At 49.9% G+C, this 115343-nt stretch carries 110 protein-coding genes, 2 tRNA genes and 1 pseudogene (2 of these 113 cut by a window edge); 53 read left to right on the forward strand and 60 right to left on the reverse strand.

Annotation, left to right across the window (positions count from 1 at the left end):
• The 16 genes from ACTRXD_RS08845 to ACTRXD_RS08920 all read right to left on the reverse strand — a co-directional run.
• Positions 1-696, reverse strand: partial view of a TfuA-like protein gene (locus ACTRXD_RS08845; protein ID WP_442431454.1) — the 5' portion only. The gene continues 669 nt to the left of window position 1, outside the view; 696 of the gene's 1365 nt are visible here — the first part of the coding sequence; its start codon is at positions 694-696; its stop codon lies off the left edge, out of view.
• A 5-nt stretch (positions 697-701) separates the two neighbouring features.
• Positions 702-1943, reverse strand: a complete 1242-nt coding sequence (locus ACTRXD_RS08850; protein ID WP_442431455.1) for a YcaO-like family protein — start codon at positions 1941-1943, stop codon at positions 702-704.
• A 598-nt stretch (positions 1944-2541) separates the two neighbouring features.
• A complete protein-coding gene (locus tag ACTRXD_RS08855) occupies positions 2542-3366 on the reverse strand; it encodes a SagB/ThcOx family dehydrogenase (protein ID WP_442431456.1) in 825 nt (274 codons plus the stop codon).
• Between the two features lie 16 nt (positions 3367-3382).
• Entirely contained in the window at positions 3383-4714 is a 1332-nt protein-coding gene (locus ACTRXD_RS08860) for a YcaO-like family protein (RefSeq protein WP_442431457.1), read from the reverse strand.
• A complete protein-coding gene (locus ACTRXD_RS08865; protein ID WP_442431458.1) occupies positions 4711-5778 on the reverse strand; it encodes a TOMM precursor leader peptide-binding protein in 1068 nt (355 codons plus the stop codon). The genes ACTRXD_RS08860 and ACTRXD_RS08865 overlap by 4 nt, the downstream gene beginning before the upstream one ends.
• Positions 5779-5913 (reverse strand): hypothetical protein, encoded by a 135-nt coding sequence (locus ACTRXD_RS08870; protein WP_442431459.1) that lies wholly within the window; start codon positions 5911-5913, stop codon positions 5779-5781. It lies immediately after the preceding gene.
• 390 nt (positions 5914-6303) lie between these two features.
• Positions 6304-8358 carry a TonB-dependent receptor plug domain-containing protein gene (locus ACTRXD_RS08875; RefSeq protein WP_442431460.1) on the reverse strand — a complete coding sequence of 685 codons (2055 nt, stop codon included), beginning with the start codon at positions 8356-8358 and terminating at the stop codon, positions 6304-6306.
• A 168-nt stretch (positions 8359-8526) separates the two neighbouring features.
• Positions 8527-9456: a methyltransferase domain-containing protein gene (locus tag ACTRXD_RS08880; protein ID WP_442431461.1), complete on the reverse strand. Its 930-nt coding sequence runs from the start codon at positions 9454-9456 to the stop codon at positions 8527-8529.
• A gap of 1759 nt (positions 9457-11215) precedes the next feature.
• Positions 11216-11950: an SDR family NAD(P)-dependent oxidoreductase gene (locus ACTRXD_RS08885; protein ID WP_442431462.1), complete on the reverse strand. Its 735-nt coding sequence runs from the start codon at positions 11948-11950 to the stop codon at positions 11216-11218.
• Positions 11951-12013: 63 nt separating this feature from the next.
• The gene (locus ACTRXD_RS08890) at positions 12014-12787 is read right to left on the reverse strand and encodes a TIGR04282 family arsenosugar biosynthesis glycosyltransferase (RefSeq protein WP_442431463.1); all 774 of its coding nucleotides are present in this window, start codon (positions 12785-12787) and stop codon (positions 12014-12016) included.
• A complete protein-coding gene (locus ACTRXD_RS08895) occupies positions 12771-13469 on the reverse strand; it encodes a TIGR04283 family arsenosugar biosynthesis glycosyltransferase (protein WP_442431464.1) in 699 nt (232 codons plus the stop codon). Before ACTRXD_RS08895 ends, ACTRXD_RS08890 begins: the two co-directional genes overlap by 17 nt.
• A gap of 55 nt (positions 13470-13524) precedes the next feature.
• The gene (locus ACTRXD_RS08900; protein WP_442431465.1) at positions 13525-13956 is read right to left on the reverse strand and encodes a hypothetical protein; all 432 of its coding nucleotides are present in this window, start codon (positions 13954-13956) and stop codon (positions 13525-13527) included.
• Positions 13957-13958: 2 nt separating this feature from the next.
• On the reverse strand, positions 13959-15119 hold the full coding sequence (locus ACTRXD_RS08905) for a 2'-deoxycytidine 5'-triphosphate deaminase (RefSeq protein WP_442431466.1): 1161 nt from the start codon (positions 15117-15119) through the stop codon (positions 13959-13961).
• Positions 15119-16243, reverse strand: a complete 1125-nt coding sequence (locus ACTRXD_RS08910; protein WP_312743053.1) for a KamA family radical SAM protein — start codon at positions 16241-16243, stop codon at positions 15119-15121. Before ACTRXD_RS08910 ends, ACTRXD_RS08905 begins: the two co-directional genes overlap by 1 nt.
• Positions 16244-16246: 3 nt before the next feature.
• Positions 16247-16558: a glutathione S-transferase N-terminal domain-containing protein gene (locus ACTRXD_RS08915; protein WP_442431467.1), complete on the reverse strand. Its 312-nt coding sequence runs from the start codon at positions 16556-16558 to the stop codon at positions 16247-16249.
• 68 nt (positions 16559-16626) lie between these two features.
• Entirely contained in the window at positions 16627-18123 is a 1497-nt protein-coding gene (locus tag ACTRXD_RS08920) for a hypothetical protein (protein WP_442431468.1), read from the reverse strand.
• A 204-nt stretch (positions 18124-18327) separates the two neighbouring features.
• On the opposite strand from ACTRXD_RS08920, the gene ACTRXD_RS08925 reads away from it, so the two are divergent.
• From ACTRXD_RS08925 to ACTRXD_RS08950, 6 genes are all read left to right on the forward strand, one after another.
• Positions 18328-18951, forward strand: coding sequence for a YkgJ family cysteine cluster protein (locus ACTRXD_RS08925; RefSeq protein WP_442431469.1), 624 nt, complete (start codon positions 18328-18330; stop codon positions 18949-18951).
• A 55-nt stretch (positions 18952-19006) separates the two neighbouring features.
• The gene (locus ACTRXD_RS08930) at positions 19007-19963 is read left to right on the forward strand and encodes a phosphatidylglycerol lysyltransferase domain-containing protein (RefSeq protein WP_442431470.1); all 957 of its coding nucleotides are present in this window, start codon (positions 19007-19009) and stop codon (positions 19961-19963) included.
• Positions 19964-20352: 389 nt separating this feature from the next.
• Positions 20353-21165 (forward strand): CbbQ/NirQ/NorQ/GpvN family protein, encoded by an 813-nt coding sequence (locus tag ACTRXD_RS08935; protein ID WP_442431471.1) that lies wholly within the window; start codon positions 20353-20355, stop codon positions 21163-21165.
• A gap of 421 nt (positions 21166-21586) precedes the next feature.
• Positions 21587-21913 carry a pentapeptide repeat-containing protein gene (locus ACTRXD_RS08940; RefSeq protein WP_442431472.1) on the forward strand — a complete coding sequence of 109 codons (327 nt, stop codon included), beginning with the start codon at positions 21587-21589 and terminating at the stop codon, positions 21911-21913.
• Positions 21914-22085: 172 nt separating this feature from the next.
• Entirely contained in the window at positions 22086-22964 is an 879-nt protein-coding gene (locus ACTRXD_RS08945; protein ID WP_442431473.1) for an HAD family hydrolase, read from the forward strand.
• Between the two features lie 142 nt (positions 22965-23106).
• Positions 23107-23742, forward strand: a complete 636-nt coding sequence (locus tag ACTRXD_RS08950; RefSeq protein ID WP_442431474.1) for a hypothetical protein — start codon at positions 23107-23109, stop codon at positions 23740-23742.
• Positions 23743-24135: 393 nt separating this feature from the next.
• Here the strand turns inward: ACTRXD_RS08950 and ACTRXD_RS08955 are convergent, their stop codons facing one another.
• The 7 genes from ACTRXD_RS08955 to ACTRXD_RS08985 all read right to left on the reverse strand — a co-directional run bounded on the left by ACTRXD_RS08955 (position 24136) and on the right by ACTRXD_RS08985 (position 30329).
• Positions 24136-25767 (reverse strand): B12-binding domain-containing radical SAM protein, encoded by a 1632-nt coding sequence (locus ACTRXD_RS08955; RefSeq protein ID WP_442431475.1) that lies wholly within the window; start codon positions 25765-25767, stop codon positions 24136-24138.
• 4 nt (positions 25768-25771) lie between these two features.
• Positions 25772-26521, reverse strand: coding sequence for a bifunctional demethylmenaquinone methyltransferase/2-methoxy-6-polyprenyl-1,4-benzoquinol methylase UbiE (gene ubiE, locus ACTRXD_RS08960; RefSeq protein ID WP_442431476.1), 750 nt, complete (start codon positions 26519-26521; stop codon positions 25772-25774).
• Positions 26522-26645: 124 nt separating this feature from the next.
• On the reverse strand, positions 26646-27065 hold the full coding sequence (locus tag ACTRXD_RS08965; protein ID WP_312743029.1) for a hypothetical protein: 420 nt from the start codon (positions 27063-27065) through the stop codon (positions 26646-26648).
• Positions 27055-27360, reverse strand: coding sequence for a hypothetical protein (locus ACTRXD_RS08970; RefSeq protein ID WP_442431477.1), 306 nt, complete (start codon positions 27358-27360; stop codon positions 27055-27057). The genes ACTRXD_RS08965 and ACTRXD_RS08970 overlap by 11 nt, the downstream gene beginning before the upstream one ends.
• Positions 27361-27364: 4 nt before the next feature.
• Complete coding sequence (gene ricT / locus ACTRXD_RS08975; protein WP_442431478.1) at positions 27365-28087, reverse strand: regulatory iron-sulfur-containing complex subunit RicT; 723 nt, start codon at positions 28085-28087, stop codon at positions 27365-27367.
• Positions 28088-28226: 139 nt separating this feature from the next.
• Entirely contained in the window at positions 28227-29870 is a 1644-nt protein-coding gene (locus tag ACTRXD_RS08980; RefSeq protein WP_442431479.1) for an MBL fold metallo-hydrolase, read from the reverse strand.
• 48 nt (positions 29871-29918) lie between these two features.
• Positions 29919-30329 carry a VOC family protein gene (locus ACTRXD_RS08985; RefSeq protein WP_442431480.1) on the reverse strand — a complete coding sequence of 137 codons (411 nt, stop codon included), beginning with the start codon at positions 30327-30329 and terminating at the stop codon, positions 29919-29921.
• Positions 30330-30726: 397 nt separating this feature from the next.
• Between ACTRXD_RS08985 and ACTRXD_RS08990 the strand changes: the two genes are divergently transcribed.
• Positions 30727-31578 (forward strand): formylglycine-generating enzyme family protein, encoded by an 852-nt coding sequence (locus ACTRXD_RS08990; RefSeq protein WP_442431481.1) that lies wholly within the window; start codon positions 30727-30729, stop codon positions 31576-31578.
• A gap of 28 nt (positions 31579-31606) precedes the next feature.
• On the forward strand, positions 31607-32491 hold the full coding sequence (locus tag ACTRXD_RS08995; RefSeq protein WP_442431482.1) for a uroporphyrinogen-III synthase: 885 nt from the start codon (positions 31607-31609) through the stop codon (positions 32489-32491).
• Between the two features lie 507 nt (positions 32492-32998).
• Here the strand turns inward: ACTRXD_RS08995 and ACTRXD_RS09000 are convergent.
• The 4 genes from ACTRXD_RS09000 to ACTRXD_RS09015 form a co-directional block, all read right to left on the reverse strand.
• Positions 32999-33133 carry an alpha/beta hydrolase gene (locus ACTRXD_RS09000; RefSeq protein WP_442431483.1) on the reverse strand — a complete coding sequence of 45 codons (135 nt, stop codon included), beginning with the start codon at positions 33131-33133 and terminating at the stop codon, positions 32999-33001.
• Positions 33088-33528 carry an RBBP9/YdeN family alpha/beta hydrolase gene (locus tag ACTRXD_RS09005; protein WP_442431484.1) on the reverse strand — a complete coding sequence of 147 codons (441 nt, stop codon included), beginning with the start codon at positions 33526-33528 and terminating at the stop codon, positions 33088-33090. The genes ACTRXD_RS09000 and ACTRXD_RS09005 overlap by 46 nt, the downstream gene beginning before the upstream one ends.
• 211 nt (positions 33529-33739) lie before the next feature.
• Positions 33740-34786 (reverse strand): hypothetical protein, encoded by a 1047-nt coding sequence (locus ACTRXD_RS09010; RefSeq protein ID WP_442431485.1) that lies wholly within the window; start codon positions 34784-34786, stop codon positions 33740-33742.
• Positions 34787-34918: 132 nt separating this feature from the next.
• A complete protein-coding gene (locus ACTRXD_RS09015; protein WP_442431486.1) occupies positions 34919-35323 on the reverse strand; it encodes a hypothetical protein in 405 nt (134 codons plus the stop codon).
• A 291-nt stretch (positions 35324-35614) separates the two neighbouring features.
• Between ACTRXD_RS09015 and ACTRXD_RS09020 the strand changes: the two genes are divergently transcribed.
• Positions 35615-36787 carry a DUF2914 domain-containing protein gene (locus tag ACTRXD_RS09020; protein WP_442431487.1) on the forward strand — a complete coding sequence of 391 codons (1173 nt, stop codon included), beginning with the start codon at positions 35615-35617 and terminating at the stop codon, positions 36785-36787.
• 780 nt (positions 36788-37567) lie between these two features.
• On the forward strand, positions 37568-38491 hold the full coding sequence (locus ACTRXD_RS09025; protein WP_442431488.1) for a peptidoglycan-binding domain-containing protein: 924 nt from the start codon (positions 37568-37570) through the stop codon (positions 38489-38491).
• Positions 38492-38640: 149 nt separating this feature from the next.
• On the opposite strand, the gene ACTRXD_RS09030 is transcribed toward ACTRXD_RS09025, so the two are convergent.
• A complete protein-coding gene (locus tag ACTRXD_RS09030) occupies positions 38641-38907 on the reverse strand; it encodes a hypothetical protein (protein WP_442431489.1) in 267 nt (88 codons plus the stop codon).
• A gap of 364 nt (positions 38908-39271) precedes the next feature.
• On the opposite strand from ACTRXD_RS09030, the gene ACTRXD_RS09035 reads away from it, so the two are divergent.
• Together ACTRXD_RS09035 and larB are read left to right on the forward strand one after the other, a co-directional pair.
• Positions 39272-40339 (forward strand): NAD(P)H-dependent glycerol-3-phosphate dehydrogenase, encoded by a 1068-nt coding sequence (locus ACTRXD_RS09035; RefSeq protein ID WP_442431490.1) that lies wholly within the window; start codon positions 39272-39274, stop codon positions 40337-40339.
• Positions 40336-41106: a nickel pincer cofactor biosynthesis protein LarB gene (larB, locus tag ACTRXD_RS09040; protein ID WP_442431491.1), complete on the forward strand. Its 771-nt coding sequence runs from the start codon at positions 40336-40338 to the stop codon at positions 41104-41106. Before ACTRXD_RS09035 ends, larB begins: the two co-directional genes overlap by 4 nt.
• Here the strand turns inward: larB and ACTRXD_RS09045 are convergent.
• Complete coding sequence (locus ACTRXD_RS09045; protein ID WP_442431492.1) at positions 41072-41923, reverse strand: hypothetical protein; 852 nt, start codon at positions 41921-41923, stop codon at positions 41072-41074. The two genes, larB and ACTRXD_RS09045, sit on opposite strands and share 35 nt — an antisense overlap.
• A 1248-nt stretch (positions 41924-43171) precedes the next feature.
• Here ACTRXD_RS09045 and larC point away from each other — a divergent pair.
• From larC to pheT, 6 genes are read left to right on the forward strand one after another with little or no spacing between them, the layout of a single operon-like run.
• Positions 43172-44401 (forward strand): nickel pincer cofactor biosynthesis protein LarC, encoded by a 1230-nt coding sequence (larC, locus tag ACTRXD_RS09050; RefSeq protein WP_442431493.1) that lies wholly within the window; start codon positions 43172-43174, stop codon positions 44399-44401.
• Between the two features lie 7 nt (positions 44402-44408).
• A complete protein-coding gene (pdxA, locus tag ACTRXD_RS09055; RefSeq protein WP_442431494.1) occupies positions 44409-45434 on the forward strand; it encodes a 4-hydroxythreonine-4-phosphate dehydrogenase PdxA in 1026 nt (341 codons plus the stop codon).
• A 16-nt stretch (positions 45435-45450) separates the two neighbouring features.
• Positions 45451-46899, forward strand: coding sequence for a 16S rRNA (cytosine(967)-C(5))-methyltransferase RsmB (rsmB, locus tag ACTRXD_RS09060; RefSeq protein WP_442431495.1), 1449 nt, complete (start codon positions 45451-45453; stop codon positions 46897-46899).
• Positions 46900-46901: 2 nt separating this feature from the next.
• Positions 46902-47576 carry a ribulose-phosphate 3-epimerase gene (gene rpe / locus ACTRXD_RS09065; RefSeq protein ID WP_442431496.1) on the forward strand — a complete coding sequence of 225 codons (675 nt, stop codon included), beginning with the start codon at positions 46902-46904 and terminating at the stop codon, positions 47574-47576.
• Positions 47577-47584: 8 nt separating this feature from the next.
• Positions 47585-49144 (forward strand): phenylalanine--tRNA ligase subunit alpha, encoded by a 1560-nt coding sequence (gene pheS, locus ACTRXD_RS09070; RefSeq protein WP_442431497.1) that lies wholly within the window; start codon positions 47585-47587, stop codon positions 49142-49144.
• Positions 49145-49153: 9 nt separating this feature from the next.
• Positions 49154-50848: a phenylalanine--tRNA ligase subunit beta gene (gene pheT, locus ACTRXD_RS09075; RefSeq protein ID WP_442431498.1), complete on the forward strand. Its 1695-nt coding sequence runs from the start codon at positions 49154-49156 to the stop codon at positions 50846-50848.
• Here pheT and rplT read toward each other — a convergent pair.
• The 7 genes from rplT to ACTRXD_RS09110 all read right to left on the reverse strand — a co-directional run bounded on the left by rplT (position 50845) and on the right by ACTRXD_RS09110 (position 56489).
• Positions 50845-51213: a 50S ribosomal protein L20 gene (gene rplT / locus ACTRXD_RS09080; RefSeq protein ID WP_442431499.1), complete on the reverse strand. Its 369-nt coding sequence runs from the start codon at positions 51211-51213 to the stop codon at positions 50845-50847. The two genes, pheT and rplT, sit on opposite strands and share 4 nt — an antisense overlap.
• Before the next feature lie 27 nt (positions 51214-51240).
• Positions 51241-51435, reverse strand: a complete 195-nt coding sequence (gene rpmI, locus ACTRXD_RS09085) for a 50S ribosomal protein L35 (RefSeq protein ID WP_376753602.1) — start codon at positions 51433-51435, stop codon at positions 51241-51243.
• Positions 51436-51502: 67 nt separating this feature from the next.
• Entirely contained in the window at positions 51503-52021 is a 519-nt protein-coding gene (gene infC / locus ACTRXD_RS09090; RefSeq protein WP_376753393.1) for a translation initiation factor IF-3, read from the reverse strand.
• Entirely contained in the window at positions 52018-53961 is a 1944-nt protein-coding gene (thrS, locus tag ACTRXD_RS09095) for a threonine--tRNA ligase (protein ID WP_442431500.1), read from the reverse strand. Before thrS ends, infC begins: the two co-directional genes overlap by 4 nt.
• Before the next feature lie 117 nt (positions 53962-54078).
• A tRNA-Val gene (locus tag ACTRXD_RS09100) sits at positions 54079-54153 on the reverse strand.
• Between the two features lie 79 nt (positions 54154-54232).
• Positions 54233-54850, reverse strand: a complete 618-nt coding sequence (locus ACTRXD_RS09105; RefSeq protein WP_442431501.1) for a helix-turn-helix domain-containing protein — start codon at positions 54848-54850, stop codon at positions 54233-54235.
• Between the two features lie 94 nt (positions 54851-54944).
• Positions 54945-56489: an SLC13 family permease gene (locus ACTRXD_RS09110; protein ID WP_442431502.1), complete on the reverse strand. Its 1545-nt coding sequence runs from the start codon at positions 56487-56489 to the stop codon at positions 54945-54947.
• A 140-nt stretch (positions 56490-56629) separates the two neighbouring features.
• On the opposite strand from ACTRXD_RS09110, the gene rfaE2 reads away from it, so the two are divergent.
• From rfaE2 to ACTRXD_RS09125, 3 genes are read left to right on the forward strand one after another with little or no spacing between them, the layout of a single operon-like run.
• Positions 56630-57127 (forward strand): D-glycero-beta-D-manno-heptose 1-phosphate adenylyltransferase, encoded by a 498-nt coding sequence (gene rfaE2 / locus ACTRXD_RS09115; RefSeq protein WP_442431503.1) that lies wholly within the window; start codon positions 56630-56632, stop codon positions 57125-57127.
• A 40-nt stretch (positions 57128-57167) separates the two neighbouring features.
• Positions 57168-60647, forward strand: coding sequence for a transcription-repair coupling factor (mfd, locus tag ACTRXD_RS09120; protein ID WP_442431504.1), 3480 nt, complete (start codon positions 57168-57170; stop codon positions 60645-60647).
• Position 60648: 1 nt separating this feature from the next.
• Positions 60649-61569: a peptidylprolyl isomerase gene (locus ACTRXD_RS09125; RefSeq protein WP_442431505.1), complete on the forward strand. Its 921-nt coding sequence runs from the start codon at positions 60649-60651 to the stop codon at positions 61567-61569.
• Between the two features lie 67 nt (positions 61570-61636).
• Here the strand turns inward: ACTRXD_RS09125 and ACTRXD_RS09130 are convergent, their stop codons facing one another.
• The 6 genes from ACTRXD_RS09130 to ACTRXD_RS09155 all read right to left on the reverse strand — a co-directional run bounded on the left by ACTRXD_RS09130 (position 61637) and on the right by ACTRXD_RS09155 (position 68503).
• Entirely contained in the window at positions 61637-62890 is a 1254-nt protein-coding gene (locus tag ACTRXD_RS09130; protein ID WP_442431506.1) for an argininosuccinate synthase, read from the reverse strand.
• Positions 62891-63005: 115 nt separating this feature from the next.
• Positions 63006-64184: a dicarboxylate/amino acid:cation symporter gene (locus ACTRXD_RS09135; protein WP_442431507.1), complete on the reverse strand. Its 1179-nt coding sequence runs from the start codon at positions 64182-64184 to the stop codon at positions 63006-63008.
• 75 nt (positions 64185-64259) lie between these two features.
• Entirely contained in the window at positions 64260-64547 is a 288-nt protein-coding gene (locus ACTRXD_RS09140; RefSeq protein WP_442431508.1) for a hypothetical protein, read from the reverse strand.
• A 34-nt stretch (positions 64548-64581) separates the two neighbouring features.
• Positions 64582-66576, reverse strand: a complete 1995-nt coding sequence (locus ACTRXD_RS09145) for a hypothetical protein (RefSeq protein WP_442431509.1) — start codon at positions 66574-66576, stop codon at positions 64582-64584.
• Positions 66569-67816 (reverse strand): ATP-grasp domain-containing protein, encoded by a 1248-nt coding sequence (locus ACTRXD_RS09150; RefSeq protein ID WP_442431510.1) that lies wholly within the window; start codon positions 67814-67816, stop codon positions 66569-66571. Before ACTRXD_RS09150 ends, ACTRXD_RS09145 begins: the two co-directional genes overlap by 8 nt.
• Before the next feature lie 120 nt (positions 67817-67936).
• Positions 67937-68503 (reverse strand): GNAT family N-acetyltransferase, encoded by a 567-nt coding sequence (locus tag ACTRXD_RS09155; RefSeq protein ID WP_442431511.1) that lies wholly within the window; start codon positions 68501-68503, stop codon positions 67937-67939.
• Between the two features lie 539 nt (positions 68504-69042).
• Between ACTRXD_RS09155 and ACTRXD_RS09160 the strand changes: the two genes are divergently transcribed.
• Positions 69043-70509, forward strand: coding sequence for a sigma-54 interaction domain-containing protein (locus tag ACTRXD_RS09160; protein ID WP_442431512.1), 1467 nt, complete (start codon positions 69043-69045; stop codon positions 70507-70509).
• A gap of 211 nt (positions 70510-70720) precedes the next feature.
• On the opposite strand, the gene ACTRXD_RS09165 is transcribed toward ACTRXD_RS09160, so the two are convergent.
• The 3 genes from ACTRXD_RS09165 to ACTRXD_RS09175 form a co-directional block, all read right to left on the reverse strand.
• The gene (locus tag ACTRXD_RS09165) at positions 70721-71923 is read right to left on the reverse strand and encodes a pyridoxal phosphate-dependent aminotransferase (protein WP_442431513.1); all 1203 of its coding nucleotides are present in this window, start codon (positions 71921-71923) and stop codon (positions 70721-70723) included.
• 418 nt (positions 71924-72341) lie between these two features.
• Positions 72342-72953 (reverse strand): ribosome biogenesis GTP-binding protein YihA/YsxC, encoded by a 612-nt coding sequence (gene yihA / locus ACTRXD_RS09170; protein WP_442431514.1) that lies wholly within the window; start codon positions 72951-72953, stop codon positions 72342-72344.
• A gap of 89 nt (positions 72954-73042) precedes the next feature.
• On the reverse strand, positions 73043-73858 hold the full coding sequence (locus ACTRXD_RS09175) for a hypothetical protein (RefSeq protein WP_442431515.1): 816 nt from the start codon (positions 73856-73858) through the stop codon (positions 73043-73045).
• A 463-nt stretch (positions 73859-74321) separates the two neighbouring features.
• Between ACTRXD_RS09175 and ACTRXD_RS09180 the strand changes: the two genes are divergently transcribed.
• The 7 genes from ACTRXD_RS09180 (at position 74322) to ACTRXD_RS09210 (ending at position 77773) form a co-directional block, all read left to right on the forward strand.
• Positions 74322-74888, forward strand: a complete 567-nt coding sequence (locus tag ACTRXD_RS09180) for a hypothetical protein (RefSeq protein ID WP_442431516.1) — start codon at positions 74322-74324, stop codon at positions 74886-74888.
• 277 nt (positions 74889-75165) lie between these two features.
• A complete protein-coding gene (locus tag ACTRXD_RS09185) occupies positions 75166-75471 on the forward strand; it encodes a HigA family addiction module antitoxin (RefSeq protein WP_442431517.1) in 306 nt (101 codons plus the stop codon).
• Between the two features lie 132 nt (positions 75472-75603).
• Positions 75604-75813 carry a helix-turn-helix domain-containing transcriptional regulator gene (locus ACTRXD_RS09190; RefSeq protein ID WP_442431518.1) on the forward strand — a complete coding sequence of 70 codons (210 nt, stop codon included), beginning with the start codon at positions 75604-75606 and terminating at the stop codon, positions 75811-75813.
• A complete protein-coding gene (locus tag ACTRXD_RS09195; protein WP_442431519.1) occupies positions 75794-76129 on the forward strand; it encodes a HigA family addiction module antitoxin in 336 nt (111 codons plus the stop codon). The genes ACTRXD_RS09190 and ACTRXD_RS09195 overlap by 20 nt, the downstream gene beginning before the upstream one ends.
• Positions 76130-76146: 17 nt before the next feature.
• Entirely contained in the window at positions 76147-76860 is a 714-nt protein-coding gene (locus tag ACTRXD_RS09200; RefSeq protein WP_442431520.1) for a hypothetical protein, read from the forward strand.
• A gap of 83 nt (positions 76861-76943) precedes the next feature.
• The gene (locus tag ACTRXD_RS09205; RefSeq protein ID WP_442431521.1) at positions 76944-77144 is read left to right on the forward strand and encodes a hypothetical protein; all 201 of its coding nucleotides are present in this window, start codon (positions 76944-76946) and stop codon (positions 77142-77144) included.
• A gap of 233 nt (positions 77145-77377) precedes the next feature.
• Positions 77378-77773 (forward strand): DUF4145 domain-containing protein, encoded by a 396-nt coding sequence (locus ACTRXD_RS09210; RefSeq protein WP_442431522.1) that lies wholly within the window; start codon positions 77378-77380, stop codon positions 77771-77773.
• A 22-nt stretch (positions 77774-77795) separates the two neighbouring features.
• On the opposite strand, the pseudogene ACTRXD_RS09215 reads toward ACTRXD_RS09210, so the two are convergent.
• The 7 genes and pseudogenes from ACTRXD_RS09215 to smpB form a co-directional block, all read right to left on the reverse strand.
• Positions 77796-77984, reverse strand: a pseudogene (locus ACTRXD_RS09215) (SsrA-binding protein); the annotation flags it as partial.
• Positions 77985-77996: 12 nt separating this feature from the next.
• A complete protein-coding gene (locus ACTRXD_RS09220; RefSeq protein WP_442431523.1) occupies positions 77997-78239 on the reverse strand; it encodes a hypothetical protein in 243 nt (80 codons plus the stop codon).
• Positions 78240-78367: 128 nt separating this feature from the next.
• Positions 78368-79225, reverse strand: a complete 858-nt coding sequence (locus ACTRXD_RS09225; RefSeq protein ID WP_442431524.1) for an IS110 family transposase — start codon at positions 79223-79225, stop codon at positions 78368-78370.
• Between the two features lie 373 nt (positions 79226-79598).
• Positions 79599-79892, reverse strand: coding sequence for an SsrA-binding protein (locus ACTRXD_RS09230; RefSeq protein ID WP_442431730.1), 294 nt, complete (start codon positions 79890-79892; stop codon positions 79599-79601).
• Between the two features lie 191 nt (positions 79893-80083).
• The gene (locus ACTRXD_RS09235) at positions 80084-80392 is read right to left on the reverse strand and encodes a type II toxin-antitoxin system RelE/ParE family toxin (protein ID WP_442431525.1); all 309 of its coding nucleotides are present in this window, start codon (positions 80390-80392) and stop codon (positions 80084-80086) included.
• On the reverse strand, positions 80392-80655 hold the full coding sequence (locus ACTRXD_RS09240) for an antitoxin (RefSeq protein ID WP_442431526.1): 264 nt from the start codon (positions 80653-80655) through the stop codon (positions 80392-80394). Before ACTRXD_RS09240 ends, ACTRXD_RS09235 begins: the two co-directional genes overlap by 1 nt.
• Before the next feature lie 199 nt (positions 80656-80854).
• A complete protein-coding gene (gene smpB, locus ACTRXD_RS09245; RefSeq protein WP_442431527.1) occupies positions 80855-81334 on the reverse strand; it encodes an SsrA-binding protein SmpB in 480 nt (159 codons plus the stop codon).
• A gap of 324 nt (positions 81335-81658) precedes the next feature.
• Here smpB and ACTRXD_RS09250 point away from each other — a divergent pair, with 324 nt between their 5' ends.
• Positions 81659-82195 (forward strand): DUF721 domain-containing protein, encoded by a 537-nt coding sequence (locus ACTRXD_RS09250; protein WP_442431528.1) that lies wholly within the window; start codon positions 81659-81661, stop codon positions 82193-82195.
• Here the strand turns inward: ACTRXD_RS09250 and ACTRXD_RS09255 are convergent.
• The 7 genes from ACTRXD_RS09255 to hisS all read right to left on the reverse strand — a co-directional run bounded on the left by ACTRXD_RS09255 (position 82119) and on the right by hisS (position 92914).
• Complete coding sequence (locus tag ACTRXD_RS09255; protein ID WP_442431529.1) at positions 82119-82730, reverse strand: hypothetical protein; 612 nt, start codon at positions 82728-82730, stop codon at positions 82119-82121. The two genes, ACTRXD_RS09250 and ACTRXD_RS09255, sit on opposite strands and share 77 nt — an antisense overlap.
• A 176-nt stretch (positions 82731-82906) precedes the next feature.
• The gene (gene gyrA / locus ACTRXD_RS09260; RefSeq protein ID WP_442431530.1) at positions 82907-85408 is read right to left on the reverse strand and encodes a DNA gyrase subunit A; all 2502 of its coding nucleotides are present in this window, start codon (positions 85406-85408) and stop codon (positions 82907-82909) included.
• 101 nt (positions 85409-85509) lie between these two features.
• Positions 85510-88014 (reverse strand): DNA topoisomerase (ATP-hydrolyzing) subunit B, encoded by a 2505-nt coding sequence (gyrB, locus tag ACTRXD_RS09265; protein WP_442431531.1) that lies wholly within the window; start codon positions 88012-88014, stop codon positions 85510-85512.
• Positions 88015-88070: 56 nt separating this feature from the next.
• Complete coding sequence (gene dnaN, locus ACTRXD_RS09270; protein ID WP_442431532.1) at positions 88071-89195, reverse strand: DNA polymerase III subunit beta; 1125 nt, start codon at positions 89193-89195, stop codon at positions 88071-88073.
• 22 nt (positions 89196-89217) lie between these two features.
• Positions 89218-90594 carry a chromosomal replication initiator protein DnaA gene (gene dnaA / locus ACTRXD_RS09275; protein WP_442431533.1) on the reverse strand — a complete coding sequence of 459 codons (1377 nt, stop codon included), beginning with the start codon at positions 90592-90594 and terminating at the stop codon, positions 89218-89220.
• 553 nt (positions 90595-91147) lie between these two features.
• A complete protein-coding gene (locus ACTRXD_RS09280; protein WP_442431534.1) occupies positions 91148-91492 on the reverse strand; it encodes a DsrE family protein in 345 nt (114 codons plus the stop codon).
• A gap of 171 nt (positions 91493-91663) precedes the next feature.
• Positions 91664-92914, reverse strand: a complete 1251-nt coding sequence (hisS, locus tag ACTRXD_RS09285; RefSeq protein ID WP_442431535.1) for a histidine--tRNA ligase — start codon at positions 92912-92914, stop codon at positions 91664-91666.
• Between the two features lie 196 nt (positions 92915-93110).
• Here hisS and rpmH point away from each other — a divergent pair, with 196 nt between their 5' ends.
• From rpmH to ACTRXD_RS09380, 19 genes are all read left to right on the forward strand, one after another.
• Entirely contained in the window at positions 93111-93251 is a 141-nt protein-coding gene (rpmH, locus tag ACTRXD_RS09290; RefSeq protein WP_376753392.1) for a 50S ribosomal protein L34, read from the forward strand.
• A gap of 9 nt (positions 93252-93260) precedes the next feature.
• Positions 93261-93590: a ribonuclease P protein component gene (gene rnpA, locus ACTRXD_RS09295; RefSeq protein WP_442431731.1), complete on the forward strand. Its 330-nt coding sequence runs from the start codon at positions 93261-93263 to the stop codon at positions 93588-93590.
• A 12-nt stretch (positions 93591-93602) separates the two neighbouring features.
• Positions 93603-93812 carry a membrane protein insertion efficiency factor YidD gene (yidD, locus tag ACTRXD_RS09300; RefSeq protein ID WP_442431732.1) on the forward strand — a complete coding sequence of 70 codons (210 nt, stop codon included), beginning with the start codon at positions 93603-93605 and terminating at the stop codon, positions 93810-93812.
• A 69-nt stretch (positions 93813-93881) separates the two neighbouring features.
• Positions 93882-95618, forward strand: coding sequence for a membrane protein insertase YidC (yidC, locus tag ACTRXD_RS09305; protein WP_442431536.1), 1737 nt, complete (start codon positions 93882-93884; stop codon positions 95616-95618).
• Between the two features lie 20 nt (positions 95619-95638).
• On the forward strand, positions 95639-97093 hold the full coding sequence (gene mnmE, locus ACTRXD_RS09310) for a tRNA uridine-5-carboxymethylaminomethyl(34) synthesis GTPase MnmE (RefSeq protein WP_442431537.1): 1455 nt from the start codon (positions 95639-95641) through the stop codon (positions 97091-97093).
• Positions 97094-97138: 45 nt separating this feature from the next.
• A complete protein-coding gene (mnmG, locus tag ACTRXD_RS09315; protein ID WP_442431538.1) occupies positions 97139-99001 on the forward strand; it encodes a tRNA uridine-5-carboxymethylaminomethyl(34) synthesis enzyme MnmG in 1863 nt (620 codons plus the stop codon).
• A 110-nt stretch (positions 99002-99111) separates the two neighbouring features.
• On the forward strand, positions 99112-99780 hold the full coding sequence (rsmG, locus tag ACTRXD_RS09320; protein WP_442431539.1) for a 16S rRNA (guanine(527)-N(7))-methyltransferase RsmG: 669 nt from the start codon (positions 99112-99114) through the stop codon (positions 99778-99780).
• A gap of 48 nt (positions 99781-99828) precedes the next feature.
• Positions 99829-100596 carry a ParA family protein gene (locus ACTRXD_RS09325; RefSeq protein WP_442431733.1) on the forward strand — a complete coding sequence of 256 codons (768 nt, stop codon included), beginning with the start codon at positions 99829-99831 and terminating at the stop codon, positions 100594-100596.
• Complete coding sequence (locus ACTRXD_RS09330) at positions 100574-101431, forward strand: ParB/RepB/Spo0J family partition protein (protein WP_442431540.1); 858 nt, start codon at positions 100574-100576, stop codon at positions 101429-101431. Before ACTRXD_RS09325 ends, ACTRXD_RS09330 begins: the two co-directional genes overlap by 23 nt.
• A 156-nt stretch (positions 101432-101587) precedes the next feature.
• Positions 101588-102088, forward strand: a complete 501-nt coding sequence (locus ACTRXD_RS09335) for a bactofilin family protein (RefSeq protein ID WP_442431541.1) — start codon at positions 101588-101590, stop codon at positions 102086-102088.
• 102 nt (positions 102089-102190) lie between these two features.
• Positions 102191-102667 carry a bactofilin family protein gene (locus ACTRXD_RS09340; protein WP_312742886.1) on the forward strand — a complete coding sequence of 159 codons (477 nt, stop codon included), beginning with the start codon at positions 102191-102193 and terminating at the stop codon, positions 102665-102667.
• On the forward strand, positions 102667-103818 hold the full coding sequence (gene mnmA / locus ACTRXD_RS09345; protein WP_442431542.1) for a tRNA 2-thiouridine(34) synthase MnmA: 1152 nt from the start codon (positions 102667-102669) through the stop codon (positions 103816-103818). The genes ACTRXD_RS09340 and mnmA overlap by 1 nt, the downstream gene beginning before the upstream one ends.
• A gap of 133 nt (positions 103819-103951) precedes the next feature.
• Positions 103952-104491, forward strand: a complete 540-nt coding sequence (gene atpH / locus ACTRXD_RS09350; RefSeq protein WP_442431543.1) for an ATP synthase F1 subunit delta — start codon at positions 103952-103954, stop codon at positions 104489-104491.
• Between the two features lie 3 nt (positions 104492-104494).
• Positions 104495-106015 (forward strand): F0F1 ATP synthase subunit alpha, encoded by a 1521-nt coding sequence (gene atpA, locus ACTRXD_RS09355; RefSeq protein ID WP_442431544.1) that lies wholly within the window; start codon positions 104495-104497, stop codon positions 106013-106015.
• A gap of 12 nt (positions 106016-106027) precedes the next feature.
• Positions 106028-106903 carry an ATP synthase F1 subunit gamma gene (gene atpG / locus ACTRXD_RS09360; protein ID WP_442431545.1) on the forward strand — a complete coding sequence of 292 codons (876 nt, stop codon included), beginning with the start codon at positions 106028-106030 and terminating at the stop codon, positions 106901-106903.
• A 71-nt stretch (positions 106904-106974) separates the two neighbouring features.
• Entirely contained in the window at positions 106975-108432 is a 1458-nt protein-coding gene (atpD, locus tag ACTRXD_RS09365) for a F0F1 ATP synthase subunit beta (protein WP_442431546.1), read from the forward strand.
• A 14-nt stretch (positions 108433-108446) separates the two neighbouring features.
• Entirely contained in the window at positions 108447-108887 is a 441-nt protein-coding gene (locus ACTRXD_RS09370) for a F0F1 ATP synthase subunit epsilon (protein WP_442431547.1), read from the forward strand.
• Positions 108844-109881, forward strand: a complete 1038-nt coding sequence (locus ACTRXD_RS09375; RefSeq protein ID WP_442431548.1) for an RluA family pseudouridine synthase — start codon at positions 108844-108846, stop codon at positions 109879-109881. Before ACTRXD_RS09370 ends, ACTRXD_RS09375 begins: the two co-directional genes overlap by 44 nt.
• Positions 109882-109924: 43 nt before the next feature.
• Entirely contained in the window at positions 109925-110365 is a 441-nt protein-coding gene (locus ACTRXD_RS09380) for a hypothetical protein (RefSeq protein WP_442431549.1), read from the forward strand.
• 338 nt (positions 110366-110703) lie between these two features.
• Here ACTRXD_RS09380 and ACTRXD_RS09385 read toward each other — a convergent pair whose 3' ends face one another.
• Positions 110704-111015, reverse strand: coding sequence for a hypothetical protein (locus tag ACTRXD_RS09385; protein ID WP_442431550.1), 312 nt, complete (start codon positions 111013-111015; stop codon positions 110704-110706).
• A gap of 233 nt (positions 111016-111248) precedes the next feature.
• Here ACTRXD_RS09385 and ACTRXD_RS09390 point away from each other — a divergent pair.
• The 4 genes from ACTRXD_RS09390 to ACTRXD_RS09405 all read left to right on the forward strand — a co-directional run.
• Positions 111249-111325, forward strand: a tRNA-Arg gene (locus tag ACTRXD_RS09390).
• 345 nt (positions 111326-111670) lie between these two features.
• Positions 111671-113383 (forward strand): ArnT family glycosyltransferase, encoded by a 1713-nt coding sequence (locus ACTRXD_RS09395; protein ID WP_442431551.1) that lies wholly within the window; start codon positions 111671-111673, stop codon positions 113381-113383.
• 171 nt (positions 113384-113554) lie between these two features.
• Positions 113555-114346, forward strand: a complete 792-nt coding sequence (locus ACTRXD_RS09400) for a dienelactone hydrolase family protein (protein ID WP_442431552.1) — start codon at positions 113555-113557, stop codon at positions 114344-114346.
• A gap of 165 nt (positions 114347-114511) precedes the next feature.
• Positions 114512-115343: the 5' end (the start) of a carbamoyltransferase family protein gene (locus ACTRXD_RS09405; RefSeq protein ID WP_442431553.1), read on the forward strand. The gene runs 1037 nt beyond the window's last position; 832 of the gene's 1869 nt are visible here — the first part of the coding sequence; its start codon is at positions 114512-114514; its stop codon lies beyond the right edge, outside the window.

Consider the following 115343-nt stretch of genomic DNA (forward strand, 5'->3'; position numbering starts at 1 on the left):
CTGCTGGGAAACAAACGGGCTCATTGCAGCCCGCGGACGCTGTAATAGCTCGGGGTTCTTTTGAATCATTGACATAGCCGTCCTCAGAGCCCGATTGGCGTCAATCCTTTTCAGGTCATGGGTTCGCAAAAATGTGACAAGGCTGCCATCTTCGTCGGGAATTCCGGCTCCTTGCAGGATCGACATCCAAACCCGCTCTGCATAGAATAACTCGCGAGCAACGGTGAGCACGCGGTCGGCCTGAGTCTTGGCCAGCCTCCGTTCGCGCACGGCATGTGACAGTGCATAGCGCACATTAATTAGTGGGACGGATGCAGTTAGAAGGGGGATTTCCGGGTTGAAGACCACCGCGACTTCGTCGTCTGACATCAAGGATCCCCGGCGAAATAATCGATAGATTGATCCAACTCCCTGCATACCGGCCGGCCAGCACTCGGCAGCCCGGAGCGCGCCCATGCTGGAAGCCCCCAGCACTACTCCACCATCTTGAAGAACATCAAGGATCTCCCGTGGGGAAACGGCCAACTCGTTGAAGAAGACACCATCGATAATGAGGAAAAAAGAAAATCCCAGCATCCGGGCGTGATACAGATCGCCCCGCTGTATTGGTGGAAGGATCTGAGCATCCGGCAACCACATTTGAACCTCTTCTGGAGGCAGGCTGGGACCAGCATATACAATTGGAAGGGCAATCATGATGCTTACAGAAGATAGCGAAAACAGCGCCAACCAATTCGACGCCGATTGAATGCAAATGAGGTGAGGCCAGGTATTCGCACTCTGACGACTGGAATACCGAACTCGGCGCGGGTCAGATTAAAAACAAGCGCCCGCGCAAACCCAGTGAGCCTGAGGCGTTCGAGCAAAAATTCAAGATCCTCGAGCAGGTCGCTCGCCTCGAATGTCGGAACGGTCGCAAATGACGCCCAGTGATGCGTTTGGAAATCATTCAGATGGGCCGTCGGAGTCGAACGTCTCCAGGGACTGGATATCAAATTAAACGAGTCACGCGCACCTTGGACGACTCCGACACGGGCCTGGATTGCCTCTGTGATGGATCGTAGGACTGCTACCTCTGGAGACGGACCTCCTCCAAACCCAATGAATCTCCGGGCCTTGAAGCGACCTCCGGACGGATATGCATGATCAATTAGCACGCTCCTAAAAACAGCTACTCCGATATCGGTCGTAATATCTTCAATCTGTAAGCGCTGGCCTGTGGCATTAATTCGCTCAATCCACCTGCGGCTTTCTTCCGGGAGGGACTGCGGGGCAATCCAGCGCCCTTCATGGAAATTGTTTTCAGAGCCTCCAAACATGGACCCGAACAAACGAACCCCAATCGCGTCACGTTCGATGACCTCGCACAGGCCATGTACCACCGCCTCGAGCAGAGTGTTTCCGGACGCCAGCCCATTTGTGTCTACCTGCGGGAGAACTCCTTCTCGCGGAGGACTGACTGCAAGATCAAGTGGTACCCAAACGCTTTCGTTACACAGTAAATCCCACCCTTCGACCCAGGAGATGGGAAGATCGACACGGAAACACGAATCAAAGGGAAGGTCGAAACTTCTGGGATCTACGACGCGACGTCCAGCTGCCTTTAACTCTTCAAAACTGGTGGACGTGGTCGGCCGTGATGTCTCCTCAGCAGACACACGCTCGACCGCCTCCATTAACGCACTTACCCGAGCACTCTCTGCATCAATCCCTTTGCCCATATGGGTGGTCAGATCGCGGGCAAGGGGAGTAATGGCGCTGAAAACCGGTAAACGTAGCGGGTCAAGGGGTGTCAGGTCCGCAATTCGTGTGATGGGGACACGATCCTTACACAGCAGAACTCGCGTCTCCGTCTCGTGCAGAGGTACGGTCCGGTGGGAAAGGCGACTGATCTTGCGACTGGGCGAGAATGCCCATTCCTGCGGATCTGTCTCGTAACCCATTGAGCTCACCTGGCAGACCTTAGCAGATTGTACCTTCTGGTTTTGAGTTCCATGGGTTCGACGGGGTGTCCAACGCCCGGAGGCATGCTTTGATCATGTTCAGGGATAAGTAAAAGGCCTCATTCCAGAACCAAAATGCTGGGCTGCGCGTATAGTCATTAGCAAACAGCTGCTGGGCAATCGCTGAACCAAAAGTTCATCCGCCAATGATGATGAAGTCAAAATCACGAGCTTCCCCGTGGTTACCTCCCTCCGGGGTACTGCTCGTTGCTTCATCCAGGCCATTAAAGATAAAGCGGCCAAGCACATCACGCGTAAAGTCGGTATTTTGGGGTAGGGAGATGTTTCCATTTGATGGCTCCTTATGATTGGACTCACGTCTCGATTCAGGCGTGACAAACTAGAAGTGAGCCCGATCAGTCACAAGTGAGTTGGCTACTCTACTAGAAACCAGGCGGATAATTGGCTCTGCCTAGGAAACCTGACCAAATTGAGCTTGAAGAATGCAGGCCGGTCCACATCTACTTCCTGGCCCCAACATTCAATCCTGTGCCTTTACGGTTCGATTGGCAGTCATACAACGTGTTCGCAATTGGCATTACGAAGAATCGGTATTCTCGTGATCACTATCACTCTTCTTCCCGATGGCCATCATGTAAATGGTGGAATGGGTGATTCCATCAATGCCCAAAAAGTCGTCGATCTCTCGGTCATAGAATCCACCAATATTCACAGACCCTAAGCCGAGCGTTTTTGAACAAAGATTGAGGTTTTGTGCAATATGGCCACTCTCAATGAATATAAAGCGATACCCCCGGTCACCGTACTTGAAGACAGAACGCTCAAACACAGCAGTTATGAAAACCACCAGGGAAGCTCCCAATGCTAACTCAGGTTGAACCAGCGATTTAGAAATTTGTTGGGTAGCATCACCCGTCTCAAGTCGGCGCAGGCAATGTTGGGCGGCATTGTAATGGTATAGCCCAGGCGGATGCCCTTCGATTTGCGCACTGTGGAAAAACAACTCTAAAGGATACAGTGCACCCCCCGATGGCACCACACGGAACGGTCTGGGAAAACCAGTGCCCTTATTGTCACGGGTGACACCATAAGCCGAGTAAAGGAGTGTAGAAATTTGCGTGAGGTTCAATAAGCAGGGAACAAGATCCCGATCAGACGTACGAGTCCTTATGGCCTGTTCGAGGGAGAAGTCCTGTGACAAACAGGCATCAGGCAAGTCAACGACAGGATATCCTTCATATGGTAGGGACTCTTGCAGCGCCTCGATTTTTTTTATAACTTCTTCTCGTGGCATTACCAAATAAAACCGGCCCATTTTGGAGTTCTCATGGAATAGTTCCCATAACTGATCCTCGTTTCCAGGAGGGATGAGGGTATTTTCCCACAGGTTTTTTTCAAACACAGGAATACTTCCTTAATTAGGGATACGGATGTGGGGCGGGGTTGTCCCCTGTGGATTTGGAAATACCCTTGTATCCAAGTCTTTGGGGGACTTCCCAAAGACGGTCCCCACCGAGGGCACGTACCCCATGTCCCATGAATAGAGGATGAAAGCCGGGAATCAGGGCTCGAACGACATACAGCCCCAATTCGGTGACATCAGGGGTTGTCAAGTCCACCACAAGAACACGGTGACCCAGCTTATTCATCTTTTCAAGGATAATGCTTAAATCAATCTCCGGATCTCCTGACGCCAAATTTTCAATTTCATCAAATCCAATTCGTTGTTGAGATTCAAACATGAAGTCGGCCAGGTGAGTATTGTTATGGTCACAATACAACTGAACATGAATATCCTGGTTCACAATGTTTTCAAAATTTAGTTCCGGAATACAGGGAGGGAGGTTGGTCTTGAGACTTTGAGCCAGACGTCTCGTATGCGCCAATTCCTCCAGACTTTTCCTGACCGCTTCCTCGGGATCCAAAGCCGCTGAAGCCGCGAACACCAAAGCCGGCGCGTCAGGGACCTGACTTTGCAACACAGAAAGTATGGTAGGAATGCCCACGTCCATAGTGAGATCGAGGAGCGTGACGGTACTGTTGATTCGTTCCAACCGCTGAACGAGGTCCCGATTACCGGCGCTTAATGTTTCAACTTTGATGTGGTGCCGGCCTAGGCGCGCTTGCCAGGTAATGGTAAAGGCATCGCGCTCGATAACCTCGCAAATTGCCGAAAGAATGGCTTTCGTTCGACCGCCATGGCAGGCCAGTCCGGTAGAAATCGGCTGAGTTATGGGGTGCTCTTTCTTCTCCCTATCGAAGAAATAGGGAGTGAACACCATGGCGGCTGGGACGTAGCAGGGCTTGTCTTTGACGAGATCAGAGGCTTGGACCCATCGAATAGGAGTGTGGCTATCAAAGGGAGAAAAACGAAAACCCGGTTGAGAATACTGTTTCTCACTGAAAAGCGCCCAATCGCTGGGGTGAATACATGGGAATGACGCCTCGGCAAAAGACGTAAGGGGTAGCTCCTCTTTGTTATACATCGCAGAACAATATCGTTCCACGGCTTCTCCGAGAGCCTTAGCCAAGGCAATGGCCCTGTTTGTTGATGCCCCGCCCGCACTTGAAAAATTTCTTTGTTGGCACAAAGCAAGCGTGTTACAGGCTTTGGCCGCATAATGAAAAAACGCGGGTGCCCCCGGTTGGCGTGGAGCTTGAGAAACATCTCGGATAATCCCCACCGATCGGTCTACGAGATTTTCAACCAGGTAAGAAAGCTGTTCCAAGTCCGGGGTTGAAGGAATCAAGTGATCTTTCCTCCGCGAGGGACGAAGTTTGATTTGTACGTGGTCGCAAAGGATCGAGTGGTCAGGGGGCTACAGACCGCACATCTTGGAACTTTCAACACTTTTCTTTTCATTATCTTGGATGTCAACAGATTGACCTCGATTTGATTACCAATACTCCGCAAAGGGAGGACATCGCTATACAGCTTCGTCAGTTCGAAAGCCGCAATGTCCCCTAGGATTGAAGCCATGGAGGGATGAAAACCGACCACTTTTTGACCGTTTGACGTAATAATTTCTGATGCACGCTGAACTTCTGGATCATTCATGTGAGCATTCTGGCGTTGGCGCAGACATTCATAACAAGCCGTTTCACCCGGAACAACCAACGGCCCAACATACCCTATCAAATCCTGGAGGATCACCGGAAGAAAGTGGCAGCGATTTTTGACACAGAACGCATTCCAATCCCGTATGCCCTGGTGAGTTCCCAAGTCAGAGGCAGCAATGATGCAATTTACAGACGCGGGCTCGATGTGGTCTTCCCATTCCCTCAACTCCATGGGTTCGCTGAGGTTGGGAGACCACCTGGCCTCCAACAAATTCCCTTCATCATCGAACAGGTCAGGATTGCGCATGCAGGGGTCATCCACCACCTGAAAATTTTCTACCCCTACGTCGGTGAGGGAGGAAATGAGGCGTCGGGAAATACTGTTCACCCCAATGATGACGAGGTTCCGACTGTTCAATCGTGTGGTGACCTGATCAGTAGAAACCCCGAAATGCCAATAAAAAATATCTAACGAGCTTTCGGGAATATTGGGGGAGGGTTCAGTCACCTCGCTAGGCACCAGGAGGCGCCTAGCGAGCAACATGTCAATGAGATGCTCTACAGCCTGACGGTCATCAGGGCTGAACTGATTGAAGATCTCTTCACGGGTGAGGCCCTTCTCATCAGCAAGGTTCAGGATATGCGCCACTATCTCTATGGCGCCATCGGGCACCTTGACCTCCGTACACCCTCGCTTAAGGAGGATGCCATCCTTCAGCCTAATGATTTGGATCGATGATGCCTTCAACTTCATTTATCCACACGTGCAACAGGCTTCGCAGGCATACTCGGCTTCAGCAGCAGCCCCGTGGGAGCCTAAATAGTTCATTCCTGTATGAAGCTCAAGCGCCTTAATGACACTTGCCATTTGGTCATGAGTTATTTTCATTGCTCCCTCTCTAGCGGGGGGCGTCCTTTCGCGAAACCCCGATAACCTCATCAAATCGCCTATTGTAATACCTTTGACAGCTTCCCAAGTCGTCGGATTGTGGAGGCCCGCAGTATCACAGACGGCCTCTGAAACTATCCCAGGCCGGCCGCCTCCTTTATCCGTAAAAGCAAATGCCTCTCTCTTGTCTCTTGTCTCTACATCTGGCATCTTACACCTCCCTTATTGATTGAAGTTTGTGGCCCTTTAAGGCCTCCTGACGATAATTAATTAGTAACCAAAATTTTTCTAAAACTTGTGTGTCACAGAATGTCCAGGTTGGGGAATTTACCTTACCTAACCTCCTTCAATATTTTTTGTAGGTGTTTGCAACTCTTACTATCTTTGCACTTACGGCAATCTAATAGTCAGCCAGCACAGCACCCGGCTTTTGATGGTTTCCCCGAGTGGATTTTCTTTATGTTTGTCATTCAGGGCATTGAATGCTGAAACCGCTAATTCCGCCCTATTGTTCCAAAACCGATAGCCCCCGCGAAGGTTGAGTAGGATATAGCTGCCTACCCTTTCGTTCGGTGCAGGAAATCCGCCTGGGAAGGTTGAGAACGTCGTGAATAACGGGCCAATGGGATAATCCGCTGACCCGACAAAATGAAACGCTGCCTCTCCGTTGAGGCCATTGTCCAAATCTGCCCGCAGGCCACCATTGACCTTCCATTGGGGGCCTCCTCGTCTGACTCTTCCTACAAGGCTTTGGCTGATGTCCTGGTAGGAGACATTGGCGAAGCCTGTCAGCCAGGGCATCATCAGAAACTCGGCTCCCCCCTCTACCCCTTGAATGGTGGCTTCCCCGGATGCATTGGCAAAGGTGAGGCTTGGTCCGACTCCGGTATTTTCCTGTCCGATCAAATCCTTCAGGTTATTGAGAAAGACGGCAGCTTGTGTTCTGAGTCGATGTTTGAAAAACCACCCCTGATAGGCCAACTCATACGAGGTGATTTTTTCCGGTTTGAGATTTTCCGATCCAGTCAAGGAACCTATTGTGGTGGAGGGGGGAACGAAGGGGGGAAACCCCGGGAAAGTGACGGCCGCTCGTGAGTCCGTATGCGTTTCAAAAATCGTGGGAGCGCGGTAGGCTATCGCAGCGGTCAGACGAAAGGAATGGTTTTCAGATGGCTTGAAAATCAGAGAGCCCCGCGGGCTATAGGTCGGATTGATATAGGTGTCCATATCAAAACGAAGCCCCGCCACCGCAGTAAGCATCGAAATGGGCTTCCATTCCTCTTGCACGTACAGCCCCAACCGATTTTCATGGTTAGAACCGGAGAGAAAGTTGCTGGTCGTGCTGTTATATCGATAGTTGAGGCCGTAGGTCAGCTCGCTGGTTGCCCCCATTCTCAGGCGGTGCTGACCCTCAACGTTATAGCTATTCCAATTCAAGTTTTGCTTTGAACTACCGTTTTCTGGACTGAAGAAACTGATAAAGGGTGAAATGTTCGGCGAAAAGGCGTTTACGTCGCCTGGCTGCTGGAGGTTAGTCCAATATCCCCTGAGAAAATAGTTGGCTCCCTCATAGGCCGCATTGACATACCCTTGCTCAGGTTCCTGAGAGATCACGACCGTATCAACAATTGGACCCTCATACTGACTCGAAGTCAAAAACCCCCCGGATAGTTTCACGGCGGTATCATCTGGAAGCGCATAGGTCGTGGCAATGTTGAATTTGTTTGACCCGAAGGCTTTCTTGTCGCGGTCATCCCATTCATTGGTCTGATCATAGCCATAGGAGATGCGATAGGAGAGATCTTCAAACCGTCCTCCATATATGGCTGAAAGCATGACGGTGGAAAATTCTCCCCCACCAGCTTGAACCGTGAGCCCCTTCATTTCTTCCGCGCTCTTCGTAATAATATTGATGACGCCATCATACGCATTGAATCCATAGATCGCCGAAGCGGGGCCTTTGAGTACTTCGATTTGCTTGATTTCCGGCAAGGTAATTGGAATTGCTTTCCACAGCATTTCCCCCTGGGGATCCAGGTAGATCGAACGCCCATCCACCAACACCAAGAGTTTGTTGGCTCTGGATTGATTGTCCCCCCTCATGCTGACGTTGAAATCGGCACCGGTCATTTGGATGACTTCCAGACCGGGTATACGCCGGAGGACGGTGGGCAGATCCGTTGCTCCGGATTGGCGGATGTCTGCATCGGTAATGACATAGACATTGGAGGGAGCCTCTGAAATTGGCTGCTCATGCGCAGCGGCAATACTGACGTTTTCTTCTTTGAGGAATTCTAAATCTTCTTTGATGAGGGCCAGATCAATGGCTGCCGGAGTCGTTTGGTTCTGTTCTTCTGAACCTGCATAGAGGTTCGTATTGGCAAAGAGGCAGAGGGTGCCGCCTATGAGCCCGGAGAATAAGAAGTGAATAAAACGCTTTTCCATTGGACTCATTCGTTCTTGTTAGCTTTCACCTGGTTCTACGTCACCCAGCTGCTTCTTTAATATGGCCCGCAGGGTGCGCCCCTTGCTTTCATAGAAGATAGGAGGCCTCCTTTATATGGTTCCCGTATCCTGATTTTCCCATTTTTATCAATCTGGTTACCCCCGTCCTCATGGCCTAGTCCCCATAATATAAAATCCGGTTGCCGCCCCAAAAAATTTCCCAGCCGTATTATCCTTTGCCAGTTCTTGCATTAAGGTTTCTGCCTTTCGGCCAGAAAGTTTGCCCGCCTTCACGGCAAGGGCCACAGTCGGCCCGATTCTCCAGGCTAGGTTGGCCAGGGCCAAGTCGGAAAATACATAGGTTCCTGCCCCCACGGCGATGCCCTCGAATCCGGCTTCTTTAAAGATCACCGGAAGGGCATGTCCCATTCCCGGATGCCGAATACCGTTTTGAAGGAGTCTGCGGAGCATGGTGCTGCGCCTGGCACTGCCGGTGGTGATGACCAGAGTGTCCCAGTCGGCTTCCAGCGAAAGGATTGTTCCGCGGGATTTGAGGACGCGAAACATCTCACGTGCTGCCTTTCGAGGGTTGGGAAGATGCATGAGCACACGGCTGGCCCAGCATCCGTCAAAAGTGCGATCGGGAAACTCAAGTTGCTGCGCGTCCCCCAGCCCAGATTCCACATTGATGGGCAGTTCTTTGGCCCGTTTCCTGGCTTCGTTGAGCTGGTGGCGACTGGCATCGATCCAGATGCCTTGGCCTTTCTCCCCGACCGTCTCTCCTAACGCGAAGGCGTCATGGCCGATTCCGCATCCCACGTCTAAGAGCCGAGCCCCTTTTTTGGGACTGAACATCTGTATGAGTGCTTGCTGGTTGGCCCAATATTGTGGATTGCCGGTTGTCTGATCAAGAAACCAAATCAAGCTTTGGGGATCGTCTGCTCCATCGACAGAGGAAAACTCGCTGAGTAATTTTCTTTGCTCTCCTGTTCTTTGTCGTAAAGACGTGGTTGCGCCAAACTTTCTTAACTTTCCGTGGCCATTGAGTAGGCTTTCCTGAACCGATTTCTTGCCAATCGTTCCCATTACAGTAAACATTCGCTTCACCGGAGAGGATTTCTAAGGACTAACTACCTGCATTCTCTGTCTCTCTTTTTTAAACCCTTCTTAATCATGAATATTTTGATAAGGCTAGACTACATTGTTTTCGCTTAAAGATTTCGAAGGAACGGAAAGGGTCACGACTCCCTCTTGTCTTTGGAAGTTCTGGCGACCGACAGGTTACGGTTCGTTTTTGACTGAAGCTGTCGTGAAAAATGGATGGTGGAGGGACTCTCGAAATGGGCTGTTCGTGGACTATGTCGATGCTCATCGATTCTGCCTGAATGAATGTCATTTTCTCCTTCACCTCCTTGAGATCGGCATACATCATTGAAGAGCGATCGATAGGAACCGACGCCATTTCCGCTCAGGTCAAATCATAGTTGAGGGTGTCCTTTGCCAAGATCATGAAAAAATCCGCAGTTACCTAGAACCACAAGGAGGGTCCACTCCGGCTGCACATTCGGTAACCTCCAAGGGAAACATCCGACAGAAGATATCGGGCTTGATGAACATGACCTTCTCACCAAGGATTCCTGCCTAATTTTCGAGTAGTTGCAAAAGTAAGTCCTCGACTTGTTTAAAAATTGCTTCAGTCTCCTTAAGGATCACGGTGAGATTGAAAGCATTGAAAAAATATTTAAATTTGAAATTTTCTTCACTCATTTTGATTTTCCGGTTTTTAAAGGAAAAAATAAGTTCGTATCCAATTAGATACCATGCGTATCTTTTTGGATAACAAAAGGTTGTGGGAATCGTTGTTGTAGATGCTCAGACCAGACGAATGGAAATGCGCTACACGGTGCGCGGAGGGAAAGAACCCTTAAATCTGACGGGAAACTGGAAGGACAAAATCAATGGTGAAAGACAGGTCAATACGAAGGTTGAATTCGGAAGTGATCCCGAAAATGAACGGAAGAATGTTCCCTGCTCGGGCGGAGATTGAAAAATGATTAATCAATCAGAAACAGCGGCAGAGGTTTGTGGATAAATCATTAACATTCATTAGTCAAAAAGGAAAGGTGCCGTCTGCCCTGTCATCATCAACCTACCCTGTAAGAATACTCATCCCGTCGTTCCGAACCGGATTGGGAAAACCCCCTGGCGGATTCTTCTCTGCCATACTCCTCGGTACGCAGTCCGCTTCACCATTCCCCCGCGCCGCTTCTGTTGTACCGGCTGAGAATCTTCTTTTGTGCTGCCTCCCTTCTCTGTAGGATGTTCCTACTGTTCGTGTGAGGCCTCCAAAGTCTACTCCGACTGAGTGTGCTGGGTGACGTGGTTAACAACTCTCTTCGATAGATCTCTCCCGTTTGCAAATGATTGAAAGTGGTAATCGGCGCCATTGTATGCCCACCCTTTCCATATTTCAAGGGCTTTTCTTTTTTAAAAAAAGGCAATTTCCTTCGGAAAACTGGTTAAATAGGTCTATGGAAACCAACAAAAGTTGGGCAGGACGGGGCAGGTGGTAAAAGAGGATTAAGGGGGAATCTGCCAGTCCCCGGATTTCTTGGCATTTCCGATATCCTTCATTCGAACTCTATCCTGACCATTTCCAGTTGGGTTTCAGCCCTTCGATTACAACTTGCAGGCCTGGGAACAACACGCCGCGAAAAAAGAGGGGAAGCAGTTAGGACAAAGGGCACGTCCAATGATAAGGAGGTCGGACTAAGTCTTTTCCTCTGCTTCTTCTTTACAAAAACGGAGGAGACTTTAAGAATCAATCATTTTCGGAATCAATCCTTTCTTCTATTTTTCATACTCCCCAGCCGCCGCTCACGTGGAGGTTGGCTCCCGTCACATAGCGAGCCTCGTCAGATAGGAAATAACGAACGGCTTGAACGATATCTTCGATTTCCCCGATATAACCGGCCGGAATTTTTTTTGCTATCCCGTCCAGTTCTCCAGGCGGCGCGCTCCCGGAATCGATAAATCCCGGTGAAATCGCATTCACGGTAATGCCATCCGGGGCCAACATTTTCGCCAGGGTCCTGGTAAGAATGAGCACGCCGGCTTTAGCTATATAATGGGCGGTCACATGCGGTTGGGCTTCCATTTTGTCCGCGTTGGCCATGCTGAACGAAATAATGCGGCCAGATTTTCTGGCTTTCATCCCCGGCGCCACGGCCTTCGCGAGGTAAAAAATCGGATGGAGATTATTTGTGAACATGTCCGACCATCCCTCAACAGTTTCCTCAAACAGTGAGATGCGATGGTAAGGCCCGGCCCCGTTAATCAGCGTATCAATCTTGCCCCAGGCACCTTCCACCTGCTGAACAAGCTGTGTTGCCGCGACAGGGTCGGAGACATCACATTGAATGGCCAACGCCTTTCCACCCCGTTCCTCGATGCCACGTTTGACTGCCTCAGCTTCCTGCTGACTGGTACGATAGCAAAGAGCCACCCACCAACCCTTGTCCGCCAAGTCCAGCGCGATACCCCGTCCAATTCCTCTGGCCCCGCCGGTGATCAACGCCACACGGTCAATCATTTCTCATCTCTCCTGTGATAGTCGTGCAGACACTCCCGTCATTCAAAAAGAATGATTATTCCCTTATTCCCGGTTGGTCAATCGCTTAGCCAACTCCTGCAACACATTTTTGGTGCGAGAAGAAAACATCTGATTCTGCCGATCTTTCGAATCCCGGATACACATGCGAAGATCCTCCACCGTATCAAGATCACGAAGTTGCGGTAGGATTTTTAACGATAGGCCCAGCATTTTTGCCTTCTGCTCTGTAAGGGCATATACCTGCTCCGTGGACCACGGTATGTTCTCAAACAGTTCCGGCACGGGAGTGCGCAGCCCGATTAAATAATACCCGCCATCCATGGTGGGACCTAACACGACATCATGATCGTGAAGACTGTCGAGTGCCGTTGTGAGAAGCGGACCATTTATGCCGGGAATGTCCGTTCCAATCACCACCACCGAACGATATGGGGAACCGAGCGCTTGTTTGAATGCTGATGCCATGCGAGTCCCCAGATCGTCCCCTATTTGATCCCAGACCGGAATCTTAAATCGAGCCTCCATGGCCCGAAAGAAGGGATGATGGGGAGAGGGCGTTCCGGCCAGGATGCGATCATAGCCCCTGAGCGATTGGCATCGCTCCAGGATATCTAAGACGAGACTGCCGTGGAGACTGGCTGCCTCATCAGGCGTGAGAGGCGGACATAGGCGTGTTTTGACTTGACCGGCAACCGGTGCCTTCGCAAAGACAATAATTGCCGACGTCGCAGGCGGGAGAGATCGACGTCTCCCACCCTGACTCTGGTGTGATGGACGTGATCGACGTACAGCTGGGTCGTTACCGGACGGTGTCATAATACTGCTGAAGACGACGCGGATCCCATCCTAGCCAATACCATGTGCGGAGCGTCCACATGCGCACGATTGTGCGGAGAGGGCCCTGCTGTTCCCACCGACGAAACGAGGTAATGACCTTCGCTCGCAGAGACGCGATCGTGCCAACTCGCTTCATCCGGCGGCTAAATTCAATATCTTCCATAAGAGGAATATTCGCAAAGCCCCCCAACTCTTTAAACACGGAACGTCGCACAAACATGGCTTGATCGCCAGTGAAGATCCCCGACCAGCGTGAGCGCAGATTCATGAGCCGGCTCACCATCCATGCATACCCAGTGTCCCGTGGAAATCGTACATCAAACCGGCCACCGACACACTGCGGATCATCCATGGCGTCTGCTATCACCTGCCTGGCATTGTCTGGCAACTGGGTGTCAGCATGCAAAAATACCAAAATTTCGGAGTTGGCCAAAGCTGCCCCGGCGTTCATTTGGGAAGCCCGCCCACATGGACCGGAAATGATCTGATAGCGGAAATTGGATGTCGATTCCAATATCTTTCTGGCCACATCCACCGTGCCATCCCGGCTTCCTCCATCTACCACAATAATTTCCTCGAACCCCAGTGGTATCAGGATGGGCAACAGAGCCGGCAAAGCCTTCTGTTCATTCAAGACCGGAATGATCACGGCGATGCCCATGGAAAACCTAATGGTTGACGCACAATAGGAAAGACTAAGAATTAAGAACGTTGGGCTACGAGCCGGCGGGTTTCTTGGGATTTTTGAACATAAAAAACACGACGACCCCGATCGTGCCCCAGTAAATCAGATACTTATGCCAAAATAACACTTCTCCAAAATGCATAAATGCCATCGCGCAAAGCAGAGACACCGCCATCACCGTATAACGGACGGTGAGGTTGTCCACGGAGGAATAGGCCCACATGGCCATTCCTGAAAAATAAATAATCATGGGGAAGATGCTGATTTCCGCACCGGTACTGGCGGACAAAAAAACCTGCAGAAACCCGATAAAAACCATGGCGGACCCCACCATACGCATGGCCACCTGCATCTGCAGGTTTTCTTGATCCTCCGGGTCCTCATCCCTGACTGGCGGACGGGGAGGCACTGGCTTGGGGGCAACAGGGTCGGTCGACTGAGGTGGTTCGGTTTCTGTACTCATAATTACCACTTAAAATGTTTGCTGAGTGTGAGGCCCTGCTGGTAATAGGAAGACCCCAACGCCGATCCATATAACTGCGTGGGAATGTCCCGCATCTTCTCGTAAACGACCTTAAAAAACGTCTGTCCGTCATGAATACGGAAAGGCACATCGTGAGGACGGACCTCCAAGACCACCTGGGTGCCTTTCCGGCTGCTGTTGGCATAGCCAAACCCAGGATCGAAAAACCCCGCATAATGGGTACGCAATTCCCCGCAGGCGGCTTCATACGCCACCATTTCCGATGAATAGCCAGGAGGAACCTGGATTCGTTCCTTGGAGGCCAGGATATAGAACTCTTCCGGCTCCAACAGCATGGTAGCGGTGGCATTGCGTTTTAGCGGTTCCCAAAAATCGGAGGCCGCATAATGGCCTACCAGACTGAGATCAATAACATGGCTGTTCTTTTTTGCCCGGTACCCCACAATCGACTCGGAATGGTCACTCGATCCTTGCAAATCGACACTTAAAAACAGACCGTTATTTACCCGGAGTTCCTTGGCCGATAAGGCCAGATCCGTTTTCCCGGAATCTCCATTGTGATACAGCAACGGGGTCTTGCGATGAACGACTCGCAACCCTGAATCCGAGACCATGGGTTTGCCAGACATTAATCGTAATTGGTTGAGGGCCAATCCAGCCTGCACACGTATGGTAAACGACCGGGGCACAATTTCCAAAAATAACGGGCCTTCATACCCGGAGCGGATTTCATCAAACCCCATATGGAGATCAGTCACCACGCGGGTAAAAATATCCAATCTCCCCGTGGAACTTTTTGGATTCGTTCGACCGCGGATATCTTTGGGCAGCTTCACCCGCTCCATCAAGGGCACGAGGTAGACATGGCCCTTTTCCAGAATTGCGCCATTGGTCAGATCCATATCGTACATCACCATATCGGACCGGTAGAGGTCCTCGATTGTAAACTGTGATTGCTGATCTGAGGGTTCTGGCAGAAAACTGCTCAAGAGACGGTAGGCCTTCGTTCCCAGCCGTAAATCGAGACTGGCCGGTTGAATTTGGCGGGAGGTGATGGGCACATCGGCCCGGATCACCTTTTGACGAACCAGCGCACGAAGGTGTTGAAAGGACAGAATGCCCGTCTTCTTAGCATCGACCATTAATAGTCATCCATGGCGCCGGCACCGCACATATCCTGGGATGCAGGGGCGCCTACCATGGGGAGCTCACGCCCGTTTCCCGATGCCGGCTGAGGATAATGATAGGTTTTATTTTCGTAATTTTTTAATACGGCCCCGTTTTCATCCAAATTCAATAAATAATCGTTAGGCAATAGCGGGATCTTTCCGCCACCTCCTGGCGCATCAATGACAAAGTGGGGAACGGCCATGCCACTCGTATGCCCTTGAAGAGATTGAATCATTTTCAACCCCGTTTCTACCGGCGTCCGGAAATGATTCGTCCCCTTGGTGAGATCGGCTTGATACAGGTAATAGGGTTTCACTCTGGCCAACAACAGTTGATGCATCAGCCGTTTCATGATTTCAGGGTCATCATTGACACCTTTCAGCAATACGGTTTGAGCACCCAAGGGCACCCCGGCATCCGCCAATCGACCGCAAGCCTCCTTGACCTCCGGCGTCAACTCATCCGGATGGTTGAAATGCAAATTCATATAAATTGGATGGAAGCGCTTCACGATCTCACACAATTCTGGAGTAATGCGTTGAGGGAGAGTTCCTGGCACGCGGGTCCCAAACCGAATCAATTCTAAATGCGGGATGGACCGAAGACCTTTCAGAATTCTCTCAATGAGACGATCAGGCAACAACAACGGGTCACCGCCGGACAGGATGACATCCCGTACTTCAGTATGCTCTTTAAGGTACGCCACCGCTCGATCCAGTTCACCCTTTTTGAGAAACCCCGGTTTCCCCACCAGTCGCTTTCTCGTGCAAAACCGACAATAGATTGGACATTGGTTGGTCACCATCAACAATACGCGATCAGGATATCGGTGAACCAAATGAGGAACCGGGCTGTCCGTATCTTCTTCCAACGGATCGTCAGGGGCATCGATATCATCCAATTCGATGGCCTCAGGGACTACCTGCTTCCAGATCGCATCCCCTTTACTTTTAATCGTGGCCAGCACTGTCGGAGTAATTCGCATTGGATAGGGCCCCACGACGGCTTCCACCTCCTTGGGATCGACCCCCAGATACTTGGCTAAATCCTTGGGTTTGGTGATACTTGCGGCGAGGACCTTTTTCCAATCATCCATAGCTTAATGATTCCTTTCATCAAGGTTGCTGGAGGGTAGCTTGGTGGTTTCCCCGGAGGGAGTCCCATGGTCTTCGTAGTCGTCCAGATATGCCAGGATATCGGATGTCTCCGTCAACACCGTTTCTCCATGAACCAACACCGGGACATAATTCTGTCCCGAGACTTCATACAAATTTTTCCGGAAAGGTCGTACATCGGGCACAACTTCATCTTCGTAGGACAGACCCAACTCAGCCAACCTCTCGCGGACGACTTGGCATTCCGGGCACCATTCTGTGTGATACAGTTTCATGCGGTTAAGAGTATCAGACATGTCAACTAGGGGTCTTCTCCATGAGAGGAAAAATACACTAAGGCCGAAAGAACCAGGCGTTCTGGGCCTTATGAGCTTAGGTGACTAGCCATAATGGAACAAGGAGCCATGACCGCATCCCGCATTCCATGAATAATTTTTTTATCTTTGGGACACACCGTCGCCAGGACACCACCCAACTGGGCCTGTCCCTCATTCACGAAATAATACGGAGATAAGCGGGCCCGTCCTTCCATACTGACGACATCACCAGAATGGCTGTCGTAATATTCAACCACAACCAGTCGCCCTTTGTGAAATATTTGAAGAATCGAAGGGCTCGTCTCAAATTGATCCAAAGCATGGGACACGACCTCTTTCCATTGGACTTGCGACATATCATGCCCGATCGAAACGCCCCGGCTCCCCCAAGCCTGGTCGGAAAATCCCGACACTTTGATGACATACTGACGTTCTTTTTGGGTAGCTTCTCCCAACCACTGCCAATCCGACACCGCACGATTTCCATGACGTAAGCCAGGAATCACCGCAGAAGGCGGAAGGGGTCTGGGATCCAAAATCCAGGTCTCGGGAATGATGGCACGAAGACAGTCATACGTGTCGGATTTCAATTCGTGCTCCCAAAATTTCTCCAACATCGGATGGTGGAACAACGCTAAGGCCAGCTTTTCCTCCATCCAAGGCTTATACGGCGGGGTGACCACAACCCGGCCTTTTTTGGCACTGTAGGCAATCAATTCCCCTTTGGGAATATTTTTCAAATCGAACAATTCGTAGAACCGGTAAACCACAGAAAGAGGCTGTTCCTGTCCCTCATGGTGAATCAAAAGACCCTCTTCCGTAAATCGAATATCACGGGGATGCCCGCAATAGGCCTCCCAACCTTCCTGCCTGAGTTGGGTCACCACCCATTGCATTTCGGCGCGATAGGCCTCAGCTTCATCCGAGACGACAATGGCCACCCGAGGAGGCTGCCCGTGCAATGCCCCTCGTAGCAGATGGGAAAACCCTTGAACCAAGCCGTCGGCCTGCGGCCACACAGGAAAGCCCTGCTGGGCATACATCCGACTCAGGCTGCCGGTTAAGCCAATCCCTCCAGGGACGGAATCAAGTTCCGTCAGGGCCATGCCGGCGTTTGTGGGAATAATATCGGGACGAATGACACCTGGAAGGTGATTTTTGAATCGATTCATCCGTGCAAGGGCCAGAAGATCCTCCGGTTTTCCGATATCCAAATATTCATGAACCCACCCAGGTTGCAGACCTTTCAGGCTTTCAAAATACAACCGGTTTAAAGCCTGGTAGAACACTAATAGATGCTGGCCTAATGCTTCAAAAAATTTGGCCTCCTCGGTTGAAAGCGAAAAGGGTCCACATGCCACTCGCCAATGATCATCCTGCCCATTCACAAATAATCCGTCCTTGATCAGCCTGTCCCGAAATAGAGGGTAGGGGCTGTCAGATGTCGACGGAGTCAATGGCAGAATGGGGCCGGACTGTTCTACGTGGGAAGAAATAACCGATCCTGGGTTAATCGTGGAAGACGGGTGAAACGGACCAAGCACCCTGACGCCCTTCACTCGTCGATCACAAGAGGTTGGACCTGCACGAAATACTTCAATTCGGGCTTAACATGAAAAGAAAAGCTTGGACCTTGATGACGGCTCTTTTGCTAGAATAAGGAAGATCGTAGCACGCTCTCTTGAAACCAGACAAGGCACGCACCAGAATGAAATGGCGGGCCGAGTCGCCATGAAAGTTATACGCTTATGCCGCAGGCCATCCCCGTCATTCCTGGCCCACAGGTCGTTCCCTCCGCCGTCTGTTTTCGATGCGACGTGTGCTGTCGTTTTCCTGAACAAGACAGTATCCTCAGACCGTACTTTACGGAAGATGAAATTCGACAGGCCGTCACACACGGCATCTCTCCCTCTTCCTTTCCTGATCATCAGGGTAGTCAGATTGAAGTTGTCCGACATCCCAAGGAGGAAGGATTTCTCTGTCCGGCATTTGATTCCGTCACACAACACTGTCGCATTTATGAGGTTCGTCCTCTGGATTGCCAATTGTATCCTTTCGCGCTTATGTGGAATGCCCAACACGAGAAGGTCGTGCTTGGTTGGGATACGTTGTGCCCGTTTCTTCTCGAGCAAGCCGGGGAAGAAAACCCTCTCAGGGGAACTGGCCAAAAACCTTCAGCACTGACCCTTCCAAAGGCATTCATGGAACAGGCCCAAAGAATTGCGAACTATCTGGAATCTGATCACGTTCTAGATTCTCTCGCCGTTCATCCTCGATTGGTGACTCCGTTTCAACCGGACGTCGTCGTGTTGCACACACTCGACCGCCTGACCGCGACTCTCCGATCCTCCAATACACACGACACGCGGTGACGGCCACGGCCTCGCTCTTTTCCCAAAGATCCTTCATCCCGTATAACTATCTTTCATGCCCATTCATCTCAGTCCATTGACCATCAAGGATCAGGCTCGTCTCAGCCAGGCCCTTGCCTCCACAGGTATCGGGGGGAAAACCCCCTTGAGCACCTGGTCATTTCCACCGCATTATATCTGGAAAGACCTGTTCACCTTTTCCTGGACGGACATTGACGGCTGGCTGTGCCTCTTCGCGGAATATTCCGATGGGATATTTATGCCTCTTCCCCCCGTTGGGCCTTATTCACCCATCGGACCCTCTTCCAGCAGCCCTCTCAAAGACGTGCTGAGTCAAGTGACCGCGTATATGGAGATCCGGAATCGTGGATCCAGCGTTACGCGAATTGAAAACATTCCCGCTGATTTAAAAGAAGAAATCCAACAATGGGGATACACCCTGCTACCAAAGGACTCCGATTACCTCTATCGCACTGCCGATCTCATCCAACTGAAAGGAAATCCCTACAAATCCCAACGCGCCGCGTGCAATCGCTTTATTCGCAGGCACCGCATCCGGATTGCCCCCTACCAGATCATCGATCGTGATGAGTGCTTCGCCCTTTTTCACCGTTGGATCCATCAAAAGGAAGATATTCCTATTTCCCGACTAGGACCCAACGAGGATGTGGCTCGCCTGATGCTTCGTGATGCCGCCAATGCCCATCGAGTGACACTGCAGGAGTATCGTGAACTCGGTCTCACCGGGCGAATCGTCCGGGTGGATGGAGCTGTTAAAGCGTATACGTTCGGATTCCCACGCTCCCCGGAGGTGTTTTGCGTCTTGCTGGAGGTGGCAGATCGATCAGTCTACGGTTTAGCCCAATATCTTTTCCGTGAATTCTGTCGCGAGTTTCAGGCCTATCCATTGGTGAATACCATGGATGATTCAGGGCTACCGAGTTTAGCAAGGACAAAACTGGCCTATCATCCCTGTCAATTAGTGCCTAACTACATTGCCCAGCCCTCATGAGTGATCTGGATCTCCCCCAGGAGAGGGGTGAATACGTCCGCCGGCGGCATGGTCGTCCCTTGGCCATGCTCACGTATCCACCTGTACGCTCCGCTTGCCAACAAGCGGTTACGTCTACCGGACGTCGCAGGCAAAACTGCGGTCTTCCCTCCGGCATGGTTCAGGGCGGGACTGAATGGACGCTTTGAACTCTCCTTTCTTGCTCTCGTTCGCTCCGTCATAAAATGTTCATGAGAGGAACTGGTGAAAATTTTGAATTATTCAACAGTCTCCCATGAAAATGCATCGATCGCCCATGCAGGTTGTCCTCCCTGAAATAACACCCGTATAATGCTCTCCTAGCCGTCCATGTGTTTCGCTGTTTCATTCCTAAATATGGATTAAATGTTATGAAGGGTCTTGAATTCGGTATTGAACAATTCCGGGTTACCGAGGAGCCGTTCTATCAAGAAGTGAACGGGGAAATCGATCTGTTCACCGTCGGTGCCAAAAACAAAATACCAGTGATGTTGAAAGGCCCTACTGGATGCGGGAAAACCCGGTTTGTCCAGCATATGGCTCATCGACTCAATCGGCCGCTGATTACCGTTGCGTGTCATGAAGATCTGACCGCCTCCGATTTGATCGGACGCTACCTGTTGAAGGGGGAAGAAACCGTATGGGTGGATGGCCCGCTCACCTTGGGAGTCAAGCATGGCGCCCTTGTCTATCTGGATGAAGTGGTCGAAGCCCGAAAAGATACCACTGTGCTGATCCATCCCTTGAGTGATGACCGACGGTTTTTACCCATCGAGAAAAAAGGGCAGATGATTCAGGCCGTGGATGATTTTTTGCTGGTGATCTCTTATAACCCCGGGTATCAAAGTGTCTTAAAAGAATTAAAGCAAAGCACCAAGCAGCGTTTCATGGCCATTGAGTTTGGTTATCCTCCCAAAGATATCGAGACCAGGATCGTGGAGCATGAAGCAAAGATTTCCAGGGACATGGCCATCCGGTTAGTCAAATTGGGTGAAAAGGTACGAAATCTCCGGAACCATGGCCTGGAAGAAGGTGTCAGTACCCGACTGTTGATTTACGCAGGGACCTTGATGCAACAAGGCGTGGCCCCCGACCGGGCCTGCGATGCCGCCATTACCCGCCCGATCACCGACGATACCGATATGCAACGCAGCATTCAGGAACTCGTCAAGGCAATTTTTTAAACCGAACTGCCCGACCCGCGACACTCCCCGACTGCGGACAGGCCGTGATGCTCAGAAAAAATATGTAGACGGCGTGTTCCAGGTTCTGGAGGTTTAAAAAAGACTCTTCTCTAAGACCGCCCGATTGGATCTCTTTTTAACAAGAATCCAGGAACTTCCTACCACCCTCCAAGCCATCCCCAACTAAATTCGCGAATACCCTGGGGTCCGCTATTTGTTGATTTGAGAATACATGTCCCTTCTATTTCCTGACCTGACTTGATTCGACAGGGTCCCCTAAGGTGCTACCGGGGTACGCGGGAAAATGGCCTTAACGCTCTTCATTCTGGGCTACGGTCAACCGATACGGTCAATGGATTACCGACACCAATCATCCTCATGTAACCTCAACAAAACCAGAGATCACGGTATGAAGCCTAAAATGACCAACCACCCCATGTATATCCTGCTTCGAGACGGGAAAATTTATGAATTCAATGCCCGGTTCAAGACCGGGGAGAAACCTGATCTGAGTAATTGCGATTTCCGGAATGTGGATCTGCGCGGCATTGAAGTGGCAGGGATGGATTTCCGGGGAAGTTATTTCCGGCAGGCCGATCTTCGAGGAATAGATCTTTCCCAATGCAATTTGGAAGGGGCCAGCATTCACGGCACCAAGATATCCGGCACGCTTTTTCCCAAAGAACTCAGTGCTCAGGAAATTCTTCTTTCGAACCAGCAGGGCACGCGTATGCGCTACGGCGTATAAAAGCTCGTCCTTATTCAGATCCGCCTTTCACAAAGCATCATTTCTTCTTCGACAGCATCCCACAAACGAAAAAGGCCTTCAGGGCTCTCTTTCCTCGCGCAGGCTCATTCGTTGACACCTTTCGCTCCTCAACTTACACTGCTTTTTGCCAAGAATCGGGAAGGGAAGCCTCATGAATCAACCCCAGAACATTATTGCTATCGTCTATGACTTCGACCATACGTTGAGCCCGCATTACATGCAGGATCACACGATTCTGCGGCACGCCGAACTTGACCCATCCACATTTTGGAAAAGCTGCACCGCTCTGATCGAAGCCCGGGATTACGATCAGGAGTTGGCCTATATGAAACGGATGCTGGAAGAACCCTGCATACGGACGCTTTCCAATCAGGACCTCCGTGACATGGGCAATCAATTGTCCTTTTTCCCGGGTGTTCCCTCATTTTTTGAAGAACTCAATGGGATTTTAAAAAAACCCAAATACGAGGAAGTTCCCATCCGATTGGAACACTATGTAGTCAGTTCCGGACTCAAGGCTATTTTGGAAGGAAGCGTGGTCGCCAGCCAGGTCCGCGCCATTTTCGGCTGTGAATTCGACGAGGAGGACGGACACATCAGTTTCCCCAAACGCACCATTAGCCACACACAGAAAACCCAATTCCTGTTTCGGGTCAACAAAGGATTGACGGATTTAAAAGAGGATGTGAACGACCATATGCCCGAAGAAAGTCGCCGGGTGCCGTTTCGACAAATGATCTATGTAGGCGATGGACCGACAGACGTCCCCTGCTTTACCGTCATGAAGAAAAATGGCGGGTTCGCCTTGGCGGTCTATAATCCGGAAGATCAGACCCGTCGGTCATTTGAAAAATGTTATCAACTGACCTTCCACGCAGACCGGGTCCATTTCATGGCTCCCGCGGATTATCGGCCTGGTAGCCATCTCCGTCTCATTCTGGAAAAGCACATTGCCGAGGTTGCCGATAGAATTGTCGATAGTCGCCGTCAAGGGGTTGAAGGTTCCCGGGTGCCTGCTCCTCTGCCGTAATTGTTCTTCGGGCTTTCCCATTATTCTTTTTCTCCGGTCATTTTTCTTGCCTGATTGCGCAACACTTGTGGGTCCAGTATTGTAAAATGATATAGATATAAATGAATTAGATGGAGAAGGCCTTCCCACCAGGAGGTGGACCATGCACGTTATAGAAAGTTTTTTTATGAAATTGTTTCGTAAGTCTGTCGGCGGTTCCTACTTCTTTCGCACTGCGACGGCCCTTGTTTTTGTTGGCCTGTTCAGCAGCATCAGTTGGGCAGACGACCCGTTTGGCAGCTCAACCCTGGCACCCAACAAAAACGACATGCTCAAAAACATGGCGTTTGACCAGGTCAACTGGAAACGCCCGCAGGGAGTCTTTACGTGGATTACCATGGCCACGGGATACGACACACCTTGGGATTCCCTTGGACGGCCAGGATGGATGACTACGGGGGATGCGTATGTTGAGCCCGTTAACCCAGGCGTTTCAGAATTTCCCTTAGACACGCAGCAGTTTTACATCGTCTTCGAAGCACAACCCTTAGACGCCCCTGGCCAATTCGCAGCTGCATGGTTTCGAATGAAGGATGGGCAAGTGACGTCGAATACCCCCGTCGGAAAAGACGTGATCGAACTGGAAATGAATCAGCGATCCGGATACTTTCTAATTTCAAAGCCGGAAGAAGGATGGAAACCGGGGAAATATCAGATCAAAATATTTTATGGTTCTCCAGGCCAGGCGCTGCATGCCGTCAACGTTATCGGCACCATGGAATTTACGATCAAAGGGTAAACTCTAGATCCTCAGAATGTTTCCACGTAATCCGTGGGTATTCATTTGATAGGAAATATCTCTTTCCTCCGTTTGTAACAGCCTCGTTTCCACACATACCCGCCCATGAAGATGGGGGATCTAGCCGAATCCTCCTGTAGGCCTGTCGGTTTCGCACTCCACAAATTTACAGAAGGGGAGTGTTGAATAATAAGGATGTTCAAGGGCAAATTTGCGCCGGATTAGATTACTCATCAAAGGCTACGGGTCGGTTCAAGCCCGTCCAGTCCTGTCCTGAGGCCTCTCGAAGGAAAGGCCGCAGCCGTTTTTACGCGCGGAGCGTACGCGTAGTACGTGAGCACGGGAAAATGGCGAGAACGCCGCTGGCGGCTTTTTTCAACAGACCCAGAAGAATCAACGGGAGGGATTGGGTGCGGGAGCAGGAGAAAGCGGTTGAGAATCGGATGGGCGACGGGAACGAAGAATTTCTTCCAGCGTGAGCAGGGCATCACGCCCGGAATTGGTTTCAAATCCTTTCGATAGACTTGTATCCGCATAAGTGTGCCCCTGTTGCTGCGTGGCGCTCTGGCTCAAGCTGCCTGACCAGGGGCGGGGGTCCTGCGACCCATGCTTCCGACCCCAGGCCGCCAGACAAGCCTTGGCGATAATCTTATTAAGCGGCGCCGGATTGTACAACATTTTTTTGATATTCCAGGGCGTCAAACTGAGGGGGTTGTAGCCCTTCGATAAATACCCCTCCGACAATAATCGTTGCTCCAAATCCGTATTGGGCTGAATGCCTAAGAAAAACATCAAGGGAAACACCCGGTCTTCTCCCAATATCGAGGCCACTATTTTGTACGACTCGATACTTTGGAGGAGCGTCTCTTCTGTTTCGTCGGGGGAATTCAAGGAATAATTGAGAATAACCCGCCCGTTGAATCCCGCTTCCTTTAGATACCGGCATCCGTCATACAAATGTTCAAGCTTGAAGCCCATATGCATGCTGTTCAAAACTTTTTGCGAGCCCGCCGTGATCGCGACCTCTAAATCTCCCACTCCGGATTGCACCATCAGCTTGGCCAACGTTGGATTAATCAGGGAGGTCCGGACGTATCCCGACCATTCAATATGCAATTGTTGAGAGATGATCCGTTCCAGGATTTCCGTACATTGGGGATACGCATCCTTGCCGGTGATGAACTGCGCGTCGGTAAACCAAAACCGTCTGGCTCCCCATTGATGGTAATACTGAGCAATGTCCTTCACCACATTTTCCGCCGGGCGATAGCGCACCCGTTTGCCTTCAATATACGGATAGAGACAAAAGGCGCAATCATACGGGCAACCGCGTTTGCTCTGCACGCCGATACATTCACCGATATACTCACCGTATTGTGGAAAGATTGACGTGAGGTAAGGAATATCCACGGAGAGCGCATCTAACAGGGCCGGCGTATTTTTGGTGCCCTTGGTGACCTTTCCCCGTTCTTTAATGATGAACCGTTCTTCACCCAGAGGCTCGCCGTTCAGGACTTTGAGAATGGCGTCCTCTCCTTCTCCCAGAATACCAATGATGCCTTCGGGCAATTTTTCAATAAGCTGATCCGCAAAGGCCGTGAATGCTCCGCCGCCGATCATCATTCCGATTGAGGGAAATTCTTTCTGAATCAGCCAGGGATACGAAAGGTTATTCCGGATATCCGTGTAATAACGGTACAGGTTCTGCAGGCCTTGGAAGGAGGCCACCACCCGCTTTAGCGGATTACTGGCGTAATAAAAATTAAACGCATGTTCGAGCGAGGCATCGCCTTCATGCGGGGAAAAAATTTGGATATCCCGCCATGAGAAACACACCAATTCCGGCTGAAAAGCCTTGGTGACTTCCCGTAATTGTGCTTGACGCTGATCCGGAGGAAATAAGGAGAGATCCAAAATCTGCTGACGCACATCCGGCCGGCGCCGGTGAATGAAGTCAGCCAGGTAGGTAATCCCGGTGGGATAGACCTTTTTACAGGGAAGAAAGACGTAGAGGACGGAGTTCATCGAGCTATTTCACCGCCACATGAATGGCGACAATTCCACCGGTCAGATTGTGATAGTCCACGGATTGAAACCCAGCTTCCTTCAGTAATTGGGCGAGCCGGTTTTGGTCCGGGAAATTGCGTATTGACGCCGGTAAATATTCATACACCCCCGTACCATCGCGAGCCACCTTGGTGCCAATCCAGGGGAGCAGATGAAAGGAGTACCAGTCGTAAAGCTTGCGCAGGCCGGCTGAAACCGGACGGGAAAATTCCAAGCACACAAAGCGACCCCCCGGTTGCAATACCCGGCAGATTTCCGAGAGAGCTTGGGGAAGATTGCCGACATTGCGAATACAAAATCCGGCCGTCACCGTATCAAATGTGGCGGGCGGAAAGGTGAGATGCTCGGCATTCATCTGCAAACAGGTAATACGGTTGGCCAAGCTCTGGGAGCGGACTTTATCCTGGCCCACACGCAACATGGCTAAATTCAAATCCGCTGCGATAATTTTGCTCGTAGAGCGGAGATGTTGATCCACTAAGATAGCTAGGTCGCAGGTTCCCGCACCCAAATCTAAAGCTCGTGTCCCAGGGGTGTCAGGAATGTAGGAAATCGCCTTGCGTTTCCAGGAATGGTGCAGACCAAAACTCAGGAGAGAATTATTCAGGTCATAAAATTTGGCAATGGCCGTGAACATTCGCTGGACGGCCTGCTCCCGAGCCGGACCGGTCCATGTGGACGCCGCTTTGCCGGGGATGTCGATTTTATTCATGACAGGAACCACCCCAAGGACCTAGCACCCGATCTTAAGTTTTGTCAAGAATTAAACCCTTCAGAAAACTGGAGTGAACAATCAAAGCCTGCGAACACACTGCAGGGAAAAACCGGAGAGGGAATTAAATAAACAGGGTGGTTTCCGCACCGGAGCAGGCAGAAATAATTGCAGGCAAGCCCATTACTTCATCGACCCCTTGGGTGACCGCTTTGGCATCGACTCCCATATACTCAAGTCCCGCGCTACAGGCAATTAATTTGAACTGGCCGACCTGACGAGCTTCCTCAAACATGTCCGAAATGAGCGGAACTTTGCGTTCACGGATCAACCGGGCCACTTCGGGGGCCTGGGCGGCATATTCCGGAGGAAAATCCAATTCATTTAACCGGCCTTCCGCCAACTTTTTGATGGTCCAGAACAACAGCACCACCATCACGTCTTTCCCCATCGCGGAAGCCGTTAATCCCAGGGTGGCCACTTGATGGAGCTTATCGTAGGTCGCATTATGCGCATAAATGACGAATCGTGGCTTACCCCCCATGGCGCGTCGTTTCTCCACTCATCACTGGAAGTGTTGAAAAATACCGCCAGCGGCGTTCTCGCCCCTTGGCCGTGCTCACATACTCCTCCGTACGCTCCGCTCGTCCAAGCAGCTGCGGCCTTGCCGGACGAGCCTTTTTGAACACTCCTTCATTGTCCTCAGGGAAATCTCTGTCACTCATTCGCCTATGAAAAGGCAGAAAATTAAAATAATCAACAGCCCTCACGGTGACCACCCCGGCTTGCGGATGTGGCTCAGCAGCCCCTAACTCACAACCAACGTTTGTGACTACCATAGTATTACCGTCTTGTGGGACGAATTAAGGGCTGTGGTTTGCGTCGAGTGAGTGTCCAACCCTCTTCTTCGTATAACAAGCAGCATTTCATCCGACCACAGACCCCGATCCGATGGCTATCCATGCCATTCATGGGTGCGTCAGCCCGACCGCGAGGATAGACGGGCTTGAAATCGGTTAAAAAGCTGGAGCAACAGAGCACCAATCCGCAGGTATCGACGCCACTCAGTCGAGCGGCTTCCTCCCGGCTTGAAATCTGGCGCATCTCAATCCGACATCCAAACCGCCGGGCCAGATCTTTGACCAGTTGGCGAAAATCAATCCGATCATCGGCCGTATAGGTGAAGGTGAGTGATCGCTGGGCAAATGAACCAAACACTTCCACTAACGTCATGCCGAGCCCCAATTCGGTAATCCGTTCCTGACAAAACTCCTCACCCTCCTGGGCCAAACGTAGCTGGCGCGCAATCTGGCGCTCATCTTCTTCAGTGGCTTTTCGAATAATCTGCCGCATCACCCGCATCGGCGGGGTAAACGGGAGGAATTGAGGAGGGAGGTAGACTTTGCCAAAGGTATGGTCGTTGTCTAAATCCAACAAGACCCAATCACCGACCTTCACGGTATGATCATCGGTCCGGGTTTTTTTCACCTCTCCCAGATCCCGTACTTTGACACCGACCACCGCAACTTCTTCTATATATTCTCTTTGGTCTTCAGATTCCTGCATTATGAATCGTTGCCTCCCTTTGCTACCAAGGAATACTGTAGGCGTGAGGGTCAATCATACCGGACTTACCGGAAGAGGCCAAGCAGGGATTCTGGTGGCTCAAACTTGAGTACACTAACCCGTTCCCGACTCACGCCGGCTAACGATGTTTTCGCAGAAAGGGAGGAGGGGCATGATCCAACTGGTACAAACCGATCGGTGTCAGTTGATCCGCCAGATGAGACACCAGGGTTTCCCCGTTGGGTCCGGCTCCAAACACATCAAACGCCTGGCCGAAATGATAGCGACAGCCAAACGGTTCTACTTCCTGCCTAAGACTTTCAGGAGGATCCCAATTCGCGGTGAGCAGGGCTGTCCGGGCCGGGTTACGCCCACTGAACATAAATGATAAATGATCGGGATACCAATCCGCACCCCCTGTCGCATAGGAGACAAAGAGTTTGGCTAGAGCCGTTCGACACAACTCGGCTAAATAGGCATTGGTCAAAAAGCCGTTCTCTCCCACCTCCAACCAGGTTCCCGGCGGAGAGAGACAGGCATATGCCGCATAACTCCGGACTTCTTTGAGTTGTTGTTGCGAGGCAAAGACCAAGGGAATCGGACCGTACTTGGACACGAGGTTGGCCATGACCTTGTCCTGCAAAGCCGAGCGCCCATCATTGGTCGGCCCGCTATCGGCATGCACCAGCGTGTTCCGCCCCCGGTCCGCCACCAAATAACAGTTTCGCGGAAGTTCCACATCACATGGATCTTCACCGAAAAACGGCACGGATACGACCTGGGCGTCCCCTATACGCCAACTTTCTCCATGAGCCAGCTCTCTGACCTGCGAAAAACCTAACTCTCTCAGAAGGGACAGATAATCATAATGCAGCGCTTTCCGGTTGCGTCGACTCGGCACAAAGATCGGCACATCTTTAGGCAAATGGTACAAAGTGCGAGGATCGACATGGTCGTCATGGTCATGGGTGAGAAAAATTCCAGCCGGGCGCGGAAGGAGGTTGGCCCATAGAGACGGCACAGGCGACTCCGCGAACCATGGCATGAGCCAGGGATCAAACCATAAAAAATTATCCTGGTGTCGATACATCAAAGCCGCATGTCCCAGATGCACCACATCTTGATCCCGCGTGACTTTACGCCAATGTGCCTCAAGGGAGGTGTTGGAAGCGATGGCCAGGCAATCATGGTCTTTCAATAAGGTAAAGAGCTGCGCCAATTGCCGTTCGAGATCCCGCCCGCCGGCCTGCGCCACCGTTTGAATCTCACCCATCGTATGCCGGCCAGTGAGAAAACCAAGGAAATGTCCCACATTCGGCCCGATTGGCCGCTCAAATCCGAAGGGGATCGCTTGCCGCGTGACAGAGTTAAAAATCCGCAACCCTCCATACGTCATCTTGGCCGAGGCGGTGGGATTTTTGGGATAGTCCCAGTGAAAGGTCCCATCGGATTTCCGTCCGCACTGAATATGTCGTTGTAGGGGAGGACGAGATTGCACCACTTCCGCATAGGCATCCTCCAAACGACGGGATAATTGAGGGTCATCCACGGAAGCACGTTTGGCCATGATGTCGCTGATGGCGGTCTCGATACCGCTCATCATGATCTCATGCACCTGATGAAGACTCCTGACGACCTCCGGGTCCACCCCGCCCAAAAACGGGAAAGGTCCGGGCGGTTCGGTACTCTCCAACTGAACCCAGACCCAGGGGTTCAGTCCAACATGCTGCGTGGGATCAATGGTCGTCCAAGGATTCATGGCAAGATGAGAGGGAGAGAGCACTGTCTCGTATGCTGCGAAAGGAAGGACCCACGAGGGTTCGACCCTGCTCTATTGCAATTGGATTGAGGGTTCAAACAACACCTGAATCGTATTCTGATCCGGATCTGAGAGATAAAACGAATAACTGCCGTCGCGATGTTGCTTCAGGGGTTTCACAATCGTGAGGCCCTGTGTTGCGGCTTCCGAAAATAGCGCGTCCACACTTGCCGGAGAATCCATTAAAAACCCCAAATGATCCAACGGATGAACCTGGGAGAGGTTAAATTGACTCAACTCTTCAGAAGTCACTTGATGCAGTGCGAGATTATCATAGCCCGTACTGAGGTAGACATTCCCGGGATCAGGCTGCCACACAACTTTCATATCAAAAAGTCGTTCATAAAACCGCTGGGATACCTGAACATCCCGAACCCGTAAGGCCAAATGTCGAAGCCCGAGGGTTTTTCGTTTTTCCTGCATCTCAATTCCGTCAATGGATGAAGAGTGGGACCCCATCGCCCACGAATATTTTCGGAGAAAGGCATCATACCCAGGACCCCGGGATGGAGCAAGTTGCCAAACGAACGTCAAGAAATCCTAAGGTCTGTTGAAAATCGCACCATTATCTGTATTTCTTTAGGATCCCACCTGTCGACCCAACGGTTCACGATGAAAACAGGAGGAATAGTCAACAGCTCCTTCTGGCGACACCCTAGGCAACCCTGTGGAGTCTAAGTGTGGCCTCATGGCTCAACTTTCCCTCCGAAAACTTTGACCTATCATTCATGATCAACCGGAATTATGGTATTTTAGTAATCGAATCATTAAAAAATTGTGGGATTGCCAGAAAAAATTGGAGGGAAAAATGGTAGGAAGGATGTGGAATCAAGGGGTAGGGTGTGTTGGGATATGGGCGGGCCTACTACTCATCGCTGCAGTTTCCAGCACGGTTAGCGCTTCTGAGCCTCCTCAGGAAATTATGGGAAAAGACGGCGCTCCTATGGTCTTGATTCCTGAGGGAGCCTTTCCCATGGGTGTGCCCAAGGCGGCCCGGGATGGGGGGCTTGACGAACGGCCGAATCATGAGGTGTTTGTGAGTAGTTTTTATATGGATAAGTACGAACTCACCAATGGGCGGTATCTTCAATTCGTGACTGAAACCGGTCACCGGACTCCCCAACATCCCACGGATCCCAAGAAAGGACTGTGGAAAGGAAATATGATGCCCGAGTCGGTCACCGACCTTCCAGTCATCAACGTAGACTGGAAGGATGCCGAAGCCTACTGCCACTGGGCCGGGAAACGCCTTCCCACCGAAGCCGAATGGGAAAAAGCCGCAAAAGGACCCAACGACTGGCGATTTCCCTGGGGTGATGTCGAACCCACGATGGAACATTTGAATTTCAATCAATCCTGGCGCGGAGAAGCCACGTTGACCCAGGTGGGTATTTATGAAAAAGGCAAAAGCCCCTATGGCATCTACGATGTGGCGGGTAATGTCTGGGAATGGGTGGCCGACTGGTACGAAGCAGACTATTATTCCAAAAGTCCTGCCCGGAATCCCCCAGGACCCATAACCGGCCAATTTAAAGTATTGAGGAGTTCAGGCTGGCAAGGGGAAACCCCACAGGTACGAATTTTTACGAGGATCAAAAGTCTTCCAACGGACCGCAATAATTCCACTGGATTTCGATGCGCCCAGAATGTGCCTGCTCCATCGGGCCAATAAATTTTTCACTCCTCTGTAAGGTACCACCATGAGCGGTGAACAACTCAATGTGGGCTTTCAAGGTCTCCGGGTGGGGGCTCTTGAAAGCCGGATGGCCACGGAAATGGAACGGCTGATTGTCCGGCACGGAGGCGTGCCCATTGTCGCCCCGTCAATGAGGGAACTCCCACTATCGGACAATCCTCAGGCCCTGGAATGTGGCGATGCCTTGATGGCAGGTCAGATCGACCTATTGGTCCTACTCACCGGGGTAGGATTTCGGACTCTGCTGGATGTTGTACAAACCCGGCATACTCGTGAGGCGATCATTGCCGCCTTGCGAAACACGGTGCTCGTCGTGCGGGGTCCCAAGCCAGCCCTGGTATTAAAGGAGCTTGGACTTCAGCCGAACATTCTGGTCCCTGAACCCAATACATGGAAAGATACGCTCGTCGCTCTTGATGCATCCTACCCGGATGGGCTCCAGGGCTTACGGATCGCCGTGCAGGAATACGGGGTCAGTAACCCGAAATTTCTAGAAGGTCTGAGGGAACGGGGAGCAAAAGTTCGACCGGTACCGGTCTATCGATGGACTTTACCTGAGGATCTGGCACCCCTGAAACATCTGCTTCAGGAAGTCATGGATGGGGTCATCCCGGTTTTGTTGATCACCAACGCCATTCAAGTGGAAAATCTCGTTAAGGCGTTGGAAAAGGACGAGAAGATTAACCTTTTTAGAAAAGCGCTTCATCGCATGATGGTCGCCTCTATTGGCCATCTGGCAAGCGAACGGTTACGCCACTATGGCTTCCCCGTCGACCTCGAACCTTCCCACCCCAAAATGGGAATTTTGGTCAAAGAGGCCTCCCAGGCCGTTCACACCATCCTGACCTCAAAGAACGCTCCGCCCATGAGGGATAAACCCTCCCTCTGATCCCCGGCAAACAGATCAGACCCTCACTCTTATAACTGTTATAGAAATTCCCATTAACTTCCGAATGTTTCGAAGAGAAAAACACCATAATTCCAAGCAAATCTACCAACTGGAATTTTTAGAATTTATGATATGCCGTGTTTCGGCCCGGCAGCCGAGGTCCTTTTGTTTCGGCAAAAGGACCCAAAACCAGTGACGCCCCGTCCGGTCTCATCAGATGGGACCGACGCGAGCCTTAGGAGGGCGGCCTAACTCGCTGTGCTCAAACAAAGCCCGCCGGTTCATGAGAGCGTCCGACCCAATGATCGGACGGCAGTCGTCAGTCAACTGCGACAGGCACATACACACAGAAGACTATTGGATATTAATTATAAACACTATCATTCATGAAGCCGGTTCAGATGGATTGGGCGGATTTGGTACCGAGGCGCGAGGGTTTGGTCTCATGCAAAGACCCGCAGATTCCAATGGTTATGACAAAAACGAAGGGTTGGTTAGATACAGGTATTACGCGGTCAGTTCCTGATAGAGAGCCCAACCCTCAGGCCACTCACCAAGCTCACTTTCCGAGTTAATGTGCCCTGCTGGCCCAATATTCACGAAACGGCTTCCCCACCCCGACGCACAAGCACGGGCAAACACAGACTCCCGTAGGGATCGTTGGAACTGGCCACCACGATGCTGGGAAATTCAAACCAACCTAGAGGTACCGGAGAAAATCCGATGGCCTCGGAGGGGAAACCGCCATCATCCGGATTGGGTGGCGCCACCAGCAAGGCCCCTTTGATCTTGAGACTCGTACGCGCCGCCCAATGCGCCACGCAGAGACACCCCAAACTGTGCGCAACAAGAAGGGGACTCTCACGGATTTTCGCTACCGCCTGTTCAAGCCCATTCACCCACTCCTCACAGACGGGGTGATTCCAATCCCGTTGCTGCACACGAATAAATTCAGGGTTTGCGGACTCCCACAACGTTTGCCAATGGGCATGATCAGAATTGCCGATTCCCGGAAGAATGAGAGTGGGGGCGTTCACAAAATGGATCTTTCAGGGGGTTTTCATGCGAGCTAAGCAGATTTCTTGGGGAGAGGGAGGAGCCCACAGCATTCTCCTACGAAGATAACAGTAAAAAATTAATTTTCACCATTCAGGCATTGGGAGGACAAGTGAGAACCGAACATCCCAGCGTATTTCATCTGCTTGAATGGTCGTGTCATGGGTAGTTGCCTTTTGAGGGATTACTTTCTCACGGTTTAACGAACATCATCTCTTTAAATGGCTTAGGGTGACCTCGGATGTTCTGAAAATGAGATGAGTGGAGGTAAAAGTCCCCCTCGAAGTGTGGGTAAAAAAACCTCACTTGTGAAGGCACCAAGATCAGGCCATTGATATTAGAAAAATTGTTAGGACGAAATAAGCCATTTGGCTGACGAAATAGCTCTGGATCTCTTCCCCGATGACACCTTATCCCCTCATCACCATAGAGCGTAGCAGGCATTGTCTTATCTGCAAAAGAGAAGTGAACCGATTGCATGACGAGGAGATTCGCCTGCGTGGGGGATACGGGTCGGACCATGGTCTTTCTAGACTTCGTGAGGAGCCGTTTGACGCTTTTACGAAAGGCGTCTGTATCTATTGGTGCCATTAATCCATTCTCTGTTCCCATCAAATAAGTTACACCCGGGGAAATGCCGGGTTCTTTGTTACGCTTTTCGAAAAAGGAAAACCGTACGAGCGTCGTACCATTCTGTTCCCAAGAATACTGTGGCTCTTCCAAAAGAGTATCTAAGTTCATCACAGGAGAAAATTGGTTAATAGATCGCTTCAGAAATGCAAAGAACGGGCTCAAATCCTGCCGCGTAAACTGGTCAGAAACCCAGAAATTGATAAACCACGGCTTCGCAAGGACTGAAAGGTGCTTTTGACATTCCCGTTTGAAGAGGAGTTTTGTTAGTTCATGCGTGACATTGTGAAGACGTTTCACTTGCAGATCGAAACTAACGCCATGGATAAAAAAACGAAAATCTGGTGGATTCTGTGACCCTGGCGGCTCGTATTGCAAAGCCTGCACATCTTGGTTACGGCGGAGCATCTGAAAAATCCAGATTTCAAACAGAAAGTCGCATGCTCTCTCAGGATCGGGCTGAGTACAAAATTTTTGTACAAGCCTGTCGAAACCTAATGATTCGAGATCATTAAGGATATTGTTGAGGGTCTCGATTCGATCAGGGTCTTCGACATACCATGGATCGGTTCGCAGATTATATAGTATATTAGGTCGAAAATCTTTCATGCATTCTCCCTAATGACAAACTGCACTGTCTCAGCATATCCATAACTTACACTGCTCTTTTACCACCAAAATAATCGTCTCTACCACACAAAAGTAATGAGACATTTTGTCTGATGTCGGTAGGCGTCATATTCAAGGAATCATTCCATCAAGAGGCCCTCTTCGTACCCGAGTTTGACCGAAAAGGTCATCACTAATCCTGCCCACAACAGGATACGGTAGGGGAGAGGGCTCCCCAGCATCCATGCCCACCAACAAGACGCTGGTATACATGTGATGCCTGATCCAGCGGTAAGGGCCGAGGACAATGAGTTTCCCCTGGTCAGGGACTTCCGGAAACACCTTTATCTGACACAGTCCCCTGAACGGCAACCCCCAGAGGCCTACCACTCCGCCACCCGCAAGTATGGCTCGAAAGTTACAGCCTGGAGGCAACAGCGGTCCGGTGAAGGCAAGCATCCCAATTTGCACAAATTGGATTCCGACCAGCGTGAGGGAAAGAGGAGAGGGAAATACATTTTTATTTTCTTGATTCATAAAGGGACCGTTGAATAATTGCGCTATTTCAGTTGCTGTTCCCCATGTTGGAACTAGAAAGCGATACACAAAAACATGGGGGAGTGTTCAAAAAGGCTCGTCCAGCAAGACCGCAGGTTCTTGGACGAGCGGAGCGTACGGAGGAGTGTGAGTACGGCCAAGGGGCGAGAACGCCGCTGGTGGCATTTTTCAACACTCCCATAAACAGCTTGAATGGTCCTCCGAAGCGTTTCGCCCTACCCCTTTAAGAATACCCATCAATCTTCCGAGGATTTTGAAGGAAGGGGTACAATGAATCTGACGACTCACAAATTGGCTTCGACGTATACGGCGTCTCTCACCGCGACAGTGGCCCAGACGATGATGCAATGGCACTCGACATTTCTCAAACCCATTCTCCCAGCCGTCTTTTTTTTCGCCGGTGTGACCTATGACACCCTCACGTTAACACGCATCGATCGATTGCTGGATAATCTGATTATCCTTCTCTACATTACGCTCCTGGGCACTCTCATCATTCTCATCGGACGGTTTCAATTAGGACTGATCCCCTCAACACCGGACAAACCCGGCTGGAATGTCTTGAGCCTGATGCATCAGGCCCGTCCGCATTTTGGCAAGGCCATGCAATTTTTATTAGGGGGGCTGTTCAGTGCCTATGCCATCCTCTATTCCCAAAGTGCATCATGGTCCACGTCCGCCATCTTTTTGGGAATCATTGTCGGGTTGCTCATCGCCAATGAATTTCTTTCCAAACGGTATTCCAGTCTCAAAATGCTGGTGGGCCTCTTTGCAATCGTCACCTTAAGCTTTATGACCTTTTTCCTCCCTGTCCTGACGGGCTGGATGAATGCGGCGGTCTTTTTAACCGGTGCTCTCATCACCATAGCCGTCGTATGGAAAACAGTCCGTCTCACCCTCCGCGGCATTCCCAACCTTCCTAACAGGGCTTCCTTGGGCATTTGTTTCCCGGCTTTTGCCCTGGTGGGTCTGTGCACCACGTTATATTTTTTAAATTGGATTCCTCCCATTCCCCTCTCCCTCAAATCCGGAGGCATCTATCATCACATCGAAAAACAACAGAATGAATACCTCCTCACCTATGAAGATGGTCCTTGGTACGCTGTGTGGAAACGGTCCGATGACCGTGTCGGAACGGACACACCCGTCTATAGCTTTTCATCCGTGTTTGCTCCGATCACGTTGCACACCACCATCTATCACCACTGGGAATGGCGACCACTCACCAAGTCGGCTGAATTCATCACCACGGATCGCATTCCCATTTCCATCACCGGAGGAAGAGAATATGGCTATCGCATGTACACCATGAAACAACGGCTCCAGCCTGGTGAATGGCGGGTGAATGTGGAGACGGAAGACGGGCGACTCATCGGACGCATGGCGTTCTCAGCCGAAGCACATTATTCGCCGTCCCATGAATTGACGACCATTACACAGTGAATAATTTTCCTTCTTTCCTCGAGCATGTGTATGTGTTTGCGTTTCGTCACACCGACATAATTTCTGACAGACGTATTGCGTCGGATTCATCACGACAAAAAAAATTAAAAAATTCCTGGAATTAATTGCTTAGACGTTGTAGTATAGATTCAATATCATCATGCACAACTATCGAAACACTTCTTGCTTAGATCATTCCCTCTTCAATTTCGCTTCCGAACATCGCTTGGCATTACAGAACGATAGCGCCGATAAATTTTTCGCGTGACGTCCTACACTAATAACGGGCTCAAGGGTTCCTATTCACAGACTCACTGCTATCGTAGGAGTGAGCTATCACTGCGGCTTCGACGTCGCATCTTATTTGAAAGGGGGTGAGTGTTTTGGCCACAAAGAAGAAAGCTCCAGCCAAGAAGAAAGCTCCAGCCAAGAAAAAGGCTCCAGCCAAGAAAAAAGCTGCCACGAAGAAACGGTAATTTTCCCAGTGTGCGGACCTTACGCCGGATGGGGCATGCTCCATCCGGCGTTTTGGTAGGGTCAATCTGTTCTTCCGTCAATCAGAACAGAATCCTCTAACCGAGTCTTTTGTTGCTCTCCCTCATCTCTACTCTTTCCATCATTTTTCCATTTCACGTTTTTGCGGACCATCGCTCACCTCTCAAGGGACGAGGAGAGCTCTTGACTCCACGAACTCCACCTGGAATGATCCTGATCTCCACAGGTATTGATTGAACACAACACAGATGTTCTGATTTTTAGGTTCTTAGAAGGGAATGTGATATGTCGCAACACACCGGTAAAGCAGTCGGATTGATGGCTCTGTATGTATTCGTGGGTATCGGGATAGTACTCTTTTCAAATGGCTCCGGCTTTGCCTCGGGCGAAGAGCTGAACACACCCCACTCCCCCAAAAAATCTTCTGAATCCTCATCGCCTCCAACCCATCAATCCCCACAAACAGACGCCGCAAAAATGTCGTTAGACAAGAAGGGTCAGGAAGAATTGGAGGCGTTACGGAAAAAGCCGGATGAATTTCGTACGTTGATGACCGGAGTACAGATTTTTCTCGGTCGCTTTGGATATGGAGTCGGACCCTATACAGGAACTCTCGACCAAACTACTAAACAGGCCTTGAAAGCCTATCAGAAAAATTCAGGTCTCTCTCAGACCGGGGACCTCGACTTTCCCACACTGAAACATCTCACCGAAGATGATCGCCTTTTAAATCGTGTTGTCCCATTCCTTCCCCCACAGACCTTTCACGATCAGGAATGGGGACAATGGGTGGAAGTCCAGGGTTCCTGGATGCTCAAGGAGGGCAACACCGACGAGGTCCTGCAAACCTCGCGCATCACCTGTATGAAAGAATTTAAACGGTGTATCGACTCAACCGCATCCCTGGTCAATGCGAATGTGCCCCAACTCAAAGTGCATACCCATGTTTATGATATACAGGAATGGGATGACGCCAACATCGTGTCGGCACCCTATGATGGGGAAGCCTGTGCCGTGAGTATTTTACGGATCTCACGGAATCCCCCACTTGTCACCCGTTTTCTTTCTTTGCAAAACAAACCAGGACAGTGCGCCAAGGTGCAAGCCGAAGACCGACAATACGTCCTGGAAGATGGTCCCAAAATCTACCAGATTCTCCGGATGCAGAAGGCCGAGGCCATTCAACAAATCCTGCAAGTCACAAAGTAACCCGCTGTAATCCCTGGTCAATCGTGATACTCACAGGAATAGGACATGGGATGTTGAGGGAATCTGAGGGCCAGATAGACCCGATTTCCCGTGTCCTCAGAAGTCACCCTCATGAAGGACCTCCTCACCGGATCGGAGAAATGCCCTGGTTAGCCTTTGCCCCTAAATGCCCAGGAAAAGTACAGACCAGCCACGGCAATCGTGAAGAGTTGAATGTTTTGGAGAATAGGGCTGCGTTGGGCCCCCTCCGTGGGGGGAGAGGTAATAAAGTGAAATCCTAAAAATTCCGGCGGCTGCCCGGGTGACGTTTGCCAAGGAGGGAATAAGACCGCCAGGATGAGAAGGCCCACCATGATATAGAGGATACGAAGGTTGAGTGGCTCCTGCTTAGAATCCTCCGCTGGTTTTCGATCCACCCGATTCCCACATTTTGGACAGAACCGCCCTTGGCGAGGGAGATCGTAGCCACAAGAAGGACACGGCTTGGTTTCACTCACACAACACCTGATTTCTGTTAAGATGATATATGTTTCATGATTGTTGGATTTCTCTATCTTGCCCAATTTCCATCGATTCGTCCAGGCTGGTCCCGCAAAACGATTTGACTCATTTCCCACGTCATTTTTATAATTTCCCAATAGATCACGATTCAATCCCAACATCGACCCTCATTCGTTCCCTCAGACTGGTGCACGTTTCTATCCCGATACATGGCTTTGCCCCATTGGCCCATGCACCAACTCCACCATCATTCATGAATCATCTTTGTCAGGAGACACCGTGACACCCTCTTCCTTTCGCGTCCTTTCTGTGATTGGCGCCGGAGCCTGGGGAACGGCTTTGGCTCACCTACTGGCCACCAAAGGATTCAGCATCCGCTTATGGGCACATGAACCTGAGGTCGCGGAGACCATCCAACGCACCAGAGAAAATTCCTGGTATCTTCCGGAGGTGGTCTTACCCAATTCTATCCAGGCCACGATCAGTCTTCCGGATTGCGTGCAGGGCACAGATGTCATCCTGCTCGCGGCACCATCACATGCCATGGCCAATATGGTGAAGCAACTCAACCTGTTATTAAATGAACCCCTTCCCATCATCATCGCCACCAAAGGCATTGAGGAAGGCACATTGCAATTAATGAGTCAGGTGGTCGAAAGTCACCTCCCCGCCGTCTGGCATCCGTTCATCACCATTCTTTCCGGGCCCAGCTTCGCATCAGAAGTGAGCCGATGGAAACCCACGACCATTTTACTCGCCGGGCGGGATTTCAATCTGGTCAATGGTCTGCAACAAGCCTTCATCACTCCACAGTTTCGCGTGTATGCCGGACGGGATATGATCGGTGCCCAACTGGGCGGTGCCTTGAAAAATGTCATGGCCATTGGAGCCGGTGTGGTGGATGGGCTGGATCTTGGATCCAACGCGAGAGCCGCCTTAATCACCAGAGGGCTGGCCGAAATGATCCGGTTGGGCCGGGCCATGGGCGCCGATGTCGCCACCTTTTATGGGCTATCAGGGTTGGGAGATCTGGTGCTCACCTGCACCGGGACATTGAGCCGGAATTACCAGGTCGGCATGCAGTTGGCCAAGGGAGCGAATATGACCACGTTACGCTCAACCAGCAGAACCGTGGCTGAAGGCGTCCCCACCAGCCGGGCTGCCATGGCGCTGGCTGAACGTTTTCACGTGGATATGCCCATTGTGCGCGGCGTGTTTCAAATGTTGTTTGAAGGACGCAATCCCCGGCATATTGTGACAGATCTGATGTCCCGATTAGCCAAAGGCGAAACCGATGGCCTTTTTTCCGCCAGCACCGCGACCTTTGGCCCCAGGGCTCATTCATGAACCACGACCGGTTAGCGGCCTTGCTGCAACGGGTTCAAGGCGGACACGTTTCTGTCCCCCAGGCCATTCGACAGCTCCGCACTCTCCCGTTTGAAGATCTCGGGTTTGCCTCAGTGGATCATCACCGGTCGCTTCGACAGGGTTTTCCTGAGGTGATCCTGTGCGAAGGAAAAACACCCGCACAAATTACGGCCATCGCTCGAAAATTGTTAAAGGCCGGCGGACCGTTTCTGGCGACACGGGTCTCGCCTGCTAATGCGCGCAGCCTCAAGCGATTGGCCCGCAAGGCGGTGTACCATGAAATGGCCAGAATGGTCTCGCTTTCCGATAACAAGCGAGACAAGCAGGGGTTGATTCTTGTTGTCACGGCCGGCACCTCCGACATCCCTGTGGCCGAAGAAGCCAAAGTCACCGCCGAAGTCATGGGAAGCCGGGTGCACACACTCTATGATGTTGGCGTCGCAGGCTTACATCGGCTCTTGGATCGCCAGGAAATCCTTCACCAGGCACGAGTCGTCGTCGTCGTCGCAGGAATGGATGGGGTATTGCCCAGTGTGGTGGGAGGGTTGGTTGATCGCCCGATTATCGCCGTGCCCACCAGCCAGGGCTACGGGGCGAATTTTGGCGGGCTCGCCCCTCTCTTAACGATGCTAAATGCCTGCTCATCGGGAATCGGCGTGGTAAATATCGATAACGGGTTTGGAGCAGGCTGTCTCGCCCACCGCATCAATATTAACGGACAAGTGGAAGCTCTTCCCCAGACGTAGGTAACTCAGGCATCGGCTCGCTCAAAGATTCCGGTGTTAGCGACTCTCCCATTTCAGGGATTGTCCTCTCGTCTTTCTTCTCCGGTTCTCCGATTTGAACATCGGCCTCGGAACCACCGACCTCCTCCGGCTGAAGAACACCCGCAGCATCCATGGGAGCCTCTTCCTCTGAAACTGCCTGATCGTCGGAAGACTTCAAGTCTTCCTCCGTGCTTGGACCACTCTCTTCAGAACTCTCTCCCTCACGGAGAATCTCAAGTTCTTCGGGAATATCCGGTTCCGGAGGAAGGGGAGGCAACACTTCACCCACATACGCCAACGCTTCGAGTGTCCCGTGAACCCGACGTGACACAATCTTGGTTCGAGGTCCATTCCCCTGATCTTCCATCAACTTGGCCTGGAGTTCATAAAAATACGAGCCATCAGCAACGAGTTGATGGTATTGATCTTTCCCATCCCAGACCAGCTCCACTGGAATGGTAGGATTCTTCCCTTTCGGCTTCAGTTCGTCCACCAACAGACGATGTGCGACAAAACTCATTGAGCGCCGCGTCGGTGAGGTGATCATGGCAGAGACTTCCAGCACATTGGCTCCACGCAACGATGACGGCAACTCCACGAGCAAGGTCAGTTTCAACGGACTTTTCCCAAGGATAAAGGGATCAGGAGAGACCACCACATCAGAAATTTTCACGGGGGAGGTCGCCGATCCTTTTTTTCGTTTGGCATCAACCTGTTGGGAAAAGGCTAAACTGACAATGAGACTGAAGGAAAAAATTTGCAGTGTTTTCAGAGAAATTTTTAATAAACGAGGCATCTGTTTCCTTATGTGTAAAAACGTGAATTCCTTCGATCAGTCAATGGTCGTTAAATCCCGAGGGATGACAGAATGGAGCAACCCTCGGGCAATCAGGTCATTCGGAGAACAACGAAGGATCTCTCAAAACTGTGAAACCTCCAACCAGGACACAGATCCTTAGGTGATCGTTATTGAGGGCATACTTCATATTGTGCCAAAGATTTCCTCTTCAGGCCAATGTAATTTTGTGGAAGTCGGTAGGAAAAATGCATCCAGGTCTTGAGCCTTGATTCTCGCCTACCTAATTCAGGATTCCTCGAAGTTAAAAAATTCCACTACCGTTTTTTTATAATAGAGATACCATGTAGCCAAGATTACCCAGACACTTAGATGAAAAACATTCCATAGAAGATCTTTTGTGCTGTTAAAGTTGTTAAAGAGATTTAGAGTTTTGGGATGATTAAAAGGGAAACCAACCATTCCGACTGAGAGAATCTGTATTAATGGAAAGCAGACCAAAAACGGGCGAACCCACTTCCTTTTCTGAAGAACTCCATAAGGTATAAGCAGCATCCAGCTTGCCCAAGCGAACACAACCAGCGGTTCTCCCCTTTTCCAAAAATTCTGCCAGGTGAGGTACTCATCATTTACCCTTATTTCTCCCATAGCAAGAGGGAGGATAAGAAAAAGAAGAAAAAATATTGGGAAACATATAAAACCATTCAAAGATACCCTCGTGATGAAACGAAGGAATAAGGGCATATTTTCTATTGTGTCACAGGAGATGTACAAATCTCTTATGTTTTTAAATAGTCCCCTGATTTTTATTATTTTCCTCATTCAACCACATACCCCCTCGTCCCCTTCAACTATTATGAGCATTGGTGCATTCGGTATGTGCCGAGTTTTTATTTGGCCTTTGGCGTGGCCGAGCCGTGCAGCCGAGTCCGGAAAGACGGGGGCGCATTGTCTGAGCCCTTCGAGAAGACTCAGGAAAGGCTCCGCGAGTTTGCGCCACCGCCGGAGTCGGCGAACCGCACAGGGGCCCCGAAGGGCCACGCCAGGGCCAACATGGTTTTAGGTACTTTTGCCGTAACAAAAGGCCTGTCCTGAGCCAAGCCGAAGGAACCTCGTGCGCCGGGGCGAAATCCGGATAATTTCAAAAAAATTTGTCCTCTTCTCAAGGACCAACTCAGCGTCGCGTTCAGGACTTTGATATGATACGGTTTCGCCTTTGGACTTTTTCAGATTTTCAGGTGTAATTTCATGGCCAGACATCTTCACATTGATGCATTTTCAGGAGTCAGCGGGGACATGTTTTTGGGTGCCCTCGTAGATACCGGTTTACCCTTGCCTGCTCTTGAAAAAGGCCTCAAAGCCCTAGGCATCAAAGGCTATCGGCTCCGCGAACAGCAGGTGATCCGCAACAGCATCCGGGCTACCAAAGTGGATGTGGATATTCACAAAGGGTTCACCAAACCCCTGTCCCTCTCCGCTATTCGAAAGACGTTAGGAAATAGCCGCCTGCCGGAGGCCATTCGCACGCAAGCCCTTCACACCTTCCAACTGCTGGCTGAAGCCGAAGGCAGGGTGCATGGGAAAGAACCGAATAAAGTACATTTTCATGAGGTGGGCGTGATCGATTCGCTGGTAGATATTGTCGGAACCCTGCTGGGGTTCGCACATCTGAACATCACAACGGTGTCCTTTTCACCTATCAATCTGGGAGCCGGTACTATTTCCACAGCACATGGACTACTTCCGGTGCCGGGACCGGCAGTGGCGCACATGGCCCAGGGCATTCCCATCCTCTCCAATGGACCGGCCATTGAATTCACAACACCGACCGGTATCGCCTTGGTTAAAACTCTCTCCCAAGATTGTAAACCGCTCCCACCCTTAACGCCACAAACCGTGGGGTATGGCGCAGGCACGGCCGATCCTCATGGCTGGCCTAATGTGTTGCGTGTATTCGTTGGCATTCAAGATTCTGACTCTTTGAATCACACCGAACGCATCATTCAGCTTGAGACGAACATTGATGATATGAATCCGCAATTGTATGAGTTGATCATGGAGCGCCTGTTCGAGGCTGGAGCGCTTGATGTCACCTTGACCCCAACCATCATGAAACGGAGTCGGCCCGGCACGATTGTGACAGTCATCGCGTTCTCACAGGATCTTCAGGCCCTGCAGTCATTACTATTTTCCGAAACCTCGACGCTGGGAATACGGATCCAGGAAATGGACCGAGCCATTCTGCCTCGCTCCTTCCAAACAATTAGACTGTTGGGGGGGTCTGTCCGCATGAAGATTGCCGGTCTTGGACAGGGCCGTTCTAAGGTCACTCCCGAGTATCGGGATTGTGTCGCCTTGGCTGAGCGCACCAAGCAGCCAGTGCAAACAATTATCGACCTCGCACGCCGGACGTATGTCAGCTCGAAAGCCCCATCCACGCGCAAAACTTCTCCTGCCAAATTGGCACAGCGCAAGTAATCCATTCATGGCTTCCACGCAACCGACCAAACCGCTTCTGGCGATTACGATGGGCGATCCTGCCGGGATCGGACCGGAAATTATTGTGAAGACTCTTCAGTTGCCGAAAATCCGGCGAGTTTGTCAGCCCCTGGTCATCGGTAGCCGGAAAATCCTGGAATACACCGCGCAATCCTTGGGGGCCTCATTGGTTCTTGTGCCGGTGAGCGGGCACGAATCATCCTCCGATTCTCGAATGTTCCGTCTGGGCTCTCTCCCGGTCTTGGACCCCTTTTCCGGATCAATCCGTCCGGTCAGGCTTGGGCGTGTCACGGCACGGTCCGGGGATATGGCAGTCACGTGCATTCAAACGGCCGTCCGGTTAGCCCAGGCCGGTTGCGTGCAGGGCATCGTGACGGCGCCCATTAATAAACATGCGATGCATTTAGCGGGGCACACGTACCCTGGCCACACCGAAATGTTAGCGGACCTAACGAACGCAAAAGAGTCGGGGATGATGATAGTCGGGGGTCCCTTGAAAATATTATTTGCGACCACCCACCTGGCTCTCCGTGATGTCCCGAACGTGTTGACCTCTACCACAATTCTCCGGGCCATTCGATTGGCTCATCAGGGTCTCACCCGCTTGTTCCACATTCAGAAACCGCGCATCGGCGTGGCGGGTCTCAACCCCCATGCCGGCGAGAATGGCCTGTTTGGCGACGAGGAAAGCCGTATTATTCAACCCGCCATTCGGCAAGCTAAAAAGCAGGGCATTGCCTGCACGGGTCCTCATCCTGCCGATACCTTGTTCGGCAAGGCGGTCCGAGGATCATTTGACGGCATTGTCGCCTTGTATCATGACCAGGGATTGATTCCGCTCAAAACGGTGGCCTTCGGCCATTGCGTGAACATCACGGTGGGTCTACCGATCATTCGCACGTCTGTTGACCACGGCACGGCCTATGACATTGCCGGGCAAGGCAAGGCTGATCCCATGAGCCTTGTTGAGGCCATTGAAATGGCTGCCAAATTGGCCACACACTCCCCATGATTGGCAAGGCGTGAAGATGGGAGCGCGAAAACCGACATCCTCTGCCAAACCACCCGTTTCTTCGACTGGTCGCTCCTGGAGTGCGAGAAAGATCGCTGCCGATGCCTTGCAGACAATTGAACGCACCCGGGCTTTCAGCGATGACGTGTTCGATCACATCACTAAAGACCTCGTGGTCAGCGCCCGTGATCGGCACCTGGCGTTTGAGCTGGTCTATGGAGTGTTACGGCATTACCTCACCCTGGATTGGCGATTAGATCAGGTTTCCCGCAAGCCCATGATCCGCCTGCCGCTGACGGTCGCCACGACGCTACGGGTGGCTGCCTACCAACTGCTCTATCTCGATCGTATTCCGGCTTCCGCCGCGGTGAATGAAGCCGTTCAGCTGATCCGGAAACAACCCGGCCACAATTGGTCCGGTTTCGTGAATGCCGTATTGCGCAATCTACTCCGGCAACCTGTTCCGCCCATGCCCGATCCGGCAGTCGATGCCACCCAGGCCCTTTCCATTCGATATGCGTGTCCGCCCTGGTTAGTTGAGCGCTGGCGACAATCCTTCGGACTCACACAAGCGGAACACCTTTGCCAACAGTCTATCGGCATTCCGCCGTTAACGATTCGAACGAATACTCTTCAGTGTTCCCGTTCCCAATTGCTTGGCCGCCTCCAATCGGAAGAAATACTTGCACAGGAAACCACCGTGAGCCCCGTCGGTTTGATTTTGAACAAATGTGGCAGTCCTGGAGAACTGTCCGCCTTGCAAGACGGTTGGTGTTATGTGGAGGACGAAGCCGCCCAACTCATTCCCTTGCTCCTTGACCCTCAGCCCGGCAATCGGGTTCTTGATGCCTGTGCGGCTCCCGGAGGAAAAACCACACACCTGGCTCAATTGATGAAAAACCAAGGAACCATCGTTGCACTTGATCGTCATCAGGGACGGTTAGATCGGCTCATTTCAAATTGTGCCAGGCTGGAAATTTCCATTGTTCAGGTTGTTCACCATGATTTGACTGCAACATCCGGACACGACAGGACAAACCATGTCTCAACGACCGATCTCACGGTTCCTGGCGTGCTGACCCAACCGTTTGACCGCATTCTGCTTGATGCCCCCTGTTCTGCTCTGGGTATTCTTCGCCGACACCCGGAAGGAAAATTAATAAAATCGCTATCGACCATCCAACAGGCCAAGGCTCTTCAACGTGAGATTCTGGATCGGGTCTCTGACCTCTTGAGACCAGGGGGAATCTTGGTCTATAGTGCCTGCTCAGTCGAACCGGAGGAGACCACAGAGATTATCTCCGGATTTTGTCAGGAACATCCTGAATTTTGTCAGGAATCCGTCACACCTTGGGTGCCCGCTGCCGGGCAATCACTCATTACGGCCATGGGGCATTTGTGTACGGCCTTTCAGACCTTGAACATGGACGGATTTTTTGCGTGCCGGTTGAAAAAATCTGAATAACAATGCCAGTCACACCTTTAATCTCTCCTTCAATCCTTTCTGCTGACTTTGCCCGGCTCGCGGAAGCCGTCCAGATGGTGGAAGCAGCCGGTGCGGATTGGATCCATGTGGATGTCATGGATGGCCATTTTGTTCCCAATTTGACGGTTGGTCCGCCCATGGTTGAAGCGCTTCGCAAGGTGACCTCCTTGCCATTAGATGTTCATCTGATGATGACCAACCCGGATGATTTTATCTCTGAATTCGTCGATGCCGGAGCCGACCTGTTGACCGTGCATGTCGAAGCCTGCCCACATTTACACCGCACGGTGCAGTCTATTAAGGAACGACAAGTCAAAGCCGGAGTGTCCTTGAATCCCGCGACGTCCGTCACTTCCCTTGAGGAAATTCTTGGTGAGGTGGATTTAGTCCTGGTGATGTCGGTGAATCCCGGATTTGGAGGCCAACAATTTATCTCCTCCAGCCTGGATAAGATCCGGCGGATCCGGACCATGATGAATAATTCCCGCAGTTCGGCCCATTTGGAAGTGGATGGGGGAATCAACCCGACCAACGTGGCTTCGGTGATTCAGGCCGGTGCGAATGTTCTGGTTGCCGGTTCCGCCATTTTCGGCAGCAAGAATATTCCTGAAACCATTCGGCAGATGCGAACTGCGGCTCAGACCGTGATTGTCTAATCGGGCACATGAATTCCCCAAATAATACCGACAGCCTTCATCCTCTCGAAATTCAGGTCCTCCGTGAACTGGGAAAATATCCTCAGCCACTTTCAGACCTTCAACTTGCCAACCAAACGGAGCTAGCCCCTTCACAAGTCAGTATGGCGGTCGGGTGGCTGCTTACGAAACAACTGGTGAGCCTGTCGTCCGAAACCACGACGACCTATGTCTCCCTCACCTCGGTCGGTGCCCAATACCACCAGCCGAACTCTTCTCCACTTGAGTGGATTCTTCAGACGGTAAAGAGTGCCGCTCATGACGGCTCTTCACCTACCGTGAAGGACCTTCAAGGTACGGGGAAATTCCAACCCTCCGAGCTAAGCCGGGCGATCGGGATTCTCAAGAAAGAAGGCGTCCTTCAGATGGGTGCAGGGGGAGTGCTGGAAATAACCAGCAAGGACAGTGACACCGTGCGGGACTTGCGAAGCCTGCTTAATCAGGTTCAGGAAGGTGCACGACCCCTGGATTCGTTTGCCTCCGATCACCAGACATTGCTTCGCCAATACGCTGTCAAACGCGGCAATACGCAAGAACCCTTTCGCGTCGATGATCATACCGAACGGACCTACGTCCTGACAGATGAGGGCCGGAATCTTCTGCCTCATTTACGGGAAGGGGCCGCTCAAGAAATTTCTCAATTAACCCCGGAACTCTTAAAAGACGGGTCCTGGCGTCACGTATCCTTTCGCAAATACTCCATCAACCTTCGCCCTCCTCGCCTGGCGGTCGGCAGACGGCATTCCTATCGGGAATTTCTGGATACCGTAAAGTACAAGCTCACGAGCATGGGGTTTCGGGAAATGCGTGGCGAACTCATTGAGACGGAATTTTGGGATATGGACGCGCTTTTCATGCCTCAATTCCATCCTGCTCGTGCCATCCATGATGTATATTTTGTCAAAAATCCCAAGATGGCTAAGAAAATTCAAGAGCCATTTCTCAGCCAGGTAGCCCAAGTCCACCGGGATGGGGGAACGAGCGGATCGAAAGGGTGGAAATACGAGTATGACCCTGAGCGGGCGAAGCGGTTGGTCCTCCGCAGCCAAGGCACCGCCGTTTCCGCTCGGACATTGGCAAAAAATCCGCCGGTTCCCGGTAAATTTTTTTCTATCGCCCGGTGTTTTCGTTATGACAATGTCGATGCCACGCATGCCACGGACTTTTTTCAGGTGGAAGGGATTGTGCTTGGCTCTGATATCAATTTTCGAACACTCTTGGGACTCCTGCAATTGTTCGCCACGGAAATGGCACAAGCCAAAGAGATTCGATTTTTTCCGGCTTATTTCCCATTTACCGAACCCTCGGTGGAATTGCATGTCCGTCATCCCAAACTTGGATGGATGGAATTGGGGGGCGCCGGCCTTTTACGCTCTGAAGTCACCATACCGTTAGGAGTGACGGTTCCAGTTATTGCATGGGGACTCGGGTTGGATCGAATGGCCATGATCGCCCTTGGGATACAAGATATTCGCGATTTATTCACTTCCGATCTAGAAGCGGTTCGCAATATGCGCCGTCATTTTTAGCTACGCCCCATGCCAACCATTTCCATTTTCCAAAAAGATTTCTGTCGACTTGTCGGTCGTGATGCCTCCATATCCGACATTGAACAATGGATGCCCTATGTGAAAGGGGAGGTAAAAGACGTCTCACAGGAGACTGGTGAAGTGCGCGTAGAACTTCAGGATACCAACCGTCCTGATTTATGGTGTGTGGAAGGGATTGCCCGACAAATTCGATCGGTGCTGAATAAAGGGATGCCCCCTTACTCCTTTTTTTCGGAAAAGAGGGGCGCAAAACGTCGGATTCAAGTGGCCCAGGGCATGGAAGCCGTTCGACCGTATGTCGCGGGTTGCGTCTCGTTGGGATATGCCATGACGCCGGATGGCCTCGACCAGTGTATTCAAACTCAGGAAAAACTAGCCGACGCTTTTGGACGAAAACGTGAAACCGTATCCATAGGCCTCTATCGTGCCTCCGCCATTGCCTTTCCCGTCACGTATGGCCTCGTGAAACCGGATGAGATTCGATTTACGCCATTGGGATTTGAGGAAAAAATGACCCCACAGGAAATCCTCACCGTCCATCCCAAGGGTCTGGAATATGGATCAATTCTCGCTGGATGTGAACGGTTGCCGCTTCTTTGGGATTCAGATGGACAGGTGTTGTCATTTCCTCCCATTATCAACAGTCGGGAGCTTGGTGAAGTGCAGTTAGGAGACACGGACTTACTCGTGGAAGTCACCGGAACCGATTTAAGTATGGTTGTCTTGGCCTTGAACATTTTTGCCTGCAATTTAGCCGATCGTGGGGCCACCATTGAATCACTGGACATTAACTATCCCTACAAAACGGAATTCGGCGCGACTATTAAAACCCCGCTGGGCATGAATCAATCCCAACGAATTTCCATGGAAGCAATTGAACAGGCCTTTGGAATGCCGCTCGGTTCGGAGGCTATTCAGGAGGCCCTTGCCTCTTATGGATACCAGGTGAAAGCCACCAGGCAGACTGTATCCGTCACCTTACCCGCTTTTCGAAACGATTTCATGCATGTGATGGATGTTGCGGAGGATGTGGCCATTACCCGAGGCTACGAATCGTTTTCTCCTATCATGCCACAGACCTTCACCGTTGGAAGTCTCTCCATAGAAGAACAAACCAGCGATCGCGTGCGGGATCTTCTGGTCGGATTTGGATTTCAGGAAATTTTTTCCAATATCATGGCTTCCCATCAGGAGTTGGTGGACAGAATGCGGATTACTGACACTGAATATGCACGACTGGTAGAAGTGGACAACGTCATGTCCCAAACCTATGCCTGTCTGAGACCTTCTATTTTACCATGTCTGCTTAGAGTGGAAGCTCTATCACCTCGTGCGTTTTATCCCCATCTACTTTTTGAGGTTGGAGAAACGGCTCAACTGGATTTGGAGGCCAATGTGGGTTCTCGTACGACCCTGTCCATTGCCGCCATTAGCGCCAATTCGGGAGCGAATTTTTCAGAAATTCATAGCTATCTGGATTTATTGATGTATTACATGGCGTGGCCCTACGAACTGGAGCCAGTCACTCATCCCTCATTTTTAGAGGGACGAGTTGGCCGAATCCGTTGTGAGGGGTATGCGGTGGGATATATCGGAGAGTTTCACCCGGAAGTACTCGAAGCCTGGCAAATCGATATGCCAACCTCCGGGTTTGAATTCGAGATCAGAAAGCCGGAAGCTTAGGCAGCGACGGGTTGTCCGTCTCCCTTGGTGAGGGACACAAGATGTGAAAAGCCTTGAGGATCGTGAATCGCCATTTCTGAAAGCATTTTTCGATTTAATAACACATTGGCTTTCTTTAGCGCATTCATGAACTGACTATAGGTGACTCCTTGTGCGCGAACAGCCGCACTGATCCGGGTGACCCAGAGCTGCCGGAAATGACGTTTTCTCTGTTTTCGTCCGGTGTACGCATACGCTTGCCCCTTATCAACTGATTCGGTGGCAGTCCGGAAAAGTTTACTTTTTCCTCCATATTGGCCACTCGCCAGTTTGAGCCGCTTTTTCCGGCGCTGCCGAGTTTGTGGCCCACCTTTTACCCTTGGCATGACACGTTCTCCTTAATTATTGAAATGTTACTTATAGGGGAGTAATCGAGACAATGAAGTGCGGTCTTCTTTTCTGACCTCTGCTGCACCGCTTAGTCTGGATTTTACTCCTGGTGCCTTGGAAGTGAGGATATGACGCATTCCGGCCTTCCGCCGCATCCACTTGCCAGAGCCGGATCGTTTAAATCGCTTACTGGCTCCTGAGTGATTTTTTAATTTCATTTTTGCCATTTCTTATTTTCCTTTATCAACGACCGGCAAATTGCCGGCTTTTCCTCAACTTAGCCAATTATTTTGGAGCAACCACCATGTAAAGATTCCGGCCTTCCATTCTAGGAGGGCTTTCAATATTTCCTGCGCCCTTTAACTCCTCAATAACCTTCTGAATCGCTTTGAACCCAAGCTCTTGATTGGCCATTTCTCGACCGCGGAACATAACCGTAACTTTGGTCTTATTCCCTTCTTCCAGGAAGTCCCGTATTTGCCGGACCTTCGTCTCCATATCGTGCTTGTCTGTCCGAGGCCGAAATTTAACTTCCTTAACCTGGGTGGATTTCTGGTTAAGTCGCATGCGATGTTCTTTTTTGCTCTGTTCATACTTAAATTTCCCATAATCCATAATACGGCAGACCGGAGGGTCCGCGGTAGGAGCCACTTCCACCAAATCATATCCAATTTCCCTCGCCTGCCGAATCGCTTCAGATGTCTTCAGGATTCCAAGTTGTTCACCTTCAGCACCAATAACCCGGACTTCAGGATTTTTGATGAAATGATTAATACGTTGTTTGGGTGTCACCGGACGAGTCATTCGAAAAGTAAAGAACCCTTCTTAACAGCCTCGGGCATGTCTTCCCGAATCAGCGTCACCAAATCGATAATAGGCATCGTTCCCAAATTTTTCCCGTTCCTTTGTCGTACTGCAACCATCTTTGCTTCAGCTTCCCGATCCCCCACGATAATCATGAAAGGAATCTTTGCCTTTTCAGCCTCACGGATTTTAAGGCCAATCTTTTCATTTCGCAAGTCTAAGCCAACGCGACAGCCTTCCTGACGAAGATTTTTTTCAACCTCTTGAGCATACCCTTGATGTTTTTCTGAAATTGGGAGGACCGTAACCTGAACAGGGGCCAACCAGGCCGGAAAGGCACCCCCAAAATGCTCCAGGAGAATCCCGAAAAATCGCTCAATCGATCCTAATAAAGCCCGGTGAATCATGATGGGTTGATGGGTTTTACCATCATCACCCACATAGGTCAGGCCAAACCTCTCTGGATTATTGAAATCAATCTGAACCGTTGAGCATTGCCAGGATCGGCCTAAGGCATCCTGTATTTTGACATCAATTTTAGGCCCATAAAAGACCCCTTCACCCGGATCTTCCTGATAGGTATAGCCTCCGTTTTTCAGTGCAGTTTCCAGCGCCAACGTCGCTTGATCCCATTGATTGATCGTCCCCACAGCCTTTTCGGGCCGAGTGGAAAGAAACATCTTGAATTCCGTAAATCCAAAAGTCCCCAGCATACTCGTAATAAATTTCAGGACCTTTTGGACCTCTTCACCCAACTGGTCAGGGCGGCAGAATAAATGAGCATCATCCTGGGTAAATCCCCGAACCCGCATTAGGCCATGCAGGACTCCGGAACGTTCGTACCGGTAGACCGTTCCCAACTCCCCGTAGCGGATAGGCAAATCACGATAACTACGTAAATGTGATTTATACACCATGATATGAAACGGGCAATTCATGGGCTTTAGCTGATATTCACTGGACTCGACAGGCATGGAGGCGAACATATTTTCTTTGTAGAAGTCCACATGCCCGCTGGTTTTCCATAAATCCAACCGCGCAACATGCGGCGAATAAACCAACTCATATTGATTGGCTAAATGTTGTTCCCGCCAAAAATTTTCAATCAGCAGACGGATTTGTGCCCCTTTGGGGTGCCATAAAATAAGACCGGGTCCGGTTTCGTCCTGAATACTAAATAAATCGAGGTCTTTCCCAAGCTTTCTATGGTCACGGCGTTTGATCTCCTCTAAATTATCCAAGTGAGCCTGCAAAGCTTCTTTTGAGGGAAAGGACGTGCCATAAAGCCGCTGCAACATGGGATTTCGTTCATCCCCTCGCCAATAGGCTCCTGCACTATTCAGAAGCTTAAAGGCTTTGACATAGCCCGTGGCCGGCAGATGGGGACCACGACAGAGATCGACGAAGTCCCCCTGGGTATAGGCAGACACCGGTTCTCCATCAGGAAACCCTTGAATGAGCTCTACCTTATAGAATTCACCACGATTTTTAAAAAATTCAATGGCCTCTTCCTTGGAGAACTCACGTCTTGAAACCGAAAGATTCCGTTTGATGATTTCCAAAGCCTTGGCTTCGATTTTTTCTAAATCTTCCGGCGTGAACGGGCGCTCAAAGGCAAAGTCATAAAAGAAGCCATCCTCGATGGCCGGACCAATCGTTAATTGGGCGGAAGGAAAGCATTCCTTCACCGCTTGGGCCATAATATGCGTACTACTGTGCCGATAAATTTCTTTTCCTTCTGGGGAATCAAACATCAAGGGCTGCAAGATTGAATCGGTCTCCAGGGAACCCAAGAGGTCAATTTCCACGCCATTGGCCTTCACGGCAAACACCTCAGGTGGCACGGCTCCCTTCAGCTTCTCTAGTGCCGCCTTGGCCGAGATCCCTTTGGGAAGAGCCTGGCTACTTTCGCCTTGCAGTGATACCTGAATAGATTCCATTAGAGTAAAAAAACCTAATAAAAAAGGTTCTACATTCCGTGATGAACGCAAGAAAAGGCACCATTCCCCTCAATTAAGGAAGCTGGATACCTGTCAGGCTTTTTTGGAGAAATATAATGGTAGGCGCGGGCGGTATTGAACCGCCGACCTCTACCGTGTCAAGGTAGCGCTCTCCCCCTGAGCTACGCGCCTATATCTTACCGGCCATATGCTAGACTGCATTGCAGGTCTTGTCAAGAAATGGTTTATTTTTCAAGGGGAAAGAGAAAGACTATTCCAAAGAATCCGATTCGGTCTTCTTGCGTTTTCCGGCAGTAGATTGCTTTAACTGATTGACGGAGATTTGAAATTCTGTAATTTTTTTCCTGAGTGTATTGCGATTAAGGCCAAGAAGACGAGCCGCTTTAATCTGATTGCCATGCGTTTCCCGTAAGGCGAGTTCAATCAATGGCCGTTCAACAGCCCTCATTAAAGTGGGATAGAGGTTTTTCCCTGAGCCGACATTCATCGCTCGAACAAAATCCCCCAATTTTTTTTCCACATAACTGGCCAGGCTCACATCTTTAGGATCGATAGCCCCCTCTTCCGATGGTTGATCTCCCATAACCTGCCGGATCTGATTCATGGTGCTCCAGGCGGGCAAGGGTCCGGCATATATAAAGGTCTTGGACAAATTCAATTGGCCATTCAGTTCCGACAAGGCAGGAAAAAATTTCTTCCCGGACTCATCCAGAATCACGCCGGTAAATTGTTGAGAGCGCATGGCCGCTTCCAGGGAAGAGCAGTCATCCAATACCGTAATGGTGTTCTGAAGGTCAGGACCTTGAACCCGCGACTTGAGATCGGGATCCTGGGTTAACAGTGCAAACCGTATGTGAGAAGAGTTCAAAGACACGTTATTTGGGTCAGGTGAAATGCAAGCGAGGATTATGTCGGAACATTATTTAAAAATCAATTGAGGTCTATCTCCTAGGTTGAGAAGCTCATGCAATTCCCAAAAGTGGACCCACTATCCGTAATGTGCACCAAACCAACACGCCACCAATTGCATCCAACAACAATCCGGCTTGCACCATCCGGAGAATCGGAATCTTTCCCGTTCCATACACAATGGCATTCGGGGGAGTAGAAACCGGCAACACAAATGCCAGACTTGCAGCCATACACGCTCCCAGTACGGGAGGGACAGGAGAAATATTGGCCGTGTGGGCAATGGCGATGAGCACCGGCACAATCATACTGGTGGCTGCAGTATTCGACGCGAGCTCCGTGAGAACCAGAGCCGTAAGAATCGCCACACCCGTTAAACCCCAGACGGACTCGATGCCGAATATCGCCACCATACCCTGGCCAATCGCTTTCGCCAATTCGGTTTCCACCATTAGCTCCCCAAAGGCAATGCCTCCTCCGAATAACAGGATCGTTCCCCAATGAATATTGGCGGCTTCTTTCCATGTTAAGGTAAATTCCCCCTGGCGAAAATTCAAAGGCAGAAGAAACAATAGCCCAGAGGCAAAAATAGGCACCAATTCTTTCGGCAAGTGGGCCTGAACCCATTGCACGACGGGATGATTTCCTTCCAAAAATAATGAGAGTAATGCCGGGAGTAGCCACAACAGGACAGCCAACAGAAACACCGCAAACGTATATTGCTCCCCCCGAGTCCAGGGAAGGGGTGCCGAAATCTTGAGAACAGAAGATCCTTCATGAAAAGACGAGTGAGAAGGGGGAGGATGTAACCAATATATCAGCGTAAACATCACGAGCAGCATGACACCTGACAACGGCAATCCAATCAGCAACCATTGGTCAAATGAAATGGTGAAATGAGCTTGCTGGGCTAACAGACCCACTCCGATTAAATTCGGGGCGGTGCCGACGAGAGTGGCTACTCCCCCAATACCGGCGCCATAAGCCAGACACAGCAAAAACCCGGTGTCGAAGGTTTTCATATTAGGATAGTCCTGCCGAAGCGCCCGTAATACACCAAGCGCAATGGGCAACATGACCGCCGTTGCCGCAGTATTGTTAATCCACATAGACAGGCCGGCAACAGCCAGACTCATAGCCATCATAATTCGAATAGGATTGGAACCCACGCACTTACGTGACAAAAGCCAGTTGCCAAACCGGCGGTCCAACCCATGAACGGAAAGGGCCTCCGAAATAAAAAAACTCCCAATAAACAGGAAGATGATGGGGTGGGCAAAGGCAGAAAACACGGATTGCATGTTTCCTAACCCGGCGACGACGCATAATCCACAGCCCAGCAAAGCGGTAATGGGCAAGGGAATAGGCTCCGTAATCCACATCACCACTACCCAGCTTAAAATTGTGGCCAGAATTCTCGCGGGGTCGGGCAGGGATTCGGGAAGCAGTACAAACATCAACCCGGCAATGAGCGGGGCGGCAAAAAGACCAAATTGATGCGCCGGAATAGCGGTATGGGGACCTGGACCGGATTGGCTCATGCAGCTCTTGGGAATGGACGCGCTCAGCTTAGGAAATCCGGTGAGGCCTGAGACCACGACCGCATATCCTGTTTTCCTCTTTGCCGAAGTGGCTTGTTGGGTAACCTCTCTAGGATTTGGCGTATGCAGCAGGTATCATACAGAAAACGGGATATGTGAGATAGGGACCCCAGGAAAGGATTCAACGATTTCTCCTTATGCAATCAAAAATTCATACCTTGAACAGTCTCTTACAACGAATTTCCGTTCATCAGCAGGCGGGAGAATCCATTGTCTTTACGAATGGGTGTTTTGATTTGCTGCATATCGGACATACGCGATACCTGGCAGAAGCCAAGGAGTTGGGGGATCGATTAGTGGTCGGAGTCAACAGCGATCGTTCAGTCCATCAACTGGATAAGGGGAAGCATCGACCAATCCAAACCGATGCCCAACGGGCAGAAATCATTGCCGCATTAGGTTGCGTAGATTACGTTATACTTTTTGACGAGCCGGATCCCTTGAATCTCATTAAGGCTATCCAACCCAACGTCCTTGTGAAAGGAGGAGATTGGACCTCCGAACGAATTATCGGAAAAGATTTTGTTGAGGAACGGGGAGGATTTGTGCGAACGATTCCACTTGTCTCCGATGTTTCGACCACAACGATTATAGAACGAATTCTCACCACTCATGGAATAAGCCCATCCTGCTAGTCCGCACGTCGAGAACCTTTTTCGTGGTGTATTTCAGATTATGAACGTCCCTTCCGTCTTCCATCATTTTGCAAACCAACTGCGCACGGTCGTTCCAGCGATCCCGGAACAGACGCCCCCGCCCTGTCTGCTGAGTACGCAACAGGCGTGCCTCGCCCTGGCCATGACCCTGTTCACACTTCCTGGGAAAAAGACCGCCGGCACCGACAACCAAACACACCTCATCATCACGCCCACACAAGAACAAGCCGAAGAATTGTATGAAGATTTGGAATTCTTCTTCTCGTTCATCAGGCGGGATCACGAGACACTGGCCTTATTTCCTCCATGGGCCACCATTCCCTATAACCCGGCACTGCCGGCCCACAGCGTAATTTGTCAGCGCGTTCGGTCCCTCCACCGGCTGTCTCGGGGTGAAAGCACCGTCATCGTCAGCTCACTTCCGGCCATCTTGCATAAACTGCTTCCGCCGGAGGTTTTCGCTCAAGCCTGTTTTTCCCTCAAGATAGGCGAGACGTGTGAGCGTGAGGTGCTTCTTCGTTCATTAATCCGGCTAGGGTATGAACGTGGATCGTTGGCTGAAGTCCCCGGCGAGTTCAGCGTACGTGGCGGCATCGTGGATATTTTCTCCACAGCGCAGGACCATCCCGTCCGTGTTGAATTTCTTGGGGATACGGTCGAATCCATCCGGACGTTTGATCCCTCAACTCAAGAATCCATCACCCATCTCAAGGAAACCTGGGTCTTACCCACTCGGGAGTTCATTCCTCCCGATTCCGGCCAACCGGATAGCGCTATTGAACACATTCAGGCAAGCATTGAATGGGATCTTCCCCGGTATTATCCCAAACTTGTCACACTGCTTGAGTACATTCAGACCCCGATCACCGTCTCTTTTTACCGCCCGGTTGATCTGGATGCGGCTGCTGCGCAATTTTGGAATGCGTTGTTAGAAACATGGGAACACCTCCAGCCTGGCCAGGGGGGAGCCTCCGCCCACTCCGACCCCGATCAACTCTATGAAATGTGGGATACCATTAAAACCTATACCAGCATGTGTCCAACGGTGTGGTGGGATAGCGTGGCTCCTGATACCGGCACCATGCCCTGTGTGCCTGTTTCCTTGCAGGCTCAGTCTCCCAGCAGTGTCGGGGTAGGCATTCGCGGGCTTCCCTTTAAGGAAACCCTTTCCAAACTTGACCAATTGCGAGCCGACTCCGAGATCTTTTTTGTCGCTCGCAGTCCGGGACAGGTGGAACGGCTGTTGTCCCTCCTGCATGACCACGGCTTCCCGGCCAACAAGTGGCAACACCCCTTCCCTCAACCAGCCACGGATGCCCGCGCACCCTTTTACTGTCTTGAAGGAGACCTCTCCGCAGGGTTTCTCTCACCCGACGGGCACATCGCGTTCGTCACCGAGGAAGAATTATTTGGGAAGGGCATCCGGCATCGTCCCCACACAAAATCCCCCACCGCCAAATTTTTCTCGTCGTTAGAGGATCTGAAAGAAGGCGATCTCGTCGTCCATCTTCAACATGGAATTGGACGGTATCTGGGTTTGCGCCGGTTGGAGGTGCAGGGCTTTACCAGTGATTATTTGCTCCTGCAATTCGGTGGAACCGATACCCTGTATGTCCCGCTGGACCGCCTGAATCACATCCACCGCTATCGGGGAGCGGAACAACGGTCCCCGCGACTGGACCGCCTGGGAGGCACGGCTTGGGGAAAAACTAAGGCGAAAATCAAAAAGGGCATCGAGGATATGACCGAGGAACTCGTGGAACTCTATGCCAACCGGGAAGTCGCCAGACGGAGCGCGTACCAGGAGGACACGCTCCTGGTCCATGAATTTGAAGCGGGATTTGAATTTGAAGAAACGCCTGACCAACTTCGAGCCATTGAAGAAATAGGACGGGATATGGAATCCCCGAAACCCATGGACCGCCTGGTCTGTGGAGATGTGGGATACGGCAAAACGGAGGTCGCCATGCGTGCCGCCTTTAAGGCGATCCAGGCCAACCGACAGGTGGCCGTCCTGGTTCCCACGACATTGCTGGCTCAACAACATTTTGAAAATTTTTCACTACGGTTTGCCCCGTTCCCGGTCAAAATCGGTATTTTGTCACGCTTTCAATCAGCCAATGAGATCAAAGCGACATTGAAAGATTTGGCTGCCGGCCTGATTGACATTGTAATCGGGACGCACCGGGTCGTGCAGAAAGATGTCGTCTTTAAACAATTGGGATTGGTGATTATCGATGAAGAACAATGGTTTGGTGTTCGCCATAAGGAACGACTGAAGCAACTCCGCACCCAGGTCGATGTGCTCACACTGTCCGCGACCCCTATCCCCCGGACTCTGCAGATGGCCTTTTCAGGAGTGAGAGACTTATCCGTCATTGAGACCGCGCCTCCTGGTCGTTTGGCGGTGGAAACCCAGGTCCTCCGGTTCGATGCGACAGTGGTACGGGAAGCCATTGCCCGTGAACTCGCTCGTGGAGGGCAGGTGTACTATGTACACAATCGAGTGGAAACCATGGAGCAGACGGGTGCCTGGTTACAAGATCTGGTTCCGGAAGCACGGGTATTGATGGCGCATGGCCAAATGAACGAACAATTATTGGAACGGGTGATGTTACGATTTTTTCACCAGGAAGCTGATGTGCTGCTGGCCTCAGCTATCATCCAATCAGGGTTGGATATTCCCAGTGCGAACACCATCCTGGTCGATCGGGCGGATTTATTCGGGCTCTCCCAGCTGTATCAACTTCGCGGACGAGTCGGGCGAAGCGGGCAACAAGCCTTTGCCTACCTCTTCATTCCCAACGAAGAAACCCTGAGTACCGACGCACAAAAACGCATGAATGCCATTCAAGAATTTGCGGAACTTGGCTCCGGGTTTCGTATCGCAGCCGCTGACCTTGAAATCCGGGGAGCGGGAAATTTACTCGGGAAACAACAGTCCGGCAATATCGCCGCCGTCGGGTTGGACCTGTACCTACAAATGGTGGAGCAGGCTGTTCAGCAGCTTAAAGGCCAGGAAGTGGAAGAAGAATGGGAACCCACTCTTCAACTTGATGTTTCGGCCTTCATTCCCGAGGAATATGTGGAAGACGCCTCCCAGCGCCTGGGACTCTACAAACGGTTATCCGGGAGTGACCGGTTAGGGGATTTGGCCTTATTATATGGGGAGACGCTTGACCGGTTTGGATCGCCTCCTGCCGCCATGGAACGACTATTTGAAGTCATGCAAATCAAGGTGTTGGCCAAGGCCCTACAACTCGAGTATGTCGAAGTCCGGGGCGGGCTGATGAACCTTCGGTTTCATGAACGGGCCAAGCTCCCGGAACAGGGGATCCGTGCCTTGATGGACAGATGGAAAGATCGTCTGGACTGCCTTTCTCCTCGTGCCTATCGATTGACTCTCCCAGAGCAGGATTGGGCATCCATGTACCCCAGGGCTAATACGATTTTACAAGAACTCCACCAGTCAATGGCCAAAGAGGAAGTGAGAACGTAACATGACGGGCATGCGTGTATGCCTGAAAGATTGGCCTTTACAAACGCTCACCGTCTGGGTGACGGCGAGCCTTCTCTTCTTTCCCGGGATTAGCGTGAGCCTCACCGACCGGATTATTGCCGTGGTGAATAAAGAGGTGATCACGTGGTCTGATCTTGAAAAAGAATTACGCGATGAGTATAAGCGCCTGAACGCCAAATACCACGGAGAGGAACTGAACCAGCGGTATTTCCAGAAACAACGAGAAGTCCTGAACCACATGATTGATGATCACCTTATGATTCAAGAAGCTCAAGCCAAGGGGCTCTCTGTCACTCAAGACGAAATCGATGAAGCCTTACGGCGAACTCCGCTGCCACCCACTCAAACGGAAGAAGAATTCGGGCATCAAATGCTCCTCAAAAAACTCTTTGACTTTGAGATTCGCCGGAACATTGTCATAGAGGAAGAAGAAATCAGGCGGTACTATGAGGCCAACTCCACCCTTTTTCTCTCACCGCCCCGGTACCGACTCCAGCAAATTCTGTTAGACGGGAAGGAAGGCTATGAACGGGAGAAAGCCAAGAACAAGGCCCAAACCATGTATGCGGCCTGGACACCGAATACGACGCTGGAGGATTTCGCCACCAGGTATTTCGAGCGAATTCATGAATTAGGCTGGGTACAGGAAAACGAATTAGTGGCCCCTCTGAAGGAGGTGGTCAAGGAACTGAAACCGGGACAGATCTCGGCCCCTATTGAAACCCTCCTAGGATTCCACCTTATTCTGTTAGAAGAAATTCAAGAGCCCAAACCGCTCCCGTTTGAAGTCGTGGAACGGGATATCCGTGGGATGCTTACCAAGCAACGATCCGAGGAAGCCTATCGAAATTGGCTTGCCGATATCAAACAAAAAGCCTTCATCGATGTGAAGCTGAAATAGAGGTATTCATTTCATTGCCGTATGGCTCAAGACCTACTCCCATCACCAATCCCTTACATTCTCCATCCTACACCTGGTCTAAGCGCCGATAGGTCTTTTGGGCCAGATTGTAAATCTCAATAAAACCTGCAGACGCATTCTGGTTAAAACTCGCATCCTTATTGAAAGTAGCCAAATTGGCGTCGAATAAGGAATAGGGAGATGTCATCGCCACCACATCAGCTTTTCCTTTAAACAGCTTTACTTTCACCGTTCCCTTCACACGCTGGTTGGCGGAATCCTGAAAGGCATGGATGGCATCCATTGACGGATCAAACCATTTAGCGCCATAACAGGTGTAGGCCCACTTTTCGTCAATGATTTTTTTCAGTTCGTTTAAATCACGGGTATTGACGAGTTTTTCCAGATTAAAATGCGCTTTGATCAGAATTTCCGCTCCCGGAGCTTCATATACGCCACGAACCTTCAAACCCACTAAGCGGTCCTCCGTCAAATGCACAATGCCTACCCCATGCCTTGCCCCTACCGCATTGGCACGTTCAATGACCTGACAAAGGGGCAGATCCTCACCATTGATTGAACAAGGGATTCCTTTGTTGAACCCGACTTCGACAATTTCCGGTTCATCCGGTGCTTGTTCCGGGGGAATACACACCTGCAGAAATTTCCGTAAATCAGGAATGCGGGCGGGATCCTCAATATCCCCTCCCTCATTAGTCGAGCCCCACATATTGTCATCATGCGAATACAGGTACTCTTTAGTTTGTTTAATGGGAATATCGTGTTGTTTGGCATAATCAATCTGTTCATCCCGGCCCATACTCCATTCACGTACGGGCGCGATCACTTTCATTGTGGCATCCAACGTCGTGATGTAATTTTCAAAGCGAACCTGATCATTTCCTTTCCCAGTGGAGCCGTGAGCAATGACCTTGATTCCCCGTTCCTTGGCCACACGAACGGCAATTTCCGAGAGCGTCACGCGGGCAAGGGGAGTCGAGAGGGGATATCCCCCCTGATAATCGGCATTGGCCTTAATTGCCCGGGACAGAATTTTTTCAGCAAATTCTTCCCTGGCGTCAATGACGACCGCCTCCTCGGCACCGAGCTTGATCGCTTTCGATTTTACCGCCTCAAGATCCTCATGTAATTGGCCAACATCGACCGTAAGCGCCACGATAGAACAGGCATACGCTTCCTGAATCCATTTGAGCATAATGGAAGTATCCAGTCCTCCCGAGTAGAGTAAAACACACTTATCAAACGTTCCCTTTTTGGCTTCGTGAGATGCAATTTTCTGATACGTGATTTTTGATTCCATGCCGTGTTCACCTAAAATGAGGTTGTGTACATTTATTGAGCCCTTACCATTTGTTCAAACGTAAGAGCTCACTGTTGAAGGGGATGATAACCTAAGAAGATGAGGGAATTCGATATTAAGCGGTGATATATCGATCGACTACGGCGGCACCAACGGCATCCCCCCAGACATTGACTGCGGTCCGAAACCGATCGATCAACCAGTCAATGGCCAAAAGGAGCCCCAGACCCTCGAGTGGAAGCCCAACTGCCTGAAAGACCACGACCATCGTCACAAGCCCAGCTTCAGGGATCCCTGCCGCGCCAATGGCAGACACCGTCGCCACCACAAACAGGACAATAAGGGCCTCTCCACTTAAGTCTATCCCCCAGGCTTGGGCGATAAACACCGCGGCAACCGCCTCATATAACGCCGATCCATCCATATTGACCGTCGAACCGACTGGAAGGACAAACCGGCTTGATCGACCGCTCACCCCGGCACTTTCGACCCCCTCCATGGTCAGAGGCAAAGTTGCAGACGAACTCGCCGTGGCAAACGCGCTGGTGAGGGCCGCGCCAAGCGCGCGCATATAGGCCAAGGGATAACGTCGACCGGCCACATGCAAAATAAGCCCAAGAACAATTCCTGCGTGGATCGCCAATCCCAGAAGTACGGTAACCGTGAATAACCCTAAACCAACCAACAGCGCGACAATACCGTCAAGTCCACCTGCACTCGCTAAACGCCCTGCTACCAAGCCAAACACGCCAATGGGACCGATCCACATCACAAGGTGAATCAACTTCATGATCGCCCCGAATATCCCTTCAAAAAACTTGAGTACCAAGGTGCCATTTTCACCGACCGTCGTCAGAGCCGCCCCGAATGCCAGAGAAAAAATGACCAATGGCAGCAATTCACCCTGTGAAGCGGACGCGAATAAATTCGGGGAAAGAAATCCCTTTAGGAGATCCAGCCATCCGATGTTCACCGCCGCCGCAACTCCGGCCGGGGCCACCGCTGCGATAATATCGACTCCCACTCCCGGTTCAATGAGACTGACCAGAATCACTCCCAGCACAATTGCCATGCCTGAGGTGATCAAATAGTACGTCACTGTCGCTCCTCCCAATTTACCCAATTGGCGAATGTCACCCAGTGATCCAACCCCCTGGATAATCGAAGCCACAATCAAAGGCACCACAAGCATCCGCAACATCCGGAGCCAGAGTTCACCAAGGACTTCCACATGGCGAGCAGCTTCCGGAGCCAGGGCCCCGAGCACCCCGCCGGCGACCGCACCGGTCACCATGAGCCACACAAGAGGACCATGGCCATTTCCACGATCTACAGAAAGGGGTTGTTTGGTAATGGGACGAACCTGAGGTTAAGGGAAGGAACAGTTACTTAGTTTTTTAGCTAATTTTTGTTGGGGTACCCGGACTCCCCGAGTATTGGGGTTTGCCCGCCTCACAAGGTCATCGGAACTATCGAGGGAAATAATGGGTTCGAGCTTATGATGCAAGTACATGAGCGCCCTGTAGGGGTCCACACCAATTTGCCAACCAAGATCCTGGTCATGTTTAAGTTCTTGAATATAGGCAATGGCTGATGCACTGCTAAACGTCTGTCGTTCCCCAGTCTGCGTCGATTGCCTGACTTGTAAAAAAGACATGTTCCACTCCTTTCAATCTTAACAGCCCAAAGGCTTACAACCAGGTGAAGGCCTGTCCCCATCCTTCCTTCGCATGTGCGGTCACCTCGGCGATGATTTCGGCCGGAACAGCTTGGACGTCCCCTACTTCCATCTGATTATAATGAAACGCATAGATATGTGCGGCAAAATGTTCAAAGGGCAATGACGATTCCCCTGGAATTTCCCAGTGACCGACCACAGACGGCTCAACCCCTCTTCCCCAATTTTGACGGCCCTCGTTGTTGGGATTGAAAAAATAAACACGAACCTTTCCTTCTTCGTCCTCGGCCACACGCTGGATGGAGACGGCATGATATCCTAAAAAAACTCCGTGAACATTGGTAATGAGGAGCCCGACAGGGTTGGGGTATACCAAATCATGACCCCCGTCATACAACGGGTGATGAGTGGCATAAAATAACCGTAAAAAATCTTCGTACCCGGAAACGGTCTGATTAACCATCGTAATGGAAGCCAGGCTGGTCGCCACCCATCGACCGTACAAAGCCGGGTTCACCCATTTGTGTGGGTCCTCACCCCGTAAGGCCGCGCGCCTCATCTTTTCATCGTAAATCCGGTCGAGATGGGGCACCAGAATGCGTGAGACGGGATCGAGCTTCAAATCAAATTTCCCTTCCGCGACTCCTCCGCCAATTTGTCCTGATAAAATCGGCGCTCCCTCAAACATAAACTCAACGGTGTCATCCCGAGCCGCGCTGGTCAGCAATTGGAGCAAATATCCAGGATCATGGAGACTCCAAAGGCTCAGGGCTCGAGCACCCTGACAGGTCGGGTTGTTTCCCTGCCCCACTCCCAACGGCTGCCCCAACATGGCGATGGCACCACCCACAATGGCCGCATTAGCCGTAATGCCGCTCCCCCGAGGCAACTGTTTCTTGATCACTTGTTGGGCAGTAGGACATAAATCAAGATTAAGCAATTTGGTCAGACCATCAGCGACCTCCGGTCGTGCCAGCAGCATCCGCTCCAACATCTGTTGAAATCCATAGATAATCCAACTCGTGGCGGGATGAATCGTCAGGCGCATCAACTCAAAGACCTTTTCCCGATATTGTTCCATATGGGCCTGGGCGACCTCGGTCAAATCCAAGGCAGTCGCCAGGATTCCGGTTGCCTCATGTTTGAGAACATGCTGAAGGAACGCGACATGGTATTCGCTGGACAACCCGGTCAGAGTCAATAATTTTCCAACGACCTTTGCCTCATTTTCTATCTCATGTGGGGTGGCTTTGGCCAAAAGCCTGCCATAGTTGGTGGGAGAGCCCGCTTTCTTGGCCAGTGGGGTGGGAGGTCCTGTGGCCTTGAGGTACCGGTCGAGTCTGGCGGCCAACTTGGGATCAGGATCCCCCTTGATGTTTTCTGCCTGCTCGATCATTTTTAGGGTGAGGCTCACATCAATTGGTCGCTGAGCCACTCGCGCATCGATGTCATCAAGAACCTGTTCCAGCAACCCTTCCGAGGAAATCTCATGCTTAATCATGGCTAATATTCTGTGCGCCCTTGCATAGACCTTCGGACGAAGACGAGACTCCTCGGTCTCACTGCCATACAACAAATCAAGATTAAGCCCCATGACTGTCCGTAAAAAGGTTAGGGCTTGCTCCGCAGAAAATTTCGGGTGCGTCGAGTCACCTGCTGCAATGGCCAACACCCGAAGCTCACTCAGCATCTCCAAAGACGAATACTGCCCTTCGGCACGGAGTCCCCCGCCCACCAACCCCGGCAGAAGCCGGTCGGGGTGTTCCCAGGGTCCGGCATGAAAGACCCCAGCGGAGTCAAAGCGATGGGCCTGTCCTCTCACGAATTGCAGTCCTGCGTCGGTTTCAAACAAATCCGTGGCACGACGAATGACCTCCGGCTGGTATTTGGCCTTCACAAATGGCGGCGCCTGTTCTAAGGCCTCAAGGGCCTGAAGTAAGGCTTGCTCCTGACGGACGGTGGCGGCCTGCAATTCAGTCTGAGGGGAGCCCTCGGGGGAATCACTCATAGAAGTCATACTCCTCATAACGTTGGACGAGCTCACGCAGAGTTTCTGGATCTTCTCCCGCCAGGAAAACGGTTCCATAATGATTACCGAATCCCACCCGCTCTGCCACTTTGGGGGTGACGGGTTCAAACATGGTATGCCGGTCCAAATACGGATGGGCTTCCAATTCTTTAGGAAATTGAAGTTGATGGACGCTGGCTTTCCGGGGATACACCATCAAGTTGGCCGCAAATATTTTATGGTCTTTTTCTTTTGGGAAAAACCGGTCTAATTCTGTTTTGGAGGTATTGGGATCGGAGCATAACAACAGAGCCGCATACGGATTAAACCCATGGGCACGCTGAATGAGTTCGAAAATATGGCCGCCGGGAACACGGGCCGCCACCTCCCCAAAGTGCAACTCCCCCTCCTGGTCCAAGAAATATTCCGGATGAATCATACCATTTACGATGCCAAATGCCTTCAAAAGTTTTTCAATCGCCTTACGAATCTTTGTCCGGTGCTTACTGAGCCTCGGTGTTTCCGGCACGATCTGGGAATAGCCCAAATGCACGTACTCGGTAATATTCATAAATTCGATTTTCCCCTTATGGATAAAGGCTTCGACCGAAAATTCCTGCCCGGCCAAATGGCTTTCGGCCAGACACGGAAAGGCATCGTCGGGAAGGGAATTGATGTCTTCCTGGCTTCGAACAAACACATGGCCCACACTGCCCGCCGCCGACAGAGGTTTCAGATGAACCGGTTCGGGCGCTTCCTCCTGCAAGCGGAGTCTGGCCTCATTGATGTCATCAAAAAACGCGAGAGCTTCCTCCCGAGAGCGAATCTCTTCAAACACCCCGACTCGAATGCCATTCATTTGCGCATTGCGCTTCATCATGGCCTTGTCGCGGAACAGCAGTGCCCGTTGGAAAGCACGCGGATCTTTCAGCAGACGAGTGTTGAGGGACCCGGCCCATTCCACCGTTTCTTCATACAACGGCACCGCATGGCTCACTCCCCGCTCCACCAATTTTTCATAGAGTCGGTCGGAGTTGTGGTTGTGGACATAAAAGTCCCAGGTCACCACATCAACCCCATCCTCTTTCAATGCGATATCAAAACCCTCCGGAACCACCGCGACGAAGGGAATGTTGTGGTCCTTTGCGGCTTCCATCGTTTCCAGGCTATAGCCGAGCAGAGCCACCGGCGCCCTCTTTCCTCCCCGGGCTTTTTTGACCACTGGTGCGTTCTTTTCCATGCAGACCTCCTTTAGTGGGGGACATATCGAATAAACTCCTCCATCCTGTCCCCGCTTACAGACAAATGGAAGAAGAACCCATCAGCAATAAAGAATCGCTTGTTTATGAGGGAAGGAGTGTTAGAACAGATATTGGTACAGTTCAAAACCCTCTTCATAGTAGGGTTTCAACCAACCACCTTGCCAACCTAATACCTGGTCCTTGGTGGTCGCAATACATTCAAAGCCGAAACGGCGATATGAGCGCGTGGCCCAGTAGGCTTTGGGATGGGCAATTAACACCATGCCGCGTTTTCCCTCGCGCCAAGCCACATCACGGACGTGATTAAGTAATTGAGGCCCAAACCCTTTGCCGGTTTGGTGATCATACACATAGATATATCCGATATAAAACATGTCTCCGACTGACTGCGTGGAAACAATACCGACCGGCGCACCCTCGGACCGTCCAATGTAAAACTGCCGCCGTGAAAACTCTCTCTCTCCCCAGGACTCATCCACCTCATGCTCCGCCATATCCTTTTCATGAAGAAAGGGTCGATACCAGTCGGCAGAAGACCTGAGGATATTGGCCGCAATCACCATTTCATGACGTTTGGCCGGTTGAATATCTAACCGCCGTTGGGAAGTCCTCTTTCCATTTCTTCGATGTAGCCGTTCCTCAATGTCCGTTTGATTTTGCATCATAAAGATCGATCCTTTTTCAAAAATTTTTTGCCATGGACTCATGCTCCTCACGAGTCAAGCCTGATGGTCATTGTCTATTGTGTTTAATTGTTTTCAGAGGAAAAATTGGTGTGAGCACACGTTCCTTCACACCGGCATTTTCCCAATCGATAAGATGTGTAAAATTTTGAGTGTCTGTGACGAAAACAAAGGGTACAGTTCCTTTGGTTTTCGTAATTTACGGGGGCGAATGCCAAGGTACTGCTAACATTTTCCATTGCCCCCAGCACAGGAATTCAGGGGCAACCAGACACAATGGTCCCCCATGGAATGATAACCAGCGCAGTTAAAGGCATTGGGACCAGTCTTTTTTTGGTGATTTCTTATGGCAATCGAGAAACTTTCTCGATCCATACCTCCATATACCTATATACTTCGCAAGACCTGTTCCATCAGTTAACCCATTGATCTTTCCAATTTTGTGGAATTTTGGGACTGTTATGTCCCTCTATTTGGGACAGACTTGACTCATTTAAATAATATGAGACACTATTGTCTCAATGCCAGATACTAATTCTATAGTGATCATGGGTGCCCCGGAGCTGGAAAAGGCCTTAAGTCGTGAAGGCTTGGGGGTTGTACGGTTGGATACCCCGGAAAATGTGAAGACCTTGGAGATTGGGTCCCAGACACGCCTGGTCATACTCGATGGACAGTATCTTGGAGACTCCCTGGTGTTTGACATGATGACGACCATACAAGAACACAGGCCCTATCTTGATGTCCTGGTGTTTAAACCAGGAGCCGATGCAGCCTATGTCCATTCGGTTTTGAAAAACGGGGCATCGGATGTGATTTATGAGGATTCACATGAAAAACTGCATCAAGCCATAGAGGCCATTCAGACCAATCAAAAGTTTTCTCCGGATACACCGGATTTGCGTGATACCCGCAAAAGACTGGGAAGCTTTGAAGGCATTCTCAGCCGTAACGGAGTCATGTGGGATATTTTTGAAACCATTACCCGCACCGCGAGCTCTGACGCCACCGTGTTAATTGTGGGGGAAACCGGAACGGGGAAAGACTTACTGGCTCGGGCGATTCACCGGCAGTCCGGGCGAACCGGGCGATTTGTGGCGGTCAATTGCAGCACGATCAGTCCGGAAATTATTGAATCGGAACTGTTTGGCCATGAACGGGGGGCTTTCACCGGCGCCCACCAACAAAAGCAGGGATTATTTCGGTATGCCGATGGCGGCACTATCCTTCTGGATGAGATTGGGGATATGCCGGTTCAAACCCAACTCAGTCTTTTGCGGGTATTGCAGGAACAGACGGTGAGACCGGTTGGATCTCATCATGAAGTGCCAATTGATGCCCGTGTCATTGCCGCGACGAATGCCTCATTGGCCAATGCGGTCCAAACCGGCTCTTTTCGCGAAGACCTCTTTTATCGGTTGGATGTCATCCGGTTAGAAGTGCCCCCGTTACGAGAGAGACCGGAGGATATCCTCTATATGTTTGGGCATTTTCTGAAACGCGTGTGTGCCGATTATGGAATGGACTGTCCGGAATTGCACCAATCCTTCATGGATCTGCTTTTGGAGCAGTCCTGGCCAGGCAATGTGCGGCAACTGGAAAACCTCACGCAACGCCTGGTGTTAAAAGGGCACACCCGGGAATTGACTGCGGAAGACCTGGCGGAAGTCTTGTATTCCCAGGACATCCCAGGGTCCTCTCCGGCTCTTCCAGCTCCTGAAACAGAAAGCGTGGATCAGCCTGTTCAAAGCCAGGGTGATCACTCTCCATCTATCAACCCGTCCCTCACGCTGGCGGCCTACCTCGAGCCACACCTCATCACTCTTGAGAAGGAGTATTTGGAAACAGTGCTGTCAGAAAATAGTGGTCGCATTGCCGAGTCGGCCAATCAGGCCGGGATAAGTCGACGAACACTCCTCCGTAAGCTCAAGACCTACCGCATCAACAAACAATATTTTCGAAACAAGAATTCAGCATCAAAAGAATAATCCTGTTTTCTAGGGGTCTGTCGGACTTTGGGAATCGATAGCGAAATTTGGACCGCTTAGGCACTTTTGCAGCCGATGCATCCGAAGTCCGACAGGCTCCTAAGGATGCTGATGATGCCATACACCATTCCCTTCCCTTAACGAGCTGTTTGGCGTGGAACAGACGAGGGTCATTATTTGAAGTCAGAGACCCGCGCACATGGCTTCTCCCTCAACGCTTGTGAAACGCCTGTGCGAGGTTCTCTCCGGCTTGCTTGAGCACCTGGCTCGTTTTAGCAAAGGCAAAACGGACGAGGTGTTGTCCCAGATCTGTCGCCTGGTAATAAAACGCGCTGCCTGGAACTACCGCCACTTTTGCCTCGGTGATCAAACGGGTGGCAAAGGTTTGGGAATCACCCTGATGTTCCCAAGGTCCATAACCGGCTAACAGGTAATAGGCCCCTTGAGGAACATAGGGCTCAAACCCACTGTCGGTCAGCATCTGCATGGTGAGCTCCCGACGCCGAAGGAATCTCGCTCGTAGGTCGGTGTAGTAGGTCTCGGGTAAGCCCAAAGCCGTGACCGCCGCATATTGGAAGGGCGTGGGAGCACAGATCGTGAGGTAATCATGTACCGTTCGAATCGCCATCGTCACATCCTTTGAAGCCAGGACATAGCCAAGACGCCATCCCGTTGCCGCGTAGATTTTTGACAGGCCTCCGGTAACAACCAGACCTTTCCAGTCGGGCGCCAGGATCGCCGGGGCAATATGCCGAAAAGGTTCGTAGTACAAATGATCATAGATTTCATCCGTCACCACATAGATCCCCTGCTGATCGGCCAGAGCCAGGATGGCGTTCAGTTCATCCCGCGTGAATACATGGCCGGAGGGATTATGGGGAGTATTCAGAATAATGGCCCTGGTGCGAGGGTTGATGGCAGATCGCAGTTCATCTAGAGGTACCGCGTAATCAGGCGGACGAAGCGTAACAAACCGTGGCGCCCCGTTGGCAAAATACACAGCCGGAACATAGTTTTCATGGGCGGGTTCGATGATGATGACCTCATCGCCACTCTCGACCAAGGCCAGCATGGCCGCCACAATCGCCTCCGTCACACCACAGGTAATAGTGATCTCTGTCTCGGGGTCAAAGGTGAGACCGTGGCGTTCGTGCACATGTCTGGCAATGGCTTCCCGTAACTCCGCCAATCCCCAGGTCACCGAATATTGATTGTGATCATTGGTAATGGCATCGATTGCGGCTTGCTTCACCACAGGTGCGGTGGGAAAGTCTGGACGGCCTTGAGCCAGATTAATCGCCTCATGCTCCATGGCAATACGCATATTTTCGCGAATTTGCGATGGCCCGATCCGATCAAGTCGGGAGGGAGGATTGAAGGTCATGGGTGTATTCGTATCACCAAACAGTGGCATGGCTTTCCTTCATATTGAGAAATGAATAAATACACAGAGAGAGCCGGCTATTCCATTTGCCGGCCGTGCATGAACAGACAACATGTGACTAACTGAGGGACCCGTCAGGATAGGGGATCTCATGGAAGTTCTTCAACTTCCCAATGAAACCAGCCATGAGGACATATGTGGTGGATAAAAAAGAATGTGATTCGGAGGCTATTGAATATTTCCCGTGTTTTGCCTTTTCATCACTTGATGAGTGACAGAACCCCGAACGCGGAAAAATAAGGGAGTGCTCAAAAAGGCATTTCCAGACCTGCCCTGAGTCCTGCCGAAGGGAAGGCCGCAGCCGTTTGGACGAGCGGAGCGTACGGAGAGTACGTGAGCACGGCCAAGCGGCGAGAACGCCGCTGGCGGCCTTTTTCAACACTCCATTTTAGGGAAGGGGAGCGTCCAGAGTAAGCACCTCCCGAAACTGGTCAAGCAGCATTAGCCTGCCTTCCCCGGTGTAGGCCGATAGGAAAAGCGGGTCCTCCTCCATGCCCAAACCCTCCCGCAATTCACGTAGCGCAGCCTGGCGGTGACCCCTCGTAATCTTATCAGCCTTGGTGGCCACCACCATCACTGGAATTTTCAGCCGCATGAGCCACTCGACCATCGCCCGATCCGATTCCTGCACCCGACGGGAATCCACCAGCACCACTACACCCTGTAAGTTCTTCCGTGTCCGTAAATATTCTTCAATCAGGGGACCCCAGAGCTCTCGAATCCGTTCAGGCACCTTGGCAAATCCGTATCCGGGCAAATCAACCAACATAAACCTGGGACCGTTCGTGGCAATCTCAAAAAAGTTAATAGTTTGTGTTTTCCCCGGTGTCTTGCCGACCTTGGCTAACCCTTTGTGATTCACCAAACAATTAATGGCCGACGATTTCCCGACATTGGAACGGCCGACGATGGCCACTTCCGGAAGCGTCGGTTTCAGAAATTGCTCAACCGTCCCACAACTCGCCTTAAATTCAGCAGAAAATATTTTAAACGCTCCCACGAAGAGTTCCTCTTGTTATGTACAGACTAACAGAGAAGTTCACGCCCATCCTGCATGGCTCATCAAGCGGCCATGTTGGCCATCATATCTTAGGAGGCCAGGATTTCCCTATACCATTCGTTAAACAACCGGCTGCCTGCTGAAAGCGTGGCTTCTTCATCCCGAATCCAACGGCTGACCATCCCCAACGCACACAGCGTATCCGCAACAGGCTTGATCGTCGGCAGTCCAACAGCCCGCGCCACCTCTCTTGGGTTCACGGGTTTGTCGGCTTCCATCACATAGGTCAGCACTTGATGTTCGAGAGGTTCCCACAGTTGATCGAGACAATCCTGGAAAAAAGAGGAGAGGGATTTTTTTACCTCGCTGACAATCGGTTCCGTCGGAACATGGAGCCCTTCACGCAGGAATGCAGCCTGCAACAGCTTGAAGATATAGGGATGAGTCCCTGCATAGGTGAGGATAGTGGAATGTTGTTCAGTAGAAAGATCCGGATTGAATAACTGCTGCGCCTCTTTTTCCAAAAATACGCCCAAGGGGATCAACTTCAATGTGTGTGGCAAATCGCCTCCTCTCACCACCTCCCGCCATGCCCGTCCTCCGGCAAAGACCGTGGAACCTCCAGGCAAAAGATCGATGTCTGAAAGCGAACGAGCCTTCTCTTCAACCAGCCAGTCACAATTATCAAGGAGAAGGATGGTGTCAGGATTTGGCGGGCGGGAATAGAATCGTTTCCAATCAACCTCGTCGGCAACATCCACATACAACGCTGACGGCCCGGTGGACCTGGGAGATGGCCCCGCATGATTCAGTTGCCAGGCAAGGTGAAGCAGCATCGAGGTTTTTCCTAATTTTGGCCCACCAACAAGGCTTAAGGATTCTCCCCGTTCCAACCGCCGCAACATATTGCGGACTAATCCCTCACGGCCCTTGAACGCTCCAGGCCGAAAAACCGGCCCCGCCGGATCTGCTGAAGGGAACTGTTCAGGGGGGATGGACATAACAGTGAGTGTAGAAGTTCGCTACATGGTTGGCAATGAAAAGCTAAGTTCAGGTGGTATCAGAGATCAATCAAAGAAGTCCCGGACTTGGATGTCAGTAAACTGTCCCGCGCAACTGAACTCAGCCCCACAAAAGAAACAATATTTCTATATTGATCTTATGGGTACTCAGTGCTAAACATTTACGGAAGTAGGACATTTGATTCCATGGGCGACATAATTCACCTCATTTCGGCGACCTATTTAAAGTTATTTACCGTGAAACCACACGAGCATTTTTGTGCCCAAAGGTAGAGTAACCGCTATTCTTATTGTTGTGGCTACGATCGCAATATTAATCGTAGTCATTACGGCCCCAGAGCCACGCATGAGAAACGTGTTTCATGCACTATCCATTGGTTTTGTTGTGAGTGCCATCTTCTATTTTATCGTTGTTTGGCTGCCTGCATGGCAAAGAAAGGTCAGAATTCTTGGCAACTTACAACTACATTATAATGCCTTTAAGTTGTCCTGTATTTCGACATTTCTAGTTTACAGTGATTCACAGGATTACGAACCACAGGAAATGCTGCTCGATCAGGAGGAATTCCGACGCTATTTCAGTATCTACACATCCACAGACCAAACACGATGGCATAACGTAGCAAATGCTCTAGACCGTGGGGCATACCCACTCAGGGATATCCTTAATGAGCTAGAGATACTGAGAGAAGAGCTTCTTTACGTCCTAAATAATATCGATGTCCACGACGAAAAGGTTTTCGGATTTCTAAAGAGGCTTTCCCATGCTATTTTTAGAATAAAGCATTTAGAGCCAGGATATGACGACGTGAAATCCCTTTGTCATTTTCTCTGGGAGATCTTTACGGGTTACAGCTTTAGTGAAGGGTATCGAAAGGAAGATATTGTACAATCCATGATAGAGAAAGTATGAAGGTTAGCTAAAGAATCACCAAAAGAAATGCTAGTCTGTTGAAGTAAGATGGGGACCTTACTTTGTTACATTTGGATGATTGCCTGAAAAAAGAGATTTTCAATGTTTCCAGAAGGAACAGGGGCTGACTCGGAATCATTTTCAAAAAATCTATGCTAGAAGACGGCACTCCGCATTTTAAGAACATTAAAACGATTATGCAGGCGATGGGCTATCGCTTAATCACGGAAAAGATTGAAGTGGCTTCTGGTCGATAGAAATTGAAGAAGCGCACGTTATGAAGAAAAACAAAATAAAAATCGGAATGAAGCCCTCCCATCCAGGGGCGTTAATCAAAACCGAAGTGCTAGATGAACTCGGACTTAGTGTGACGAAAGCCGCCGGAGTCTTGGGTGTGCGGCGCGCCAGCCTGTTCGATTTGGTAAATGAAAAAGCCGCGCTTTCGCCGGAAATGGCTTTACGAATAGAAAAGGCTTTTCATCTCGATATGGATATGCTGCTCAGGATGCAGGCATGGTTTGACGCCACCGAGATGCGAAAGCAGGCCTCAAAAATCAAGATTGCCCCTTATGTGCCTGTATAAAAATGGTTTTTAAAAAGACCATTACTAAACGAAAATTACGAACCTTTGATCAAGTGGAAGAGGAATATTATCGGGAACATCCTGATGAGATTGTAAGCTATCTGAAAGTGTGTTTTGAAGAATACGCAAAAGATGGGGCAACTTCGGCCTTACTCTCCCTTGCGGATGGTTGCCCGCTTAAAAGGGATTTCAAAGTTAGCGGAAGAAACCGGGATGACCCGTAATGGTGTTCAAAAAGTTTTGTCGGAAGACGGTAATCCTGGGTTTGAGAATATCAACGCGATTATGCAAGCCATGGGATACCGCTTGATCGCGGAGAAGCTTGAAATGCCTGCAAGTTGATAACAACCGGGAAGCAGCAGTCATAAGACAATTAGCCATAAAAATCGGGATGAAGCCATCCCATCCGGGGGCGTTTATCAAGACCGAAGTGCTTGATGAACTCGGACTTAGTGTGACGAAAGCCGCCGAGGTCTTGGGTGTGCGGCGTGCCACCCTGTCCGATTTGATGCATGAAAAAGCGGCGCTCCCGCCGGAGGTGGCTTTAGGACTGAAAAAAGCCTTTCACCTCAACATGGATATGTTGTTACGGATGCAGGCATGGCATGACGCCAAAGAGATGCGAAAGAAGGCCGGGAAAATCAAGATTTTGCCCTAGGTGCCCGCACAATAGAAATGGATAATCTATTAAAAATCCATCATTGGCTCAAAACGATTGAAATCCAATGCGTTGTTCCTCTTGCTGGTACTCCTAAATTCATTTCAGAAAAACAGGTATTTGAATATTCAACTGTCTCTGTTGAAGTAGTCGCTTACCTGAAGGCTGTCAGGGCTACCCAAAGTCTCAAATCAATAAGGCTCCTTCAAGAAAACGGGCTGATTATTGATTTATATACCCTAGTACGCTGTATTCTTGACTGTGTTAATGAGATTTATTTCCTTCTCGAAACCTACCCTGAAGTATCTCAAACGGTAGAAAAATTCCTTCAAAATTTTCGGGAATCGACTATAGATGACCTATTAGAAGAAGGCACTGAGGCTGTTCCATCAAAAAAAATCCGCAATGCCAGTGCCCGGGTAAAAGCTGAGAACGGACATACAACTTTTGATCAGGCCAAAGCCCGCTTGGATAGACCCTATAAAATTATTTCTGGTTACGTTCATAGCCAATACTCTCATATTATGGAAATTTACGGAGGCCATCCAAAAGAGCATTCATTCAAGATTGAAGGAATTGCTAGCGAAAAAAGGAAAGCAGATTACTTAATATGGATTGCGGAACTTGATGAAATGGTTATTCACAGCTTGGCATACATGGCAAAACATTTTAGCTGTGAGCAAGTCCGACGGGAAATTATCCAGCATTTTGAAAATTTGGAAAGCTCTTAATTTTCATACTTTTCATCAAGAAAAAAGTTCCCATTAAGAATATAAGTTCTATTTACTCGATTCTCAAATTGGAGAACAGAGCGATGTCAGACGAAGAACAGGCTCCCATGGAAGTTTCCCCCAACAAAACAAAAGATCCTTTACCTTCGATAGAAAAAACTGCCTTTTCTTGCCCTCATTGTGGAGCTTATACGCATCAATTTTGGTATTCACTTTTTGGGAAAAAAAAGATAATAAAGATTCAACTCCAAACGTCGGAGGAACAGCCGATAGGGATTGGATAATAAACTCGGATCGGCCTCCTGAAATCAAAAATTCCGTTCTGAAATTTATTGAAAAGTGTCAGACGGGAAAAGTCTTTTTCCAGAAAGCCGAACACCAATACAATCCATTTCAAGTGTGTAACCTGCATCTCAGTTGCTGTTATACGTGCAAGGAAATTTCTGTGTGGGTACACGATCGGTTGCTATTTCCCCCAAAAAGAACCGGGCCAGAGCCTAACGAAGACTTACCAGACATGATAAAAGCGACCTACGAAGAAGCTCGGTCGATTTTACATCTTTCGCCACGCGGGACGGCGGCATTATTACGTTTGTGCATACAAAATTTGTGTATCCACCTTGGTAAGGATGGTAAAAACTTAAATAAGGATATTGCCAGTTTGGTTTCCGATGGTTTGGATATTCGTATTCAGAGGGCCTTGGATATTGTTAGGGTAATCGGAAATAATGCAGTACATCCGGGTCAAATTGAATTACAAGACGACCAAGAAACTGCAACACAGCTTTTCAAACTTGTGAATCTAATCGCCGACAAAATGATATCTGAGCGCAATACTCTGAATGAGCTGTACGGTTCGTTACCGGCAGGAGCGATAGAAGCGATAGAACACCGCGACCAAAAAAGACAGTAAAATATTTGTCATAAGTAAATTGTCAAACTTTTCTGTGTCCCCCTCCCTCGGAACGTGCCTCTTTAATTGCGCGGCGGATTGCGCGGCCGGCTTCCCGCTTTTTGATGGTGTCCCGCCGGTCGTGGTTTTTCTTCCCCCGCCCAAGGGCGATTTCCAACTTGACCCGCCCTCCGTCATTAGAATACAGACGAAGTGCAACGAGGGTGAGTCCTTTCTGTTGGACTTATTCGGTCAGTCGCTTGATCTCTTTTCTTGTGCGAGACTGTTGAATATGGTCTTTCCAAATAATTTCCGAAATCTTGTTTGTGGGTGAGACACTTTTGTTCGGTGCTGTTGAACCGGTGATCGCCCACAACATCCCTAGCACATCCTGAAATGCGATAGGGGGCTCCTTAATCCCCTCAAACCATCCGTTTTCCCCTTTGAATGACGACTGCCGTCCGGTCCTAGAGGCGAACGCTCCCATCAACTGGCGGGCCTTGTTTGAGATTCTATGGTTTAGGTCAAGCCTTTTGTGAGCCGGTCCGGGTTAAACGTCGTCTGATAGCGATGAATGGACCACGCGGCTCGGGCGATTTTGCGCGCGATAATGACTCACGTCGCCGTGCCACTCCAGCCTTGGCTGCGATAGGCGTCGTAGATGGGTTTCCAGACTTTGGTTCGGACCGCGGCCATGGCCGCATTAAAGAGCAACCGGCGTACCTCGGCTGGGCCGCGTTTGGATAAGCGGCGGCGCCCGCTTTTCTGCCCCGAGTCCTTGGCCCGCGGGTCGAAGCCGATGAAGGCGACGAAGGCATCGGCATTGCGGAACGGCACCCGCTCTAACGTATTGGTGAGGCTCAGCCCGACCAACGGGCCGACGCCCACGATCGTTTCGATCCGCGGTTGAGCGGCTCGATGCCCGGGTGCCCGGGCCGCCAGCGTGGCCATAGTGGCATCGAGCTTGGCCAGCAAGGCATCCACCTTTCGGAGCACGGCCTTGACGTCAGAGGCAAACCCGCTGAGGTTGTTCATCGTGAGCTTGAACATGCCCTTGATCCGGACGAGCTTGGCCCGCCGCCGAATGAACCGGTCGAGTTGGCGTTGGGTAGCCGTCGGCGGGGTGTAAGGCCGCAGGCACTGGTGTTCTTGGGCGACCAAGCGAGCCAACAACGTCGCATCGACTCGATCCGTTTTCGCCCGCGCGCCCATGGCTTTGGCATCATGCCGGGTTTCCATCGGATTCAAGAGAAAGACGGTGTGACCGTGGGCATGCGCCAGATCCGCGAGGACCTCATGATAGGTATTGGTGGATTCGAGCCCCAGGCGACTGCCGGCGGGCAAAGACTTGAGCCACGTGCGTAAGGCGGTGCGCTGATTGCGGATCTCGTGAACTGGAAAGTGTTGCTCGGCACAAGCTACGACTACGGTGTCTTTGGCCACATCGACTCCGACATTCAAAACGGGTTGCATACGCGTCGCCTCCAAAAATAAGGTTCACCAATGGGGTGGGCCACACCAACGTAAGCTTGCGTTCAAATCGGCGGTCAGGAGTCCTGCCGCAAGATTCTTCATCGACGTTAAAAATGTGGATGGGAGAAGTCTCAAACCGTCTGTCCAGTAACTGGCAGATGCGCAGCGATGTCCCTCCACCCCCAACCCCTCGGAGCTTCTCAAGAATGACAAGAAAAGACCAGACAAGCGGAGCGAGTTGGACCGCCCTCCTGTTTCCCGCGTCTGTCCCATCCAATGAGGTCGGACTGGGCGTCAATGGTTTTGGGTCCTTTTGCCGGAACAAAAGGGCCTCGCTTGGCGGGCCGAAACCCGGCATCTACTGTGGAAGATTCTAGGAATGGGACTCTTTCATCGCCCGATCGATTTCGCGGCCGGCTTCCCGCTTTTTGATGGTCTCCCGCCGGTCGTAGTTTTTCTTCCCACGCCCAAGGGCGAGTTCAAACTTGACCCGCCCTCTATCATTAAAATACAGACGAAGAGGGACCAGAGTGAGTCCTTTCTGTTGGACTTTTTCCCCTAACCGCTCGATCTCCCTCTTGTGCAGCAGCAAGGTTCTTGCGCGTAACGGCTCGTGATTCATTTGATTGCCGTGGCTGTAGGTGCCGATATGGCAGTTATGCAGAATGGCTTTGCCGTCAAAACGGCCGGTTGAAGTTTTTTAAATAGCCAGTCGGGTGAGAGATCCCCAGCTTTCCCTCATCTTCACATCACTGAGTGAGTTTTGCAGACAGGGAGGGACCATTTTCCCATTGCTTGATTGCCGCTTTCTGTTTCTCTGTCTTTTTCGTAGAGGAAGATCTGCCAGGTAAAGGAGGATCAGTGCAGACGTTTCTTGAGATGCGTCAACAAATCCATTCGTTTGTGTAGCACCGCAAGGATCATAGTTTTTTCATTTTCATGATGCAGAGAAAAGACGTAATGATGTTCACAACTAGTTATAAACACATGAGGGAATCGCTGTGAAAAGATTTTGGATCTGACTTTATTGCTGGCAAGATTTTGAAAACACTGATGGAGTTTTTCGATATACAGACTGGCTTGGTCTTCCCCCCATTCATTAATCGTGTAGCGGGCTATACCTTCAAGGTCAGCATCGGCATGCTTGGTTAACTCATAGATGTGCATCAACTCAATTCGCGGCGAACACTTTCAAAAATTTGGGCAGGTGTCCGTGTGGAAATTTCTCCCCGTTCTGCGGCTTCGATTCGGGATTGAAGTAACTGTTCGAGTTGGTGCAAGGCTTCTTCCTCGGTCATGGATCCTCTGTTGGGTAGATCGGGCAAGGACCGCTCTAATATATATTCCTTGATGGTTTTGCCTTGTAAGGCGGCCATGGCCTTGAGACGTTGATGTTGTTCGGGAGTCAGTTCAATAGATAAACGGCTCATTGCGTCTTCTCCTGTCAGAAAATTAATGTATTTAGAGTATCACAAAAAGCACAAATGATCAAAATGAACATTTGTTAAGTTTCAACTGTGAAGAAGTAGCGGCGTGATACGCAGGCAGAAAGATTGGCGTTTTGAAAACGAGATTTTGAAGGGACCCATTTTAAAAATATGGCTCACCAGGCAAACCCTTCCGGACTCTTTAGGAGCGCGACTCTTTCATGGCGCGGTCGATTTCGCGGCCAGCTTCCCGCTTCTTGATAGTGTCCCGCCGGTCGTAGTTTTTCTTCCCACGCCCAAGGGCGAGTTCAAGCTTGACCCGCCCTCTATCATTAAAATACAGACGAAGAGGGACGAGGGTGAGTCCTTTCTGTTTGACTTTTTCGGCCAACCGCTCGATCTCTTTCTTATGCAACAGCAAGGTCCTTGCGCGTAACGGTTCGTGATTCATTTGATTGCCGTGGCTGTAGGTGCCGATATGGCAATTATGCAGAATGGCTTTGCCATTGATGATGGCGGCGTAACTCTCTTTCAAATTCAGACGGCCTTCCCGTAAGGCTTTGACTTCGGTCCCGACCAGGACGATACCGGCTTCGACCTTCTCTTCTATCATGTAGTCATAGAAGGCCTTGCGGTTAGTGCTGAGGACTTTATTGGAGGGGTCTGTTTTTTGTTTGGCCATGCCTGAATTTCCTTAGTGGACTGTTGAAAAATGTCGCCAGCGGCGTTCTCATTGCTTCGAAGGGCTCAACGTACCTACCCGGTACGCCTCGCCCTCCTCGCGGCTTGCGGCCTTGCTGGACGACCTTTTTGAACAGCCCCTCTTTCTTCTATTGGCTACCTATCAAAGTCACCTGAAATAACAGATTATTAATTATTCATCACCCCTACAACCCCTACAAGATGCCGGAAAAAGGATCTTTCCCTGGAATCGAGATGACCAAATCAAAAAGAAAAGTCCAAGACGGATGAATCAAGCCGGACAGTACGATAGAATACCCGCACAATGAGTTCCTTTGAGTCGATCCAGAGTCTTATTCAAGATTTTTCCAAAGGTAATCCGCTCGGCCTCAAACTGTCTGAGGTTCAACTCCAACAGGAGTGGGAACATCTTGTGGGTGCGACGATGGCGAAACATTCATACCCGGAAAGTATCCGCTTTAAAAAATTGCATCTGGTGGCGGATAACTCAATTTGGCTTCAGCAGCTCATGTTTCTAAGACCGGCCATTTTGGAAGCCATTCATTCAATGATGCCGGAACTGGGCTTAACCGAGGTCGTCTTACGCATCGGCTCCATTCCTCAACCCCCGCCTCAACCGGATCCACTACCCCAGGACCCTCCTGATTTTGTCGGTGAACCGTCGCCCTTTGCCACCGGCTTAGCCAAACGCCTGAGTAATCCTGACCTCCAAACCATCCTCTCTCAGACTATCACTAAAGCCCTTGCTGAATCATCGCCCTCGACTAGGGAGCCGGGGAAGATGTCTGAGCAGGAGGACTTGCCTCCTCCCAGGTCTCCTCGAACACCCACTGCATCGTAAGCGTTCGATCTTTTGACCCGCTCCGGTTCCAGGGGCCGATCCATCCCGCCTGACCGGCCGCATCGGCACGATACCCGGCTCGCACAGCAGCTTCAAAGTTTTTCCGAAAGGTTTTTTCCGAATCGTCATCGACCTCATTGGCGACATACCGGTGAAGGTTATCCGGCTCGGTCCAGAATGGATCTGAAAAAATGATGATTTGTAACGTTTGGTATCGTCCGCGAGGATCGTCGGGAGTGGTGGGACGGATTTTCATGTCCGCGAAATCACGTGTGGCCCTGCCGACATCGCCAAACCGCCTAACCAGGGTTTGTATTTCCGGATCACTGGTATAGGGAGGCACGTGGACGGCCACCAGCGACCCCTCCTGAGCTCCAATACTATAGGGCGGGATGGACCGGTCCGGACGGGAGAGGAACATGCCGAGGGAGATGACAAAAATCCCTCCGATCAAAATGCCTAATCCCATTAGGACGATGGGATCGAACTTTTTGCGCCTTGCTGGTTGGTCGGAGGGTTTGTGAGGGGAATCCAACCTAAAACCTTCCCTCAGACAATCGCTTCCTTCTGCTTCCTCTTGTGAGCCGGGGAAGATGCAAGCGGGGGAGAAATTGAAAAAGAACACGCAGGTGAGATGACCGTTCATTTTTTCTGGTCATCTCGGAACACACCGGCGTCTTCGGCTTGCTGCTCTGAGAGGGTCGCGTGAACTTATTCCGTTGAGGAGGCCGGTTCATCTGGCATCTCGCCATTGAGTTCATCCGGTTCGGGTAGATCGCCTTCATCTGTCTCGGCGAGTTTGGCGACGCCCACCACCCGATCGTCATCGGGCAAGTGGATCAGCCGTACCCCTTGGGCATTGCGTCCGATTTCTCTGATATCTCCCATGCGGGTGCGAAGGATCATGCCCTCTGCGGACATGAGCATGATTTCATCGGATTCCCAGACTTGATGGAACGAAATGGCCGGCCCGTTTTTCTCCGTGACTTTGACGCTGATGACGCCTTTGCCCGCCCGTGATTGGAGCCGATACTCCTCCACCTGGGTCCGTTTACCATACCCGCGTTCGGTGACGGTCAGAATGGAGGATTGCGTTTGACTGGTAATCGTGACCATCCCAATAACCTCATTACTCGCCGCCAACGTGATGCCCCTGACTCCACGGGCCGTTCGTCCCACCGGACGGACATCTTCCTCACGAAAGCGAATGACAATGCCCATTCGGGTGCCCAGGAGAATTTCTCTCGTGCCATCCGTGATATCCACGCCGATGAGCCGGTCGCCTTCCTCCAGGGTCAACGCAATAATCCCGCCCTGCCGGGGATGGCTGAATGCAGCCAGATCGGTTTTTTTGATATAGCCTTTTTGCGTCGCCATCACGACATACTGGTCTTCGGCAAACACCCGGACCGGCAGGGTCGCGGTGACCCGCTCGCCCTGGCTGATGGTCAACAAATTCACAATGGCTTTCCCTTTGCTGGACCGCCCGACATCGGGCAATTGATAGACCTTGAGCCAGTACACGCGACCGGCATCGGTAAAGAACAGCAGATAATCATGGGTTGAGGCGGTAAAGATTTGTTCGACGAAGTCCTCTTCCTTGACCCCCATGCCGACTTTCCCTTTTCCACCCCGGCGTTGGGCCCGATAGATGGAAACGGCATTCCGCTTAATATAGCCCGCATGCGTAATGGTCACGACGACTTCTTCCTCCGCGATCAAATCTTCCATTTGTAACTCGGCTTCGGCAGGAAGAATCTGTGTTCGTCGCTCATCGGAATATTGTTCTTTGATTTCGACTAATTCCTGTTTCACGATTTGTCGCACCATCGCATCGGACGCTAATATGGTGCGCAAATGGGCAATGCGGGAGACCAGTTCGTTATATTCCTGTGTGAGCTTGTCCTGTTCCAGTTGGGTCAAGCGTTGCAACCGCATTTCCAGGATGGCCGTGGCCTGCACCTCGCTTAAGGTAAACTGGCTCATCAGGCCCTGGCGAGCGGTTTCCGGAGAAGACGCTCCACGGATGAGAGCAATGACCTCATCCAGGAACTCCAGGGCTCGTCTCAAGCCTTCTAAGATATGGGCGCGTTCTTCGGCTTTGCGAAGGTCGTACGCCGTCCGGCGAATCACCACTTCTTTACGGTGCTCAAGGAACGCGGCCAGAATCTGTTTGAGGGTCAGCACCTCAGGACGGTTCCCCACCAGGGCCAACATGATGACCCCGAAGGTCGTTTGCATCTGGGTGTGTTTATAGAGTTGATTCAGTAACACCGCCGCGTTTTCGTTTCTCTTGAGTTCGATCACCACGCGAAGTCCATCGCGGTCGGATTCGTCGCGAAGATCGGAAATCCCTTCCACCCGTTTTTCGTGGATGAGCTCGGCGATCTTTTCTATCAGCTTGGCCTTGTTGACCTGGTACGGCAGCTCCGTCACGATGATACGGGACCGCTCGGTACGTTCATCCACCTCGATTTCAGCTTTCGCCCGAAGAGACAGGAGACCTCGTCCCGTTTCATAGGCGTCTTTGATCCCTTGCGTGCCATAGATAAATCCGGCGGTGGGAAAATCGGGCCCCGGAATGCATTCCATGAGTTCGCGAATGGTCACCTCGGGCCGTTCAATAAGGGCAATCAACGCGGCGACGACCTCGCCTAAATTATGCGTGGGAATATTGGTGGCATACCCGACGGCAATGCCTCCTGCTCCATTCACTAACAAATTCGGAATACGAGCCGGCAACACGATGGGCTCTTGAGACGACTCATCGTATGTCGGGGTAAAGTTGACGGTCTCCCGGTCGATATCGACCAGCATTTCCTCGGCCAGCTTGGTTAAGCGGGCTTCGGTGTAGCGCATGGCTGCGGGCGGATCGCCGTCAACCGAGCCATAGTTTCCCTGGCCATCTACGAGGGGATACCGCATATTGAAATCCTGGGCCATACGAACCAACGTGTCGTAAATGGCTGAATCACCATGCGGGTGATAGTTACCCATGATTTCGCCGACAATTTTTGCGGATTTCCTATAGGGCTTCCCGGCAGCCAGACCCATTTCATTCATGCCATACAGGATGCGACGATGAACCGGTTTGAGCCCGTCTCGCACGTCCGGCAACGCCCGCCCGACAATGACGCTCATGGCGTAGTCCAAATAGGACAAACGCATTTCATCTTCAATGGCGACTTGCGTCAGACGTGGTTCAACCGGCATACGTCACTCCTCGAAAGGGATCATCACCCTTCATGGTCTGCACTTTGACTTGATTTCCTCTGGCTCAACATTCAGCATCGCACAGCCAAACGCAGGACCTGCTAGACATCCAAATTTCGAACTTCCAGGGCATGCTTTTGAATGAAATTCCGGCGGGGCTCGACTTCATCACCCATCAAAATGGTAAAGATTTCATCCACTCCCGTGGTATCTTCCAATGTCACCTGAAGGAGACTCCGGGTCTCTGGATTCATTGTGGTGTCCCACAATTGTGTCGGATTCATCTCGCCCAATCCCTTGTAGCGCTGAATGGACATGCCCTTTTTCCCGGTTTCTAAAAACTCTGTCACGAGATCCTGACTGGTGAAAAATTCCGTTTCGATCTCTTTGCGTTTTAATCGGTAGGGTGGTCGCCCCAATCCCAAGGCCGAAGGAGCGATCTTTTGTAATTCCCTGAAATCTGCAGATCCCACCATGTCATGAGTCAGATTCAAAAATTTCTGACTGCCATTCCCTGCCACCCGACACAGGATATGGTGGGCCTGATGCTCTTCATCGGTCTGAATTGTCAGTTCCACGGTTCCTTCGGGAAATGCGAGGCGAAGCCGGCGTGTGGCCTCCTCGATCAATACTTCCAGGTCGCCACGGTTTTTTAACAAATCCTTAGTTAATTCCGGAAAATCCACCAACACGCGGAGCAGCGCCGGCTCTATTTGCTTTTGCCCCTGACGGATTAAGAGCCCTTCAAATGCCACCAGCTTATCTAATATCGGAATGAGTTCATCTCTGGTCACAAATTCGTTTTGTTCCGGAAGAAAGAGTTGGGTATCCTCCACCGCGAGATTAGACAGGTAGGTATTCATCGCCGCTTCATCTTTGAGATACTTTTCGCCTTTCCCTTTTTTGACCTTAAACAAGGGAGGCTGGGCAATGTAGATATAGCCCCGCTCGATCAGTTCAGGCATCTGCCTGAAAAAGAAGGTCAGGAGAAGAGTCCGGATATGGCTGCCATCGACATCCGCATCGGTCATGATAATGATTTTGTGGTAACGAGCTCGATTGATATCAAAGGCATCTTTATCTTCCTTGCCTTTTTCTGCGTCCTCTCGTGGCCGACCGATTCCGGTTCCGATGGCCATGATGAGCGTTCGAATTTCCTCACTGGCGAGCATTTTATCGAATCGAGCCTTCTCGACATTCAGGATCTTGCCCTTGAGAGGTAGGATCGCTTGTGAACGTCGATCGCGACCCTGCTTCGCCGATCCACCGGCCGAATCACCCTCCACAAGATAGAGTTCACTGAATTGGGGATCCTTTTCGGAGCAGTCAGCCAATTTTCCTGGAAGTGACCCGCCATCCAACGCGCCCTTCCTTCGAATCAGTTCTTTGGCTTTTCTTGCGGCTTCCCTGGCCCGTGCAGCATCCACAGACTTCCCGACGATTTTTTTGGCCACCGAGGGATTTTCTTCCAAGTACGATCCCAAGGCTTCATTGACGGCCGACTCCACAATGCCCTTGACCTCACTGTTGCCTAATTTGGCTTTTGTCTGTCCCTCAAATTGCGGATTGCGGATTTTCACGCTCACTACGGCGGTTAACCCTTCTCGAACATCTTCTCCACTTAGCGATTCCGAATCTTTTTTAAATAAATCATTGGCCGTGGCGTAACTATTGATGGTACGCGTCAAGGCCGACTTAAATCCGATGAGATGCGTGCCGCCCTCACGGGTATTAATATTATTGGCAAAGGAATACAAATTCTCTGAATACCCTTCGTTATATTGAAGGGCCAACTGGAGAATCATCTCGGGTTTTTCCACTTCCACGACAATGGGAGGATGAATGGGGGATTTGGCTTCATTTAAATGTTCCACGAAGGAGACAATCCCTCCTATGTAACAAAACACCTGTTCTTTTTCTTTCCCCGTCCGGTCATCCCGTAAACAAATCTCCAAGCCTTTATTGAGAAAGGCCAACTCCCGAAGTCGTTGAGCCAGGACATCAAAACTGAATTCGACGGTTTCAAATATGAGGGGATCCGGCTTAAAAATGATTTTCGTTCCACGTTTTTTGGTGATCCCTGCAACTGTTAATGGGGTCTCCGGCTTCCCGCGTTGATACTGTTGTTCGAAGACTTCCCCATTTTGCCAAATTTCCAACTCCAACCATTCCGAGAGGGCATTCACGACTGATATCCCTACGCCATGTAACCCGCCCGAGACTTTATAGGCACCCTCTTCAAATTTTCCGCCTGCATGGAGGACGGTCAATGCGACTTCAGCGGCCGATTTTTTCTGGGTGGAATGCATGCCGGTGGGAATCCCTCTTCCATTATCCGAAACCATGACACTGCCATCCAATTGGAGCACGACCTGTATTTCATTTCCATAGCCGGCCATGTGTTCATCCACACTATTATCAACAACCTCATACACCATATGGTGCAGACCATCGACCCCCGTGCTGCCGATATACATGGCCGGTCGTTTTTGAACCGCTTCCAGTCCTTCCAGGACGCGGATCTGATCGGCATCGTACCGAGCATCCGAATGTTGGCGGTCTGCAGAGGGGGCAGATTCTTGGCTAGGATTTTTTGCGGATTCCATACAATTTTAGGCTTTAACTGCGTGTGGAAGAAGGAATGTCTGTTGGGTCAAATCCGTCAAACCTTCACGGGCATAACCACGGCTTTGAACGTGGGATTGCCCTGCTCTTGAATCAAACACGGGCTTAAGGGTGTTTCCATTTGAAGGGTCAGCGTTTCCGTTTCAATGACGGATAATACATCAAGGAAATACCTGGCGTTGAATCCTGTAGAGAAACTTTCTCCCACAAATTTAGCCGGGATGTCTTCATCCGCTTCCCCTAAATCCGGGCTTTTTGAAGAAAGATGAATGTGATCGGGATTGATGGACAATTTCACGGCATGGGCTTTATCTTTCGAAAGGATTGCCACTCTTCGAAGGGCACCCTCCAAATCGGACTTGTTGACCGTAACTTTTTTGGGGCTTTCTTTCGGTACCACCTGCTGGTAGTTGGGATACGTCCCTTCCATAATCCGAGAGGTTAACACCAACCCGCTTTTCCGAAAGATCAACATATTTTTCGTAAAGCCAAGGAACGGTTGTTCGTCGTCTTCTTCCAAGAGTCGCCGGATTTCTATGGCGGCTTTTTTGGGAATAATGACCTTAATTTCTGCTGAGGGGATAGCTGCTTTCTCGGGAGTCACTTCCTGCTCAGCCCAGGCTAATCGATGTCCGTCGGTTCCCACCAAACGAAGCGTCACTGTGGCTCCCGAAGGAATCAGGGTGAGAAGAAGACCGTTTAACACATATCGCGTATCTTTTTCCCCAACGGCAAAGACGGTCTTTTTCAGAAGCTGCAACAATCCCTGTGCGGGGAGGGCCATCAACCCTTCCCGTTCAATAGTTGGAAGGGCAGGGTAATCCTTACTGGGTAAGCCCACTACACGAAATTGGCTTTTTCCAGCCTTCACGGTCACCCAATTATTTTCCCCTACGACCAATTCAATGTCGGAATGTCGGATTTCTTTCAAAATATCAAAAAGCGTTCGAGCGGAAAATGTGACCGACCCGGGCTCATGGACCGTGGCTTTATAGAGACCTCTCATGCCAATTTCTAAATCAGTGGCCACAATGTCCAGCCCTTCCGGCTTGGCCTCCAACAGAATATTCGCCAGGATAGGCATGGTATTCCGCTTCTCCACCACTCCCTGCACGCGTTGGAGTGCGGTTAACAAATCCTCCCTGGTTATTTGAATTTTCATAGGTATCCCATAAACAGTGGTGTTATCCCTTGCCGATTTCTTCTTTCAGGCTTTCGATTGTGGCTCGAAGAGTGGAATCCGTTTCCTGAGCCTTCTGCATTTGCTTACAAGCATGAATAATTGTCGTATGGTCTTTCCCCCCAAAGTCTCTTCCTATTTCCGGAAAGGAAGAGTCCGTCATATCGCGGCTAAGGAACATCGCAATCTGGCGAGGAAACACTAAGGTTTTCGTTCGTCGTTTCGATTTCAAATCTGATATCTTGACATGGAACCGGTTGGCGACCACTTCTTGTATATCCTCAGTCGTGATCACCTTCCGTTTTCCACCAAGAAGATCACGGAGGATGTGTTTGGCCATGTCCGCAGTGATTTTTTGACCCGTGAGAGATGCATAGGCGCCAAGTCGAATCAGTGCCCCTTCAATTTCACGAATATTACTTTTTAAATTCGCCGCCAACAACTGGATGACTTCCTCATTGATGGCGATACCTTCTTCCTCCGATTTTTTTCGGAGAATGGCGATTCGAGTTTCGACATCAGGTGGTTGAAGATCCGCAATCAGTCCCCACTCAAAGCGCGACCGAAGCCGTTCTTCCATTGAAGGCATTTCTTTGGGAAATCGATCACTCGACAATACGATCTGTTTTCCCGCTTCATAGAGAGAATTAAATGTGTGAAAAAATTCCTCTTGTGTCCGCTCTTTCCCTGCCAAAAATTGAATATCGTCAATGAGCAGCATGTCCACATTTCTGTATCGCCTTCTCAATTCAATCATTTTGTCATAGCGGATGGAATTAATAACCTCATTCGTGAATTGCTCCGTCGTGACATACGCAATACGGAGATCGCCATGATCAGCAATATAATTTCCTATAGAGTTGAGAAGATGCGTTTTCCCTAACCCCACCCCGCCATAAATGAATAACGGGTTATACGCTTTGGCAGGTGATTCTGCGACAGCGAGACAAGCGGCATGCGCAAATTGATTACTCGCTCCCACGACAAAATTTTTAAAGGTATATTTGGGGTTGGGAAGAGGTTGACGTCTCACCCGTTGAAGTTGAGGCGGCACGCGGTTTTCTCGAACTTCAGCTTTGAGTTGAGGCGATGGTTCTCCGTCTCCATCCTGCTCTTTCATGACAAAAATAATTTCCGCCGGATTTACCCCTTCGACATGCTGAAAGGCCTCTTTGAGTAAATCTTTATAGTTTCTGCCTAACCATTCCCCAAAAAATCTATTTGGAACACGGATATGAACTTGATCTTCCGTAAGACTCTCTAAAACCAAAGGTTGAAACCATGTTTCAATAGTGTCATCTCCCACCCTGGGGCTGACAAAATTCAACACGTCCACCCAAACTTTATCATTGTTAATATTAGGCAAATTCAACTTATTCACAATATTATTCACAGATGTTAATAGTAAAGGCACCTAGTACAAGTCTGTCCTATCTTATTAGACACTCTCTAATTCCTATCAACACCCTCTACCATAAACTTCATGTACTTTATCCACAACTTCCACTACGATAAATTTAAACCTCAAACCACCCTATTTACCCACAATCAAAGGAGTTTGGAGTTTCCAGAATCGTTATCCCCACTATTCCCTATCCCTACTACCACTACTCCTACTATTTCTTTGTCTTCTTTTATAACAAAGAAGAAGAGGGATAGTTATATCACCAAAGCCAAATCCGCCAAAAATATTTTTTCCAAAAACCCCTGATAGGAAATTGGTTCATATGATCTGGAATCTTCTCCACTTTCTCCTTCACTGCGTAAAACAAAAACCTTGGAACTCGGAACATGTGGTAAATCCAGTCCATTTTGAAGAAGCAAAACGGATGGATCCATTTCCGATACAGCAGAATCCATTTCCGGAAAGAACGTATTCCAGTCGTACTGGTTTTTCGTACAGATATATAAAATGTTTCTCATTGGGGGCACCGTTAAAAGGTTAAAACGCGATCAGCATGAGAAACGAGTGAAGCTATTTGAGATGGAGATGACTCTTGAATGGTAAATTCCTGATCAAGGGCAATGGTCTTCCCACTCCCTATAGGGACCACAATCGGCAATTCTAAATTTTTGATAGCCGGGAGATATTTTTCCAGAATTTCGCCATCAGGAAGGTTATCGGCCTCATCGGAAATTAACTGCCTGGCATTTTCTAAAAGAATAATCTTTATCGGATTGGGACCGGTGGATAATCCCAACGCAATTCGCATAGCTTCGGAGGCCCGATGAGTACGGGTGGGGTCTTCTCGAATAAGGATAACCAGATTTTTTGGCATCCCTTATTGATACCTTGGATTATTACGTAAAATGCTGGATTTGTTAATGAAATTAATGGAGGATAATTTTTGAATAAAAAAATTTCGTTTCCTATTGAAAAATAAGAAAAAAACCCTAACATCAGGTAGGAAAAATGTCAAGAAAAAACCCAAGATATCTTGTCCCACTTTTTATGAGGCTAAGGATTGAATTTTTTGAGAAATTTCTTTTAGCTTCACGGATTCCTGGGCTTTGGTCGTCATGTTCCGGATGATGGCCGTTTCTGAGCGGGCTTCATCGTCCCCGAGAATAATGGCATAACCGGCTCCAAGTTTATCCGCGGATCGAAGGAGGGATTTTAAATTGACACTTTTATAGTCTGTGTCTGCCCGTATACCTAGCTCTCTCAGTTTATTGAGAAGATTAAAAGCTATAGGTTTGGCTTCCTCTCCAAATCCGGCCACAAAAAATAAAGGAATTTTTGGGGAGGCTATTTGTTCAGGAAGAAGGAGAGCCACTCTTTCCAGTCCAACAGCAAATCCAATAGCAGGGGTGGACGGACCTTGGAGTAAGGCGACCAATCCGTCATAGCGGCCTCCAGCCCCAATGGTGCTCTGAGCCCCTAAGTGTGGAGAAGTGATTTCAAAGGTCGTGCGGGAGTAATAATCCAGGCCTCTCACCAAACGGTAGTTCAAGGAATACGGGATGTCTATGGACGTGAGTCCATCAAGAACGCTTTGAAAATGAGCGGCCGATTCGGGGGAGAGATGGTCGAAAAGAGTTGGAGCGTCCTTTGTTGCTTCCTGACAAATCGGGACCTTACAGTCGAGAATCCGTAAGGGATTCGTCGTGTACCGACGCTGGCAGTTACCGCAAATCATTTCCAATCTAGAAGAAATGAACTGTTTGAGTTCTCGAATATAGTTTTCACGATCTTGAGTATTGCCAATTGAATTCATTTGCAAAGTGAGATCTTTAAGTCCCAACGAACAAAAAAACCTCCATAAAAGGGCAATCACTTCGACATCCATGAAGGGATCTTCGGTCCCGAAAGCTTCAACCCCAAATTGATGAAATTGCCGGTATCGACCTGCTTGTGGTCGTTCATGACGGAACATCGGGCCAAGATAATACAGTTTTCGTGTAGAGGGTGATTCCAGAAGATGATGCTCCAACACAGCTCGCACCACCCCGGCCGTACCCTCAGGACGTAACGTCAGAGAACTCCCATCTCGATCAGGAAAGGTATACATCTCTTTCTCTACAATATCGGTTTCTCCTCCAATACTCCTGGCATAGAGTTCAGTGGACTCGAATATCGGAATACGTATTTCAGAAAAACCGGATTGGGCAGCAAGGGTATGGGCCAATGTTTCCATATAGCGCCATTGCGGGGTTTGTTGAGGCAAAATGTCCTTAAGACCCTTAATGGAGCGTAACACGGTCAGCCTTATTCTGTTGACGAAAATATTGGGGAAAAGAGAATCCGACTATATCTTTCCGCCAGAATCCAGTCAACGAATCAATGGGTTGGTGTGTCAGTTTTGGAGTGAGAAAATACGTTTGACTCTTGATCTTTCCCCCCATAAAATGGCGTGTTCATAAGAAATTGGCTAAAAGGAGAACAATGCCGTGTCAATGACCTATCGACAGCCCTCTAATTTAAAAAGAAAACGAGATCATGGATTTAGAAAGCGCATGAGCACTAAGAATGGGAGAAAGGTCCTTGCCCGTCGACGAAAGAAGGGCAGGTACCGCTTGACGGTTTCCGATGAGTAAGGGGAGGGCATCCCGTTTTTTTTAAAGAAAAAATACGAATATGATGGAGTGAAGGCCAATGGGTCTGTTGTGCGGAACCCATTTTTTACCCTCCTTGTTAGTCGTGTACCCAATCATGATCCCTCTCGGATAGGAATCGTCGTCGGTCGACGAGTGGGCAAAGCCGTCACGAGAAATCGGCTGAAACGGATCTTTCGTGAACTCGTCAGAGAATCGCAATCTGGAATGGCCGGTGGTTTTCATTGCATCGTGTACCCAAAAATCATGGTTTTGGGTGTGAAATATCAGAGGGTTGGGGAAACTTGGAAGAGCACATTAGCCAAAGTCGGTCTTCTTTAATTATACAAAATGATAGCCTCGGTTTTGAAAAAAATTATTGCAGTCTACCAATATGGAATTTCCCCGTTTATAGGAACCTGTTGCCGTTTTGAACCGACATGTTCTCATTATGGCCTTGAGGCTATCCATAAACATGGCGCGATGAAAGGTGTGGTCTTAATGGCTGGTCGAATTCTCAAGTGTCATCCATTCCATCCTGGGGGGCTGGATCCGGTTCCCTGAACACTGAATATTTTGCCTCCGTTTGATTGTTAATTACCACCAGCTTTATGGGACTCACGAGTTAGAAAAATGGAAAAGCGTGTAGTCCTTTTCCTTGTTCTTTCCTTAGGGATTATCTTTGGGTATGACCTGCTCCTGAAGGAGTTGGGATATTCTCCATTCTCTACCAGTCCGATCATCGATCAAGAGCTGACAACCAGTTTGCCGAAAAATGGGGCGGATGCTGAGACCACCACCTCTTTATCTGAATCCCCTTCAATATCCTCCTCTATTCCTTCTGCTGAGCCATTACTTACTGAAGAGATCGTGGTTGTTGAAACCCCGCTTTTTCGAGCTGATATTTCCGGCCAAGGAGGAGTCATCACCTCCTGGGAGCTAAAAGAATATCTTACTCAAACAGAGGAGAATGTTCCCGTCCAATTGGTATATCCAAATGGACAGTTTCCCGAGCCACTCACGGTGCAGATCAAGGGAAACGACGAGGAAACTCGGCGTCTTCGTCAAGGGAACTTTCAGATCCAAAAGGATTTTAACGAATTAGATGCATTGCATCCCACCGGTAAAGTGCTTTTAACCCATTCGTCTTCTGAATCCGATTTGTGGCTCCAAAAGGAACTCACATTTCATTACGATTCCTATGTGGTGGATATCATTATTCGCACCAGGGGGATTTCAGGTGACATCGATGTGCTTTTGGGCACCAATTTTGGTGTGGTGGAATGGGGTCAGGGATTCATTGGATTACTAGGATCTGCCTGGATGGTCGGGGATGAATTGGAAAAATTGTCCCCCGATGCAGATGCTCCGATCCTGCGACGCGATGGTCCTGTCAGGTGGTTAGCCCTTCAGGATAAATATTTTATGAGTGTGTTTATCCCGGAAAATGCGAACGGCCTGTATTCTAAGCTTGAAACCGAAATGGTTGTCTCTGCTGGCATGTCTCTTCCGGGGGGATCTGGGGAACAAGTCCATAAGACAAAATTGTACGCTGGTCCCAAAAAATACGATGTCCTTAAGTCTTTCGGAATCGGGTTGGAAGATACCATTGATTTTGGATGGTTTATTTATGGCAGTTGGAGCATTGTGAAAGCCGTAGCGAAGCCGCTGTTTTCAGTTTTACGGTTCATCAATGACTATACCCATAACTATGGTGTGGCCATTATCTTACTGACCTTAGGGATTAAATTATTATTTGTTCCCTTGCAGTACAAAAGTTATAAATCAATGCAAGGGATGCAAACCATCCAACCCAAGGTTCTGGCACTACAGGAGAAATTTAAAGATAACAAGGAAAAACTCAACCAGGAGCTGATGAAGCTCTATAAAGAGCATAAAGTGAATCCAGTTGGTGGATGCCTCCCCATGGTGTTGCAGATGCCGGTGTTTGTTGCCCTCTTTAATATTTTGTATATGACGATTGATCTCCGCCAGGCCCCCTTTATGCTGTGGGTTACAGACCTTTCTGCCCAAGATCCGTATTATGTATTGCCTGTGCTGATGGGGATTTCGATGGTCGTCCAACAAAAAATCATGCCCACCACGATGGACCCCACTCAGGCGAAAATGATGATGATTCTTCCTGTTGGGTTGACCTTTTTGTTTGTCACCTTTCCCGCAGGTTTGGTGTTATATTGGGTCACCAATAATGTGCTGACCGTGACTCAGCAGTTTGTGACCGACAGGTATATATTAAAAAAACCGAAAGGTGGGTCTACGGATCAATCTCCCAAAGGGAGCGAACCTGCTTTGGAAACCGGAAAAAAGAAACGTTCGTCATCTCCCTCGGGTTCTTCCTCTAAATCCTAATCCTGCCTCGGTCTAAGCTTATGGGCTCTTTAGACGACACCATCTGTGCCGTAGCCACCCCCATGGGCGAAGGGGGAGTGGGGATCGTTCGAGTCAGTGGAACTCACGCCCTTCCTGTTGCCTCAAGTATTCTTCGATTACGTTCGGGTAAACCTCTTGAACAGATCAAGCCCTACCAGTTGTACCTGGGTCAATTTGTTTGGAACCCTCGTCAACATGGAGAAATTGTAGGAAATGAGATTCCCTCGGCATTGGATGAGGTCCTGGTAGTCACGATGCGGGCCCCACGATCCTATACGGGAGAAGATGTCGTTGAAGTGCATGCCCATGGAGGACCGGTCATTGTGAATGCCATTTGCGAAGCCTTAACGCAGGCTGGCGCCAGATTGGCTGAACCCGGGGAGTTTACGAAACGGAGTTTTTTGAATGGGCGGATGGATTTAACACAAGCGGAAGGGGTCTTAGATACCATACGCGCCAATTCTCTTCAGAGTTTAAGAATGGCCCAGGAGCACCTACAGGGGCGGCTATCTATGGTCATCCAACATCAACGGGACCGTCTCGTGAAACTTGTTGCCCACTTGGAAGCCGGAATGGATTTTGTGGATGATGATATCCAGTTTATTGACCAGAGCGAGCTCAAACATACTACACAGGAGGTCTTGCGAGAAATCTTCCAACTATTGGAGTCCGCCGAAGAGGGCCGAATGATTCGAGACGGCATTCGCACTGTCATTATTGGGCGACCTAATGTAGGAAAGTCCAGTTTGTTAAATGGCATACTGGGAACCAATCGAGCTATTGTATCTCATATTCCTGGGACCACGCGTGATGTTCTCGAAGAGGCTATCATGGTGGAAGGAGTCATGATACGGCTCTTTGATACTGCCGGTTTACGAGATACGACGGATGAATTGGAAAATGAAGGAATGAATCGCGCCACTCAGGCTATTGAAGAAGCTGACGTGTTGATTATGGCATTTGATCGAAGCTCAAAACTTAATGAAAAAGACTTATTTTTTATTGAAAAATATCATGAAAAATCCTGTGTAATGGTGCTCAATAAAATCGATTTACCGGCCAAATTTTCTCAGGAAGAGCTGCAGGGTATTGTCAGCCAACCTAGAAAAATTTCTGAAAATCGTTCTGTGGGAGAGAAAAGGTATGTCGAAGTCTCTGCATTACGCGGTGAGGGTCTTGATAATTTGAAAAAAGCCATCAAAAGCCTGGCTGTTGGTCGCCAATATGAGGCCGGTGATTCAGTGCTCGTCTCACGCCTGAGACAAAAGACCCTACTTCAGAATGCGGGAGAGGCCTTGAAAAACGCTTTATTGGCCATAGATGATGGACTTTCAGCCGAATGTGTTGCATTAGAATTACGGATGGCACTGAATTCTCTTGGAGAAATTGTCGGTGCAATCACGAATGAGGATATTTTGGATCAAATTTTTCGAGAGTTTTGCATTGGGAAGTAAAAGCCATCCCTGGAAAATTGTTCATAAAAATACGGATTAAAAACAATGAGTATGGAATGTGACATCGTTGTCGTCGGAGGAGGTCATGCCGGGTGTGAGGCTGCCCTTGCGGCCGCGAGGATGGGGTGTAGGGTGGTGATGCTAACCATTGATTCCAAAAAAATCGCCACGATGCCATGTAATCCTGCTGTAGGAGGGATTGGGAAGGGCCATCTCGTCAAGGAAATCGATGCTCTAGGTGGAGAAATTGGATGGAATACCGACCAATCCGGCATTCAATTCCGTGTGCTCAATATGCGGAAAGGACCGGCCGTGCGTGCCACGCGAGTCCAATGTGACAAACAGCTTTACGCCAATCGAATGCAGGAGACGGTAAGCAGGCAGGATAATTTATCAATTATTCAAGGCACAGTTAATCGGATTCTGACACAGGGCGGGGCGGTCAATGGTGTCATGACCAATAGCGGCGAAACTATTTTCACGAAAGCGGTTGTCCTGACATCGGGGACCTTTTTAAAAGGTCTTATGCATATTGGATTGAATCATCTTCCCGGCGGGCGAGCCGGTGAGCCCTCTGCAGAGAATCTATCGGATTGCATGAGAGATTTTGGATTTGAAATTGGACGATTAAAAACAGGAACCCCTCCGAGGATAGATAGAGATTCTATTGATTTCAGCGCCATGATTCCACAGCCTGGGGATTCGGTCCCTCGACCATTTTCTATTCGAACTACTCACATTCCCAACCCACAAATTCACTGCCATATTACCTATACGAATGATGAAACTCATGGAATTATAAGGGCAAATCTTGATAGATCTCCGATGTACTGCGGAATCATTGAGTCAACAGGGCCGCGGTATTGCCCCTCAATTGAAGATAAAGTGGTCCGGTTTTCTGACAAAAACAGACATCAGATTTTCATGGAACCTGAAACCCTTGAATCACGCTCATTTTACCCCAATGGGATTTCGACCAGCTTGCCGGTGGATGTACAGCAGGCCTTTGTTCGGACGATACCGGGTCTTGAACAGGCAGTTTTTCTTAGGCCAGGCTATGCGATTGAATATGACTACTTCCCGCCACGACAACTTTTTGAAACCTTAGAAACGAAACTTGTCAAAGGACTCTTTCATGCCGGACAGATAAATGGGACATCTGGCTATGAAGAAGCTGCCGCACAGGGAATTATGGCGGGGATTAACGCTGCTCTTCAGGTGAAAGGTGAGAGCCCGCTTATTTTAGATAGGTCACAGGCCTATATTGGTGTTTTAATTGATGATTTAATCACAAAAGATGCACGTGAACCCTATAGAATGTTTACCTCAAGAGCTGAGTATCGTTTACTTCTCAGAGAGGATAATGCTGACTTCCGTTTGACCGAACACGGATATCGTATCGGGCTTGTATCTGAGAGAACATTTAATACCTTTCAGGAAAAAAAGGGAAAGATCGACCGGGAAATACAGAGACTTCATTCCACTGCTCCAAGATCATCAGGTCTGGGCCTTGATGATATGATTCCAATGGAAAGCTTTGCCCCCAATTCGTCGCTTGCCCAACTTCTTCGAAGGCCTGAAGTTTCATATCATCATTTGGCTCAATTTTTAAATGGAACAAAAGAGGATAATCCTGACGTGGTCGAGGCCATTGAAATAACCATCAAGTATGAGGGATACATTAAGCGCCAGGAACAACTAATTGGGCAATTTAAAAAGCTTGAGCATCGTCAAGTGCCAGATAACTTTAATTATGATGATATCAAAGGGTTTTCACATGAAGTTGTTGAAAAACTAAAGAAAGTGCGCCCTTCATCCATCGGGCAGGCCTCACGAATTTCTGGAATGACCCCTGCCGCCATTTCACTTCTTCTTGTTGCCGTGGAAAAACATAAAAAGGCCAGCTAGTTCTATTGCCTTCTTGAGCCAAATTCTGGCTTTATTTCTTCAGGTATCCAATTTAAAAAGCCCAATGGAAATTCTTTATTTTATTTTCCATGAAAAATGAGATGTTCCACGTGGAACAAAGCGATCAATCTTTTAATTTTCTAGATCATTTCATGCAGGGGGCTCATAAACTTGGGCTTTCCTTCTCTGAGGAAATACTTTGTAAATTTGGTCTGTATTACGATGAATTGCGTCGCTGGGACCGTTCAATTAATCTGACCGGTCTTTGCACAGACAGCGAGCGGACCGTTTTGCTATTTGTCGATTCGTTGGCGGGACATTTGGCGCTTGGCAGTAATCCAGGTGTCAGGATTGTTGATATTGGAACAGGTGGTGGTTTTCCGGGCATACCACTTAAGTTGGCTTTGCCTGCTCTTGATGTTGTATTAATGGAACCAAGATCCAATAAGACAGCCTTCCTACATAATATTATTGGGAAGCTTGATTTGCCAAAAATTTCTGTTGTCCAATGTCGGTTGGAAGACTTTGATTCTATGGCGGTGCATGAAGAAAAATGTGATGTCGCCATTTGTAAGGGTGTTAATGTAGACCACATCCTGCCGAATCTTGACCGTATTTTGAAAAAAAATGGAAAACTAGTTGTATTCCGATCGAAAAATATTGACAATCATTCTCGACTCAATGGGATGGTAGTTCTTGAAGAATTATCCTATGATTTACCATTTGGGTATGGAAGTCGTGTCTTGTCGGTTTTGAAATTTGAATCATACGTAGGCTAATGCCATGTTCCACGTGGAACGATTGCTAATGTTGTTTATTGGATTATGTTGAAACAGACCATTGCTATTGCCAATCAGAAAGGCGGAGTTGGAAAAACCACGACGTCTATCAACCTTGGCGCGGCTTTGGCTTTATCTGGAAAATCTGTTTTATTAATTGATTTGGACCCACAGGCCAATGCGACTAGTGGATTATCAATTGAACCTCAGGGCGCGACTATTTATGAATGTTTGATGGATAGGCGATTAGTTGAAAGCGTAATTTTACCTACTAATATAAACGGATTTAGTGTGGTGGCCTCAAAGGGCGATTTGGTCGGGGCGGAAATCGAACTGTCCAATCTCCCGGATCGTCAAACTATTTTGAAAAATGTGTTGGACGGAGTTGTGGATTTCGATTTTATTATCATTGATTGTCCACCCGCCTTCGGTCTCTTGACCATCAATGCTCTTGTTGCAGCCTCTGCCCTGATCATTCCCGTGCAATGTGAGTATTACGCAATGGAAGGATTGGGTCGTTTATTGGGAAATGTCGAAAGGATCCGGGAGTCATTTAATACGGAGCTAGCTATTCAAGGCATTGTGTTGACGATGTATGATTCAAGAATTAATCTTTCGCGGCAGGTGCAAGATGAAATTCGAGGATTTTTTGCAGATAAAGTCTTTCAGACTGTTATCCCAAGAAATGTGGCATTGGCTGAAGCCCCGAGCCATGGGAAGGCGGTTTTATCCTATAATGCCGCGTCTAGTGGAGCCAAGGCCTATCTTGACCTTGCTAAGGAGATTTTGAGGAATGGAAAAGAAAGCCTTAGGTAAAGGGCTTCAGGCCCTACTTCCTGAAAAAAAGACTCTTGTCTGGAAAGTGGAGCAGGATGGTCAAGCGGTCTCCATGATACCACTGGACCAGATTCTCCCGAACCGCTATCAGCCCAGAACAACATTTTTGGAGGCGGAATTAGATGAATTAGCGCAATCCGTCAAAGAGCATGGCGTACTGCAGCCGATTGTGGTCAGGAGAAAAGGCGATGGCATGTACGAACTGATTGCCGGGGAGCGCCGGTTTCGAGCGGCAAAAATTGCCGGGCTGCAAACCATTCCAGTCCTGGTGAGGAATTCCAACGATGAAAAGGCCTTGGCGATTGCGTTGGTAGAAAATATTCAACGTGAAAATCTCAATCCCATGGAGGAGGCTAAGGCCTATTCACGATTAATGGGGGAATTCGGTCTAACTCAGGATCTGGTTTCACGCTCTGTGGGTAAGGATCGTTCCTCCATCGCGAATATTGTGAGGCTGCTCACGCTGCCAAAGGATGTTCAAGAGTATATTGAGGCGGGAGTCATCAGTTTAGGTCACGCGAAGGTATTAGCGGGCCTGCCGACTCCAGCAGCACAAATCCAGGTTGCAAGGAAAATTGTTTCCGAGCAACTCTCTGTTCGCCAAATTGAGCAGATGATTTCCGTGCAGAGAAAAGGTAAAGGGTCCAAATCGAAAAAAGAGGAACCCAATAGATTTCGAAACCTGGAAGAGCAATTTCGAAAACGCTTGGGTACTAAAGTCCAGGTGAAGGCGGGAGTCAGGGGAGGGCAGGTCGTCATCCATTATTTTTCCGATGATGAACTGGATCGGATTGCTTCATTGGTTATGGAATAGAATTTGAATAATCCAACGGATGGCTTCTGAGCGAATGGGCCCTCCTTTAGAATGTTATAGGATCATGATGATGACAAATGATGGAGCTAATATTACCGGGTATCGAGTCAGTCATGAAGAAATTGGAGCACACAGTTATCGAGGAGGGAGAGGCTCATGTTTTTCAAAAAAAGCGAAGAAAGCACTCAGGATATGGGAGAAATGAGTCAAGGTCAGGAGAAGGAATCAGCCGTGGTGGACAGTCCGGTGACTTCAGCCAGTCAGCAGGAATCAGGCGATATTATCGCCTTTGTTGGTGAAGAGGTGACCTTTAAGGGAACCATTCGGTATCAGGGAACGGTGCGGGTGGATGGCCGACTGGAGGGTGAAATATATACCGACGGCAACTTAATTATTGGGCAAAAAGCGGTCATCGCTGCCAAGATTCATGCAGGGACCATTATGTGTCAGGGGCAATTGACGGGGGATGTCGAAGCCAAGCACCGAGTTAAATTGTTATCCCCAGCTGTCTTTGAAGGGACAATTACCTCCCCCCTTCTTTCGATGGATGAGGGAGTGGTGTTTAACGGGACCTGCAATATGCCCCAAAAAATGGAGCGAAAAGGCAAAGAAGCCAAACTTGTGATTTCGGTAGAAGAAGCCGTGAAGGTGAAATAAAAGCAATCTTCTGCAAAAAAAAGGCGGCTAGTTCCCAGTTGGACATGGAGATCCTAGCGTGCAACTTGAGGGCTCTTTACTGGATGAGAGGAGGAATGTTCTATGTGGGGTGAAAAAGAAAAGAAAAAGGAATTAGGATTTGGGCAGGAATTTTATACATTTCTGGGGAAGGGTGTTGATTTTAAGGGCAAGGCTCAATTTGAGGGCACGGTGCGGGTGGATGGTAACTTTGAAGGGGAAATCACAATTGATGATACCCTCATCATTGGTGAAAGTGCCGTGATCAAAGGGACCATCACAGGTGGAACCATTGTGAACAGCGGCCGGATTGAGGGTGTGATTACCGCAAAATCAAAAATCCAACTCCTTAAGCCGGCGGTTCTCATTGGTGATGTCCATACTCCCATTTTTGCCATGGAAGAAGGCGTGTATTTCCAAGGGGAATGCGATATGGGTTCCGCTCCAAAATTAGAAGCGCCTATGGACCATAAGATCCTCTCCAATGGACAAGGGAAGACGATTCCCAAGGTTGAGCAAAAATTAGAAAAAAAATTAGAAACAGAGCCGTTGAGTCGCTAATGCCTGCCTCTGATTCAAAAAGGGTTGTCCTGGGCATGAGTGGCGGTGTGGATAGCTCCGTGGCTGCCAAATTATTGAAGCAGCAGGGGTACGACGTTATCGGGGTCACTTTGAAAGTCTGGGAGGAAGAAGATGACACCTCCGTTTCCAAGCGTTGGCAGGAACGGGGATGCTGTAAAGTGGGAATAGCCAGACATGTGGCAGAATTATTAGGGATCTCTCACAGGGTCATCGATACCCGTGAAGGTTTTCAAAAGGGAGTCATTGAGGATTTCATTGGGGGGTATCTCCAGGGAACCACCCCTAATCCCTGTGTTCGGTGTAATGAACGAGTGAAATTTGGAGGTCTCTTCCAGGTGGCCGATGAACTTGGAGCTGACTATATTGCGACCGGCCACTATGCCAATATCAAACACGATGAAAGAGGGACCCCTCTCCTGGTTCGCGGGAAGGATACCAAAAAAGACCAATCATATTTTCTGTATCGAATACCCCCCAGTTGGCTCTCAAAAATGATGTTTCCTTTAGGGGACATGGAAAAACCTGACGTCTGGAGGGAAGCGGAGGCTATGGGCCTGCCGGTAGACGAACTCAAAGAAAGCCAGGAAATTTGCTTTGTGACGCAGGGTGATTACCGACAATTTCTCAAGCAGAATGCACCGCAGGCTTCAAGTCCCGGTACGTTTGTGGATGAAAAAGGCAGGGAGCTTGGCCAGCATCAAGGCGTGGCCTTTTATACGCCAGGCCAACGAAAAGGATTGGGTATTGCCGGAGGAAGCCGTTTGTATGTGCAGCGCGTGCTTCCAGACATGAATATGGTGGTTCTGGGTCCTGCCGAAGATTTGGATTCCAGGGAATGCCTGGTTGCAGACTTAAATATTTTCTCTCCAGAGTCATTGCAGCATGCAAACAAAATTGATGTGAAATTTCGTTATAGTTCCCCACCAGTCCCGGCTACGTACCGATGGTCAGATTCCACTTCGATCACAATAACGTTTGATGCGCCTGTTCGGGCTTTGAGTCCTGGCCAGTCAGCGGTTTTTTACCTTGGGGATCGTGTGTTGGGAGGTGGAATTATTCAAGGGCCAACCCCAAAGAAAAATATTCAGATGTGCGAAGAAACCAACTCAGCTGCACGCCCCCACCGATAATTGGGAATCAGAAAAATTTCCCTTTACATCCGGTCTTTCCGGTTGACAGGCTGCATCACTCATGCTAGTTTCACCCGCTTAAACACACGCCCAATTCCGTTCAACACGTGGCTGCCTGGAATCTCTGTAAACTGTGAATAAAAGCACCATTGGGCGCCGATATGCATCGGCGCTTTTCCAACTGCTCGATAAATCGGGTATTGAACCCGCACGAAGTGCCTTAAGCGCATTGCAACAAGGCTTGGAGGAAACCCCTGCCTTGAAGCATGTCCTCGCTTCACCAGTCTTTAATTTTGAGGAAAAACAAACTGTCCTGAATGAATTGAGTCAAAGGATGGAGGCCCCTCCGGTCATGCGGGATTTCCTCACTCAACTGTTGAAAAAGAATAGAGCTATGTTGCTCCCTGAAATTTCAGAGGCCTTTGCGGAATTGGCCGATCAACAAAAGGGAGTTCAGCAAGTCTGGGTGGGCTCGGCCAAACCATTACAAGCGGCCGAGAAAGAACAGATCAAGCACGATTTGTCTCAAACGCTACACCATGGAGTCGAAGTGGCTTTTGAGGTAGATCCCCATCTTATTGCGGGATTGAGAATAAAAATTGGCAGCCGGGTATTTGATAATACGGTGTCGGGTCGACTAGCCGGTATGCATGATCAGTTGACGAAGGGATAATCCATGCAGATCAAAGCAGAAGAAATCAGCTCCATCATTAAGGAAAAAATCAAAGGATTCGATCAACGGGTTGATGTCAAAGAAATGGGCTACGTCATCCAGGTGGGTGACAATATCGCCAAGGTTTATGGGTTAGAAGGGGCGATGGCAGGAGAGTTGTTGGAATTTCCTGGTGGAGTGTATGGAGTGGCTTTGAACTTGGAAGAAGATAGTGTCGGAGCGGTGCTCCTGGGCGAGGATGTGGGAATTCGTGAAGGAGATCCGGTGAAACGCACCGGACGAATTGCCGAAGTCCCGGTTGGAGAGGCACTGGTGGGTCGTGTTGTGGATGCCATCGGGAAGCCCATTGATGGGAAGGGTCCAATCAACACCACGGAGACACGGCTTATCGAAATTCGGGCTCCAGGTGTGGTTGATCGGCAATCGGTGGGAGAACCGCTTCAAACGGGGCTCAAGGCCATTGATGCCATGATTCCGGTCGGTCGAGGCCAACGAGAGTTAATTATTGGAGACCGTCAGACCGGGAAAACCGCTATTGCGGTTGACACTATCATCAATCAAAAAGGCCTGGGTGTGTTTTGTTTTTATGTGGCCATTGGGCAAAAACGATCGACGGTAGCTCGAGTGGTGAAAACCCTTGAGGATCATGGAGCCATGGAGTACACCACGGTGGTGTCCGCCACCGCTAGCGATTCGGCGTCGTTGCAATTTTTTGCACCGTATGCCGGTGTGACCATGGCCGAATATTTCCGTGACAATGGGAAGCATGCGCTTATCGTGTATGACGATTTGTCCAAACATGCCACCGCCTACCGCCAGCTTTCCCTGCTTCTTCGACGTCCACCAGGACGTGAAGCCTATCCTGGTGACATCTTCTTCTTGCATTCGCGTTTGTTGGAACGAGCCGCCAAGATGAGTGATGAAAAAGGCGCCGGAAGTTTGACGGCATTGCCGATTATCGAAACGCAGGCAGGTGACGTCTCCGCCTATATTCCCACGAATGTGATTTCTATTACTGATGGACAGATTTATTTGGCAGCTGACCTGTTCTATTCCGGTATTCGGCCGGCGATTAACGTTGGGTTATCAGTTTCCCGGGTTGGAGGGGCTGCGCAAATTAAAACGATGAAGCAAGTGGCTGGAACTCTCCGGCTCGATTTGGCGCAGTATCGGGAAATGGCAGCCTTCGCGCAATTTGGCAGTGAATTGGATAAAGCCACGCAAGCTCAATTGGCTAGAGGTGCGCGCATGGTCGAACTGCTGAAACAGGAACAGTATAAACCCCTGGCTGTGGCCAATCAGGTGTTGTCAATTTATGCCGGGGTGAATGGGTTTCTGGATAATGTTCCCGTGAATAAAATCCGGGAGTTTGAGCAAGGTCTGTTATCCTATATTAAAGAGAAACATCCCAATGTGCGGGAAGAAATCGTGACAAAAAAGAAGATTGATGAGGAATTTGGGGGCAAGTTAAAAAGCATCATTTCAGAATTTAAACAGTCCAAAGGCTACGATCAAGCAGGGTAAAGTTTTTTTGTTATGCCAAGTCTTCAAAGCCTCCGACGAAAAATTGCGTCTGTCAAAAACACGCAGAAGATAACCAAAGCCATGAAAATGGTTTCGGCGGCTAAGTTGAAACGCGCACAGGATCGTATTCTAGCGGCTAGGCCCTATTCCCATCAGTTACGAGAAGTCGTGGGGAACCTGAGCGAACGGGTTAATCGTGCCTCTCATCCTCTTCTGCCGCGACGTGACGGGAATACGACCGAACTTCTGGTGGTTACAAGCGACCGCGGGCTTTGCGGGGCCTTTAATACCAATATTCTCCGGCAGGCCGTTGAATTTTTGGAGGAGCAGACCAGCCAGGGGAAACAGGTATCGGTCAGTTTGGCCGGAAGGAAGTCTATTGATTTTTTCAAACGACGCCATTGGAAGATTCGTCAACAATGGGGAGGAGTCTTTGATCGGCTCAGTTTTGAACACGCCTTGGATATCGGGCAAAACATTGTGTCCCAATATCATGAAGGCACCTTTGATCAACTGTATGTGGTCTATAACGAATTCAAATCGGTCATGCAGCAGCAGGTATTCGTTGAAAAGCTGCTCCCCATTGAATCGGTCCAGGAGTCCGGCGAAAGGGAGAAGCCGGCGACGGGTGGGAGTTATCTCTATGAACCCGATGAAAATGAATTGTTAACCACCTTATTGCCTAAGCATTTTGAAATACAGACGTATCGGGTCTTATTAGAGTCGGCTGCCGCGGAACAGGCGGCACGAATGACGGCCATGGATGGGGCCACGCGGAATGCCGGAGAATTAATCAAAAAGGTCACGTTATTTTATAACAAAACGCGCCAGGCCGCGATTACCAAAGAATTGATGGATATCGTGGGAGGCGCAGAGGCCCTGAAATAAATCGAAGGTTGATCCTGGCCGGGCACGGGAGACCGTGTGCCGTTCACCAATCTTTTTCAACCAAGGAGTCTATGGTGGGTACGGATGTCGGAAATGGAAAAGTCATTCAAGTCATGGGACCGGTGGTGGACGTGGAGTTTCCTCCAGGGAAACTTCCCAATATTTTTAATGCATTAACGATCACCCATAGTTCTGGCGATCAAGAAGTACAATCAGGCATCCAGGTCACATTGGAAGTGGCCCAGCACCTTGGGGAAAACCGGGTGAGGGCGGTCGCCATGTCCTCGACCGATGGATTGGTCCGTGGTTTAGAGGTGAAAGATACCGGTGCGGCGATTTCTGTTCCCGTTGGACGGGAAACCCTCGGGCGGGTCGTCAATGTTTTGGGTGATCCTGTTGATGGCTTCGGTGCGGTCAAAACGGAAAAACGGTGGTCCATTCACCGTGCGGCCCCTGCGTTAGAAGACCAGGAAACCAAAACAGAAATATTGGAAACCGGCATTAAAGTCATCGACCTGTTGGAGCCCTATGCCAAAGGGGGAAAGGTCGGGCTGTTCGGTGGTGCCGGCGTAGGTAAAACCGTCATCATCATGGAACTTATCAATAATATCGCCCTCCACCATGGGGGGTTTTCAGTTTTTGCCGGCGTCGGTGAACGGACTCGTGAGGGTAATGATCTTTGGCATGAAATGCAGGAGTCCAAGGTCATTGATCCCCATGATTTTTCAAAATCAAAAGCCGCCTTGGTTTATGGACAAATGAATGAGCCACCAGGAGCTCGCCTCCGGGTAGGCCTGACCGGACTGACCATCGCCGAATATTTCCGCGATGAGGAGCATCAGGATGTGCTGCTCTTTGTCGACAACATCTTCCGATTTACTCAAGCCGGCTCCGAGGTATCTGCCTTGCTCGGTCGAATGCCATCAGCCGTGGGGTATCAACCGACGTTGGGGACGGAGATGGGGACTTTACAAGAACGGATCACGTCGACCAAGAAGGGATCCATCACTTCGGTTCAAGCGATTTATGTGCCGGCTGATGACTTGACTGACCCAGCCCCGGCAACGGCGTTTGCCCATTTGGATGCCACCACCGTGTTGTCACGCCAATTGGCCGAGTTGGGCATCTATCCTGCGGTCGATCCATTGGATTCCACCTCAAGAATTTTAGATCCCCATATTTTGGGTGATGAGCATTACCAGGTTGTGCAACGGGTACAAGGCACTTTGCAACGGTATAAAGATCTTCAAGATATCATCGCCATCTTAGGTATGGACGAGTTATCGGAGGACGACAAGCAAACGGTAGCCAGGGCGAGGAAACTTCAACGGTTTCTCTCTCAGCCCTTCCACGTGGCAGAAGCCTTTACTGGATCACCCGGGAAATATGTGAAACTCGTTGATACCGTTCGAAGCTTCAAAGAAATCGTGGATGGTAAATACGATGATCTTCCAGAGCAGGCCTTCTATATGGTTGGGCCTATCGAAGAAGCCATCGAAAAAGCTGAAAAACTCGGATACAAACGATAATGGCAGGTGCTGGTGTGACGGCGTCATCAGGGAAAATTCTTTTAGAGGTGGTCACCCCCGATCACCGTTTGCTCAGTAAGGAAGTCGACTACGTGTCGGCTCCTGGGAGTGAGGGAGATTTCGGTGTCCTGCCGGGCCATTGTCATTTTCTGACTACCTTGCGGATTGGCGAACTTCAATACCGTATTGGTGAACAGACTGAATACATGGCTGTGCTCTGGGGGTTTGCTGAAGTGACGCCGACTAAGGTGACGATTCTGGCCGAAATTGCCGAAAAGGCTGAAGACATTAACGTAGAACGGGCCGAGGATGCCGTTCGAAAAGCGGAAGAACGTCTGGAGCGTGGCGGGCTACCCTCAGAAGTTGAGGAAGCTCGCGTCAGTTTGGAAAAGGCCCGCCTCCGGCAAAAAATTGCCGGTCGCCACCACCAACAGGCCGGTTCCCGTCTTATATAAAGCAATCGACCGCCCCGTTTTTTTACTTGCCATGCCGCATGTCGCTACGCGGACGGAGTTCATCGTCACCGCAGGCGAATCGCCCAAACGCCTTGATCATTTTCTTGCCAATCGCGAACCCTATTTTTCTCGAACAGCCCTCCAACGATTAATTGAAGACGGCCATATTACGGTCGGTGGTCAGGTTGTGAAACCCAGCCACAAGGTCAGGCCTGGTGATTGCATTGTCCTGGTCGTACCGCGTCCAGAGCCTTTGGCGATTAATCCTGAACCAATTCCCCTTGTCATCCTCTATGAGGATGAATTCCTATTGGTTCTCAACAAACCGGCCGGCCTTGTGGTTCATCCGGCTCCGGGTCATTGGACGGGGACCTTGGTAAATGCGCTCCTCCATCACATGCAAAGTGGGGAAGGGCATCTTTCAACTATTGGAGGAAAGGAACGTCCGGGTTTGGTGCATCGACTTGACAAGGAAACGACAGGGATCTTAGTCGTGGCGAAAAATGATCAGACTCACCGGAAATTGGCGGGACAATTCAAAGCCCACTCCATCATTCGGGTCTATGAGGCGTTTGTGTGGGAAGGGCCAAAAACACGGGAAGGCCGGATTGAGTTGTCGATTGGACGAGATACCAAAGATCGGAAAACATTTTCCGCACGCACAACCAATCCCAAGGAGTCGCTGACCAGTTACCGGGTGAAAGAACGATTTGGGGCTGCGGCGGCACACGTGGAATTATTCCCTGGCACAGGACGCACGCATCAGCTACGAGTTCACCTCAAGGCTATCGGATGTCCGATTTTGGGTGACCAAACCTATGGAGGGAAAAAAGTTATGGATGTTGGGGGAATTGGCATTCCCCGTGTGATGTTGCATGCCAAAGTTCTTGGTTTCATACATCCTGTTTCTCACAAAATGGTGACATTTTCAGCGGAATTGCCGGAAGATATGATAACCGTACTGAATGCCTTGAAGGGCAAGGAAGACGAATGATTGTCTTGACAAGCAGGCAAGGGATTGGAGTAGATTTCAAGATATGGATAAAGAGGCAAAATTTGAACCTGGGCAGGTGGTTGACACCTTAGGAGAACTGATTGCCAGTCTGGCGGCCTTTGCCGCGAAAGTACCGGCCAAGTCCATGCTGGCATTATCTGGTGGAATTCGTCCAACACCGGAGGCAGTCGATTCGTATGAAACCACGGTCTATCGATTTCGCGACCGAGTGGGAGTCACATACAAAACTCTCCCTCCATTATTTGTCGAATCCTTAGAAGCTTTTGAGGCGGGAAAAGTATTTGATGCCGTACCTCCCCTGTTGCAATGCGTTGAACAGTTGGTGGAATTGCACAATCAGGAAACTATTAAATTCACTCCACCTCAACAACAACGTCTTTGTGACTATCATCGCCGCTTAGAAAGACTTGTCCCTGAAGCCACCCAATCCGAAATCGATCTTCCTACCCCTGAATCGTATTAATCCTTTAATTATAACTGCGCAGGATACCCCAAAGCTTACCTAGGGGGGGCAGTGGGGAATAGTCGCAGAGAAATTTCCTGCGGGATTAATCGGAATGGTGCCTCCGTTTTTTGGGGCAACTTCCTCCTTCCCTCATACTCCCAATTAATGGACGGAGCTCTATTTCCAAAAATACGAGGGATTTTGGGGGGGTCGGTCTACAAGGGTTACAAAATGCGGGATCGCTTTATTTTTGGGTGATTAGGTGAATTCTAAGAGGATTTGGGAAAGAGCCGAGTCGAGCAAGGATTTGTTATCGAAGAAGGATGGTCGCTAGGATCATTCTTAGAGAAGAGTAATTAATTCAAGTTTGCAGGAACAAGAAACTGAAGACTTGTTCGGAGGATAAGCTGGTTTCCGCTGGAAGAAGGGGGGGAAATTACTCGCCAATTCCTTCCTTTATCTCGTAACCCTTCTGCTATCACAGTTAGTTGCGAATAAGCTTCATTATCAAGCGCCTTGGCAAGGCTCAAATTGCAAAGGAAGGTCTTACACCCTAAGTGGTAAGAACGAAAGACCAACAAACTCAACTCTTTGGCAACTTGTTTATTAAACTGTCCTTGCACATGAAACATGATGGTATCAGAGGCCAACTGTTCGGTACGTATCATTTGATTCCTGCCATTCAGAAATAGGAATAAGTATCTTGCTCAAGCCCATTTCAAACCAATAGGAGTTTCCGTGACTATTCCCCAGAGGAGTGGGCTCAGGAGGTTGAAGCTACGAAATGATCACATGCCTTAATAGATAATATGAAGGTGAGGGAACACCAGGGGAGCCTGGCTAAATGAGAGATTGGTTGACGGGAACCTTGGTGGGATGTATAAAGTCAATTCTTCTTCATGCGTCCGTAGCTCAATTGGATAGAGCATCGGCCTTCGGAGCCGAGGGTTGGGGGTTCAAGTCCCTCCGGGCGCACCATTCAGATTTCCCCAGTTGCCCTGATGATGGTAGTATCCCCACTCCCCATTCGTAGGGCATTACGTGTATACGTAATATCGAAGCCAATTACACACCAGGAAATGTTGATTCTTCTGTTGTGTTTTTTCCTTCCTGCTAATACATGGCTATCTTCAATTTGGGCAAGCATAAAAGTATTGTTGCCCATTCACCATATTCAGGTTAATACCCATTTCCGGGATTCTAAGAAATGAGTTGGTCGAAAAGGCGCTTGAGTTAACAAATCCAGGGTTTTTATTGTAGGGTGTGCCAACGTTTTTTGTCGGTAATGATCATCATGGGCAGTGAGATATCTTCTCTTTTCTAATGAATACCTCCTGGATTGCGTTTCTTGAACGCCCCGCTATCCATATTTCTCTCCTTCTAGTCATTGGTTTTCTGGCATTTAGCTCCAATGCCTCTATTTCTCTGTTTGGGGAAACCGAGGGTTTGTACGCCATCATCACCCACACCATGATGGCGGCTGAGGATTATGTGCATCTTTGGTTGCGGGGAGAGCCGTATTTTAATAAACCGCCTCTATTCTTTTGGCTTCAGGCTGGATTTATTCATAGCTTGGGATGGAGTGAGTCCGCGTTACGGTTGCCATCAATTGGATCCAGTTTGGGAACGATGATAACGACCTATTTCTTGGGCCGCTTATTGTTTTCAGAAATGGCAGGATTTTGGGGCGCCCTAGTATGCGCGACCTGTTATGCGGGCTTGTGGTTTGGTCCCTTGGCCATTATCGATCCTGTGTTAACTTTTTGTATGACCTTGGGGATGTATGCCTGGGCTCGCGCATATTTTCAGGAATCATCACAGTGGTGGTATCTAGTCGCCTTTGTGGCGTTGGCGTTGGGCTCGATGGTCAAAACGTTGCATGCCTTGGCTTTGCCGGTTCTGGTGATGGGGATATTCTTATGGATGCGCCGTGATCGGCAAGTGTTCCGGGAACCATACTTTTGGGTTGGAGTCGTGTTGAGTGGCTTGTTACTGGCTGGCTACTACCTGTTACTTGGGCCAGAATTCAGGCAGCACTTTTTCTTTGAAGAAAATCTCAAACGTATGGTCACCGTATCGGGAGATCAAAAACTTACTGCGTGGGAGGCCTATTGGGGAAAACGTCCAATATTTTGGTATGCCCTAGTGATCTGGTTCGATCTTTTCCCCTGGTCGGCCTTACTTCCAGTTGGCCTTATTCTCATATGGAAACGTCGTCCCTGGGTTGAGTCGCCGAAAGAATTGTGGGTTTTTCTCTGGGTCGTGGTGTATTTTGTGGCGTTGAGTTTGGCGCCAGAAAAACATGAACGGTATCTCATGCCACTCCTGCCGGCATTCGGTTTGTTGGTCGGCTATGTATATCATCGACTGCTGTATGAAGCGCCGGTATTGGAAGGAAAGGGCATGTTGAGGGGCTTGTTAGCATGCTTGGGTGGCATTTTTGTGGTTTCGGTATTTCTTGGACCTATTCTGTTGCAAAAAAAATGGCATGTTCCATTGGACGTCATTCCTTTGATCCTTCGTGTGGGATTAGGCATGTTAGGCCTGATGATGGTTGGACTGGCCGTCAAGAATTATTTGCGAATGGGTCTGGTGGGTGTGGGAGTGTTGGGCCTGGCCCTTATGGTGACGGTGACAGGATTTATTATTCCTGGTATCCAAGCGGAAGGTTCTCCCAGGCTGGCATTTGACGAAAATCAACGGCGCTTGATTAACCAAACGGATCCCATATCGGTGTTTCAGTCATGGGATTGGCGGAAGGATGAAGATGAATTCTATTGGGACTATCTCCATGGTCGTTCACGAATCGTGGGGGAGGGTCTTGAAGATTCCTTGGCGCTTGAAGAATTGAAGAGGGACGTTCAACAATCAACACGTTTGGTGATGATGACTAAAGACCAGTATCAACAAATCATTTCCGGTGCTCCGAATTTAACTGCCATTGTGTTGTTTGAGTTCTACCGTTCAAATAAGAACATTGTGCTTCTTTCTCTCGGTTGGAGAGCACAGCTTGCGGATTCTTGGAAAACCCAATAACAATGAATTCAAAAAAGATTGCCAAATGCTAAATTTACCGTAAAATTTAGTATCTGACCCTTTCTGAAGCGATTCAGGTTAATGAATGGAAGAGATAGTACTGGATCGTTATCATTTCAGAGTCTGTATTTCGGTCCATATTCTTGCCGAACCATTAAAGAAGAAGAAACCATGAACTCTTACCATCGATTAGGTCTATGTCTACTCATGATTGTGTGTGTGTGGTCTTCGCAAGTGGAAGCCAGGGTGCAAATCACAACTATCCCCTATAACCATGGGGAAGTTGCTTTGGAAGGAGTCGTGGCCTGGGATGATGAGATAAAAGGTAAACGTCCGGGAATTTTGGTTGTTCACGAATGGTGGGGGCTTAATGAATATGTCCGAACTCGTGCGGTACAATTGGCGGCCCTGGGATATGTGGCCGTGGCGGTGGATATGTATGGGAAGGGAAAAGTGACCGCTCATCCCGATGAGGCCAGGCAATGGATGCAACAAACCACAGCCAATGTAGAGATGTGGCAGGCCAGGGCGAAAGCGGGATTAGGGCTTCTTCAGGCTAACCCCCTGGTAGATCAAGCCCGTTTAGCAGCTATTGGGTATTGTTTTGGAGGGGCGACGGTTTTGCAAATGGTGTATGATGGGGCACCGGTTAAAGGAGTCGTGAGTTTCCATGGGTCGCTCCCTCTTCCGTCCGCATCTTCTGCCATTAAGAATTCAGTCAAAATTTTCATTGCCCATGGAGAGGCCGATCCGTTTCTTAGCCAAGACCACATTACGAAATTTAAACATGCTTTAGACGAGGCTGGGTTAGATTGGCACATGGTGATTTTTGGAGGTGCCCAACATGGTTTCACCAACCCTTCGGCCAATCAATATGGGATGAACGGTGTGCAATATCAGGAACAAGCTGATCGACGGTCATGGGAGCACATGAAATTATTTTTTGATGAACTGTTTCGATAAGTAGAATACGCCCGGTAGGAAGTTTCCTATCGATTGAATGGAAAACAGGCAAGAATCGTTGGTAAAGTTCTTCTTCATCTTCACCGAAGATTCAGAGTTTACAGGTTTTCTGTCTGAGCAGGCCATTCAATATGGCAAAGGCAAGGTCTTATTCTAAGGAAAAGCATGGCAACCCCAAACGGGAAATTAACTTCAATTCTGGGCGTTTCCGCCTATTACCACGATAGCGCGGCTTGTCTCATTCAGAATGGCGAGATTGTGGCGGCTGCTCAAGAAGAACGGTTCACGCGAAAAAAGCATGATGCCGGGTTCCCGAGCCATGCGGTTGAGTATTGTCTGCGGCAAGGCGGGGTTGGCATGCGCGATGTCGATTATCTGGTGTTCTACGACAAACCTTTTGTCAAATTTGAACGGCTGTTGGAAACATATTTGTCCTATGCCCCAAAGGGACTTGGATCGTTTTTGACTGCCATTCCTGTTTGGATCAAAGAAAAGCTGTTTTTGCGAAACTTACTAGAAAAGGCTTTTCGTCAGGTGGGGAGTCTCGAAAAAAAAGAGAAACTACCGCCTTTGCTCTTTGGGGAGCACCATGAATCACATGCGGCTGCGGCCTTTTTCCCTTCTCCTTATGAGGAAGCGGTTGTCCTGTGTATGGACGGGGTGGGCGAATGGGCGACCACTTCAGCCTGGGTCGGGCGGGGAAACCAATTAACACCTCTTTGGGAAATTCCCTTTCCCCATTCCATCGGGCTGCTGTATTCCGCCTTTACCTACTATACCGGGTTTAAGGTCAATTCCGGTGAATATAAAGTGATGGGGCTCGCTCCGTATGGGGAGCCAAAATATGTGAAAACGATTTTGGACAATGTGGTGGATGTGAAGCCGGATGGCACCTTCCGGCTCAATATGGACTATTTTGATTACTGTACCGGATTACGGATGACCAACAACAGGTTTGACGCCATATTTGGTGGTCCTCCGCGTCAGGCGGAAAGTA

The organism is Nitrospira sp. T9 (assembly GCF_052156535.1).
GTDB lineage: Bacteria > Nitrospirota > Nitrospiria > Nitrospirales > UBA8639 > Nitrospira_E.

Excerpts from the sequence above, each read along its gene's own strand:
- ACTRXD_RS08850 (WP_442431455.1), bottom strand. The coding sequence starts at position 1,943 with ATGGGTTACGAGACAGATCCGCAGGAATGGGCATTCTCGCCCAGTCGC.
- ACTRXD_RS08865 (WP_442431458.1), bottom strand. The coding sequence starts at position 5,778 with ATGAAGTTGAAGGCATCATCGATCCAAATCATTAGGCTGAAGGATGGC.
- ACTRXD_RS08870 (WP_442431459.1), bottom strand. The coding sequence starts at position 5,913 with ATGAAAATAACTCATGACCAAATGGCAAGTGTCATTAAGGCGCTTGAG.
- ACTRXD_RS08875 (WP_442431460.1), bottom strand. The coding sequence starts at position 8,358 with ATGGAAAAGCGTTTTATTCACTTCTTATTCTCCGGGCTCATAGGCGGC.
- ACTRXD_RS08880 (WP_442431461.1), bottom strand. The coding sequence starts at position 9,456 with ATGTTTACTGTAATGGGAACGATTGGCAAGAAATCGGTTCAGGAAAGC.
- ACTRXD_RS08885 (WP_442431462.1), bottom strand. The coding sequence starts at position 11,950 with ATGATTGACCGTGTGGCGTTGATCACCGGCGGGGCCAGAGGAATTGGA.
- ACTRXD_RS08890 (WP_442431463.1), bottom strand. The coding sequence starts at position 12,787 with ATGACACCGTCCGGTAACGACCCAGCTGTACGTCGATCACGTCCATCA.
- ACTRXD_RS08895 (WP_442431464.1), bottom strand. The coding sequence starts at position 13,469 with ATGGGCATCGCCGTGATCATTCCGGTCTTGAATGAACAGAAGGCTTTG.
- ACTRXD_RS08900 (WP_442431465.1), bottom strand. The coding sequence starts at position 13,956 with ATGAGTACAGAAACCGAACCACCTCAGTCGACCGACCCTGTTGCCCCC.
- ACTRXD_RS08905 (WP_442431466.1), bottom strand. The coding sequence starts at position 15,119 with ATGGTCGATGCTAAGAAGACGGGCATTCTGTCCTTTCAACACCTTCGT.
- ACTRXD_RS08910 (WP_312743053.1), bottom strand. The coding sequence starts at position 16,243 with ATGGATGATTGGAAAAAGGTCCTCGCCGCAAGTATCACCAAACCCAAG.
- ACTRXD_RS08915 (WP_442431467.1), bottom strand. The coding sequence starts at position 16,558 with ATGTCTGATACTCTTAACCGCATGAAACTGTATCACACAGAATGGTGC.
- ACTRXD_RS08925 (WP_442431469.1), top strand. The coding sequence starts at position 18,328 with ATGCCGCAGGCCATCCCCGTCATTCCTGGCCCACAGGTCGTTCCCTCC.
- ACTRXD_RS08930 (WP_442431470.1), top strand. The coding sequence starts at position 19,007 with ATGCCCATTCATCTCAGTCCATTGACCATCAAGGATCAGGCTCGTCTC.
- ACTRXD_RS08935 (WP_442431471.1), top strand. The coding sequence starts at position 20,353 with ATGAAGGGTCTTGAATTCGGTATTGAACAATTCCGGGTTACCGAGGAG.
- ACTRXD_RS08940 (WP_442431472.1), top strand. The coding sequence starts at position 21,587 with ATGACCAACCACCCCATGTATATCCTGCTTCGAGACGGGAAAATTTAT.
- ACTRXD_RS08945 (WP_442431473.1), top strand. The coding sequence starts at position 22,086 with ATGAATCAACCCCAGAACATTATTGCTATCGTCTATGACTTCGACCAT.
- ACTRXD_RS08950 (WP_442431474.1), top strand. The coding sequence starts at position 23,107 with ATGCACGTTATAGAAAGTTTTTTTATGAAATTGTTTCGTAAGTCTGTC.
- ACTRXD_RS08955 (WP_442431475.1), bottom strand. The coding sequence starts at position 25,767 with ATGAACTCCGTCCTCTACGTCTTTCTTCCCTGTAAAAAGGTCTATCCC.
- ubiE (WP_442431476.1), bottom strand. The coding sequence starts at position 26,521 with ATGAATAAAATCGACATCCCCGGCAAAGCGGCGTCCACATGGACCGGT.
- ACTRXD_RS08965 (WP_312743029.1), bottom strand. The coding sequence starts at position 27,065 with ATGGGGGGTAAGCCACGATTCGTCATTTATGCGCATAATGCGACCTAC.
- ACTRXD_RS08970 (WP_442431477.1), bottom strand. The coding sequence starts at position 27,360 with ATGGTAGTCACAAACGTTGGTTGTGAGTTAGGGGCTGCTGAGCCACAT.
- ricT (WP_442431478.1), bottom strand. The coding sequence starts at position 28,087 with ATGCAGGAATCTGAAGACCAAAGAGAATATATAGAAGAAGTTGCGGTG.
- ACTRXD_RS08985 (WP_442431480.1), bottom strand. The coding sequence starts at position 30,329 with ATGCAGGAAAAACGAAAAACCCTCGGGCTTCGACATTTGGCCTTACGG.
- ACTRXD_RS08990 (WP_442431481.1), top strand. The coding sequence starts at position 30,727 with ATGTGGAATCAAGGGGTAGGGTGTGTTGGGATATGGGCGGGCCTACTA.
- ACTRXD_RS08995 (WP_442431482.1), top strand. The coding sequence starts at position 31,607 with ATGAGCGGTGAACAACTCAATGTGGGCTTTCAAGGTCTCCGGGTGGGG.
- ACTRXD_RS09010 (WP_442431485.1), bottom strand. The coding sequence starts at position 34,786 with ATGAAAGATTTTCGACCTAATATACTATATAATCTGCGAACCGATCCA.
- ACTRXD_RS09015 (WP_442431486.1), bottom strand. The coding sequence starts at position 35,323 with ATGAATCAAGAAAATAAAAATGTATTTCCCTCTCCTCTTTCCCTCACG.
- ACTRXD_RS09020 (WP_442431487.1), top strand. The coding sequence starts at position 35,615 with ATGAATCTGACGACTCACAAATTGGCTTCGACGTATACGGCGTCTCTC.
- ACTRXD_RS09025 (WP_442431488.1), top strand. The coding sequence starts at position 37,568 with ATGTCGCAACACACCGGTAAAGCAGTCGGATTGATGGCTCTGTATGTA.
- larB (WP_442431491.1), top strand. The coding sequence starts at position 40,336 with ATGAACCACGACCGGTTAGCGGCCTTGCTGCAACGGGTTCAAGGCGGA.
- ACTRXD_RS09045 (WP_442431492.1), bottom strand. The coding sequence starts at position 41,923 with ATGCCTCGTTTATTAAAAATTTCTCTGAAAACACTGCAAATTTTTTCC.
- larC (WP_442431493.1), top strand. The coding sequence starts at position 43,172 with ATGGCCAGACATCTTCACATTGATGCATTTTCAGGAGTCAGCGGGGAC.
- pdxA (WP_442431494.1), top strand. The coding sequence starts at position 44,409 with ATGGCTTCCACGCAACCGACCAAACCGCTTCTGGCGATTACGATGGGC.
- rsmB (WP_442431495.1), top strand. The coding sequence starts at position 45,451 with ATGGGAGCGCGAAAACCGACATCCTCTGCCAAACCACCCGTTTCTTCG.
- rpe (WP_442431496.1), top strand. The coding sequence starts at position 46,902 with ATGCCAGTCACACCTTTAATCTCTCCTTCAATCCTTTCTGCTGACTTT.
- pheS (WP_442431497.1), top strand. The coding sequence starts at position 47,585 with ATGAATTCCCCAAATAATACCGACAGCCTTCATCCTCTCGAAATTCAG.
- pheT (WP_442431498.1), top strand. The coding sequence starts at position 49,154 with ATGCCAACCATTTCCATTTTCCAAAAAGATTTCTGTCGACTTGTCGGT.
- rplT (WP_442431499.1), bottom strand. The coding sequence starts at position 51,213 with ATGCCAAGGGTAAAAGGTGGGCCACAAACTCGGCAGCGCCGGAAAAAG.
- rpmI (WP_376753602.1), bottom strand. The coding sequence starts at position 51,435 with ATGAAATTAAAAAATCACTCAGGAGCCAGTAAGCGATTTAAACGATCC.
- infC (WP_376753393.1), bottom strand. The coding sequence starts at position 52,021 with ATGACTCGTCCGGTGACACCCAAACAACGTATTAATCATTTCATCAAA.
- thrS (WP_442431500.1), bottom strand. The coding sequence starts at position 53,961 with ATGGAATCTATTCAGGTATCACTGCAAGGCGAAAGTAGCCAGGCTCTT.
- rfaE2 (WP_442431503.1), top strand. The coding sequence starts at position 56,630 with ATGCAATCAAAAATTCATACCTTGAACAGTCTCTTACAACGAATTTCC.
- mfd (WP_442431504.1), top strand. The coding sequence starts at position 57,168 with ATGAACGTCCCTTCCGTCTTCCATCATTTTGCAAACCAACTGCGCACG.
- ACTRXD_RS09125 (WP_442431505.1), top strand. The coding sequence starts at position 60,649 with ATGACGGGCATGCGTGTATGCCTGAAAGATTGGCCTTTACAAACGCTC.
- ACTRXD_RS09130 (WP_442431506.1), bottom strand. The coding sequence starts at position 62,890 with ATGGAATCAAAAATCACGTATCAGAAAATTGCATCTCACGAAGCCAAA.
- ACTRXD_RS09135 (WP_442431507.1), bottom strand. The coding sequence starts at position 64,184 with ATGGTGACCGGTGCGGTCGCCGGCGGGGTGCTCGGGGCCCTGGCTCCG.
- ACTRXD_RS09140 (WP_442431508.1), bottom strand. The coding sequence starts at position 64,547 with ATGTCTTTTTTACAAGTCAGGCAATCGACGCAGACTGGGGAACGACAG.
- ACTRXD_RS09145 (WP_442431509.1), bottom strand. The coding sequence starts at position 66,576 with ATGAGTGATTCCCCCGAGGGCTCCCCTCAGACTGAATTGCAGGCCGCC.
- ACTRXD_RS09150 (WP_442431510.1), bottom strand. The coding sequence starts at position 67,816 with ATGGAAAAGAACGCACCAGTGGTCAAAAAAGCCCGGGGAGGAAAGAGG.
- ACTRXD_RS09155 (WP_442431511.1), bottom strand. The coding sequence starts at position 68,503 with ATGATGCAAAATCAAACGGACATTGAGGAACGGCTACATCGAAGAAAT.
- ACTRXD_RS09160 (WP_442431512.1), top strand. The coding sequence starts at position 69,043 with ATGCCAGATACTAATTCTATAGTGATCATGGGTGCCCCGGAGCTGGAA.
- ACTRXD_RS09165 (WP_442431513.1), bottom strand. The coding sequence starts at position 71,923 with ATGCCACTGTTTGGTGATACGAATACACCCATGACCTTCAATCCTCCC.
- ACTRXD_RS09175 (WP_442431515.1), bottom strand. The coding sequence starts at position 73,858 with ATGTTGCGGCGGTTGGAACGGGGAGAATCCTTAAGCCTTGTTGGTGGG.
- ACTRXD_RS09180 (WP_442431516.1), top strand. The coding sequence starts at position 74,322 with ATGAGAAACGTGTTTCATGCACTATCCATTGGTTTTGTTGTGAGTGCC.
- ACTRXD_RS09185 (WP_442431517.1), top strand. The coding sequence starts at position 75,166 with ATGAAGAAAAACAAAATAAAAATCGGAATGAAGCCCTCCCATCCAGGG.
- ACTRXD_RS09190 (WP_442431518.1), top strand. The coding sequence starts at position 75,604 with ATGGGGCAACTTCGGCCTTACTCTCCCTTGCGGATGGTTGCCCGCTTA.
- ACTRXD_RS09200 (WP_442431520.1), top strand. The coding sequence starts at position 76,147 with ATGGATAATCTATTAAAAATCCATCATTGGCTCAAAACGATTGAAATC.
- ACTRXD_RS09205 (WP_442431521.1), top strand. The coding sequence starts at position 76,944 with ATGTCAGACGAAGAACAGGCTCCCATGGAAGTTTCCCCCAACAAAACA.
- ACTRXD_RS09210 (WP_442431522.1), top strand. The coding sequence starts at position 77,378 with ATGATAAAAGCGACCTACGAAGAAGCTCGGTCGATTTTACATCTTTCG.
- ACTRXD_RS09220 (WP_442431523.1), bottom strand. The coding sequence starts at position 78,239 with ATGGGAGCGTTCGCCTCTAGGACCGGACGGCAGTCGTCATTCAAAGGG.
- ACTRXD_RS09225 (WP_442431524.1), bottom strand. The coding sequence starts at position 79,225 with ATGCAACCCGTTTTGAATGTCGGAGTCGATGTGGCCAAAGACACCGTA.
- ACTRXD_RS09235 (WP_442431525.1), bottom strand. The coding sequence starts at position 80,392 with ATGCACATCTATGAGTTAACCAAGCATGCCGATGCTGACCTTGAAGGT.
- ACTRXD_RS09240 (WP_442431526.1), bottom strand. The coding sequence starts at position 80,655 with ATGAGCCGTTTATCTATTGAACTGACTCCCGAACAACATCAACGTCTC.
- smpB (WP_442431527.1), bottom strand. The coding sequence starts at position 81,334 with ATGGCCAAACAAAAAACAGACCCCTCCAATAAAGTCCTCAGCACTAAC.
- ACTRXD_RS09250 (WP_442431528.1), top strand. The coding sequence starts at position 81,659 with ATGAGTTCCTTTGAGTCGATCCAGAGTCTTATTCAAGATTTTTCCAAA.
- gyrA (WP_442431530.1), bottom strand. The coding sequence starts at position 85,408 with ATGCCGGTTGAACCACGTCTGACGCAAGTCGCCATTGAAGATGAAATG.
- gyrB (WP_442431531.1), bottom strand. The coding sequence starts at position 88,014 with ATGGAATCCGCAAAAAATCCTAGCCAAGAATCTGCCCCCTCTGCAGAC.
- dnaN (WP_442431532.1), bottom strand. The coding sequence starts at position 89,195 with ATGAAAATTCAAATAACCAGGGAGGATTTGTTAACCGCACTCCAACGC.
- ACTRXD_RS09280 (WP_442431534.1), bottom strand. The coding sequence starts at position 91,492 with ATGCCAAAAAATCTGGTTATCCTTATTCGAGAAGACCCCACCCGTACT.
- rpmH (WP_376753392.1), top strand. The coding sequence starts at position 93,111 with ATGACCTATCGACAGCCCTCTAATTTAAAAAGAAAACGAGATCATGGA.
- yidC (WP_442431536.1), top strand. The coding sequence starts at position 93,882 with ATGGAAAAGCGTGTAGTCCTTTTCCTTGTTCTTTCCTTAGGGATTATC.
- mnmE (WP_442431537.1), top strand. The coding sequence starts at position 95,639 with ATGGGCTCTTTAGACGACACCATCTGTGCCGTAGCCACCCCCATGGGC.
- mnmG (WP_442431538.1), top strand. The coding sequence starts at position 97,139 with ATGAGTATGGAATGTGACATCGTTGTCGTCGGAGGAGGTCATGCCGGG.
- ACTRXD_RS09330 (WP_442431540.1), top strand. The coding sequence starts at position 100,574 with ATGGAAAAGAAAGCCTTAGGTAAAGGGCTTCAGGCCCTACTTCCTGAA.
- ACTRXD_RS09335 (WP_442431541.1), top strand. The coding sequence starts at position 101,588 with ATGTTTTTCAAAAAAAGCGAAGAAAGCACTCAGGATATGGGAGAAATG.
- ACTRXD_RS09340 (WP_312742886.1), top strand. The coding sequence starts at position 102,191 with ATGTGGGGTGAAAAAGAAAAGAAAAAGGAATTAGGATTTGGGCAGGAA.
- mnmA (WP_442431542.1), top strand. The coding sequence starts at position 102,667 with ATGCCTGCCTCTGATTCAAAAAGGGTTGTCCTGGGCATGAGTGGCGGT.
- atpA (WP_442431544.1), top strand. The coding sequence starts at position 104,495 with ATGCAGATCAAAGCAGAAGAAATCAGCTCCATCATTAAGGAAAAAATC.
- atpG (WP_442431545.1), top strand. The coding sequence starts at position 106,028 with ATGCCAAGTCTTCAAAGCCTCCGACGAAAAATTGCGTCTGTCAAAAAC.
- atpD (WP_442431546.1), top strand. The coding sequence starts at position 106,975 with ATGGTGGGTACGGATGTCGGAAATGGAAAAGTCATTCAAGTCATGGGA.
- ACTRXD_RS09380 (WP_442431549.1), top strand. The coding sequence starts at position 109,925 with ATGGATAAAGAGGCAAAATTTGAACCTGGGCAGGTGGTTGACACCTTA.
- ACTRXD_RS09385 (WP_442431550.1), bottom strand. The coding sequence starts at position 111,015 with ATGATACGTACCGAACAGTTGGCCTCTGATACCATCATGTTTCATGTG.
- ACTRXD_RS09395 (WP_442431551.1), top strand. The coding sequence starts at position 111,671 with ATGAATACCTCCTGGATTGCGTTTCTTGAACGCCCCGCTATCCATATT.
- ACTRXD_RS09400 (WP_442431552.1), top strand. The coding sequence starts at position 113,555 with ATGAACTCTTACCATCGATTAGGTCTATGTCTACTCATGATTGTGTGT.